The 115,343-nt window shown below is 49.6% G+C and carries 102 protein-coding genes (2 of these 102 only partly in view); 36 read left to right on the top strand and 66 right to left on the bottom strand.

The features are described 5' to 3' along the window. A protein-coding gene (gene xseA, locus MJ611_RS13085; protein WP_250430263.1) for an exodeoxyribonuclease VII large subunit crosses the window boundary here: on the bottom strand, nt 1–1,435 show its 5' portion. Its footprint begins 131 nt before the window's first position; only the first 1,435 of its 1,566 coding nucleotides appear in the window; the start codon lies at nt 1,433–1,435; its stop codon lies off the left edge, out of view. A gap of 679 nt (nt 1,436–2,114) precedes the next feature. Further along, nucleotides 2,115–3,593, bottom strand: a complete 1,479-nt coding sequence (locus MJ611_RS13090; protein ID WP_250430264.1) for a helix-turn-helix domain-containing protein — start codon at nt 3,591–3,593, stop codon at nt 2,115–2,117. 162 nt (nt 3,594–3,755) lie between these two features. Between MJ611_RS13090 and aceB the strand changes: the two genes are divergently transcribed. Together aceB and aceA are read left to right on the top strand one after the other, a co-directional pair. After that, complete coding sequence (gene aceB, locus MJ611_RS13095; protein WP_250430265.1) at nt 3,756–5,354, top strand: malate synthase A; 1,599 nt, start codon at nt 3,756–3,758, stop codon at nt 5,352–5,354. A 106-nt stretch (nt 5,355–5,460) separates the two neighbouring features. Then, nucleotides 5,461–6,741: an isocitrate lyase gene (gene aceA / locus MJ611_RS13100; protein ID WP_250430266.1), complete on the top strand. Its 1,281-nt coding sequence runs from the start codon at nt 5,461–5,463 to the stop codon at nt 6,739–6,741. A gap of 162 nt (nt 6,742–6,903) precedes the next feature. On the opposite strand, the gene MJ611_RS13105 is transcribed toward aceA, so the two are convergent. From MJ611_RS13105 to MJ611_RS13120, 4 genes are all read right to left on the bottom strand, one after another. Next, nucleotides 6,904–7,965 carry a CNNM domain-containing protein gene (locus MJ611_RS13105; protein WP_250430267.1) on the bottom strand — a complete coding sequence of 354 codons (1,062 nt, stop codon included), beginning with the start codon at nt 7,963–7,965 and terminating at the stop codon, nt 6,904–6,906. A gap of 59 nt (nt 7,966–8,024) precedes the next feature. Continuing rightward, nucleotides 8,025–8,426, bottom strand: a complete 402-nt coding sequence (locus tag MJ611_RS13110) for a hypothetical protein (RefSeq protein ID WP_250430268.1) — start codon at nt 8,424–8,426, stop codon at nt 8,025–8,027. Nucleotides 8,427–8,559: 133 nt separating this feature from the next. Then, on the bottom strand, nt 8,560–9,969 hold the full coding sequence (locus MJ611_RS13115) for an aldehyde dehydrogenase (RefSeq protein WP_250430269.1): 1,410 nt from the start codon (nt 9,967–9,969) through the stop codon (nt 8,560–8,562). A gap of 15 nt (nt 9,970–9,984) precedes the next feature. Then, on the bottom strand, nt 9,985–10,845 hold the full coding sequence (locus MJ611_RS13120) for an SDR family oxidoreductase (protein ID WP_250430270.1): 861 nt from the start codon (nt 10,843–10,845) through the stop codon (nt 9,985–9,987). Nucleotides 10,846–11,007: 162 nt separating this feature from the next. Between MJ611_RS13120 and MJ611_RS13125 the strand changes: the two genes are divergently transcribed. Next, nucleotides 11,008–11,853 carry a hydroxymethylglutaryl-CoA lyase gene (locus MJ611_RS13125; RefSeq protein ID WP_250430271.1) on the top strand — a complete coding sequence of 282 codons (846 nt, stop codon included), beginning with the start codon at nt 11,008–11,010 and terminating at the stop codon, nt 11,851–11,853. 2 nt (nt 11,854–11,855) lie between these two features. After that, the gene (locus MJ611_RS13130; protein ID WP_250430272.1) at nt 11,856–12,593 is read left to right on the top strand and encodes a (Fe-S)-binding protein; all 738 of its coding nucleotides are present in this window, start codon (nt 11,856–11,858) and stop codon (nt 12,591–12,593) included. A 97-nt stretch (nt 12,594–12,690) separates the two neighbouring features. On the opposite strand, the gene MJ611_RS13135 is transcribed toward MJ611_RS13130, so the two are convergent. Next, nucleotides 12,691–13,392, bottom strand: coding sequence for a hypothetical protein (locus tag MJ611_RS13135; RefSeq protein WP_250430273.1), 702 nt, complete (start codon nt 13,390–13,392; stop codon nt 12,691–12,693). A 7-nt stretch (nt 13,393–13,399) separates the two neighbouring features. Continuing rightward, nucleotides 13,400–14,038 (bottom strand): outer membrane beta-barrel protein, encoded by a 639-nt coding sequence (locus MJ611_RS13140; RefSeq protein WP_250430274.1) that lies wholly within the window; start codon nt 14,036–14,038, stop codon nt 13,400–13,402. 863 nt (nt 14,039–14,901) lie between these two features. On the opposite strand from MJ611_RS13140, the gene MJ611_RS13145 reads away from it, so the two are divergent. Genes MJ611_RS13145 through MJ611_RS13155 form a run of 3 tightly spaced genes read left to right on the top strand, consistent with a single transcriptional unit; the run spans nt 14,902 to nt 17,216 of the window. Beyond that, on the top strand, nt 14,902–15,786 hold the full coding sequence (locus MJ611_RS13145; protein ID WP_250430275.1) for a TIGR02587 family membrane protein: 885 nt from the start codon (nt 14,902–14,904) through the stop codon (nt 15,784–15,786). Nucleotides 15,787–15,808: 22 nt separating this feature from the next. After that, nucleotides 15,809–16,222, top strand: a complete 414-nt coding sequence (locus MJ611_RS13150) for a hypothetical protein (RefSeq protein ID WP_250430276.1) — start codon at nt 15,809–15,811, stop codon at nt 16,220–16,222. 25 nt (nt 16,223–16,247) lie between these two features. Continuing rightward, nucleotides 16,248–17,216, top strand: a complete 969-nt coding sequence (locus tag MJ611_RS13155; RefSeq protein ID WP_250430277.1) for a cyanophycinase — start codon at nt 16,248–16,250, stop codon at nt 17,214–17,216. A gap of 27 nt (nt 17,217–17,243) precedes the next feature. Here MJ611_RS13155 and MJ611_RS13160 read toward each other — a convergent pair whose 3' ends face one another. Next, nucleotides 17,244–17,786 carry an NUDIX domain-containing protein gene (locus MJ611_RS13160; RefSeq protein WP_250430278.1) on the bottom strand — a complete coding sequence of 181 codons (543 nt, stop codon included), beginning with the start codon at nt 17,784–17,786 and terminating at the stop codon, nt 17,244–17,246. Between the two features lie 119 nt (nt 17,787–17,905). Here MJ611_RS13160 and MJ611_RS13165 point away from each other — a divergent pair, with 119 nt between their 5' ends. Beyond that, the gene (locus MJ611_RS13165; RefSeq protein ID WP_250430279.1) at nt 17,906–18,289 is read left to right on the top strand and encodes a hypothetical protein; all 384 of its coding nucleotides are present in this window, start codon (nt 17,906–17,908) and stop codon (nt 18,287–18,289) included. Between the two features lie 16 nt (nt 18,290–18,305). Next, the gene (locus MJ611_RS13170; protein WP_250430280.1) at nt 18,306–19,628 is read left to right on the top strand and encodes a hypothetical protein; all 1,323 of its coding nucleotides are present in this window, start codon (nt 18,306–18,308) and stop codon (nt 19,626–19,628) included. Between the two features lie 15 nt (nt 19,629–19,643). Here the strand turns inward: MJ611_RS13170 and MJ611_RS13175 are convergent, their stop codons facing one another. Then, nucleotides 19,644–20,177 carry a class I SAM-dependent methyltransferase gene (locus MJ611_RS13175; RefSeq protein ID WP_250430281.1) on the bottom strand — a complete coding sequence of 178 codons (534 nt, stop codon included), beginning with the start codon at nt 20,175–20,177 and terminating at the stop codon, nt 19,644–19,646. Between the two features lie 310 nt (nt 20,178–20,487). Here MJ611_RS13175 and MJ611_RS13180 point away from each other — a divergent pair, with 310 nt between their 5' ends. Beyond that, nucleotides 20,488–21,093: an START domain-containing protein gene (locus MJ611_RS13180; RefSeq protein WP_250430282.1), complete on the top strand. Its 606-nt coding sequence runs from the start codon at nt 20,488–20,490 to the stop codon at nt 21,091–21,093. Between the two features lie 33 nt (nt 21,094–21,126). Here MJ611_RS13180 and crcB read toward each other — a convergent pair whose 3' ends face one another. The 12 genes from crcB to MJ611_RS13240 all read right to left on the bottom strand — a co-directional run bounded on the left by crcB (nt 21,127) and on the right by MJ611_RS13240 (nt 30,808). Beyond that, on the bottom strand, nt 21,127–21,498 hold the full coding sequence (gene crcB / locus MJ611_RS13185; protein WP_250430283.1) for a fluoride efflux transporter CrcB: 372 nt from the start codon (nt 21,496–21,498) through the stop codon (nt 21,127–21,129). 226 nt (nt 21,499–21,724) lie between these two features. Further along, nucleotides 21,725–21,973, bottom strand: coding sequence for a hypothetical protein (locus MJ611_RS13190; protein WP_250430284.1), 249 nt, complete (start codon nt 21,971–21,973; stop codon nt 21,725–21,727). 159 nt (nt 21,974–22,132) lie between these two features. Beyond that, nucleotides 22,133–23,428, bottom strand: coding sequence for a serine hydrolase (locus tag MJ611_RS13195; RefSeq protein ID WP_250430285.1), 1,296 nt, complete (start codon nt 23,426–23,428; stop codon nt 22,133–22,135). A 114-nt stretch (nt 23,429–23,542) separates the two neighbouring features. After that, the gene (locus MJ611_RS13200) at nt 23,543–24,415 is read right to left on the bottom strand and encodes a hypothetical protein (protein WP_250430286.1); all 873 of its coding nucleotides are present in this window, start codon (nt 24,413–24,415) and stop codon (nt 23,543–23,545) included. Between the two features lie 137 nt (nt 24,416–24,552). Beyond that, the gene (locus tag MJ611_RS13205) at nt 24,553–25,023 is read right to left on the bottom strand and encodes a hypothetical protein (RefSeq protein WP_250430287.1); all 471 of its coding nucleotides are present in this window, start codon (nt 25,021–25,023) and stop codon (nt 24,553–24,555) included. Nucleotides 25,024–25,056: 33 nt separating this feature from the next. Further along, a complete protein-coding gene (locus MJ611_RS13210; RefSeq protein WP_250430288.1) occupies nt 25,057–25,428 on the bottom strand; it encodes a hypothetical protein in 372 nt (123 codons plus the stop codon). A gap of 198 nt (nt 25,429–25,626) precedes the next feature. After that, complete coding sequence (locus tag MJ611_RS13215; protein ID WP_250430289.1) at nt 25,627–25,950, bottom strand: 2Fe-2S iron-sulfur cluster-binding protein; 324 nt, start codon at nt 25,948–25,950, stop codon at nt 25,627–25,629. Further along, complete coding sequence (locus MJ611_RS13220) at nt 25,950–26,963, bottom strand: NAD(P)/FAD-dependent oxidoreductase (protein ID WP_250430290.1); 1,014 nt, start codon at nt 26,961–26,963, stop codon at nt 25,950–25,952. The genes MJ611_RS13215 and MJ611_RS13220 overlap by 1 nt, the downstream gene beginning before the upstream one ends. Before the next feature lie 141 nt (nt 26,964–27,104). After that, a complete protein-coding gene (locus MJ611_RS13225) occupies nt 27,105–27,854 on the bottom strand; it encodes a DUF72 domain-containing protein (protein WP_250430291.1) in 750 nt (249 codons plus the stop codon). 676 nt (nt 27,855–28,530) lie between these two features. Then, nucleotides 28,531–29,304, bottom strand: a complete 774-nt coding sequence (locus MJ611_RS13230) for a PX domain-containing protein (RefSeq protein WP_250430292.1) — start codon at nt 29,302–29,304, stop codon at nt 28,531–28,533. 87 nt (nt 29,305–29,391) lie between these two features. Beyond that, nucleotides 29,392–29,718 (bottom strand): hypothetical protein, encoded by a 327-nt coding sequence (locus MJ611_RS13235; RefSeq protein ID WP_250430293.1) that lies wholly within the window; start codon nt 29,716–29,718, stop codon nt 29,392–29,394. A gap of 103 nt (nt 29,719–29,821) precedes the next feature. Further along, nucleotides 29,822–30,808 (bottom strand): isoaspartyl peptidase/L-asparaginase family protein, encoded by a 987-nt coding sequence (locus MJ611_RS13240; protein ID WP_250430294.1) that lies wholly within the window; start codon nt 30,806–30,808, stop codon nt 29,822–29,824. Nucleotides 30,809–31,355: 547 nt separating this feature from the next. Here MJ611_RS13240 and MJ611_RS13245 point away from each other — a divergent pair. From MJ611_RS13245 to MJ611_RS13255, 3 genes are read left to right on the top strand one after another with little or no spacing between them, the layout of a single operon-like run. Then, the gene (locus tag MJ611_RS13245) at nt 31,356–32,615 is read left to right on the top strand and encodes a glycosyltransferase family 1 protein (protein ID WP_250430295.1); all 1,260 of its coding nucleotides are present in this window, start codon (nt 31,356–31,358) and stop codon (nt 32,613–32,615) included. Nucleotides 32,616–32,650: 35 nt separating this feature from the next. After that, the gene (gene glf / locus MJ611_RS13250) at nt 32,651–33,844 is read left to right on the top strand and encodes a UDP-galactopyranose mutase (RefSeq protein ID WP_250430296.1); all 1,194 of its coding nucleotides are present in this window, start codon (nt 32,651–32,653) and stop codon (nt 33,842–33,844) included. Then, the gene (locus MJ611_RS13255; protein WP_250430297.1) at nt 33,831–35,378 is read left to right on the top strand and encodes a glycoside hydrolase 5 family protein; all 1,548 of its coding nucleotides are present in this window, start codon (nt 33,831–33,833) and stop codon (nt 35,376–35,378) included. The genes glf and MJ611_RS13255 overlap by 14 nt, the downstream gene beginning before the upstream one ends. 99 nt (nt 35,379–35,477) lie before the next feature. Here MJ611_RS13255 and cphA read toward each other — a convergent pair whose 3' ends face one another. Beyond that, nucleotides 35,478–38,117 carry a cyanophycin synthetase gene (cphA, locus tag MJ611_RS13260; protein ID WP_250430298.1) on the bottom strand — a complete coding sequence of 880 codons (2,640 nt, stop codon included), beginning with the start codon at nt 38,115–38,117 and terminating at the stop codon, nt 35,478–35,480. Between the two features lie 454 nt (nt 38,118–38,571). Between cphA and MJ611_RS13265 the strand changes: the two genes are divergently transcribed. Both MJ611_RS13265 and MJ611_RS13270 read left to right on the top strand, forming a co-directional pair. After that, nucleotides 38,572–40,053 carry a hypothetical protein gene (locus MJ611_RS13265; RefSeq protein ID WP_250430299.1) on the top strand — a complete coding sequence of 494 codons (1,482 nt, stop codon included), beginning with the start codon at nt 38,572–38,574 and terminating at the stop codon, nt 40,051–40,053. Nucleotides 40,054–40,410: 357 nt separating this feature from the next. Then, nucleotides 40,411–43,656, top strand: a complete 3,246-nt coding sequence (locus tag MJ611_RS13270) for a PAS domain S-box protein (protein WP_250430300.1) — start codon at nt 40,411–40,413, stop codon at nt 43,654–43,656. Between the two features lie 27 nt (nt 43,657–43,683). Here MJ611_RS13270 and MJ611_RS13275 read toward each other — a convergent pair whose 3' ends face one another. After that, nucleotides 43,684–44,028, bottom strand: coding sequence for an STAS domain-containing protein (locus MJ611_RS13275; RefSeq protein ID WP_250430301.1), 345 nt, complete (start codon nt 44,026–44,028; stop codon nt 43,684–43,686). Nucleotides 44,029–44,105: 77 nt separating this feature from the next. Then, nucleotides 44,106–44,450, bottom strand: a complete 345-nt coding sequence (locus tag MJ611_RS13280; protein WP_250430302.1) for an STAS domain-containing protein — start codon at nt 44,448–44,450, stop codon at nt 44,106–44,108. Between the two features lie 484 nt (nt 44,451–44,934). On the opposite strand from MJ611_RS13280, the gene MJ611_RS13285 reads away from it, so the two are divergent. Together MJ611_RS13285 and MJ611_RS13290 are read left to right on the top strand one after the other, a co-directional pair. Beyond that, a complete protein-coding gene (locus MJ611_RS13285) occupies nt 44,935–45,588 on the top strand; it encodes a response regulator transcription factor (protein ID WP_250430303.1) in 654 nt (217 codons plus the stop codon). A 212-nt stretch (nt 45,589–45,800) separates the two neighbouring features. Beyond that, the gene (locus MJ611_RS13290) at nt 45,801–46,667 is read left to right on the top strand and encodes a pirin family protein (protein ID WP_250430304.1); all 867 of its coding nucleotides are present in this window, start codon (nt 45,801–45,803) and stop codon (nt 46,665–46,667) included. Nucleotides 46,668–46,672: 5 nt separating this feature from the next. Here MJ611_RS13290 and MJ611_RS13295 read toward each other — a convergent pair whose 3' ends face one another. The 13 genes from MJ611_RS13295 to MJ611_RS13355 form a co-directional block, all read right to left on the bottom strand. After that, nucleotides 46,673–47,080 (bottom strand): hypothetical protein, encoded by a 408-nt coding sequence (locus MJ611_RS13295; protein ID WP_250430305.1) that lies wholly within the window; start codon nt 47,078–47,080, stop codon nt 46,673–46,675. A 154-nt stretch (nt 47,081–47,234) separates the two neighbouring features. Further along, nucleotides 47,235–48,503 (bottom strand): MFS transporter, encoded by a 1,269-nt coding sequence (locus MJ611_RS13300; protein ID WP_250430306.1) that lies wholly within the window; start codon nt 48,501–48,503, stop codon nt 47,235–47,237. Between the two features lie 95 nt (nt 48,504–48,598). Beyond that, on the bottom strand, nt 48,599–49,012 hold the full coding sequence (locus tag MJ611_RS13305) for a DUF6691 family protein (protein ID WP_250430307.1): 414 nt from the start codon (nt 49,010–49,012) through the stop codon (nt 48,599–48,601). A gap of 113 nt (nt 49,013–49,125) precedes the next feature. Continuing rightward, nucleotides 49,126–49,683, bottom strand: a complete 558-nt coding sequence (locus MJ611_RS13310) for a YeeE/YedE family protein (protein ID WP_250430308.1) — start codon at nt 49,681–49,683, stop codon at nt 49,126–49,128. 108 nt (nt 49,684–49,791) lie between these two features. Then, on the bottom strand, nt 49,792–50,118 hold the full coding sequence (locus MJ611_RS13315; protein ID WP_250430309.1) for a rhodanese-like domain-containing protein: 327 nt from the start codon (nt 50,116–50,118) through the stop codon (nt 49,792–49,794). A gap of 206 nt (nt 50,119–50,324) precedes the next feature. After that, the gene (locus tag MJ611_RS13320) at nt 50,325–51,737 is read right to left on the bottom strand and encodes an MBL fold metallo-hydrolase (RefSeq protein WP_250430310.1); all 1,413 of its coding nucleotides are present in this window, start codon (nt 51,735–51,737) and stop codon (nt 50,325–50,327) included. Between the two features lie 136 nt (nt 51,738–51,873). Next, nucleotides 51,874–52,737 carry a sulfite exporter TauE/SafE family protein gene (locus MJ611_RS13325; protein ID WP_250430311.1) on the bottom strand — a complete coding sequence of 288 codons (864 nt, stop codon included), beginning with the start codon at nt 52,735–52,737 and terminating at the stop codon, nt 51,874–51,876. 194 nt (nt 52,738–52,931) lie between these two features. Further along, the gene (locus tag MJ611_RS13330) at nt 52,932–53,732 is read right to left on the bottom strand and encodes a sulfite exporter TauE/SafE family protein (RefSeq protein ID WP_250430312.1); all 801 of its coding nucleotides are present in this window, start codon (nt 53,730–53,732) and stop codon (nt 52,932–52,934) included. Between the two features lie 243 nt (nt 53,733–53,975). Beyond that, entirely contained in the window at nt 53,976–54,626 is a 651-nt protein-coding gene (locus MJ611_RS13335; protein ID WP_250430313.1) for a Crp/Fnr family transcriptional regulator, read from the bottom strand. A 161-nt stretch (nt 54,627–54,787) separates the two neighbouring features. Next, a complete protein-coding gene (locus tag MJ611_RS13340; RefSeq protein WP_250430314.1) occupies nt 54,788–56,137 on the bottom strand; it encodes an MBL fold metallo-hydrolase in 1,350 nt (449 codons plus the stop codon). Nucleotides 56,138–56,256: 119 nt separating this feature from the next. Continuing rightward, nucleotides 56,257–57,516 (bottom strand): NAD(P)/FAD-dependent oxidoreductase, encoded by a 1,260-nt coding sequence (locus MJ611_RS13345; protein ID WP_250430315.1) that lies wholly within the window; start codon nt 57,514–57,516, stop codon nt 56,257–56,259. A 68-nt stretch (nt 57,517–57,584) separates the two neighbouring features. After that, nucleotides 57,585–58,229 carry a peroxiredoxin gene (locus tag MJ611_RS13350; RefSeq protein ID WP_250430316.1) on the bottom strand — a complete coding sequence of 215 codons (645 nt, stop codon included), beginning with the start codon at nt 58,227–58,229 and terminating at the stop codon, nt 57,585–57,587. 393 nt (nt 58,230–58,622) lie between these two features. Next, complete coding sequence (locus MJ611_RS13355) at nt 58,623–59,804, bottom strand: MFS transporter (RefSeq protein WP_250430317.1); 1,182 nt, start codon at nt 59,802–59,804, stop codon at nt 58,623–58,625. Between the two features lie 244 nt (nt 59,805–60,048). On the opposite strand from MJ611_RS13355, the gene MJ611_RS13360 reads away from it, so the two are divergent. Further along, a complete protein-coding gene (locus MJ611_RS13360; protein WP_250430318.1) occupies nt 60,049–60,687 on the top strand; it encodes a hypothetical protein in 639 nt (212 codons plus the stop codon). 374 nt (nt 60,688–61,061) lie between these two features. Here the strand turns inward: MJ611_RS13360 and MJ611_RS13365 are convergent, their stop codons facing one another. Beyond that, complete coding sequence (locus MJ611_RS13365) at nt 61,062–61,922, bottom strand: alpha/beta fold hydrolase (RefSeq protein WP_250430319.1); 861 nt, start codon at nt 61,920–61,922, stop codon at nt 61,062–61,064. Between the two features lie 651 nt (nt 61,923–62,573). Between MJ611_RS13365 and MJ611_RS13370 the strand changes: the two genes are divergently transcribed. After that, the gene (locus MJ611_RS13370) at nt 62,574–63,278 is read left to right on the top strand and encodes a hypothetical protein (protein ID WP_250430320.1); all 705 of its coding nucleotides are present in this window, start codon (nt 62,574–62,576) and stop codon (nt 63,276–63,278) included. Between the two features lie 320 nt (nt 63,279–63,598). On the opposite strand, the gene MJ611_RS13375 is transcribed toward MJ611_RS13370, so the two are convergent. Beyond that, nucleotides 63,599–64,075 (bottom strand): DinB family protein, encoded by a 477-nt coding sequence (locus MJ611_RS13375; protein ID WP_250430321.1) that lies wholly within the window; start codon nt 64,073–64,075, stop codon nt 63,599–63,601. Between the two features lie 166 nt (nt 64,076–64,241). On the opposite strand from MJ611_RS13375, the gene MJ611_RS13380 reads away from it, so the two are divergent. Then, nucleotides 64,242–65,063: a hypothetical protein gene (locus MJ611_RS13380; RefSeq protein WP_250430322.1), complete on the top strand. Its 822-nt coding sequence runs from the start codon at nt 64,242–64,244 to the stop codon at nt 65,061–65,063. A 277-nt stretch (nt 65,064–65,340) separates the two neighbouring features. Here the strand turns inward: MJ611_RS13380 and MJ611_RS13385 are convergent, their stop codons facing one another. Continuing rightward, the gene (locus MJ611_RS13385; protein ID WP_250430323.1) at nt 65,341–65,625 is read right to left on the bottom strand and encodes a hypothetical protein; all 285 of its coding nucleotides are present in this window, start codon (nt 65,623–65,625) and stop codon (nt 65,341–65,343) included. 299 nt (nt 65,626–65,924) lie between these two features. On the opposite strand from MJ611_RS13385, the gene MJ611_RS13390 reads away from it, so the two are divergent. Continuing rightward, nucleotides 65,925–66,689 carry a creatininase family protein gene (locus MJ611_RS13390; RefSeq protein WP_250430324.1) on the top strand — a complete coding sequence of 255 codons (765 nt, stop codon included), beginning with the start codon at nt 65,925–65,927 and terminating at the stop codon, nt 66,687–66,689. Between the two features lie 149 nt (nt 66,690–66,838). Here MJ611_RS13390 and MJ611_RS13395 read toward each other — a convergent pair whose 3' ends face one another. Both MJ611_RS13395 and MJ611_RS13400 read right to left on the bottom strand, forming a co-directional pair. After that, nucleotides 66,839–67,030, bottom strand: coding sequence for a cold-shock protein (locus tag MJ611_RS13395; RefSeq protein WP_250430325.1), 192 nt, complete (start codon nt 67,028–67,030; stop codon nt 66,839–66,841). A gap of 279 nt (nt 67,031–67,309) precedes the next feature. Further along, nucleotides 67,310–69,742: an outer membrane beta-barrel protein gene (locus tag MJ611_RS13400; RefSeq protein WP_250430326.1), complete on the bottom strand. Its 2,433-nt coding sequence runs from the start codon at nt 69,740–69,742 to the stop codon at nt 67,310–67,312. A gap of 324 nt (nt 69,743–70,066) precedes the next feature. Between MJ611_RS13400 and MJ611_RS13405 the strand changes: the two genes are divergently transcribed. Continuing rightward, a complete protein-coding gene (locus MJ611_RS13405) occupies nt 70,067–70,765 on the top strand; it encodes a response regulator transcription factor (protein ID WP_250430327.1) in 699 nt (232 codons plus the stop codon). 144 nt (nt 70,766–70,909) lie between these two features. Here the strand turns inward: MJ611_RS13405 and MJ611_RS13410 are convergent, their stop codons facing one another. The 3 genes from MJ611_RS13410 to MJ611_RS13420 form a co-directional block, all read right to left on the bottom strand. Beyond that, on the bottom strand, nt 70,910–73,429 hold the full coding sequence (locus MJ611_RS13410) for a transglycosylase domain-containing protein (RefSeq protein ID WP_250430328.1): 2,520 nt from the start codon (nt 73,427–73,429) through the stop codon (nt 70,910–70,912). A gap of 252 nt (nt 73,430–73,681) precedes the next feature. Beyond that, a complete protein-coding gene (locus tag MJ611_RS13415; RefSeq protein ID WP_250430329.1) occupies nt 73,682–75,289 on the bottom strand; it encodes a hypothetical protein in 1,608 nt (535 codons plus the stop codon). A 180-nt stretch (nt 75,290–75,469) separates the two neighbouring features. Next, the gene (locus MJ611_RS13420; protein ID WP_250430330.1) at nt 75,470–76,927 is read right to left on the bottom strand and encodes a M48 family metalloprotease; all 1,458 of its coding nucleotides are present in this window, start codon (nt 76,925–76,927) and stop codon (nt 75,470–75,472) included. A 390-nt stretch (nt 76,928–77,317) separates the two neighbouring features. Here MJ611_RS13420 and MJ611_RS13425 point away from each other — a divergent pair, with 390 nt between their 5' ends. Then, nucleotides 77,318–77,896 (top strand): helix-turn-helix domain-containing protein, encoded by a 579-nt coding sequence (locus MJ611_RS13425; RefSeq protein ID WP_250430331.1) that lies wholly within the window; start codon nt 77,318–77,320, stop codon nt 77,894–77,896. Nucleotides 77,897–78,009: 113 nt separating this feature from the next. On the opposite strand, the gene MJ611_RS13430 is transcribed toward MJ611_RS13425, so the two are convergent. From MJ611_RS13430 to MJ611_RS13445, 4 genes are all read right to left on the bottom strand, one after another. Further along, nucleotides 78,010–78,882, bottom strand: a complete 873-nt coding sequence (locus MJ611_RS13430; protein WP_250430332.1) for an alpha/beta fold hydrolase — start codon at nt 78,880–78,882, stop codon at nt 78,010–78,012. Between the two features lie 751 nt (nt 78,883–79,633). Continuing rightward, complete coding sequence (locus MJ611_RS13435) at nt 79,634–80,620, bottom strand: alpha/beta hydrolase family protein (protein WP_250430333.1); 987 nt, start codon at nt 80,618–80,620, stop codon at nt 79,634–79,636. Then, nucleotides 80,617–81,093, bottom strand: coding sequence for a GNAT family N-acetyltransferase (locus tag MJ611_RS13440; protein WP_250430334.1), 477 nt, complete (start codon nt 81,091–81,093; stop codon nt 80,617–80,619). Before MJ611_RS13440 ends, MJ611_RS13435 begins: the two co-directional genes overlap by 4 nt. 83 nt (nt 81,094–81,176) lie before the next feature. After that, nucleotides 81,177–81,683, bottom strand: a complete 507-nt coding sequence (locus MJ611_RS13445; protein WP_250430335.1) for a GNAT family N-acetyltransferase — start codon at nt 81,681–81,683, stop codon at nt 81,177–81,179. Between the two features lie 741 nt (nt 81,684–82,424). Between MJ611_RS13445 and MJ611_RS13450 the strand changes: the two genes are divergently transcribed. Continuing rightward, entirely contained in the window at nt 82,425–82,859 is a 435-nt protein-coding gene (locus MJ611_RS13450) for a PKD domain-containing protein (protein WP_250430336.1), read from the top strand. Between the two features lie 160 nt (nt 82,860–83,019). Here MJ611_RS13450 and MJ611_RS13455 read toward each other — a convergent pair whose 3' ends face one another. Together MJ611_RS13455 and MJ611_RS13460 are read right to left on the bottom strand one after the other, a co-directional pair. Next, entirely contained in the window at nt 83,020–83,787 is a 768-nt protein-coding gene (locus MJ611_RS13455) for an MBL fold metallo-hydrolase (protein WP_250430337.1), read from the bottom strand. Between the two features lie 50 nt (nt 83,788–83,837). Continuing rightward, nucleotides 83,838–84,734 (bottom strand): helix-turn-helix domain-containing protein, encoded by an 897-nt coding sequence (locus MJ611_RS13460; RefSeq protein WP_250430338.1) that lies wholly within the window; start codon nt 84,732–84,734, stop codon nt 83,838–83,840. Nucleotides 84,735–85,824: 1,090 nt separating this feature from the next. Between MJ611_RS13460 and MJ611_RS13465 the strand changes: the two genes are divergently transcribed. Next, nucleotides 85,825–86,034, top strand: a complete 210-nt coding sequence (locus MJ611_RS13465) for a heavy-metal-associated domain-containing protein (protein WP_250430339.1) — start codon at nt 85,825–85,827, stop codon at nt 86,032–86,034. Nucleotides 86,035–86,108: 74 nt separating this feature from the next. Here the strand turns inward: MJ611_RS13465 and MJ611_RS13470 are convergent, their stop codons facing one another. Next, nucleotides 86,109–86,879: a DoxX family membrane protein gene (locus tag MJ611_RS13470; RefSeq protein WP_250430340.1), complete on the bottom strand. Its 771-nt coding sequence runs from the start codon at nt 86,877–86,879 to the stop codon at nt 86,109–86,111. Between the two features lie 346 nt (nt 86,880–87,225). Here MJ611_RS13470 and mug point away from each other — a divergent pair, with 346 nt between their 5' ends. Beyond that, nucleotides 87,226–87,786 carry a G/U mismatch-specific DNA glycosylase gene (gene mug, locus MJ611_RS13475; RefSeq protein ID WP_250430341.1) on the top strand — a complete coding sequence of 187 codons (561 nt, stop codon included), beginning with the start codon at nt 87,226–87,228 and terminating at the stop codon, nt 87,784–87,786. Nucleotides 87,787–87,962: 176 nt separating this feature from the next. Here the strand turns inward: mug and MJ611_RS13480 are convergent, their stop codons facing one another. From MJ611_RS13480 to MJ611_RS13510, 7 genes are all read right to left on the bottom strand, one after another. Further along, nucleotides 87,963–88,667, bottom strand: coding sequence for a DUF305 domain-containing protein (locus MJ611_RS13480; RefSeq protein ID WP_250430342.1), 705 nt, complete (start codon nt 88,665–88,667; stop codon nt 87,963–87,965). A 234-nt stretch (nt 88,668–88,901) separates the two neighbouring features. Then, entirely contained in the window at nt 88,902–89,573 is a 672-nt protein-coding gene (locus MJ611_RS13485; RefSeq protein WP_250430343.1) for a hypothetical protein, read from the bottom strand. Between the two features lie 247 nt (nt 89,574–89,820). Then, nucleotides 89,821–91,020 (bottom strand): dipeptidase, encoded by a 1,200-nt coding sequence (locus MJ611_RS13490; RefSeq protein WP_250430344.1) that lies wholly within the window; start codon nt 91,018–91,020, stop codon nt 89,821–89,823. Nucleotides 91,021–91,112: 92 nt separating this feature from the next. Beyond that, a complete protein-coding gene (locus MJ611_RS13495) occupies nt 91,113–91,493 on the bottom strand; it encodes a VOC family protein (RefSeq protein WP_250430345.1) in 381 nt (126 codons plus the stop codon). Between the two features lie 214 nt (nt 91,494–91,707). After that, the gene (locus tag MJ611_RS13500; protein ID WP_250430346.1) at nt 91,708–92,253 is read right to left on the bottom strand and encodes a GNAT family N-acetyltransferase; all 546 of its coding nucleotides are present in this window, start codon (nt 92,251–92,253) and stop codon (nt 91,708–91,710) included. Nucleotides 92,254–92,329: 76 nt separating this feature from the next. After that, the gene (gene arr, locus MJ611_RS13505; protein WP_250430347.1) at nt 92,330–92,773 is read right to left on the bottom strand and encodes an NAD(+)--rifampin ADP-ribosyltransferase; all 444 of its coding nucleotides are present in this window, start codon (nt 92,771–92,773) and stop codon (nt 92,330–92,332) included. 120 nt (nt 92,774–92,893) lie between these two features. After that, the gene (locus MJ611_RS13510; protein ID WP_250430348.1) at nt 92,894–93,583 is read right to left on the bottom strand and encodes a hypothetical protein; all 690 of its coding nucleotides are present in this window, start codon (nt 93,581–93,583) and stop codon (nt 92,894–92,896) included. Nucleotides 93,584–93,789: 206 nt separating this feature from the next. Between MJ611_RS13510 and MJ611_RS13515 the strand changes: the two genes are divergently transcribed. From MJ611_RS13515 to MJ611_RS13540, 6 genes are all read left to right on the top strand, one after another. Continuing rightward, nucleotides 93,790–95,070, top strand: coding sequence for a serine hydrolase (locus tag MJ611_RS13515; RefSeq protein ID WP_250430349.1), 1,281 nt, complete (start codon nt 93,790–93,792; stop codon nt 95,068–95,070). A gap of 661 nt (nt 95,071–95,731) precedes the next feature. Continuing rightward, nucleotides 95,732–97,078: a D-alanyl-D-alanine carboxypeptidase gene (locus tag MJ611_RS13520; RefSeq protein ID WP_250430350.1), complete on the top strand. Its 1,347-nt coding sequence runs from the start codon at nt 95,732–95,734 to the stop codon at nt 97,076–97,078. Between the two features lie 437 nt (nt 97,079–97,515). Then, the gene (locus tag MJ611_RS13525) at nt 97,516–98,529 is read left to right on the top strand and encodes a dipeptide epimerase (RefSeq protein WP_250430351.1); all 1,014 of its coding nucleotides are present in this window, start codon (nt 97,516–97,518) and stop codon (nt 98,527–98,529) included. After that, nucleotides 98,529–99,602 carry an aminotransferase class I/II-fold pyridoxal phosphate-dependent enzyme gene (locus tag MJ611_RS13530; RefSeq protein WP_250430352.1) on the top strand — a complete coding sequence of 358 codons (1,074 nt, stop codon included), beginning with the start codon at nt 98,529–98,531 and terminating at the stop codon, nt 99,600–99,602. The genes MJ611_RS13525 and MJ611_RS13530 overlap by 1 nt, the downstream gene beginning before the upstream one ends. Before the next feature lie 32 nt (nt 99,603–99,634). After that, nucleotides 99,635–100,897, top strand: coding sequence for a DUF819 family protein (locus tag MJ611_RS13535; protein ID WP_250430353.1), 1,263 nt, complete (start codon nt 99,635–99,637; stop codon nt 100,895–100,897). A 99-nt stretch (nt 100,898–100,996) separates the two neighbouring features. Continuing rightward, entirely contained in the window at nt 100,997–102,208 is a 1,212-nt protein-coding gene (locus tag MJ611_RS13540) for a C40 family peptidase (protein WP_250430354.1), read from the top strand. 233 nt (nt 102,209–102,441) lie between these two features. Here the strand turns inward: MJ611_RS13540 and MJ611_RS13545 are convergent, their stop codons facing one another. Next, nucleotides 102,442–103,500, bottom strand: coding sequence for a serine hydrolase domain-containing protein (locus MJ611_RS13545; RefSeq protein WP_250430355.1), 1,059 nt, complete (start codon nt 103,498–103,500; stop codon nt 102,442–102,444). Nucleotides 103,501–103,590: 90 nt separating this feature from the next. On the opposite strand from MJ611_RS13545, the gene MJ611_RS13550 reads away from it, so the two are divergent. Further along, complete coding sequence (locus MJ611_RS13550; RefSeq protein WP_250430356.1) at nt 103,591–104,355, top strand: oxygenase MpaB family protein; 765 nt, start codon at nt 103,591–103,593, stop codon at nt 104,353–104,355. A gap of 284 nt (nt 104,356–104,639) precedes the next feature. Next, a complete protein-coding gene (locus tag MJ611_RS13555) occupies nt 104,640–106,463 on the top strand; it encodes a cytochrome c oxidase subunit I (protein ID WP_250430357.1) in 1,824 nt (607 codons plus the stop codon). A gap of 112 nt (nt 106,464–106,575) precedes the next feature. Here the strand turns inward: MJ611_RS13555 and MJ611_RS13560 are convergent, their stop codons facing one another. The 4 genes from MJ611_RS13560 to MJ611_RS13575 form a co-directional block, all read right to left on the bottom strand. Next, nucleotides 106,576–108,096 (bottom strand): serine/threonine protein kinase, encoded by a 1,521-nt coding sequence (locus MJ611_RS13560; protein WP_250430358.1) that lies wholly within the window; start codon nt 108,094–108,096, stop codon nt 106,576–106,578. 331 nt (nt 108,097–108,427) lie between these two features. Then, nucleotides 108,428–109,195 (bottom strand): LytR/AlgR family response regulator transcription factor, encoded by a 768-nt coding sequence (locus tag MJ611_RS13565; protein WP_250430359.1) that lies wholly within the window; start codon nt 109,193–109,195, stop codon nt 108,428–108,430. Continuing rightward, on the bottom strand, nt 109,192–110,244 hold the full coding sequence (locus MJ611_RS13570) for a sensor histidine kinase (RefSeq protein ID WP_250430360.1): 1,053 nt from the start codon (nt 110,242–110,244) through the stop codon (nt 109,192–109,194). Before MJ611_RS13570 ends, MJ611_RS13565 begins: the two co-directional genes overlap by 4 nt. A gap of 127 nt (nt 110,245–110,371) precedes the next feature. Further along, nucleotides 110,372–110,773, bottom strand: a complete 402-nt coding sequence (locus MJ611_RS13575; protein ID WP_250430361.1) for a hypothetical protein — start codon at nt 110,771–110,773, stop codon at nt 110,372–110,374. 270 nt (nt 110,774–111,043) lie between these two features. Here MJ611_RS13575 and MJ611_RS13580 point away from each other — a divergent pair, with 270 nt between their 5' ends. After that, a complete protein-coding gene (locus tag MJ611_RS13580) occupies nt 111,044–113,479 on the top strand; it encodes a TonB-dependent receptor domain-containing protein (protein WP_250430362.1) in 2,436 nt (811 codons plus the stop codon). A gap of 411 nt (nt 113,480–113,890) precedes the next feature. Further along, nucleotides 113,891–114,568, top strand: coding sequence for a hypothetical protein (locus MJ611_RS13585; RefSeq protein ID WP_250430363.1), 678 nt, complete (start codon nt 113,891–113,893; stop codon nt 114,566–114,568). A 130-nt stretch (nt 114,569–114,698) separates the two neighbouring features. Here MJ611_RS13585 and MJ611_RS13590 read toward each other — a convergent pair whose 3' ends face one another. Further along, a protein-coding gene (locus MJ611_RS13590; RefSeq protein WP_250430364.1) for an alpha-amylase family protein crosses the window boundary here: on the bottom strand, nt 114,699–115,343 show its 3' end. Its footprint extends 1,026 nt past the window's final position; only the last 645 of its 1,671 coding nucleotides appear in the window; its start codon lies beyond the right edge, outside the window; the stop codon is at nt 114,699–114,701.

Here is a 115,343-nt window from a genome sequence, read left to right on the forward strand (position 1 = left end):
TATAACCCCGTAGCAGCAGCCTTTCCGGATCATTGGCTTTGATGCTCATGTCAAGCAGACTGATGCGGTGCGCCTCTGTCTGCAGCTTTTGCCGGGTGCAGTAGGCTACTTTATCTTTCCGCTGCACAAACTGCAGCTGTGTTCTTTTCAGCTTGTCTTTGGCTTCTGTTTCGATGCAGTGCACCAGCTTGTTCAGGTCGTGCTCTTTCATGTGCAGCCAGCGCTGGCCTATGCCCTCCACACACACCGACTGCTCGCTCAAACGCCTTTCGCGCTCGTGCAGCATGTCTTTGGTCGAGGACTTTATATCCCGCTCCAGGTCGCTTACCAGGTGCTTCTGGTTGTCCAGGAAAGACTTTGGCTTGAGTAGTAACGCCCGTGAGAGCAGCTCCAGTTTCTCTTTCCGGCCCTGCAGGTGCTCGTTTGTCAGGTTCGAAAGTTTCAGGCTTTGGCGCTCAAGCCGGTCACCGGTTAGTTTTATCTGTTGTGTCGAAAACATCCGGATGCTATCGAACAGGCTTTCTGCATATTCTTCTGCTGCCCTGGATTTGTCTACGATAAAGTTAGCAACCGCTGTTGGTGTTTTCAGGCGGGTGTGCGCTACCAGGTCAGCTATACTTTCGTCGCGCTCGTGGCCAATGCCCGTAAGCACCGGCAGCGGTGAATACCCGATAGAGGAGGCTACCGCATAGTCATCAAAGCAACTCAGGTCGGTTTGAGAGCCTCCGCCACGGATCAGCACAATGGCATCAAAGTGCTCTTTATACTTTGCCACCAGCTCCATCGCCCGTTCTATTGATGCCGGAGCCTCGTTACCCTGAACAGTAGCTGGTACAAGCCGGGTGCTGAAGGTGTAGCCAAACGCATTGTTTTCCAGTTGGTGGATGAAGTCCTGGTAACCGGCTGCCGTAGCAGAAGAAATAACGGCCAGGCGCTGCAGTACGGGTGGCAGTTCCAGCTCTTTGTTAGCAGTAAGCAAGCCTTCTGCTTCCAGTCGCTTAAGCGTTTCCTGCCGCTGACGTGCCAGGTCGCCGATGGTATAGTTCGGGTCGATGTTGACGATATCGAGGCTCAGGCCATACAGCTCGTGAAAGCGCACATTGGCTTGAAAGAGGATCTTCAGGCCTGCCTTCAGTGGCTGTCCGGTTTTATCCTCGAAGTAGCGGCCCAGCATCTGGTAACGCGTGCTCCAGATCGTGGCTCTGGCCTGTGCCAGCATCTGACCGCGTGGATCGTCGCCTTTGTCTACCAGGTTCAGGTAGCAATGGCCTTTGCGCCGGTCCGGCGACACCTGCGCGATCTCGGCCACAACCCAATAGCTCTCCGGAAACGCCACTTCCAACTCTTCGCGAATCTGCTGGTGCAGCTCAAAGAGGGAAAGCGGAGCATGAAACTCCTCGTAAACGGTGGTTTGTCTGAAAAATAATTGAGCCATGCGCAGGGTAATCAAACTAATCCCGAAGGTAAAAATTTTTAGGCAAAGCGTGTTGAGGAAATTAGGAATTAGAAATTATGAATTATGAATGGAGTGATCCTCATACCGGCGCTCTCTTAAAACAAGGGAGATCTGAATCCGCTAAAGTATAAACCCGCCCTAACCCCTTAGAGGAGGGGAGTAGGCCTTTGCTAGTTAACTAGTGCATGTTTCATCGTTGCTGTTATCCAACCACCCCTGCCCCTCCTTGTCTAAGGAGGGGAGCTTGGCTGTTGCTTCTTCCCAAGTAGAAGTTTCATTGCTGCAGGTATCGCGCTGACAGGTCGCGACCTGTCCCTACAAATGGTTCCGGTTGCATAGCTGCTTACGAAGCAGTGTCATTTCCAGTCCTTGGGTGGGGGTAGGGGCCCTCTTTAAAGAGCGCCTTCTGGGTTTCCGGTGCCACGACAGTGGCAGCCGTTAGGCAGGAAAGCTAGACAGCGCGATGCCCTTCATCGAGGGCCCCTACCCCCAGGACGAGGCCCCGCGGCCGTGAGCGCACCAAAAGTAGCTATGAAACTATAGGCAAGTAAGACTGAGGATAGAAAGTAGCTACGATAGCAAAGGCTTGTTAGAAGCAAGTATAAGCTTCAGCTAAGGAACTGTAGCAGATTTATCACTCTGCTCGAAATGACAAACGCTATTTCAACCCTTCAATAATCTTCATCACATTCTCCTGCCATTGCTGTTTCTCCAGGACAACCGGCGGTGCGGCTCGCTCCAGGCAATCTACAGCAGGGCAGCGTTCGCAGGTTTCGTTTACCAGGCGGCGTAAGATGGCCGGATCATTTAAGAATTTGATCTTGCGCTGTAGATTTTCATTCAGGAGCAGGCCTATACTTACTGTTCCGTTCAGTTGTTCGGCCGGCTTTGCCAGTGCCAGTACCAGGTACTCGTTGGTGGAGTTGATATAAGACGAACGCTGAATGCCTATGATGGGCTGGTCCATGTTCCCGCTGGTTTTTTGCTTTTCAACCTCTTCAAAGAGCGTAAGGGAAATCCAGCGGCGGCAGTAATGCTCGTTCAGAAAAGAAGCGTGTGGGTTGTGAAGGCCAGAAAGGTGCAGTTCTTTGGTCAGGGAATACGCGTCAAAGGCCGGATCGTGGTGGAAACGCAGGAAAAACAGCTGCCGGATATTAAAGAAACGCGGCAGGAGAGACGTCATGCGGTGAAGCAGCGTTTCCGGTGATGTGTTATAGTTCTCCATGATCTGCAGCAGGCGCTGCGGGTTCCAGGTTGGTTCGTTAAAGAACAACTGGATGTCCTGCACCAGGCGGTCGCGGTTCAATAGCAGGGCACCGGCAAAGTAAGAAGCTTTAAAGTTGTTCAGCACCTCTTCAAAAGATCCCACCCGCACCCAGGTAGAAGTATAAGGCCGGTCGTGCAGCTGCAGAAACTGAAAACCTAATTCACGGGCCAGGGCGAACGTACGCTGCTGTTCTGTCAGAGTAGGGTTCAGCAGCAGGCGCGGAGTAGCTCCTGTTACCAGTACTGTCCGTAACGGAGCCAGTTCGTGTACGTGCTGAATTGTCTCTGTTTCAATTTTTATGTTAAATGAAGTTTGCAGTACCTGTGCCAGTTGCTCATAAGTAGGCGTCTGCTCGGGGTTCAGCTGGAACTGTTCCATAAACCGCTCTACTTCCACCTCCAGCTCCTCAAAATAATTATCGTGCAGTTCCTGGTAGGAGCGGAGTGCTGAAAAGTAAAATTGCTCCACGCGCAGGTCGAAAGCGCGCGAAATTTCCAGAAGCGTGTTGATGAAAGCACTGAGTTTAGCTGGAGCAGTGGCAAACAGGTCGAGCAGGCGGCTGATGTCCAGACCAAAATGTTCCAGCGGCAACTCTTTCAGGATGTTGGAACGTAGCAGCTCTCCCACAGGCTGAAGTCGCTTTGAAAGTTGCAGCGATACCAGGTAGTCATAGGTAACCCCTAAAGCATCTGCAATCACAGCTATCTTGCTTGGCTTCGGGTGCTTTTTCCCTTTCTCTATCTCGTTCAGGTACGAAACAGAAATATCTGTAGCAGTGGCAAGATCTGTTAAGGATATATCTTTTTCCAGGCGGAGCTGCTTGATTTTCAGGCCTAAAATGATCCGGATGACATCTTCTTCTAACCGCATACTTCTGTTTTTTATACTTCTACAACGAATAAAGTACCTTTTGCGATTATTTCCTAAAAACGTATAAAATATTTTTAGCGAATTTTCGCTAAAAATGTAAACTGCGCGTATAAGTTGAAAAAGCAGCTAAAAGTATAGTATAACCGCTTAAAATTCAATGATATGTTAGTAGAGAGCACCACCGAAGTAAAAGGAACCCTTACCAATGAATTTAAAACTGTCCTTACACCTGAGGCGCTTGAGTTTCTGGAGATGCTTCATCAACGATTTGAAGCAAAGCGTGAGCAACTTTTGGCTGAGCGGGTAAAACGCCAGGAGCGCATCGATGCCGGCGAACTGCCTGATTTTCTGCCTGAATCTGCTGAGATCCGAAAAGGAAGCTGGAAAGTAGGTTCTATTCCGGAGGACCTGCAAATGAGACGGGTGGAAATAACAGGACCTGTTGACCGCAAAATGGTGATCAACGCACTGAACTCTGGGGCCAATGTGTTTATGGCCGACTTCGAGGATGCCAATTCACCTACCTGGGAAAACGTGGTGCAGGGGCAGATCAACCTGCGCGATGCCATCCGACGCGACATTGATTTTACAGTGCAGAACGGCAAGACCTACCGCCTGAAAGAGCAAGTAGCCGTGCTGGTCGTGCGCCCAAGAGGCTGGCATTTGCCGGAGAAGCACCTGACCATAGGTGGCAAGGCGATATCCGCCTCGCTGTTCGATTTTGGTTTATACTTCTTCCATAATGCAAAAGAACTCATTGCCCGGGATACCGGTCCATACTTCTACCTGCCCAAGCTGGAGAGCCACCTGGAGGCGCGCCTCTGGAATGAAGTATTTGTGGCAGCGCAGGAAGCACTGGATATTCCGGTGGGTACCATCAAAGCCACTGTATTGATCGAAACCATACTGGCTGCATTCGAAATGGACGAGATCCTTTACGAGCTGCGTGAGCACATTGTGGGCCTGAATGCCGGCCGTTGGGACTACATCTTCAGCGCCATCAAGAAGTTCCGGAGCAAACCGGACGTATTGTTCCCGGACCGTACTGCCGTTACCATGCAGGTACCCTTTATGCGGGCCTATACCAACCTGCTGGTGCAGACCTGCCACAAGCGTGGCGCGCATGCCATGGGCGGTATGGCAGCCTTTATCCCAAGCCGCCAGGACCCTGTTGTAAATAAAAATGCTTTTGAGAAAGTAGATGCCGACAAAGCTTTTGAAGCGAAGAATGGTTTCGACGGCACCTGGGTGGCGCACCCGGACCTGGTACCGGTAGCCAGAGCCGCTTTCGATAAGGTGCTGGGCGACAAACCACACCAGAAAGATGTACTGCGCGAAGAGGTGCAGGTAAAGGCAGCGGATCTGCTCAACTTCAAAATAGAAGGAGGCAAGATCACGGAAGCAGGCCTGCGGCTGAACATCAACGTGGGCATCATGTACCTGGGCAATTGGCTTTGCGGCACCGGTGCTGCTGCCATTCACAACCTTATGGAGGACGCTGCTACCGCCGAGATCTCCCGTGCACAGGTATGGCAGTGGCTGCACCAGGAAGGTACGCTTACCGATGACGGCCAGCCGATCACAGAAGAGCGTGTGCTGCAGCTGATCAAAGAAGAGACAGACAACATCCGGGAAGAAGTTGGCCTTGCTACTTTCAAGAACTGTCACTTCGAGAAAGCTTCGCAGCTCTTCGCCGAGCTTGTGTTCAGTACCTGCTTTGTGGAATTCCTGACACTGCCCGCTTACAAGTACATCGATTAAGAAATAATAAGCCGTGAAGAATGGCTAATTCTTGATTGTACATTCTTCACGGCTTATTACTCCCTGCTTAAATCATTTATCATCAATCATTAATCATTCATTCGCCATGAGCAAGCAAGATAGAATCAAACAGATCGAGAAGGATTGGATCGAAAACCCGCGCTGGAAAGGTATCATCAGAACGTATAGCGCCGAGGAAGTGGTAAAGCTGCAGGGCTCGGTAAAGATCGAGTACTCACTGGCCAAACAAGGTGCCGAAAAGCTATGGCGTTTGCTGAATTCAGAAGATTACGTGGCTGGTCTGGGAGCTCTTACCGGTAATCAGGCAGTGCAGGAAGTGCAGGCCGGCCTGAACGCCATTTACCTGAGCGGCTGGCAGGTGGCAGCCGATGCCAACCTGGCCGGGCACATGTACCCGGATCAGAGCCTTTACCCGGCTGACAGCGTACCGGCTGTGGTAAAAAAAATCAACAACGCCCTGCTGCGTGCCGACCAGATCCAGTCGGTAAACGGAGAAGGAGAAATAGACTGGATGGTGCCGATCGTGGCGGACGCGGAGGCTGGTTTTGGCGGTAACCTGAACGCTTTCGAACTGATGAAGATGATGATCGAGGCAGGAGCCTCCGGCGTGCACTTTGAAGACCAGTTATCATCTGCCAAGAAGTGCGGCCACCTGGGGGGTAAGGTATTGGTGCCAACACAGGAGGCGATCAACAAGCTGATCGCTGCACGCCTTGCTACGGATGTGATGGGTGTGCCAACGATTGTAGTAGCCCGTACCGATGCCGATGCCGCCAACCTGATCACCAGCGATATCGACCCGCGCGACCATGAGTTTATTATTCAGGGCGAGCGTACGAGCGAAGGATTTTACCGGGTGCGCAACGGCATTGAGCAGGGTATAGCCAGAGGCTTGTCTTATGCGCCTTACGCCGACCTGATCTGGATGGAGACTTCGAACCCGGACCTGGAGTATGCCCGTCGGTTTGCCGAGGCCATCCATGCAGAGTATCCGGGCAAGCTGCTGGCTTATAACTGCTCTCCATCCTTTAACTGGGCAGCCAAACTGAGCGTGAAAGAAATGGAGACCTTCCGCGAAGAGCTAGCCGCCATGGGCTACAAATTCCAGTTCATTACACTGGCCGGCTTCCACTCACTCAACACCAGTATGTTCGAATTGGCGAAGGCTTACAAAGAGCGCGGCATGGCCGGTTATTCTGAGCTGCAGGAACGGGAGTTTGCACTGGTAAAAGATGGCTTCAAGGCCGTAAAGCACCAGTCGTTTGTAGGCACCGGATACTTTGATGCGGTACAGAACACCGTTACTTCCGGGCAGGCTTCTACAGCTGCGCTGGTTGGCTCTACCGAAGAAGAGCAGTTCCATTAACAGGTAATTTCAGGAGTAATAGACATGCAACAGGGCCAGGCGTATACTTAAGCCTGGCCCTGTTGTTTAGTAGAGAGTATAACCCCGGAATGCTTTAAATCCCACCATCATACTTTGGAACAAGCTACGAACTCGCACCAAAGTATAGTCAGAATTTATACTTCATGTTTCATTCCGGTCCACGTTATAGCCGAAGCGTTGGGAACGTTTTTCCCATTTGGTTCGTGCCCATTCCTGCAGGTCGGCCACGTCGTCCATCTCATCCATGATCTCGGCGCCAAGTAAGGTTTCGATCAGATCCTCCATCGATACAATGCCTGCAGTGCCGCCATACTCATCCACCACAATGGCAATGTGGTCTTTATTTTTCATCAGGTTGTTGAACAGCAAAGGAATAGGCATGTGCTCGTGTACTACCTGTATCTTCCGCTTTATACTTTTCAACGGCAAGTTGCCTTGCTGCTGGATGATCTTCTGCATTACGTCATCTTTCAGAACATAGCCTGTAATGTTGTCGATGGAGGTGGAGTAGATGGGAATGCGGGAGTGGCGCAGGCTGGTAGCCTGTTTAAAAAAAGCAGCAATGGTCTGGTCTTCCTGTGCTCCGCTTATAACCGTGCGGGGCGTCATGATATGGCGTACCTGGATGTTGTTAAAGCTTAAGATGTTGTGTATGATCTTCGACTCGCCCATTTTTAAGATTCCTTCTTTGATGCCGATCTCTGTCATGGCCGTAAAGTCGGCGCGGCTTAGTACACTTCGCTCTTTATCAGTCTTCAACCTTTTGGTGATAAACTGCGACAGGAGGATGATCGGGTAAAGGGGCGAGTAGATCATGATCTTGAGCGTGCGCACGGTAAAAGGAGTAAGCTGCTTCCAGTAGTTGGCTCCAAGCGTTTTCGGTATTATCTCGGTTAGCAGCAGTATCACGATCGTCAGCGCTATAGAAACCAGCGTGAGGTACTCCTCGCCCCAAAGTTTTTGCGCCTGTGCACCCACACCAGCCGCTCCGATAGTATGAGCAAAGGTGTTGAGCGTAAGTATGGCTGCCAATGGCCTGTCGATGTTGTCTTTGAAGTGCTGCAGGTCCTTGCCAACCTCCGGCTTCTGCTGGCTGATGATGCTGGCATAAGAGGGTGTAATGCTTAGCAGCGTAGCCTCCAGCAGAGAGCACAAAAAAGACAAAATCAGGGCGATTGATAAGTATAGGAGTAATAAACCCATGCGTGGTTCAAAGGAGTTTCTAAAAGGTAAATCGGGTTAAAGCGTAATGCTTTCCATCGTTAATGCACCACCCGTAGTATGGGCTCCGGCAATTGCTGATGGGTCTCATGATCGATGGTGAAGTAGCCAACCTGGCTGGGACCATAGCCCAGGTCCAGCTCCACGAATTTGTTTTGTTCCGGCAGCATACGGATTACTTCCTGCTGCAACTGCTCATACTGTTCCAGCAGCTGCTGCATTTTCTGCTCTGCCGCGTTTAGTTTCTCGTCATTCTGTTCGTCGGCTGTTGCTACGGGATGCTCTTCCTGGGCATGCGCTGCGCCGGCTACCTGCCAGTGGCGCTGCAGCGAAAGCAGCTCTACTTCCAGCAGCCTGATTTCGCGTTCTGTGTGCAGGTATTCTTTTACTTTTTCCTCCAGTGGCACCAGAGATTCGTCCATGTATTCGATCAGGTTTTCCATAGGTTTAAGGGGCTATAGTGTTGCTCTGTAACGTATACGCAGGCGCTGCATAATAATTTATACTTTGTTTCTGCAAAAAGCCCGGAGCAATAACAGGCGGAAGTATGTGGGGCATACATCCGCCTGTTTTATTCTATAGCCACTTAAAAGCTTTGCGTATGAGCGGAAGTTTATTTCCGTAGGGCGGGTAGCGGAGTGGCAAATCCAGCCAGGTGCCGCGCTTCACCACACTTTTCTGATTAGAGAACAGATCAAAGCTTTGCTGCCCGTGGTAGCTGCCCATGCCGCTGCTGCCTACCCCACCAAAAGGAAGGTTCGGGTTAATCAGGTGAGAGATCGTATCGTTAATACAGCCGCCTCCAAAATGTACCCGCTGCAACACTTCTTCCTGCAACTCCTGGCTTTGGGAGAAAAGGTAAAAAGCCAGCGGCCGCTCGTGTGCATTCACGGTTTGGATTACCTCTTCTATAGTGTTGAAAGTGAGCACCGGCAGCAAGGGGCCGAAAATTTCTTCCTGCATGATCGGGTGCTGCCACGTTACCTGGTCTACCACGGTAGGGGCGATGTAGCGGGCAGTGTCGTCGGTTTGTCCGCCAACTCTAACATGTACATCCTGCAGGTAACTGCTGAGCCGGTCGAAGTGGCGGTCGTTGATGATGCGGGCGTAATCCGGGCTGGACGCCGGATCCTCGCCATAGAACTGCGCGATCGTAAGCCGCAGCTGCTCGATCAGTTCTTCTTTTACCTGCTCGTGCACCAGTACGTAATCCGGGGCTACACACGTTTGCCCGGCATTCAGGAACTTGCCCCAGGCAATGCGCCTTGCTGCCAGGTCCAGGTCTGCGTCTTCGGTAACTATTACCGGGCTTTTTCCGCCGAGCTCGAGCGTAACGGGTGTCAGGTGTTCCGCAGCTGCTTTCATCACAATGCGCCCTACGGGAGTGCTGCCCGTAAAAAAGATGTAGTTGAAGCGTTCTGCCAACAGGTGTTGCGTGGTGCGTACGCCACCTTCCACAGCCGAAACATAGCCTTCATCAAACGTAGCGTTTATAAGGCGGGCAATAACTTCGGAAGTAGCCGGGGTTAACTCCGATGGCTTTACGATGGCACAGTTGCCAGCTGCTATGGCTCCGATCAAAGGGTTGAGAACGAGTTGCAAGGGGTAGTTCCAGGGGCCGATGATCAGGGCAATGCCGTAAGGTTCGGAGTAGATGTAGCTGCGTGCCGGAAAGTTGACCAGCGTTTCCTTTACTTTGCGCGGCTTTACCCACTTGTTTAATTGTTTAAGTACAAGGCGCAATTCCTGCTCTACAAAACCCACTTCGGTGGCAAAGCTTTCGAAGGCAGGTTTTCGGAAATCCTGGTACATGGCGTCGAAAAGCTCCTGCTCATGGCGGAGCAGGGCATCCAGCAGGCGGTTTAGCTGCTCCCTCCGGAATTCTACCGATAAGGTTTTGCCTGTTGCAAAGAAGCGACGTTGTTTTTCGACAAGGTTCTGGACGAGGTGTGATTCTAGTTCTAAGGGTGAAGCGGTTTGTTTCATAGCGTATGCTTGGGGTTAGGGGGTTAGGGTGTCGGTAGCTCGCTTCTCCGGAACAGCAACAGGGCCAGGACGGCCCGAAAACTTATCCATCGAAGTATAAACCTTGAAGGTTTTGCCCACCACTGCGTCGAAAATGCGGGTAGGAAGTATACCCCGGAGCAGTGGCAGCAGGTTAACGATAAAAGGTTTGCGCAGGATGATCTTGTTCTCTTTTACAGCTTCCAGGATCGCGTTGGCTATGGTTTCGGGTTGCAGAATAGGCGTAAGCAGCGGTGCTTTTACCCCGGCGAACATACCGGTATCGATGTAGCTTGGGGTTACGGTGGTAACGTGCAGGTGGGGGCTCATCTGTTCAAGCTCCAGCCGCAGGCTTTCCGACCACCCGAGCACCGCCCATTTGCTGGCCGCGTACACGCTCATGCGGGGGTTAGGCAGCAGACTGGCCGCAGAAGCTATGTTCACTACATGGCCGTGGCCCTGCTGTAGCATAGCCGGCAGAAAAACCCGGGTAGCGGCCATGGCTCCCAGCACATTGATGTTGAGCGTACGCTCGATCTCAAAAAGCGAATGTTCAGCAAAGCGCTTGCCTACCACAATACCTGCATTGTTGATCAGGATGGATGGGGTGCCCGCTTCGCGCAGTACCCGGTCTGCTGTACGTTCCACTTCGGCCAGGTTGCCTATGTCCACCAGGTAGGGGTGTACCTGATAGCCCTGAGCTTCAAATTCAGCTGCGACCAGTTGCAGGTTTTCAGGGTTAATGTCCCAGATGACCAAGCGGGAAGCACCCTGCTGCAGGCATTTCTGGCCCATCAGTTTGCCAATGCCGGAGGCGCCGCCGGTGATAAGTACAGTACTGTTGCTGATCCGGGTCATTTAGCTAAAATTTGTTTTAAAAGAAAAAATCTTTCACCGGAATATACAGAACTCAAATCAAATATAAAAGTATAAGCGCAAGTTACTTCGGCGCGGACAATTCAAATGTGTATCTTTGAAAGGCTGCCAACCGAACGGCGGCACCTGTAAGAATCCTGACCTATGAAAATAATTGAGTGCCCGCGCGATGCCATGCAGGGGCTGAAGCAGTTCATTCCTACCGAAGTCAAGATCGACTACATCAACACCCTGCTGAAAGTGGGCTTCGACACGATCGATTTTGGCAGCTTCGTTTCTCCGAAAGCCATACCGCAAATGCGCGACACGGCCGAAGTGCTGGCCAACCTGGACCTGGATAACACCAGATCAAAGCTGCTGGCCATTATTGCCAATGTGCGCGGGGCAGAGGATGCAGCCCAGCACCAGCAGATAAATTACCTGGGTTTCCCGCTGTCGGTATCGGAAACGTTTCAGGAGCGCAACACCAACAAAAGTATAGCCGAGGCCATGGAGCAACTGGCACACATCCAGGACATCTGCGGACGGCACGATAAATCGCTGGTTACCTACATCTCGATGGGTTTTGGCAACCCCTACGGAGATCCATGGAATGCAGAAACGGTGATCCGGTTTGTGGAGGACCTGGATAAGCTGGGCGTAAAGATCATCTCGCTTTCGGACACCATCGGCATGTCGAACCCGGAGATCATCACCTACCTGTTCGGAAGCCTGATCCCGGCGTTCCCGCACATTGAGTTTGGCGCGCACCTGCACACCACACCTGCTACCTGGCAGGAGAAAGTGGACGCCGCCTACAACGCCGGCTGCCTTCGCTTTGACGGGGCCATCCGGGGGTATGGCGGTTGCCCGATGGCCAAGGACGAACTGGTGGGCAACATGGCTACAGAAAATCTGGTCGGCTATTTCGAAAATAAAGGTTTAAATTTGGAGTTGAACAAAGAGGCATTTCAGGCGGCAATGGCGCAGTCTGTAGCTGTCTTTTCCTGATTATGGCAAGAACAATCGTAGATATTTTTATACCCTGCTTCGTGGACCAGCTGTTCCCGGAAACAGGCATGAACATGGTAAAAGTGCTGGAGCGCGTAGGCTGCGAGGTAAACTATAACCCCAACCAGACCTGCTGCGGACAACCTGCTTTTAACGCCGGCTTTTTTGACGAAGCCCGCGAGGTAGCCACCAAATTCCTGGATGATTTCTCGAACGAGACCTCGCATTACATCGTGGCGCCATCGGCATCGTGCGTGGGTATGGTGCGCAACGCCTACCAGGATATTTTTGTGAAGTCGTCGAACCTGGTGAAGTACCGCACCATGCAGAAGAAAGTATACGAGTTTACCGAGTTTCTGACAGATGTGCTGGGCGTAACCAGTATACCGGGTGCTTCGCTGCCGGGCGTGTACACCTACCACGATTCGTGCAGCGCTTTGCGTGAGTGCCACATCAAAGCAGGGCCGCGTGCACTGCTGAGCAACGTGGAAGGGCTGGATCTGGTGGAGATGGTAGACAACGAAACCTGCTGTGGCTTTGGCGGTACCTTCGCTGTTAAGTTCGAAGCCATCTCCGTGGCAATGGCCGAGCAGAAAGTAGAAAACGCCCTGGCTACCGGCGCGGATTACATTGTATCCACAGACAGCAGCTGCCTGATGCACCTGGAGGCCTACATCCAGAAGCAGAAAAAGCCGATCAGAACAATGCACATCGCTGACGTGCTGGCGAGTGGGTGGTAAAGTATAGACGCTTGACGTAAGACGTTAGATATTATAGAAACAGCAGCGGCCTCACTTAATTAGGTGAGGCCGCTGCTGTTTTTGAGGAAGTGTTTATTTACTTTCTCAGAAAATAGGTCATACCAAAGTTCACATTCATACTTGAGAAGTCAAGTTTCACCACATTGGATTTATAAGGTTGAGAGCCAAAATCAGGATTTGCAGAGAGAAATTTGTGGCGGGTATAAGAAAGGGCTCCAAGATTTGCGGAGAATCCTAAGTTTTTTAATGCAAAATACGTCAGGCCGGGAGACAGGGCTGTATAAAAATTCGTTTCCTCCTCCTTATGATCAACTATTTCGTTCACGTTTCTTCCACGAGTAAGCTTTAGGTGCCTGTTACTTATTCCAGCAGAAAGTGTGAAGTGAGCCGCAAGTTTTCCTGTCAGATACTTATACTGCCTGGCATATACCCTGTAGTCTATTTTATGCTCATCGTAGCTAGAATAAGTTTCGTCCCAGGGATGATCAATTGGTTTGTCTAGCCTAAAACCTTCCCACCAATCTTCATGATTATCCTGGTATATGTAAAGTATAGCCCCTAACTCCAGGTTGTCTTTTACAAAGCCGCCAATAGAAGGCGCTAACGTTGTTGTTCTTATCCTGCCAAACATACTCCCTTGCTCCACGAATTCTGAACGATGTTTGACCTGCCAGTGGGCAAGGGTTCCTGTAAAAGTAATGGTGCCTTTCGTGGTCTGAGCCCTTGTGTTCACAGAAAGCAATGTTACAAACACGAATAGTAGTAGCCTCTTCATCATGAACTCGTTAACGCACTATGAAATAATTTAACCCGAACTGAAGCGAGTTCAATGAGATGTCAGCCCCAAAAGTTTCAGAGCTACTGTAGAATGCCCCTTCAACACTATTAACTGGTTTTTCTTTGCTGTTAAGATAATAGATAGCTGAGTACGAGATGAAAGCACCTAGTTTAGGTGTAACAGTGTATAAAAAGCCAGGAGTGAGTTTTGTGTTGAAATAGTTTGTATTATGGGTTTTGACTTCTGAAGGGTACTCTTCGCCTTTGCGTTTTATTCCACCAAAACCGGCTCCAGCCATCACCGTCCCATAGAGGTATAGTTTCTCCTCGAGTGCAACATATTTAGTAGTATAGATAGACAATCCAATGCTTTGGGCCTTTGAAAAGTTTTCTGTTTCGTTGTAATAGTAGCTGTCTTGAGAATGAGAAAGATTTAGCGCTGCCCCCACTTCTGTTCTATCTTTGATAAAATAACCTACATAAGGATTTAGGCTGATTCTCCTATACCGAGATGAGTTGTTATCACGCTTACTCCCTTCATTAAAAAAACTTACAGTACCTCCTATAGCCACAGTACCCTTTGTCGTTTGTGCAAATGCCCCGGTGCCCAGTAGCGTCAGCGCTGCGGCTGCTAATAATTTCTTCATGTTTGTTTTTATAGTTGGAAGATGTAAAACAAAGATAGAATTAATTATATATACTAAAAGAACTATTGAAGAAAGGTGAGCTTTATGTAGGAAACTCAGCACAGAAAACGCGTTCTTGACTGCTGAGTAACATTCTGAAAAAATACAATTATTTAAAAGCAAACGGCTAGTATAAATACGTAAGGGATTTCGGCAAACACTTGAATTGCAGAGATAATGCCTATTTTGTACCTCAAGCATCTACTCTGCTTGGTGGCAGGGCGTATAAGCAGGTAACGGTTCTACAGAAGCAGGCTTTCAGGAAAAGACGTTCGGTTGGTTGAGTCTTTCCTGCATCAATTTTAAGAAACTTGATGGTAGCATGTTGGAAAACAGAAGCATTGTATAACCGCTTATTGTTGAAATCGTGGCAAGGCCGCCCTTATTTGGGTGCTAAGGGCGGTACTTCCATGTACAGGTTATGGGAGCCAGTGAAAATGGTTGAGCTAACAGGTGGTTGGAGCTGGCTCCCCTAACTTTTATTAAACATAACTTTCTTCCTTTACCATGCAGCAGGAAAAAGTATGCTTCTACACGTTTCGCGTTCTATACTTGTTGTGCCTTCCTTTCTTTTTGCTCTTCTCTGCCGACGTTCCGGGCTGTTTTATTAAAAGCGTGCACGATAAGTATGCAAACACTTATTCAGATGCAAATGCGTATAAAGCCTCGATACAAACCAGGTGGAACTGGTTTGAAAAATGTCCAATTTATGTTGCTTAGGCTTGAGACAGAAGAGGACAGGAATAGGTCTGCCAGAGCAGCTGTTACCAAAACCAACCCAAAGTAGGTAACTGAAACCGGCAGGCTGTTGAATAGAAAGAAAAATGAAGCACCTGTTAGAAGAAGAGAAAAAGATAAACTGCAGGCCCGTTCGCAAGTCGCTGAAAGAGTATGCGCGTGGCATAGCCGGGGGACTGTTGTTTAGTTTTCCGTTGCTCTTTACGATGGAAGTATGGTGGGCCGGATTTATGGCTACGCCTATGCAGCTGTTGCTGCTGGTAGTGGTAACGTACGTGCTGCTGCTGGGATATAACCGCTACGCAGGGCTGCGGGCAGATACTTCGTGGCGCACCATCATCATCGATTCGGTGGAGGAAATGGGTATCGGTATCCTGATCTCGTTCCTGGTATTGCTTATGCTAAACCGCATTCAGTTCCACGATATGGCGCTGGAGGAGATCATGGGCAAAACGATCATCGAAGCCATGGTTGTCTCCATTGGGGTGTCGATTGGAACAGCGCAGCTTGGCGTTAGCAGCGAAGACGACGAATCCAGGCCTGAGGAGGAAACGAATGATGCATCCGGTACAAAGTGGTCGCTGGATATGGGGCTGGTGGTGCTTGCTTTTTGCGGGGCCATTATTGTTGGAGGCAATGTGGCACCTACTGAAGAAGTAGTGATGCTGGCCGTAGAAGCGGAGGCTATCCACCTGCTGGTAATGGCACTTGCTTCGCTGTTTATCAGCGTAGTAGTTGTGTTCTTCAGCGACTTTAAAGGGTCTGTAGAGAAGGCACCTGACAACCTGGTCTACGGTCTTATAGTGGATACCTGCGTCAGCTATGTGGTAGCACTTGCGGCCTCCGCATTTAGCCTGTGGTTTTTCGGGCGCTTTGATGGGGTGAGCTTTGACGTAGCTGTTGCCGAATGCATCGTATTGGGAGTGCTGGCATCCTTAGGCGCCTCAGCCGGAAGGCTGCTGATCAGGTAACATCGGATCACATTGATTTGAAATGGAAAAAACTAAAAGAAAATACCGGGAAGGAGACGACTCCAAAAACCCGCTGGAGTGGACGGTGTTTGCGGTGAGCCTGCTGCTGATCGTGTCCATACTTGGCTACCTGGGGCATCAGGCATATACCTATGTGCCAACCTCCCCGGATATACAGGTAAAGTACCGTCCTGATCCTTCGGTACAGGCGCCTTATCGCTATCACGTCTCCATCATTAATCTGGGCAACCAGACAGCAGAAGAAGTGCTGGTAGAACTTGCGCTAAAGCGAGGCAGCGATGAGCTGGAAACAGCCGAGCTGCAGATTCCCTTTGCTCCAAAAGAATCGGAGCGGGAAGGTTGGGTGACGTTTAAGACAAACCCGGCCACTGCCGATACGGTAGCAGCCCGTGTCATGAGTTATAAAAAACCTTAAAGCTGTTTTGTATAAAACTTCCGTTATGGCAAATAAGAAAGAAAAAGAAGATCAAAACCAAAATCCACTGCCCCTTACCGATTCAACTGTGAAGGATGAAAAGGCCTTTGTCAGGGGCAGGCAGAGTATGAAAAGCGGCAACGGAATGCCGGTGCCGAAGGGAAAGCTATTGGCCATAGGAGGGAAGGAAAGCAAGAGCTCCCAGGAAGAAACCGATATACAGAGACAAAACGAAGACTTTGTGCCCGAGCAGATCCTCCAGCGTTTCGTGGATGAGTTGAAGGGCTCTAACCCATTGATCGCTGTAATCCCAACGGCATCTACGCAGCCGGAAGCGGCTGCCAAGGATTACTTAAAGGTGTTCGGCAACCTGAAACAGAAAAACATAGAGGTGCTGGACATCAGAACCAGAAAAGATGCCTTTGACCCCGAATACTTAAAAATTATGGAGAAAGCAGCAGGCATCATTTTTACCGGTGGTGACCAGTTGCGCCTGACGGCCATATTTGGCGGAACCCCGCTGCTGCAGCTGATGAAGCAGCGTTATACATTTGATGACATCATCATTGCCGGCACAAGTGCCGGTGCTGCAGCTCTTTCCACGCCCATGATCTACGAAGGCGAGACGCAAGGAGGCATGCTCAAAGGTGATGTGCGCATTACCACAGGCTTGGAGTTCCTGAAGAACGTAGCCATCGACACGCACTTTATTGCCCGCGGGCGCATTGTACGCATGGCGCAGGCTATTGCCACCAACCCCGGCTGTATCGGTATCGGATTAGAAGAAGACACGGCTATACTTGTTACAGAGGGCAGGCACGTGGAAGTTGTAGGAAACGGTCTGGTTACAGTGGTGGACGGCACGGGTATATCCAAGACCACGATTCATGAGATCAAGACAGGGCAGCCGTTCACCGTCTGCGACTTACGGGTTCACCTCACCGCCGACAAAGAAACCTTTGATATTCCGATATACGAACAGCTGCACGTATAATCATACTATAAGAACTGAAGCAACACCCTAAAGTGTTGCTTCAGTGTCTTTTGGGGGCTGGTTCAACTTCTTGGATAGCCAGTGTACGGCTATGATGGTCTTGGCATCCAGCAGTTCTTTCTGCAGCAGTTCTTCCTGCGTCAGGTAAACTATCTTCACATTTTCGTTTTCTTCGTCCAGGCCGCCACCCTTTCCTTTTTGCCTGCTCACTTCGGCATAGTACATGTATATTTTCTCGGTGCAGGCGCCCGGCGAAGTATAAATGTCCCGGATGTGCTGCAGGCTGTCCACGGTATAACCTGTTTCCTCTTCAATTTCTTTGCGGATGGTTTTCTCCGGGTCGTTATCTTCCAGCACCCCGGCTACTACTTCCAGTAGCTCCTGCCGGGCGGGGTAACGGTACTGCTTCACCAGTATGTATTTTTCTTTCTGCGTGTCGTAAACCAGGGCGGCAGCACCATCGCCGCTCTCGAACTGCTCCCGCTCAAAGATTTCCCCGTTCTCTTCCACCACCAGTTTCCGTAAAGTATAAAACCCGTCGTAGATCGTTTTTATTTTCTTTATTGTCATAAGCTGCTCTGATCTTAACCTAACACCTGTACGTCGGAGAGAAGAAGAGGGGTAAGTATACCTGCGCTTATGCAGCAAAACACAAGGCAGCGCGTATATTTTAGCCTAAATCCCGATGTATGATAAGAGTAACGTTTGTAGCCATTCTGCAGGGCATTTACTGGGCTGTTACCGGCATCTGGCCTCTGTTGCACATGCCAAGCTTTCTGTGGGTGACAGGCCCCAAAAACGACCTGTGGCTGGTGCGAACGGTAGCAGTACTGATACTGGCAATCGGGCTTATACTTCTGGCTGCAGGCTTCAGAAAACGGGTAACCGAGGAGATAAAATGGCTGGGTATACTTAGCGCAGCCGGCCTGATCCTGATCGATGTATACTACAGCCTGGCTGACGTGATTTCCAACATCTACCTACTCGATGCAGTGGGAGAGTTTATCCTGATTGTGCTCTGGCTGCTGGCCGGCCGCAAAGGCATGGCAATCGTAAAAGAAGCTGAACATTAACCAGTAGGAGTGAAGTATGGAAGAAAATCTGCCCCTCAGAAAACGACATTACCGGGTTGTTGACGAGCTCATAAACGAGGCACAGCAACAAATACCTGAAGCTGGTATGCGCAGGCGTGCCATCGCCATGAGCTTCCTGCACGAGTACAAATCCCACCCGGTGCAGCCGAGCTTAGTGCCCAGTGCCGACGGTACCCTGGAGGGCATCCTGTTCTCGTTGCCAGCCTATGCCATGGAGGGTGAAGATAATCCGCTCTGGAAAGTATACCAGGACCTGCTGCTGAAGCTGCCTTCGCACACCCAGCTGTATATGCTTGTGCACGAACCGGTAGCCGATAAGCTGGAGCAATGGCTTCAGGAAAATAAGCTTATAGATCGCGCCCACTTGCACCGGGTTCCTACTGTTTACAACATGTTCATATGGGCAGAAGACAGCTTTGAGGTGGTGCAGGACAAGGCCAATGGAAAACGTTACATGGTGCAGCCGCACTCCCATCGCCGCATTTTTGATGATTACATAAGCCGCCTTACTGCCAGGGCATTTGAGCTGGAACGTCTGAAGGTGCCCTTGTATTATGAAGGGGGCAATATCCTGATCGGCGATGATTTTTTCCTGATGGGAGCCGACTACGCTGTCGATACGCTTCTGGACCTGAACGGTGTGCAGGGTTCGCTCCTCGAAACATCTGCTCTCGATGCCCTTACCAGGCTGTACAAAAAGTACCTGGACAAGGACCGCAAGCTATACTTTATCGGGAGTTCGCTGATCATCCCAAGTGAAAGGAACCGCACATTTACCCATGACGGGCAGGAGTGGACCGAAACCATTTATACCAAGAACGGCGAAGGCACGGTGCAGCCGATGTTTCACATTGATAAGTTTATTACCCTGGCCGGAAGAAACAAGGCAGGTAAATACCAGGTGCTGGTAGGAGACACCCGCATGGCCGATGAACTATTAGGCACCAGCACCGCACGCTTAAGTATGTACGATGTGTTTGACGACATTGCCGAGCTGCTCTCCGGGTTAGGCTTTGAAGTGTATCGTAATCCTTTGCCGATAACCTATGTTGATGATGAAGAGGAGCGCGTACGGAAATGGTATTTTGCCACTTCCAACAATGCCGTGGTAGAGATCCGGAACAAGCAGGAAAAAACAGTATGGCTGCCCACCTACGGGCACGGCGACTGGGAAGACCTTAAGAAGACTGACGACGAAAATAAGCGCATCTGGGAAGAGCTGGGTTTTAAAGTGGTGCAACTGGAGGACTTCCATCCCTTTGTAGAAAACTCGGGAGCACTGCATTGCATTAAAAAATACCTGAAAAGAGGGCATTAGATTTAAAGTGAGTATCTATACTTTGTGTTTGTACACCACCATAAAATAAGGCGGGAACGACAAAAAAGTATAGGGTTTGAGCTGCGGCAGGTGCTTTTTAAACAGAGGCATCAGCCACGCCGCACTAAAAATAATGATCAGCTTTCCGTCCGGCTTCAGCCATGTTTTGATTTTCTGCAGAAAGGGCCCGATCATTTCTTTCTTATAAAAAGAAAGCGGAATGGAGCTAATAAAATAATCTACTTTGGCTGCCGGGGGTATATGCTTCTCAAACTCAAAGGCGCTTCCGTTTACAACTGTCAGGGCATGTAAATGCTTTCTCAGGTACTGGCAGGCTTCCTCGTCAATCTCGAAGGCGTAATACGAGAGGTTTTGCTTTCCTTTGGCTTTGTGCAGCAGGGGCTTTGTGATCTCTCCACGGCCCGCCCCGATCTCGATGATGGTGGTAGTATCTGCGGTAAAAGTTACTTCTCCCACAATTTTCCGGATCACCTTCTGGGGAGTCTCTCTGATGGCACCGGTCGTGAATAGGTTTGGGAGATAGCTCATTTACTGGTCCTGTCTGAAAGTATGTAACATCTGTTAACAGCAGCTCGTCGTTGCCTGCGCCTGATGCAGTGCTGGCAAGCCTTGTTACCAGGGAAGCATAGCTTTGTATACACCAATCCGGAAAAGTGGTTGCTGCAGCAGGTATTATTTGAGCTTGCCTGCAACTGCAACACCAGCTTATACTTTCTTTTTGAGCTAAACAGCGGCACAGGCTTTGTTTATACTTTGAACCATTTTCTGTAAACTGTTGCTTAATAGGTAGATACCTGATCAGATTACCTGAATTATTCTATTCTCATTCACCCAAATTATGCTGCACCACCTCCTGTTTATAGTACTGATGCTTTTCTCCGCGCCCGTTTCTGCTACCGAAGCCAGGTGGCAGCTGGTAAAGGAGAAAGACGGTATACTTGTGTATACTTCTGACTCTGAATCTTCGGCACTGAAGTCCATTAAAGTTACTGCTGTTATGGAAGGTACACCTGAAAAGCTGTGGGCCGTTGTGCAGGACGTAAACACCCAGAAGGAGTGGGTGTATGCCACAAAAAGCTCAAAACTGCTGAAGCGAACAAGCCCGGGCGAGTTGCTGTATTATGTTGAGACAGAAGTCCCCTGGCCTGTCAGCAACCGCGACATCCCGATCCGGATGAAGATGACGCAGAACAAGGCCGATCAAACGCTTGTCATTAATACAGTGGGTTTGCCTAAGGCCGTACCAGTTAACGATGGCAAGGTGCGTGTGCCGCATCTGGTGGCACGCTGGGAGGTAAAGTCCGTGGGTAAAGACAAGATCAAAGTTGATTACTTTCTCGACCTCAACCCTGGAGGCGCTATACCTGCCTGGATCGCCAACCTGTTTGTAACCAAAGGTCCTTTCGAGACTTTCACTAATTTGAGAGAGCTGCTGAAAAAGTAACGCAAGTATAAACTGCTATACTTTAAGCCCCTGTTACTTTGCCAAAAACAGCCCGAGCCAGATGGCCAGTAATCCTGCCACTATACTTGTTGCCATGTATACAATGGCTGTGAGCGTATGGCCGGTCTGCAGCAGGTTCAGGTTTTCGGAAGAGAAGGTAGAAAAGGTGGTATAGCCACCGCAGAAACCAGTAACGAGCAGCAACCGCAGGTTTTGGTTTAGCTGGCTGCTATGCCAGAACAACCCGATAAAAATCCCGATCAGGAAACAGCCCACCACATTGGCGATAAACGTAGCCAGCGGAAACGTAGCCGCATAATATTTAGCAGTCAGTACGGCAGTGAGGAAGCGCAGCATGCTTCCGGCAGCCCCACCGAGACCTACAAGTATAAGTTGTTTAAGCATGAAGAGGGTGTAGCAGTTGCCGTTGTTTATCTAATTAGTTACAGGGTAGTGGAGATCGTGTTTTTCCAGTAATTTCATCAGCCACTGATCTGTTGCAAAAGTAAAGCAGATCGTGTAAATACCCACCAATTCAGGAAGATTTGACTGGCTGCGAGTGGCTATGCGGTTATAGTTGTGTATCCGAGTAGTGTTGTAAAAGTAAAACCAGGAGGTTTCCCTTTCCTGGTTACTCCGATAAATCTTCCAGATCGATCTGGTCCAGGTAAGGCTCCAGGAGCGATCTGCTTGTGAACCCATGGACCAAGGCAATCTGGTTGTCTTCCGGCGAGTACCATACTTCTGCAAAGAACCTGCCCATGTGGTAGAGGGCAACACTGCAACCCATTTCTTCACGTATGGCCAGGTAACGCCCATGCTCCCAGACCAGCTCCGCTCGCTCTTCCCTTGGCAGACAGTTGAATGCATAGAAATCCATAGTTCATGCATTGTTTTCCTGAATAATACGGCTCCGCCTCGACAATAGCTTTTGTATAGGGGCAATCGGTGTTATAAAATTTTGGATTCAGAGCGATCAGCAGATGGTTCAGGCTTGCAAGTTTATCGTTCATGCCAAATTTTACTGCCTACCCCACGGTTAGTTATCTACCTCTTTCAAGGCAGCCCGTGTGTCCTGCGGGTCGCGCTTTTCATACTTCACCTGAAAGGCTGACAAATTGGGTTTATACTTGCGCTCCCGTGCCAGCTCGTGCTGGTAAATGATCTGTCCCAGGTTATAGAGGAAGGGATAGCCGATGGTGTCGTAGTCATACTTGCCGTCGTTGATCACGCCGTCGCTGTTTACATACACTGTGGCTGCCAGCATGTACTCCACCTGGTTTTCAAAATCAACCACGTACGACACATCCGTCAGGAACCCGTACGACCAGCCTACTTTGTTGAACACCCGCACCTGCTCAGGCATGTGGTGCGTGCTGTCGCGGAAGAAGAACTTTACGTAGCTGTCGTAAAACTCCGTGGTGTCATACTTAGGGTAGGAGGTTTCAGAAGGGTACTGCGACAGGTAACGGTACAGGAAATCGTAATCATCCGCAGCCAGGTTGAAGCGTTGCATTTTTGGCACCGACGCCGGAAACATAACCGATTGAAGCAGCTTCTGGAGGTCCTGCAGCGGCAGCTTGTTGTGCAGCGTGAAGTCGTAAGGGCCATTTACCAGGCTGTCGCGGCTGTCGAAGTGTGCAATTCCCAGTTTGATCTGTTCGCTGAAATCAATCGGGTCGGGGTTGTACAAAGGCGGCTGGCTATACCTGGTGGTGCCATCGGTATTCAGGAAGCGAATGGCATTGGTGTGGCGGTTCTGCTCGGTGGTATAGCCAGCAAATTGACGTACAATGCGGGAGCCCTTGTACCCTTTGCGGCGAAGGCTCCGGTTAATTTCCTGCTGCCCTACAAACTGGTAGAGGCGGTTGTACGGATCGTTCTCGCTGATGAGCAGGGCGCGTTTGATAAAGTGTGCGATGGAGGGCAGACCGTTGGCTGAAGAAGCGTCGGCGAGCAGGGGCTTCTGGCCTACGTAACTGCTGTCGAAAACAACCGGCGTGTGCATGTCTATACCTTTGCTGCCAAGGGTGTTCAGCTTCTCCAACGCCATAAAAGCCAGGGGCAGCTTTACGGTAGAGGCCGGGTTAAAGTATAGCTTCGGATCGTAGTTGAAGTAATGGTTCTTGAAAGAAGGCTTGTTGTTTTTGTCCCGGTTGATCTCGGTGTAAATGATCTGCACGCGGTACTGGTCCGGCTTGCTGAGCACTTCGTTCACATTATCGTTACCGGCTTTCGTGAGAATCTCTTTCAGCGAATTGTCGGTGCTCTTTTGGGCTATAGAAGGCTTGCAGATGCAAAGCAGCAAGGCGGAGAGGAGTAAAAGTCGTGTCATGTGATAGAAGAATTTTTGTATAGATCGACCCACATATAAGCCGTGCAGACAGACTAATTTATTATTAAAAATCAAACTCTGCCGGCATGACTTATATGCACTGACATTTTCTACTCAAATCTTTGTCTTTAATTCATGTGGTAAAACTATTTCATCATTGATGACTTCAACTAGCTCGAACCTATCATTGTAATACCAAAAAATGTCAGCTGTGATGCTGCCTGGGTCTTCATCAAAGAACAATTTGATTGTTGGGCGTAATTTATCTAAAGCTTCAATTGCAGATTTGTCTTCAATTGGAATCACAAAAGCTGATCCCCTTGTTGGTATCGCCACGAAGGCTCCAAATTCACCAATTGCAAAATCCGCATTTCTCTTGATGTCACGAATGTAGCTCGCAGAGTGGTCTGGGCTGAAAAATGAATAAACTCTCTTTGTCTCTGTTTCCTTAGCTTCCCTTATTTCTATACCATCTCGTTTGTTAACATTTTCTTGCGCTATATAAAATAATGAATCAATGGGAACTCGCCATAGGTCAATGGTTTCCTCGTCAATAGACTCATATTTGTCTGGCAAATCAAGAACTAGTGTCGACATCGTACCAGGAAAATCAACTTTGAAGATCATCAGCGCTTTAGTTTTTTCCTCATACTCTGGGTAAATCCTTATTGCTATCAAGTCTCGACATTTATCAAAATCGGACCTGTCTAAGTTAACCTTTGTTGTCAATCTTGTAAAATGGTCAACGATAATCTCTCTCCACTTAGCTTTGTCGTCTTCTTGCTTGCAACTACGCAGAAGGTTGTCAAGTGCTAATTGGTTAACATTATCCGAATCGTCATTCAACACTACGTATATAACTCCATCTTCAATTTTTTTAATCGTTCCTTTTTCCTGAAGAAAATTCTTAGAGTGTTTAATGATTATTTCGTAGTCGTTTTGTGTAATCTGCCCCACGTACCTTTCTGGCAGTTTTTCCTGGTCCATAGAACAACTAAATAATGAAAGTCCTAATAAGAGTTTTGATAGTTTAATCATCTTTTAATAATGCTTGCGTGCAACGAGCTGGTGCAGCCGAAGCCTGTAGCGGAGCAAGGGTTAAGGCTGAACTGGGTTGTGCAGAGTTATTTTAATTTTTTAAACCTTCTATTGCTATCATACCCTTCTGCTGGGACTTCTATCCATTTGTTGTCCTTCTTATTCTTTATTGATGCCATAGTCAGTTCTTCGTCATGCTTAACAAGGGTCCATTCGGAAATTGTGTCCATTCTCCCTACGTCATCTTGATCCCATACAGGCTCTAATATTTGTATCTTAAGTGTGTCTCCTGTATATGAGTAATGCGCTCTTTCAAAAAATGAGTCACACTCAAGAACAAGTACATCTAACTCGCTTAGGAAAAGAAGAGAATCAGCGCAATTGCTTTCACTATGTGCTATGTTGCTTGCCCATTCAGAGATGTAATTCGGTCTTTCGTAGGGAGGCAATTCGTGACCTTCATGATAACTTTCTAGCTCTAATGATAGTGAATCATTTTTGCTGCATGACATTAGTATAACAGAAACAATAGCCACCAAGTGATAAATTTTTTTCATGTTCTAAATTTTGCACAGCGGATTTAGGCTAAATCACGCCTTGGTGTGGTTTAGGCATTGTTGGGTGCCGGCATTCTCATTCCAAAATTTATAATCGTAGATATCGTCGTTTTCATCCATTATCTGCCCCTTTTGAATAACAATAAATATTCGCTTTACTTCGAACTTGCCCCCTTTATCAATATAGATTGTAACCTTATTATCATTAAGGTCATATTCTCCTTCAGAAACGAATTCCTTTTTATCGAATACTGTTATTCCATCTTTTGCAGCATAGTTGACGACATTATTTTTCTTAAACCAAAAAGCTATGTAGTTTGTACTTTCAAATTTAAGCCCTGCATGCCAATCAGTATATTTGTGGCCATCAGACAAATAGTAGCCATCTTCTATCAGTAAATCCATTCTTTATTTATACTTACACCCAACTACTGGATAAACGTCAACCTACGCTTATCTGCCTTATGTGCGGAGGTATCTATCATCTAGTAAATATAACTATTCACTAATATAAGTTTTTAAAAGATTAAGATCATCAAGCATAAAACAAAAACGCCATACCTTTTCAGGTATGGCGTTTATACTTTAAATCTATCGTTCTGCTTACGCTTCCGGCATTAACCTTACTACCAACCCGTCCAGATCAGGCGTGATTTTCAACTGACAAGACAGGCGACTGGTAGGAGTGGCATGTGGCAGTGTTTCCAGCATGTAGGCTTCGTCGTCGTTGGGCTCGGGCAGCTCATTGCTTTGCAGCACCTCTACGTGGCAGGTCGCGCAAATGGCCATGCCGCCGCAGATAGCCGGCACATCCAGTTCATTTGCCTTCATTACTTCCATCACCGAAAGGCCCATGTCTGTGGGAGCCTCCAGCGTTACGCGGCTGCCGTCGTGCAGCTCTACGTGTATGTTTATCGCGTCTTCCATTATTGCAGTTCCTGTATACCGTTTACGGTAGTGTACTTGAGTACATACTTTTTGCCCGGGTTGATGATGTTGTACGCACTCTGCGCCATCAGGGCCGCCTCATGGAAACCGCAAAGTATAAGCTTGAGCTTGCCCGGATACGTGTTGATGTCACCGATGGCGTACACCCCTTCGATGTTGGTGGAGTAGTCGAAGGTATTTACTTTGATGGCGCCTTTTTCCAGCTCCAGACCCCAGTCCTCGATCGGGCCCAGCTTTGGCACCAGGCCAAACAATGGGATGAAGTAATCAGCCTCGATGGTGTACGGTGTTTCGTTGTCAATCATCACGGTCACAGCGTTCAGTTTGCCGTTTCCATGCACCTCCGTTACGTTGGATTTTAGCAGCAGCTTAATGTGCCCTTCTTCGGCCATACTTACTACTTTCTCCGCCGACTCTGGCACGCCCCTGAAGCTTGTGCCACGGTGTACTAAGGTCAGTTCTTCGGCCACACCAGACAGGAAAATAGTCCAGTCGAGGGCAGAGTCGCCGCCACCTGCCAGAACCACACGTTTGCTGCGGAATTTCTCCGGGTCTTTCACCATGTAGGCTACCCCTTTGCCTTCGAAGTTTTCAAGCTGCTCGATGGCTGGTTTTCTTGGTTCGAAGGATCCCAGGCCGCCGGCAATCACCACCACTTTACAGAAGATCTCGGTGTTTTCAGAAGTTACTACTCTGAAGGAACCGTCCTCCTGTTTCTCCAGTTTTTCCACACGCTCGCCCAACGTAAAAGTAGGGTGGAACGGCTCAATCTGTTTCATCAGGTTATCGACCAGGTCGCCGGCCAGCACCTCCGGGAAGCCCGGGATATCGTAGATAGGTTTTTTAGGGTAAATCTCGGCCAACTGGCCGCCTACAGTTGGCAGGGCATCCACAACGTGGCAGCGCATTTTCAGCAGACCAGCTTCAAACACAGCAAACAGGCCTACAGGGCCCGCCCCGACAATGCATATATCTGTTGTTATTCTTTCCATTTTTATACTTGATCTTAAATCATGTTGGTGCGGTAAAGATACTCGCACCACATAAGCTTACATAAACCTTTCTTTCTTTTTTGGAACAGGTCTTACTAGGTAGTAACAATTAAATGAGCCAATTTGCTCAATTATTTATAACTATACTATGGAAGTTGATCGTTCCTTTACCAGCTCCTGCAGGCGCATGGCATTAAAGGCTGCATACCCCAACTGATCGTTATCAAAATACACGTACACATCGAGCCCCTGCTGCTGCCATTCCAGGCACTTATCAGCCCACCATTGCAGGGCGCTTTCGGAGTAGCTGCCGGCATACTTTGTTTCCGGTCCGTGCAGACGCACATACACAAAATCAGCAGTTACCTCCAGCGGCGACATGTGGTACTCCAGTTCATAGATACAAAAGGCAGCGTTATACTTTCGGAGTAGTTCATAAATAGCGGGCGTGTACCAGCTGTGGTGCCGGAACTCGAAAGTATAGCGGTAATAAGGTGGCAGCACTGCCAGGAAAGCTGCCAATCGTTCTTCGTTCACGCTCCATCCCGGCGGCAACTGGAAAAGTATCGGTCCTAGCTTTTCTTCCAGCGCATTCACATTCTGAAAGAAGCGGTGTATACTTTCCTGCGGATCTTTCAGCTTTTTCATGTGCGTGATGAAGCGGCTTCCTTTCACGGCAAACACAAAATCATCGGGCACAGAGGCGCGCCAGTTGGCAAAGGTTTCGGCTGAGGGCAGTTTGTAGAACGAGTTGTTGATCTCGACGGTGCGGAAAAAGCGGAGGTAGTGATTGGTGAAGTCCTTCGACTTTAGCCCGGGCGGATAGAAGTTGCCCATCCAGTGTTTGTAGTGCCATCCCGAAGTGCCAATGTATACCTGCCGTTGTTCCATGTTGTGTCGTTTGTGTAAAATCAACACAAGTATACTTGGTGGAAGGGGGATAGGTTAAGACCTCGCAGCGTACGCAGCTCCTGCGAGCGTCTCTGTAGCCGCAGTGTTATTGGTAGAATTAGGATTTCAGGATATAGTAGATGACCAGGATAAACCCACCCCTGACCCCTCCCGGGAGGGGAATTGGTCTTTGATGTAGTTGAGGTTATACTTTCATTGCTGCCGTTGTCCAACCACCCCTAACCCCTCCTTGTCTAAGGAGGGGAGTTCTGTTGTTTGCTGCATCGGAAGTATAGGTTTCATAGCTGCTGCAGGTCATCCCCCTATCCCCTTCAAAGGGGGACTTGGCTCCGGTTGCATAGCCGCTCACGAAGCAGTATCGTTTCCAGTCCTTGGGTTGAGCGCCTATGCGAGTTTTTCCGGTGCCTGCAAGGCATTGCGACGCAGGAGCAAAGGAAAAGCTCCTAGCGCGATGCCCGAGGACGAGGCCCCGCGGCCGTGAGCGCACCAAAAGCAGCTATGAAAGTATGGAAGTATAAGACTTAGGAAGAAAAGTAGCTACGAAGCAAAGGCTTGTCTGCCTAAAGTATAAACAAAAGCTGTAAGTATAAATTTCTACTATAGCAGATTTCTCGCTCTGCTCGAAATGACAGAAAAGGAAATCAAGAAATATAAACTACCATTCATAAAGCAACTCATTCCCTCTTTTGCCAACAACTACAATCGCATCCATTTTGCGGAGGCAGTAGGTGATCTGACGTGAGCGGTGCAGGGGCAGGTTGAGGGCTGCAGACAAGCATTTGGTTGAGAACGGTTGCGGCAGCGTGGGTGGCAGTATCGTCAGGAAGTCCTGGTTGCAGGTAAACACCCTGCTTTCGATCACATCGAGCAGGCGGCGGTCTTTTATACTTTCGCGTTTGCGGCGTTTGCTGCCTTTTCCATCTTTGCAACGCACTTCTTCCTCGCGTATCAGCGGAAACTCTATCGTAAAATTCGGGTGGTTGATAAGCTCCGGTATGCGCACCATTTCCTCGAACAGGTCAAGCAGGTTTCCGCGGGCAGGCGACTTTCTGCGGGAGAGCATTTCGGTACCTTTCTTATCTACCTGCACCACCCATTTTTCTATGGTTAGCGGATGCAACACGTGCACTTTATACTTTTGTACGAGCTCCTGCAGTTTGCCACGGATGGCAGAGAAATTTCGCGTCTGTATCTCTACCAGGTCATCGCCGCGCACCAGGTCAATCACAAAACCATCGAGAGGTACTTCAAACCGATCTTCAGGTTGGGCATACCATTGCTTCAGGGCCGCATGCAACGAGCGTTCGTTACGCATGCCAATGCCGTTACTCGTTTTAGGTGCTGGGGCTGCTGGTATTTGCTGCTGCTCTGATTTATTGTCTTTCTTGCTCACGTGTCCTGCTGTTCTCTTGCCGGGTAGGGGCAGCAAAAGTATAAAATCTCCGGCATCTTTCCGGCACGGAACAAGTATAGGCAGCGCTGAAGCGGTAAGAAAGTATAAACAGCCAGCTTAACGTCAGATATCCTTACTGATGAGCCGGAGGATCTGATTCCGGATCTGGCTGACACGGGCGGAAGAGAGTACTTCGTTAGAAAAGTTGTCAGCTTTCAGACCTGCGAGCACTTCCTGGAGCACAAAAACGTACGAATCAATGTCATTTACGATCAGCACCACAGATTCCGGGTTTGTGTTTAGCTCTTCGTCTACAAGAGCGATCTTCAATCTTTCATTTCTGTTTATTTCGTCCTCTAGCTTCTTTGCCAGTTCGGCACCGGATAAATTGGCAGTATCCAGGCTGGTCAGAAAATCTTCTGCTTTGAAATAGCGGTCATGCGTAGGCATAAAAATCTAAAAGTATGCTTGTTAATTTTGAGGGTAGTTCCGGGCTGCTTTTACAACCCGGAACCATGAGTTATAGTATCACGGGTATTCTCAGTGTTGCCTTCTATTTCTTCGCTTTAGCGGTCTTCTTTTTCTTTTTTGCTGGTGCAGCAGGATTTTCTTTCTCATCCTCCCAAAGTGCCACAAAAGGCTCTCCTTCCGCCTGCCAGAAACCGCGCTTCATAAAGCCGGTGTTAAAGGCAAAAGCCGCGTTGCCTTCAGTGTCCATTGCGATCAGTCCTTTGTCGCCCTGAAGCAGGTCGTCGTGTAAATGTACTGCCTTTTCGGCTGCTGCCTGCAGCGACTCGCGGCCATACTTCAGCATAGCGTATACTTCGTGCGCCAACACACCGCGCATGATCACTTCGCCTTCGCCGGTGCAGCTAACGGCGCATACTTCGTTATTGGCAAAGGTACCGCCGCCAATAACCGGCGAGTCTCCTACACGGCCTTTCATCTTATCGGTAAGCCCCCCGGTAGAGGTGGCAGCTGCCAGGTTGCCGTCCATGTCTAAGGCAACTGCGCCTACGGTGTCTGCCATGGAGCCTACCATTTCATGTTTTTTCTTCAAGCCTTTCTGCTGTTTATCGCGCCAGGCTTTGTCTTTTTCGGGTGTTACAAAATATTCCGGGTCCATCAGTTCCAGCTTCTGGCGCAGGGCAAATTCTTCGGCACCGGAGCCTACCAGCAAGGCGTGATCACATTTTTGCAGAATCACTTTCGCAAGGCTTATCGGGTGCTTAACATAGCGGATAGCACCGACTGCGCCAGCACGCAACGTTTTACCATCCATTATGGCAGAATCAAATTCAACTTCACCGCGCTGAGTTAGGCTGCTTCCGCGGCCGGCATTAAACGCTGGGTTCTCTTCCATACTCATCACGGCAGCCTCTACGGCATCAAGTGCTGTACCTCCTTTCTCCAGTACTTCATAACCAGCTTTCAAAGCTGCTGCCAGGCCTTCTCTATACTTCTCTTCTTTCTCTTTGTCCAATTCTGATGGTTTTACACTTTCAGCTCCGCCGTGTATAGCTATTGCAAATTTTTTCATAAGTCTGTATAAAAGTAGGGTGATGTTACTACAGCTTTGTTTACGCTCCTGCCAAAATTATAGTTGGTAAGGTCAAAGTAGAGGTGGGTATTAATGCTGCAATGCCGTTCGTGAAGAAAACGTGCTTTGAAGTATGGTGCTGATATTCAGTGTATAGAATAGGACTTTTAACTGCGTATAGGGGTGGGTACGTAGTTCTACGCATCAAAAAATAAGTACAAAATTCCTGTGCACAGATCTGCCTTCATCTGCGGAATCCAAGTGTTTTGAAGGCATTATTTCAATCCAATTTCCTGTACAGGGATTTAACTATCAGCTGTATTTAGTAGAAATGAGGAGTACACTTCTTATGATGTTTTCTTTTCAGAGTATAAGTATATAGTGCCCGAAACAATAATTAGGTGTAAACACGTAGACTAATCCGTATTAATATTTTACTATTTGGAGACCCAGCCACGTAGTACAGAGACTTGCCCGAAACCCCGGAAGCCAGGATTAAACCGCCTCCTGGATTTGCACAAAACACAATATCTTTTAATGTAGAACTATGTTTAAAACGAACTCAGAACCTGAATCTTTTGTGCCGGAATCATCCGGAGAAAGCAGTACCATAGGAACCCCCAGCACTCCCGTTGAATCAGTAAAGAAATCAGCCATAACCATAGATGTAAATGAATTTATACAAAACCTGCCGGACGTAATCTGCCTTTCGCACCTGCGCTGGGATTTTGTGTACCAGCGCCCGCAGCACCTGCTCTCACGCTTTGCCAAACATGGCCGCTTGTTCTTTGTAGAGGAGCCCGTGTACGTAGATTGCCGGGAGCCACACCTGCAGGTATCAGAACGTGAAGGTAACGTACAGCTTGTTGTGCCTCAGCTGCCACACGGTACGTCGCCGGAGCAGGCAGAAGCAGCGCAGCGCATCCTGCTCGATCAACTGTTTAAGGAACAGTTAGTCGAGCGCTATCTTTTCTGGTACTACACACCCATGGCCCTGAGTTTTACAGACCATTTTAAGCCGGTGCTTACCGTGTATGATTGCATGGACGAACTGGCTGCTTTCCGCTTTGCGCCCCCACGCCTGAAAGAACTGGAACAGGCACTCTTTAAGAAAGCCGACCTGGTGTTTACCGGTGGCCAAAGCCTGTACGAGGCCAAGAAAAAGCAACACCCGCATGCGCATGCATTTCCGAGCAGCATCGATAAAGACCATTTTGCGCAGGCACGTAAGCCATTACAGGAGCCAGCCGACCAGGCCGCCATTCCGCAGCCGCGCATCGGCTTTTTCGGAGTGATAGACGAGCGCATGGACATCGAACTGCTGGGCGCCCTGGCAGAAGCAAAACCGGAATGGCAGATCGTCATGATCGGTCCAGTTGTGAAAATTGATCCGTCTACGTTGCCCCAGCACCCTAACCTGCATTACCTGGGTGGCAAAACCTACAAAGAACTGCCGGCTTACCTGAGCGGCTGGAACGTAGCCATGCTGCCTTTTGCCATCAACGAGTCAACCGAATTCATCAGCCCAACCAAAACACCCGAATACCTGGCTGCCGGCAAACCGGTGGTTTCTACTCCTATCCGCGACGTGGTGCGCCCTTACGGAGAAGCACGTTTGGTGCATATCGCTGCCACTGCTGATGAGTTTGTGCAAGCCATTGAAGAAGCGTTAGCCCAGCAGGAAGACGAACAATGGCAGGCAGCTGTAGACGGTTTTATGGCAAACATGTCGTGGGACCAGACCTGGCGCAGCATGGCAGAGCTGATGGCTAATGCCCTTTATAAGAAAAAGAAGCAGTCTCTTTAGTCGGCCTCCAGTACTCACCTAATTAATGTAAGCATATGTTCGACTATCTGATAGTAGGGGCTGGTTTTGCCGGAAGTGTAGTAGCCGAGCGCCTGGCTTCGCAACTGAATAAGAAAGTACTCATCATCGATAAGCGTCCGCACATTGCGGGGAATGCGTTCGACCACTATAACGAAGACGGCATCCTGGTACACAGGTATGGGCCGCATATCTTTCATACCAACTCCAAGGAGGTGTTCGATTACCTGTCGCTGTTTACGGCATGGCGGCCGTACGAGCACCGCGTGCTGGCCAGCGTAGACGGGCAACTGGTGCCCATGCCCATTAACCTCGACACCATCAACAAACTCTACGGGCTCAGCCTGACCTCTTTTGAAGTAGATGATTTTTTCAAATCCGTGGCCGAAGAAGTAACTCCGGTACGTACCTCGGAGGATGTGGTGGTAAGCAAAGTAGGCCGCGAACTGTACGAGAAGTTCTTCCGCAACTATACCCGCAAGCAGTGGGGCATGGATCCCTCGGAGCTGGATAAGTCGGTAACCTCGCGGGTGCCGGTGCGCACTAACCGCGACGACCGCTACTTTACCGATACCTACCAGGCCATGCCGCTGCACGGCTTTACCTGCATGTTCGAAAAGCTGTTGGCCCACCCCAACATCAAGATCATGCTCAACACCGATTACCACGACATCCTGGACGTGATCCCGTTCAGGGAGATGATCTATACCGGACCGGTGGATGAGTACTTTGACTTTAAATATGGCAAGCTGCCGTACCGCTCCCTGGAGTTCAAACACGAAACGCTGGATAAGGCGGTGCACCTGCCTACAGCCGTGGTCAATTTCCCGAACGAGCACGCCTACACGCGCGTGACCGAATTCAAGTACCTCACAGGCCAGCAGCACCACAAAACCAGCGTGGTGTACGAGTACCCGCAGGCCGAAGGCGATCCGTACTACCCGGTTCCACGCCCTGAGAATGCCGCCATTTACAACCAGTACAAGAAGCTGGCGGATGCCACGCCGGGCGTGCACTTTGTAGGCAGGCTTGCCACCTACAAGTACTACAACATGGACCAGGTAGTAGCACAAGCGCTTACGCTGTTCAAAAAGCTATCGGGGCAGGAGGAGAAAATAGAGTTGCTGGATGGAGTCCAGATCAGGTTAAACGGAAATGGTGTAAAGCTAAAAGATGTTGGAGTAAGCATTAGCAAAAATGGAACTCACTGACCGGGCAGAAAAACAATTTGGGAGAACAGCACAGGAAAAGGCATCCGGCAATGATTCAAGCAGCGTGCTGCTGCAGGCGGGAAAGGAAATTTCGGCAAGTGCGGACCAGAACGTAATTTTGGGCATGAACACCGAATTACCCTGGATCCGGGTTGCCCCCGATGCACCCTACTTTATAACCGAGCACGGGGAGAGCTGGACGCCCATCGGGCAGAACGATGCCATTACTTGGCCTGATTTTGCCAATGCCTTTCGCCGGAAAGACCTGGCGCAGGTAGAGCGGCACCTGGCGTGGCTGGCGCAGCATGGGGTTACCTGCCTGCGCTTCATGCTGGAATATGCCCAGACGGAAAACCGCTACATCGAGCGGCCGGCCGGTAAATTTGCACCCAACATGGTGCGCCTCTGGGACGACCTGTTTGCCCTGTGCGCCAAGTATAACCTGCGTATCCTGCTCACACCCGTAGATACCTTCTGGATGTGGATCCGGTGGAAGTATCATCCCTATAACAAGAAAAACGGAGGCCCTTGTGCCAGGCGTTCCAGCTGGCTTACCTGCCCCGATACGATGGCTGCCATCAAGAACCGCTTTACCTTCGTGATCGAGCGTTGGGGCGGCAGCGGGGTGCTTTTTGCCTGGGACCTCTGGAACGAAATACACCCGGCCCATGCCGGCGACCGCACCGATGTGTTCACTGATTTTATCAGTGAGTTGAGCACGCATGTGCGGGATACGGAGCTCCGGTTATATGGTCGCTCACGTCCACAAACAGTCTCGATTTACGGGCCTGTGCTGAACGATCGTCCTGACGTAGCCGATGCCATTTTCCGGCACCCGCTGCTCGACTTTGCCAGCACGCACTTCTACGACACCGATACCATCAACCATCCGAAGGATACGGTGGCTTCCGCAATCTGCACAGGCCGGCTGACGCGGGAGGCCCTGCAGCACCTGCAGGACAACCGTCCTTTCTTCGACAGCGAGCACGGGCCTATTCATACGTTCAAAGACAAGAAGTATACTTTGCCGGAGTACTGGGATGACGAGTATTTCCGGCACATGCAGTGGGCGCATTTAGCCTCTGGTGGGGCAGGAGGGGGCATGCGCTGGCCTAACCGCCATCCGCACACACTTACACATGGCATGCGGCGCGCCCAGAAAAGTATGGCTGCCTTCGTGAAGCTGCTGGACTGGACCACTTTCCGGAGAAAGAACCTGAACGAGGAGGTGCGGGTGAGTGAGCCGGCCTTTGCGACTTTTGCTTGTGCCGACGAAAAGCAGGCCGTAGTATGGCTGCTGCGGCAGCACAACCTGAAAAAAGACGGAACTATGAACACGGGAGCCGCACCGCTTCCTGTTTCGGTAACCCTACCGGGTATGGTAGCCGGTACTTATACTTTAACCACCTGGGATACCTCAGCAGGCTGTGTCCTGATGAGTAAGACCATAACGTTGGGTACTTCCGGAGACTTGCTGCTTGAGTTAGAACCTGTACTTGCTGATGTAGCCGTTGCGCTGCAGTGGGTGGAGTAAGAAGAAGCAAGTATAAATTACTAGTCACTGGTTGATTTATTACAAAAAAACCGGGCCTTCCTTTTTAGGAAGGCCCGGTTTTTAATTGATTTGTTATACTTATGTATTGTTCTGATCTACAGGTACCTGGCGGTGCTGGATGATGCGGAAGCTTTCCACCAGTTTCACTGCCTCCGGAATATCCTCTGAGAACAGCGTGATAAAAGAACCGGGTGGGGCGTACTCCAGCGCATGTGCCAGCGCACGGGCTTCCTGCTCTATTTCCTTTAATTCCAGTTCTGGTTTCACCTGCATGATGCCCTGTTTCAGCAAACCGTTTATTTCACTACCGCTTCGGCCTCTCAGGTCTTTGTCCTGGCGAATGATGATCTCGTCGAACATCTGTGCAGCCAGCTTGCCTATTTCGATCGTATCGTTGTCGCGTCGGTCGCCGATACCAGCAATGATGCCGATTTTGAGCGGGGCTTCCACATTGCTGATGAAATCAGCAATGGCTTCCATACTAGCTGTATTATGCGCATAGTCGATCAGCACTTCATACTTCGGTAACTTGAACAGGTTCATACGTCCCGGAGTGGTTTCCGCAGACGGGATGAAGGTACGCAGCGCCGTCTTGATCTCGGAGAGCTCCATGTGGTTGATGTAGCCGGTAAGCGTTGCCGCCAGCACGTTCTGTATGTTAAACCTGGCGCGACCTCCAAAGGTAAGCGGAATGTCAGCCACCCTGTCTACACGCATTTTGTAGGTGTTCTTGAAAATGGAGATATACCCGTTTTCGTAAACAGCTGCCAGCCCGCCCTTGGAGATATGCTTTAAAATGCGGGGGTTGTCTTCATCCAGGCTAAAGAAGGCTACTTTGCTACTGAGCCCTTCTGCCATGCCGTACACCAGGTCATCATCTGCATTCAGCACGGAGTAACCATCAGGGCAAACCGTGCGGGGTACAACCGCTTTCACCTGTGCCATTTCTTCCACAGTATGAATATCGCCCAGCCCCAGGTGGTCTGCCGCCACGTTCGTAACTACGCCGACATCGCACTGCCTGAAAGCAAGGCCGGATCGCAGCATGCCGCCGCGGGCAACCTCCAGCACCGCAAAGTTTACAGTCGGATCTTTCAGCACGAACTCACTGCTGAAGGCACCGGTCGTATCGCCTTTGATGATCTTCTTGTCTTGTATGTAGATACCGTCGGTGGTGGTGTAACCTACCTGGTATCCTTTAAACTTGAGCATGTGCGCGATCAGGCGGGTAGTGGTAGTTTTACCGTTGGTACCCGTAATGGCAACAATAGGTATGCGGCTCGGGCAGCCGTGCGGGAAAAGCATGTTGATGATCGGCTCTGCCACGTTGCGCGGAAGCCCCTCGGTTGGTGAAATGTGCATGCGCAAACCCGGCGCAGCGTTCACCTCGATCACGGCACCTCGGGTTTCAGGCAACGGTATGGCAATGTCAGAGGTCATCACATCCACCCCGCAGATATCAAGTCCGATGATGCCGGCAATACGTTCGGCCATCAGCACGTTGTACGGATGCACCTGGTCGGTTACGTCGGTGGCCGTACCACCCGTGCTTAGGTTTGCGGTGCTCTTCAGGTACAACACTTCACCCGCAGGCAGCACTGATTTTAAGGTCAGGTCTTTCTCCCGCAAAATAGAGCGGGTGTTTTTGTCTACTTTGATGTGCGTGAGCGCTTTCTCATGGCCTATACCGCGGCGTGGATCCTTGTTTACATCCTGGATCAGCTGCTGGATAGTGGAAATACCATCGCCTGTCACCATAGCAGGTGTGCGCTTGGCAGCAGCAATAAATTTGCCATCGATCACCAGCAGCCGGTAATCAGCCCCTTCGATAAACTGCTCCACCATAACGGCCTGCGAAAAACGTTGCGCGTCTGCCAACCCTCTGGTAGCTTCCTTCCAGGACTGCACATTGATGCTGGCACCTTTGCCCTGGTTGGCATTAAGGGGCTTTACCACGATCGGGAACCCGATCCTGTCCACAGCCTCTTCCAGCTCATCCACGTTGTGCACGATCATACCCTGGGGTACCGGGATGCCGGCATCTTCCAGTATCATCTTGGTGGCGTTTTTATCACCGGCAATCTCGACGGCAAAGCAGGAAGTTCTGCTGCTCATGGCAGCCTGTATGTGCTTCTGATTTACTCCGTAGCCCAGTTGAATAAGGCCGCGTTTGACGTCGTTGATGTAAGGAATGTTGCGGCTGACAGCTTCTGACACAATGGCCTCGGTGCTTGGGCCAAAATATTCATCTTCGCGTATCTGGTGCAGTTTGGCGATATCCTGTACCACACTTACTTTTTTACCCCGTGCCAACGCCTCTGTAATGCGTACGGCTGCATGTGCTGCATATTCTCCTGCACGTTCCTGCTGGTAAGAGAATACCACGTAATCCACACCCGGTTCTTTGGCAGGGTAGCGGCGCCCGTAGCCGCTGTCCATGCCGGCTACAGTCTGCAGCTCCAGTGCAATGTGCTGCACTACTTTGCTCAGCGTGGTGCCTTCGCGCACCAGCTTAAAGAAACCGCCTTCTGTACCTTCAGTGGATCGGTGCTCGAACATACCCGGGAAAAGTTTCTCCAGTCGCTCTGCAAAGTGGTGGATCTCGTTAGTGAGTACATCCTGCAGGTCTCCGAGGTCCAGCTTCAGCACAATAATCTTGGGATGTTTAATGGACCAGTAACTTGGCCCTCTCATCACTCTTAGTTCAAGAATATTCATAAAAATTAAAGTCTACAGTTAAAGCGAAACCATGTGCCAGCCTGTTGGCACCTTGATGAATAAGCAGATGGAAGAAGCAAACAACATTTTGCCCTTGAAGTTTTACGCATATTACAGGATAGTGGCAATGACAGGAGCTATTAAATAATGCTCTTTGAATTAAGAATAGGTATAAACCCTGTTCAGTTAAGTATAAATCCTGCAGTATGCTTATATGCTGATTCGAATGAATTTACCGATGCTTTAATGAGTAGATAAGTGTGGGTCCGGGGCTTGGAACGTGGATGTGCAGCACCTGTCGGTGCTCGGGTAAAGTTATATGTTCGGGCTTTGGGGCGGAGAGCAAATACCTACTTAGAAGCCTGCTTTTTAGAGTGAAAAGCTAAACAAGATGGAGAGGCTTTCGTTAAAGACGATACGTTTTGTTCTATTATTCACTAAAAAACTGAAAGCTATGGCAAGAGATTATGATCGTAATTACGACGAAGGTGGCTACGGCTCCTATGGTTCATCAAGAGGTGAACACCAATCTGATGAAGACAGAGGTTTCTTTGGCCGCATCGGCGAAACAATAAGCAATGCCTGGGAAAGAGTAACTGGTGGTGATGAGGATGAGGAAAACCGTTACAGAAGCGGCGGATCATCTTATTCAGGTTCCAGCGATTACGATAGAGGTGGTTATGGTTCTTCGAGCTACGGCTCACAGGGAGGCTATGGGCGCAGCTCACAATACGGTGGCAGCGGTAGCTCTTATGGCAGTGGCTCCGGCTCATCTGGCTACGGTTCGCAGGGCAACTACGGTGGCGGATACAGCGGCTCTTCACAGGGTGGCTCTTCACAAGGCGGCTATGGCCAGGGTGGCTACGGTTCTTCACAGCGCGGTGGCTCATCACAAGGAGGTTATGGTTCGTCTCAGGGCGGCTACGGCTCACAAGGCGGTTATGGCTCTTCTTCACAGGGCGGATACGGTGGCAGTTCTTACGGCGGCTCCGGTTCTATGAGCGGCTCCGGCTACGGAAGCAGCAGCCAGGGTGGCAGCTACGGCGGCTCGCAGAGCGGTTATGGCTCTATGGGCGGCAGACAAAGCTATAGCGGCCGTTCCGGCTCTATGGGCGGCGGCTCTACCGGTGGCTACGGCTCAGGCAGCATGGGCGGCTACAGCGGATCTAACTACGGCGGATCAGGCTACAGCTCAGGTGGTGGCTACGGTGGCTCTGACTACGGCTCTATGAGCGGAAGCAGGGGCTACAGAAGCGGCTCCGATGTAATGGGCGGCGGATCATCCCGCTATGGTTCTTCCTCTGGTTATGGTTCAGGCTCTATGGGTGGCGGATCATTTGGCAGCGGCGGCGGTTCGTTCGGCGGTGGCCACTATGGTGATACCGGCTCGCAGGGTTACGGCTCACAAGGCAGCGGCTCCTACAGAAGCGGCAGCTCTTACAGCGGTGACTATGGCTCTTCACAGGGCGGCTATGGCCAGGGTGGCTATGGTTCTTCTTCACAGCGCGGTGGCTCATCACAAGGAGGTTATGGTTCGTCTCAGGGCGGCTACGGCTCACAAGGTGGTTACGGCTCTTCTTCACAGGGCGGATACGGTGGCAGTTCTTACGGCGGCTCCGGTTCTATGAGCGGCTCCGGCTACGGAAGCAGCAGCCAGGGTGGCAGCTACGGATCATCTGGCCGTAGCGGCATGAGCAGCTATGGCGGCGGCGGCTCCGGCTACGAAGGCAGCTCACAGTATGGTGGCTCCGGCAGCGGTTACGGTGGATCTTCGCAAGGCGGCTACGGCAGCAGTTCATCACAGGGTAGCTACGGCAGCTCAGGCAGAAGCAGCGGCAGCTATGGCAGCAGCTCTTCTGAAAGAGACAGAGACAGAGACAGAGATGAGCACAGAAGCTCTTCTTCCAGCTACCGCGGAGGAGATTACAGCAGCTAATCGTTTTAAGATAGTAGTAGCAAGCTAAAACTTGCTTCAGAAAAGAACCTGCAGTATCTGCAGGTTCTTTTTGTTTTTAAGGCACCTGGCCGTTAAAACCGACCCGGAATTTATACTTGTTTGGCTGTAAAGTCGAGGAATATTCTGCAAACGCAGCACCAGGTCAGAATTGGATGTTTTTCAGGGCTTTTTCAAAGCTTCAGGAGAGTAACACAGGGAATACAACATACTTTTAATGCCGTCCATATTTAGCTACAGGCAGTCTACGTAATTTATACTTACCCTCGCTGTGTTTCACCCAAGGCCTTCCGTATAAGATAATATAAAAGTAATATTTTGTAGTATTTAAAAGTCCTGATGAAAAAAGGAAGTATCTCTGATAACCAAGCGGCAGCATTGCACCCTAATCCCCTCGTTAACTTGAACACCTTGTCTTCTTCGGAAATGCGCACCCTGCTGCTGGAAATGCAAAAGCGCCAGGTTGCACTGGTGGAGCAGTGTGATCAGCTTACGAAAGCTGAGAAGGAGGTACGCGACAAGTATACCCGCATCCTTGACTTCACACCGATCGGGCTTGCCCTACTCGACCAGCATAGTATAGTGCTGGAGGCAAATCCATCTTTCTGCAACCTGCTGCAACTTAACCACGAGCAAGTAGCGGGCAAAAGCTTCAGCGCGCTGGTTGCTGAAGACCAAAAGGAAATCTATGAGACGTTTTGCAGGAAACTGCTGCGCAGCAGGCAGAAACACAGCTGCAACCTGCTGTTGCAGAACGGAGATGGCCACCAGGTGGAGGTACAGCTGCAAGGTAAACGTGAAGTTACAGCCAACGGAGGTATGCAACTGCGACTGGCTGTTTCAGAAGCAGCCTCCAACACCAAAGCAGGACAGGCAGGTATAGCGCAAAAGTTGAAGGCAAGTTTAAAGCGGAGCGAAATGTTATTGCGGGAGACACAGGCAATTGCGCATGTTGGTAGCTTCGAATACGACATGGAACATGATGCGCTGGAGTGGTCGGATGAAATGTACCGGGTGCATGGCCTGGAACCGGGAGAAATACAGCCCTCGCTGATTTACCTGATCAAGCACACCTTTGTAGATGACCAGGTACTGGTACGAGATACCCTTTATCGTGCTTTCCGAAGTAAGATCCCATTTTCTATTACGAGGAGGTTTCTGCGTCCGGACGGTGCCTTGAGCTACATTCACGTTACCGGAAGGTTCTACCAGGCAGGAAGTAATGTAAAGCTGATCGGCACAGCTCAGGACATAACCACTACCAAAAAGATTGAAGCAGAAATAAAGCAGAAGAATGAGGAACTGGTACTTGCCAACCGCAAGCTCCGCAACGAAATAGAAGGGCGCCAGCAGGTAGAGCAGGCACTGATGGAAAGCGAAGAGAAATGGCGTACTCTGGTAGAGAATACCCCCGATGTGATTGCGCGTTTTGACAGCGATCTGCGGCACGTTTTTGTGAACAGTGCAGTAGAGCATGAAACAGGTTTAAAGCCTGAGCTCTGTATTGGTAAAACGCACCAGGAAATGAACATAAATCCGGAGTTTTATGAGCCTTACCTGAATATGATAAAGGAAGTGTTCCGGACAGGGCAACAGACCCAGGCCTATACATTCTTTGATACACGGGCAGGCAGGAAATATTACTACTCTATAACGGTGCCGGAGTTTGGGCCTGAAAGAAAAGTAAAGACTGTATTAAGTATAAGCCGCGATGTAACAGAAGCCAAACAAAAAGAAAACCTGCTCAGCGGAGTGCTTAACAGCTCCATACATGGTATCGCTGCTCTCCGTGCCATTCGGGACGCGCAGCACCGCATCACAGATTTCGAATGGGTTCTTGTAAACAAACCGGCTGAAGCGATCCTGCAGCGCAATGCCAAACAACTGGCAGGCAAAACATTGCTTGATGTTTTGCCGAGCCACAAAGAATCTGGCCTGTTTGACAGCTTTGTGAACACCATCAACACAGGCGAAACGTTTAGTCGCATCATTTACTACGATTACGATCACCTGAAAGCCTGGTACCAGATAGTGGCAGTTAAGCTGGAAGACGGCCTGGTGGTAACCTTTGCCGACATAAACGACCTTAAAATAACAGAGGAGAAGCTGAGGAAGCGGGAAGCTGAGTTGATGGAAGCGCAGGAAGTAGGGCACCTAGGCAGCTGGAGCTATAACCTGAAAAAAAACAAGTTCTCCTGCTCCAAAGAACTGGAGCGTATACTTGGCGTACCCAGAAACAGCATCAACTCGCTGAATAGCTTTATTGAGCATATTCATCCCCAGGACCGCACTCCGATGCAGGATCTGATCTCTAAAGCAATAATCGAGCTGCAGCCATTCGCCCGCGAATACCGCTTTGTAAGACCTGATGGCACCATCCGGTGGATCAGTGGGCGCGGCAAGATCATGAGAGATCAGGCAGGAATTCCGATCCGGCTTGCCAGCTCCGGGCAGGACGTAACCGAACTGAAGCAAGCCGAACGACTGGTCAAACAGCAAAAAGAGCTGAACGAAAGTATAATCGAGCACATCGTAGACGGCATAAGCGCCTTCGATATGGAGGGTACCTATAATTGCTGGAACAGGGCTTTGGGAGACTACACCGGCCTGAAGCGGCAGGATGTTATCGGCAGAAAGATCTTTGACATCTTCCCTTACATACGCAACAACGAGGTAGGGCAGAAATTCCGGGATGTGCTGCAAGGCAAACGGGGAGAGATAAAGAAGGCGCCTTTCCTTGTTCGCAATGGCTTCTACGAGGCCCATTTTGTACCTACCTACGACAGCGACCACCAGCAGACGGGCGGCCTTTGCATCATCCACGACATTACCGAAAGTATAAAACTGAAGGAAGTTTCCATAGCCCAGGAGCTGACAAAGCAGAGGGAGGTATCAAATGCTGTGCTCGAAGCACAGGAAGAAGAGCGGAAGCGTATTGCCGAATTGCTGCACCACGGCCTGGAACAATTACTTTTTGGCATTAAGCTGCACCTGGAACAGCTCGCTACGGTCAAGTCAGAAAAAATAAAGCAGTTGGAAGAGCAGGAGATAAGCAGGCTGGTGCATGCAGCGATCCGGGAGGCAAGAGCCTTGTCTTTTGAGCTGATACCCAGGATACTTGAAGATTTCGGCCTGGAGATCGCCCTGAAGGAACTGTGCAGGAGGTTATCGGGGCCTAGGTTGCAACTGAAACTGAAACGTTATTGTTGCACAAAAGAACTGGAAAGCTCATTCGAGATTGCTGTGTACCGCATCCTGCAGGAACTGGTAAACAACGTGGCCAGGAAGGCGCATGCCACAGAAGGCAGCATAGAAGTACAATGCATCCAGAACCAGATCAGGCTCGAAGTAAGCGATAACAGCATGGGGGTTTGGTCTGATGGGGATGCAGTGTATGAAGGCATTGGTCTGGCAAGTATAGAAAACCGCCTGAAGCTGCTGGATGGTAAAATGACCGTAGATTTCAGTAATGGTACCAGCATCAAAATCACGATACCCTTACGAGGTGATCGGCAGAAAAAGCGTGTGATAAGGAAAAGAAGATTTACCGGTAACCAGGAAAGTATAACCCCGGAGGGAGAGTAAAATAATTGAAAGAAAACAGAAGCCGGACTAACTGACGAGTTGTTTGGCTTCTTCCAGCGAGCCTGCTGTTTTAATGATCCGTTCCAGGCCGAGTATTTCAAACACGTTCTTTATTTTGGGCGTCATCCCGAAAAGTATAAAATCCATACTTTTAAGGCTGCAGGCCTGAAACGCAGCCAGCAATACGCCAAGGCCGGCTGATGAGATGTAGTGCAGCCGGGTACAGTCCAGGAGAAGCGATTTGGTTGTTAGCGCGATTGCTTCTTCCAGTGCCTGGTCTGCGAGGATGCAGGAACTGGCGTCCAATTCCCCTTCAAATTGTAATACTATGCCTTCCTCATGATGGGTGGTACTTACAGCAAATGCTTTCATGTTGGGGTGGTATCTGGTTTTTCATAGTTTGGATGGCTCGGGTACTAATGGCAAAAGTAATTTTACTCTACGTAATACTAATGCTGATGTTTGCCCAGAAGGTAAGCCTCTTTTATAGTTGGAACGATGGTTAACAGGCTCGTTAAGCCGCTGTCTTCCAGCCGGCTCCTGATCGTTGACTCTACATGATAAAGTACCAGGCTGGTGCCACGCTCGTGCAGGGTGCTCAGGTGTGCCAGGATCAGGCGCAGCGCACTCGTGCAGATGCTCCGGAGGCCGGCGCAGTCTACCCAGATACTTTGTTGATGAGCGGCAACTGCCTGCTGAATCGCAGCGTCTAGCAACTGTGTGGCAGTCTGGTCCAGTTCGCCGTCAACAACAATGATAAAGCTCTCGTTTATTTCCTGTGTGTGTACCGACATAAAAGTGTCCCTTGTGTAATCCTTTAACGCGCCTTTTCCTATATATTGTATCAGAGTGCCGGAGCTGCTGGCTTATCAGAGCCCAATACTGGTGCCGGAAAAATAAACTGTGACAGCCTTTACACGTGTGCGTAAATCTCTGTAGAAGTATAAAGCCTGGCCTGGTTAAAGGCCATGGAGCGATGGAGCTTTTATCTCAGAATCAGGTAAAAAGAACAGGCCTGCCGGAAAACTGACATTGCAAGCAGGGCACGAGAGGCAGCCCGTCCGGAAGCTGTATGGGGTATATACGTTAAAAATTAAACTTTGAATAGTTCAAGTTCGTAAATTCTCTAACTCATAAAGTATTTTCCCAAATTTTAACAGTTCCTTAATTTTGACTTACTTTAGGCAGAAACCAGGCAAGCTGCCCGATCAGGCAAGACAGCATTACGATCAATGTAACGTATTCAAACTATCCTGCACTTACCTTTAAGCTATATTTATGATAAACTTAATTATCACTGACGACCATAAAATTATCCGCGACGGTCTCAAATCACTGCTCCGTGGCGAAGAGTCGATCAGAGTGGTGGGAGAGGCATCAAACGGAAACGAACTGATCAGTTTACTGGCTACAACGCCTGCTGATGTAGTGTTGATGGACCTGAACATGCCTGAAAAAGATGGTTATGAAACAACCAAGTACCTGGCCGAGCACTATCCGAAAGTAAAGGTACTGGTGCTTTCTATGCTTGACCACGAAAGCTATGTGAACAGGATCATAAATGCAGGAGCATCCGGATACATTCTGAAAAATGCCGGTAAAGAAGAGCTTCGTTCGGCCATACAACTGGTAGCTGCCGGCACGCCTTACATCTGCTCCGAAGTAGCCATGGACCTGCTCAAAAGATCGCATGCACCTGCAAGCACATCTGTGAGCATACCTACCACTTCGGGTACAAAAGACCTGTCGAAAAGAGAAATGGAGGTGCTAGCCCTTATCGCGGAAGGGTATACCAATGCCGAGATAGCAGACAAGCTTTTTACAAGTAAGCGCACCGTAGAGACGCACCGACAAAACCTGCTCGAAAAAACAAATTCCAAGAACACGGCCACGCTCATAAAGTATGCGCTGCAGCGCGGGCTGATAAACTAATAAAATTAAAGGTGGCTGATTGTACCTGTTTGCGCAGATTGCGGACAGGTTTTTTCTGCGGCTATACTTTCCGCCCCGGAAGGAAATTAACAGGAGAGTATGCGGGAGCAATGGATGGCCACTTGTGCTAATCTCCTTGTTGCTTCTGCATTGCCGGAACACCTGAAGCCGCATCTCATCGTTTACCTGAACTGAAAGCTGACCAAACGCTGATGAAAAACAGAACTGTAGAACGCCTGCTGTATGCCGAAGAAATAGACATGGGAGGTATGCCGGTACGGCAGGCTTTCCCGACGCAGAACGTGGAGCAGATCGATCCTTTTCTGCTGCTGCATCATGCACACATCCGCTTTCCGGAAGGGGTGGTGCCCGGCAGGTCGGGTGTAGATCCCCATCCGCACCGCGGGTTTTCGCCGGTTACCTTCGTGTACAAAGGAGGTGTGCACCACCGCGACTCACGGGGCAACGACAGTGTGGTGTATGCCGGCGGCACGCAGTGGACAAAAGCCGGCATGGGCCTGATCCACAGCGAGCGTCCTCCGCACGACATCGAAGCCCTTGGTGGCGAACAGGAGTTTATTCAGCTATGGGTAAACCTGCCCAAAGCAAACAAAATGGACCAGCCGGCCTATTTCCCGCTGCATGCCCAGAATACTCCCTTGCTGGAGGCGGAAAACGGAGGCGTCAGAATACAGGTAGTGGCCGGGGAGTTTAACGGTATCAAAGGGCCAATCCGAACGCCCAGCCCGGTACTGGCACTGCGGCTTGAGCTGAAAGCAGGTACGAGCTACAGTTTTCCGCTGCCGGAAAGCTACAATGCCTTTTTATACTTGCTGGACGGCCGGCTGCGCGTAGAAGGTTTTGGGATGGTGGAAGGCCTGCAACTGGTGTTGTTCAAGCAAGACGGCGAAGGGTGCACTTTGACTGCGCTGGAAGACACGCGTGCACTGCTGATGGCCGGAGAGCCACTTAAAGAGCCCGTGGTATCGCACGGCCCTTATGTGATGAACACACAGACAGAGATCATGCAGGCCATGCGCGACTACCAGATGGGGAAAATGGGTATCCTGATAGAATAGCAGCTTTATCCTTCGTACAGCTGCAGCCAGGCCTTTGCCGCCTCCACGGAGGTAAATTGCGCCACGTCTATATCCAGGGGGTTTTCTTCTGCCGCTTTCTGAGCCATATCCTCAAACGACATGTAGTGGAAAATATCGGCAGTACCGATCCGGGCAATTTTGCGGAGGTTAAGACCATTTAGTTGCGGTATGCACTCCTGCTGTACCCAGTGCTGGTCAGCCATCCGGATGCCCTGCAGGTGGCGGGCATCGATCAGCCAGAAAGTAGGGTTGCATTCAACCAGCAGCCGGAAGCTCATGGATACGCCGGCTCTGTACTCTTCGCTGCTCACGCTCCGGAACCACTCCGAATGAATGAGGCTTTCCTCTTTAAGGAAATTGATTTTAATGTACTCGTTTTCAATAGCTTGCATGTGATACGCAATTTGGGTAGATCTGGAACAGTGCTGCAAGTAGGTAAATTTTGAGGAAAGTTGCAGGAATTATTTATAAAACCGCACAAAAACTATAAAAGTATACTTGTGTAGAGTTGGATACTCACCAGCACAGGAGGAGAGAAAGCAGTAGTTAAATGGGTGTGCTTAAGACTTTTGTAGTGCATTCCGGGCTGTGCCACAGCAGCTTTCTGGTGCAGCACATGCGTACTTCCGATAACACCCCGGCACCAATGGTAAGTATGGCCGTTCCGATAAGTACTGCTCCAAGTCCGAACAGGTCGCTGAACACACCGGCAGCCAGTGCGCCGGCTACATAGCCAAAGTCGCGCCAGAACCGGAAGATGCCCAGGCTCTGCGGCCGCTGTTTCGGGTGCGTGTTTTCCGCCACCACCGCCAGAAAGTTAGGATACACCAAAGCGGTGCCCGCCCCAAGTATAACCAGCGCTGCAACCAGCACTACATATACATCTGCCATCAGAAGCAGGGCAATACCTACGCCCTGTACCATCATGCCCAGGCTGAGCAGTTGCTTTTTGCAAAATACATCGCCCAGTTTGCCTGTAACCAGTTGCCCTAGCCCCCAGACCGCCGGGTAAATGCCGACCAGCAGCCCCGTTTCTGCCAGCGTATAGCCTTTAGAAGCGAGCAGTACCGGCAGCAGCCCCCACAAAATGCCATCGTTCAGGTTGTTGACAAACCCGTTCAGGGTAACAGAGCCCAGGTTTGCGTGGCGCCAGGTGGTATCTTTCCAGATGTTGCGGAGCAGGGGAATAGCGGTTTGTGCAGTTTCGGTCTGCACGTGCGCATGCGTGTCGCGCACTAAAAATAGGGTCAGGAGCAGACCGGCAATAGAAAAGCCGATACCCGGTATAAAAGTATAAGTAATATCACTGGAAACAGAAGCAATATAGCCCGCCAGAAATGCCACAAGCCCTACGGCCAGGTAACCGGCAAACTCGTTGATGCCCATGGCAAGGCCACGGTTCTTTTCGCCTACCAGGTCGATCTTCATCACCACCGTAGCCGACCAGGCCAATCCCTGGTTCAGACCAAGCAGCAGGTTCGCAAAGATCACCCACCACCAGCTGTTGGCGTATAGCAGCAGCCAGGGCACCGGCAAGGCAAACAGCCAGCCGATCAGCAGCAGTTGCTTGCGGGTAAAGCGCAGGGTAAGCCGGCCCATCAGCATGTTCGCGATGGATTTGGCAAGGCCAAAGGCAACTATAAACGAAAGAAGCGCGGTATGCCCGTTGATGCCAAAAACGGTTTCGGCAAATTGCGGGATTACGGAGCGCTCCAGGCCTACCATCGCACCGACAAAGCCGTTCACGAGTACCAGCAGCCAGAACTGTCCGGCGTTCTCCCTGAGTCCTAGTTTCGTATCCACTGTTTGTGCCATGATGCGAGTTATACTTATACTTTGAAAGTATGAAAGCCACAGCTTCACGCAAATGGCCTTCAACACTTAATCAACTTTTAGCCAAAGTCTTTCACTTAATGAGGGAGTTTGTCTTTCAGAACGCCATACATGTAGGTGCCTGCCAGACCCCCAAAAATGGCCACGAGAATGGCCCAGTAGCTGAACCCCAAGTTCACGAACATCGGGCCAGGGCACGCGCCGGTCAGAGCCCAGCCTAAACCAAAGATGATACCTCCGATCAGGTAGCGCGGAACAGACATCTCTTTCGGCATGAACACGATCGGGTTGCCCTGGTAGTCACGAAGTTTATACTTCTTGATCAGGAAAGTGGCAATGGTACCCAGCACCACGGCCGTACCGATGATGCCATACATGTGGAACGACTGGAAGCGGAACATCTCCTGGATACGGAACCAGGAAATAGCTTCCGATTTACTCATCACGATGCCGAACAAAATGCCGGCTATTATAAATTTTAATCCTTTCACGGCGAATTAATTAATAGTTACTAATGATTAATGAATATAGAATGATTTATGACTAATGAAGAGCAGATTATCTGCACACTGCTTATTAATCATTATTCATTGCTCACTACTCATTAAAATATCAGCGGGAGCAGCACGAAAGTTGTGAACAAACCACCGATGAAGAAGCCGATCACAGCGATCATCGAAGGCAGTTGCAGGTTAGACAAACCACTTATGGCATGGCCCGAAGTACAACCACCGGCGTAACGGGCTCCGAAACCAATGGCAAAACCTCCCAGCAACAGGATCAGGAATCCTTTCACGGTAAACAGGGCTTCCAGGCTGAAGATCTCTTCCGGCTGTATGCCGTTAGGGGCCGATATGCCCAGTTCGCTCAGGTCCTGAATCGTGGCCTGCGAGATCTGTACCGCCTCGCCGTTAGACAGGAACTCTGCCGAAATAAAGCCGCCCAATATGGCGCCTACCAGGAACAGCAGGTTCCAGGTTTGGGCGCGCCAGTTAAAATCAAAGAACTTAACGTGCTTGCCCGCACCGCAGGCAGAGCAGATGGTGCGCAGGTTGGATGAGAAGCCGAACGACTTACCAAAAAACAGCAGCACTACCATTACAAAGGCGATCACAGCGCCCGACGTGTACCATGGCCATGGTTGCCTTAATAGCTCTAACATATCTTCTATACTTTTATACTTGTGCTTATACTTTGTTTATACTTATACTTTAAATGAGCAGGGAAAGGGCAGGTCGCAGGCCCTTTCCTTTAGCTGCTCAAGTTTCTATTACCTGGGCCAGGCACCAATTCCGCCGGCCAGGTTGTATGCTTTAAAGCCCTGGGCTGTCAGCAGGTCGCAGGCAGAGCCGCTTCGGTTGCCGCTGCGGCAGAATACGAAATACTCCTTGTCCTTATCCATCGTTTTAAGCGCCGACTGAAGCTGGCCTGTGGTTACATCCAGGTTACGGGCTCCTTTGATCGTACCGGAAGCAAACTCGCCGGCAGTTCTTACATCCAGCAGCTCTGCTTTAGGTGCATTCTGGTATTTTGTTTTAAAGGTAGTTCCGTCAAGGTCTTCGTAGTTCTTGGGAGCGGATTTAAATATATTGAACATGGCTTTCAGGGTTAAAGGTGTTGATTTGTTATTCTATGATACAAAGATCGGCATAGTAGTAAGCGACTTCAGTGACTTAGGTCACGCAATGATTTTTTCTTAGAAAATTTAGTGATTGCCTGCCTTTATTCTTTGCCATAAAAAAGAACCGGGGTAAGCTTTTGCAAACCCCGGCCAACACTAAACATCTAAACTAAACCCACATCTTACTTTAATGTAGAAGGGCAAACGTAGTTCGTTCTTGGTACATTGGTGTCTGCTATTGCTTTAAAGCCACCTTCTACGTTCACCACGTTGTCGAAGCCTCTGGCCTTCAGGATAGAAGCTGCGATCATAGAGCGGTAGCCACCCGCGCAGTGCAGGTACATTTCCTCTTCTTTCGGCAGCTCAGCCAGGTGCTCGTTCAGGTAATCGAGTGGTGCAGGCTGTGCTTTCTCCACGTGTTCGGCCTGGTACTCGCCTGGTTTGCGCACATCCACTACTTTCAGGTTGTTGTCCTGCTCGTAGCGCTTGGCAAACTCTTCCGCAGAGATAGACTTGATGGTGTCTGTTTCCTTACCGGCTTCTTTCCAGGCAGCTAAACCGCCTTTCAGGTAACCCAGGGCGTGGTCGTAGCCTACGCGTGCCAGTCGGGTCACTACTTCCTCTTCGCGGCCTTCGTCGGCAATAAACAGGATCGGCTGCTGCACATCCGGGATCAGGGCACCTACCCAAGGGGCAAAGTTACCGTCGATACCAATGTTGATGGAGTTCGGGATAAAACCTTTAGCAAACTCTTCCGGCTTGCGGGTATCCAGTACCAGGGCGCCGGTCTCGTTGGCAGCTGCCTCAAAAGCTTCCGGCGAAAGCGCCTGCTGGCCTTGGGTAAGCACCTCCTCGATATTGGCATAGCCTTCCCTGTTCATCTTCACGTTCATTGGGAAGTATCCCGGAGGAGGAAGCAAGCCTTCTGTTACTTCTTTCACAAACTCCTCTTTGCTCATATCGGCGCGCAAAGCATAGTTGGTTTTCTTCTGATTGCCCAGCAGGTCGGTCGTTTCCTTGCTCATGTTCTTACCGCATGCAGAGCCGGCACCGTGCGCAGGATAAACGATCACGTCATCTGCCAGCGGCATGATCTTGTTTCGCAGCGACTCAAACAGGTGGCCTGCCAGTTGCTCTTCTGTCAAATCAGATTTTACCGCCAGGTCAGGACGGCCCACGTCACCGATAAACAAGGTATCGCCGGAGAAGATGCCGTAGTCTTTGCCGTTCTCATCTTTGAGCAGGTACGTGGTCGACTCCATGGTATGGCCCGGTGTATGAAGCACTTTGATGGTAACGTTACCAAGCTTTAATTCTTCCCCATCCGTGGCGATGTGCGCCGCAAACGTAGGCTGAGCATTTGGTCCGAACACGATCTCCGCTCCGGTCGCTTTTGCCAGGTCCACGTGACCTGAAACGAAGTCGGCGTGGAAGTGCGTTTCCAGCACATACTTTATTTTAGCACCGTCTTTTTCAGCTTTCTCCAGGTATGGCTTTATCTCGCGTAGGGGGTCAATAATGGCGGCTTCGCCGTTGCTCTCGATGTAGTAAGCGCCCTGTGCCAGGCAACCGGTATAAATCTGTTCTACTTTCATGGGTATTGGGTTTGGGTTTTATGTGATGCAGGTTGTCCGCTACCGGAGCAACCTTATACTTTCATGTTTCTTAATCTGACACTACAAATATCAGAAGATAATCTGGCCTTGTCAGTGACTTAGGTCACGTTTTGGGTTAGGCGAAAAATAATTCTTTGATTATGATGTAGATACCCATCACGAGCACGAACCAGCCGAAAGAAGTTTTCAGTTTATCTGCATGGATCTTGGTTGACAGGAACGTGCCGATGAAGATACCCGCAATGGAGATGGTGGAAAAGATGGCCAGGAACATCCAGTTGATGTCGTAGTTGAAGATGTCGCCGATGAAGCCGAACAAGGATTTTACTGCAATGATGAGCAGGGAAGTGCCTACGGCCATTTTCATGTCGAGCTTGCTGAAAAGCACCAGTGCCGGAATGATCAGAAAGCCGCCTCCGGCACCCACCAGGCCGGTAAGCGTACCTACCACCAGGCCTTCGGCCAGTATGCCGCCGTAGTTGAATTTTGGTTTCGGGTGTTTCTCGGTAGGGTCTGTGTGCTCCACGTCCACTTCCGTGTCGATGTTTTCATCTACCGGGTCTACAGGCTCGGCAGGTACTTCCTTTTTCTTCTTGATCATGGAGATGGAGGCAAACACCATCAGGCCGGCAAACAGCAGCATAAGCAGCACGCCTTTGGTCACCACGAAATCACCTACTGTAAATATGTTTTCGGGAATGGCCGGTACCAGGTAACGACGCGTGAGGTACACGGCTACAATAGAAGGCAGACCGAACACAACAGCTGTCTTCAGGCTTACGAGTCCTTTTTTATAAAACTTATAGCTGCCTACCAGGCTGGTAAGACCCACAATAAAAAGCGAATAGGCTGTGGAGATCACAGGACTCAGGCCAATGAGGTAAACCAGCACAGGCACTGTCAATATTGAGCCACCGCCACCGATCAAGCCAAGCGAGAGGCCGATGAGCATGGCAGCAATGTATCCGAGTATTTCCATATCCTTTGGTTTTAAATAATGAACACTACAAAAATAGGTCAGACTACGAATCAGCACAGTAACTCTTGTCACAGAGCAGGTTTTGCTGGTAAAAATATTATGTATGACAGGGCGTATGTAAGATAAAGCAGGCTTGCGACAAGAGGGTGCATTCTTCTAACAATTGGGCTGCAAAGCAGCAGTGGGGGCCTTTATTAAGAAAGGAAAATCTCTCTGCTTAATATGTACAGGCCCATGGCAAGTATAAACCAGCCAAAACCTTTCTTTAATTTATTGCCATCTATTTTAGAAGATAAGGCTGTTCCGATGTAAATGCCCGCCACCGAAAGCGCAGAGAAAGTTACCAGGAATATCCAGTCGATATTATATTGGAAAATATCCCCCACAAACCCGATAAGCGAATTTGTCGCGATAATGAAAAGCGAAGTACCTACAGCTAACTTCATATCAAGGCCGGTGAAAAGTACGAGTGCCGGTATGATCAGGAAACCGCCACCAGCGCCAACCAAGCCGGAAACCAGGCCAACCAGGGTGCCTTGTACCATCACGGCAACGTATTGAATGCCTTGTTCCGTATCATCCTCAATTTCGGATTTGATTTTTGGTTTGCGGATCATGCTGAAAGAAGCCATCACCATAAGTATGGCAAACAATACCATAAGCAGTATGTCTTTTGTGATCTCAAAGCCACCAATGTTGAGAATGTGTGCGGGTATAGCTGGTACTAAAAATGTACGGGTAAGAAAAACCGTGGTGAGGGAAGGAGCACCGAAAATGAGTGCTGTTTTAAAGCTTACCAGTTGTTTTCGGTAAAATTTGAAGCTGCCCACAAGGCTTGTTGTACCAACTATAAACAAGGAGTAGGAAGTAGACATTACCGGGCTTAAACGCATCAGGTAAACAAGTATAGGCACTGTAAGTATTGAGCCTCCGCTTCCTGTTAATCCTAAAGAAAGTCCGATGAGTAAAGCAGCAATGTATCCGAGTATTTCCATTTGTTTTTTGATTCAATTAAAGCTACAAAAGTACAGCAGACTCTGCGCAAGTTCAGTGACTCCTGTCACAGAGAGGTTACTGTAGTTAGAGAGTTGGGGAGTTAGAGAGTTTGGCGGTATGAGACAGAAATTCTGATACACTAATATTGATCCGGTATGCTGCAAGTTTAGCAGAGCAACTTATGGCGTGGGAAGTATAAATTCGGTTAAAAATAAGAGTCAGAAAACCGGCGCAGCAAACTCCTAAACTCCTACGCTTAGGTCGTGCGCTTCGATGTAGTTGCGGTGCAGGGTGATGGCGCCGGTTTGCTCGAGTTTTTTCAGCAGCCTGGAGATCACTTCCCGGGAGCTGTTGAGTTCATCGGCGATCTGCTGGTGGGAGAGGCGGATCTGGTTGCCGCTTACTTTAACATGGCGCCTGAGGTAAAAAAGCAGGCGCTCGTCCAGCCCTTTGAAAGCAATGCTATCCAGGGTCTGCAGCAGTTCTTCGAAGCGTTGACGGTAGGAGGCGATCACGAAGTTGTGCCAGCTTTTATACTTGCCCAGCCACATTTCCGACAGGTGCGAAGGCACGAGTAAAACCTCTGACGGTACAACGGCTTTGGCCATGATCTGGCTTTTCTCGTTGCGGGCCGTGCACATCATCGAAAGGGCGCAGGCGTTGCCCGGCTCCAGGTAGTACATCAGAAACTCATTGCCTTCATCATCCTCGCGGTATACTTTCAGCAGTCCGCTGAGCAGCAGGATCGTGGATTTGATGTATTGCCCGGTGCGCATCACTTCTTCGCCTTCCTCAATTTCCTTCAGGGTGCTTTGCTTTAAGAGCTCATCCAGCAGCGGCTGCTCAAGTTGCGGAAATTGTTTTGTTATGATGTCTTTGGTTAGAACTTCCATAGTATAAAGGATCGGTGTGTAAAGAGTATGAAATAGGTGCGTGGTACAGTTGTAGTTGTTTATCTGGCCCTCTAAGTAAGGCTATTTAAATATACGTAATTAAATAAAAAACCAGTGCGGGTACTGGTTGCACCCGCACTGGCTGTTACTAAAGTCTATACTTATTTCTGCCCGTTCTTGAAGTCGTTTACAGCTTCGCTCAGGTCCAGCACCTTAGCATCTGGTAAGGCTGCCTCCACAATGCTGCTTCCGGCCGCAGAGCGGTAGCCGCCTGCGCAGTGTACCACAACCGGCTTGTCAGCAGGGATCTCTTTGGCACGTTCGCGCAGCTCCGGCAGCGGAATGTTGATGGCCTTGTCGAAGAACTTACCACCTTTTACTTCCGAAGCGTTCCGGATATCCACGATGGTGTAGTCGTCTTGGTGCTGGCGGAATGCTTCCATATCGATAACCGGTGAAGTGAATTCTGCTTTTTCGTCGAGGACGAAGGCTCCCTTAATCAGCAGCTCATACCCGATCTTGGCTGCTTTGCTGATCAGCTCGTTTAGCTGCTCGTCGCTTTCTGCGATCAGGTAATAACGCTCGTTCGGACCAACGATGCTTCCCAGCCAGGTCTCGAATTTGCCCCCGTTCTGGATGTTGATGGCACCTTTGTAGTGGCCTTTCTTAAACGTTTTTTCGCTCCGTGCATCTACCACCAGCGCACCTGCTTCGGGCTTGTAGTTCTTTTCCATACGGGCAACGCCTTCTATACTTGTTTTATAAGCTGGCGCACCCTGCTTGTTCAGACCCACATCATAGCCAAAGTATTTCGGTATGAAGGGCTGGTCTTCGGTCAGTACCTTTACAAACTGGTCTTCGCTCATTTGCTGCAGGGCGTAGTTGCTCATTTTTTCAGCGCCGATGGTGCTGCTGTTGGCTTCGCTCAGGCCTTTGCCGCAAAGCGTACCGGCACCGTGAGCAGGGTATACCAGCACATCATCGTCCAGCTGCATTAGCTTTTCGCGGGTGCTGTGGTACATCTGGCGGGCCAGCTCTTCGCGCTTGGCCGTAATGTTGCCGGCACTTTCGCGCAGGTCCGGGCGGCCTACATCACCAATAAACAGGGTGTCGCCGGTAAACACGGCTTTGTCTTTGCCTTCATGCTCCAGCACAATGCTGATGCCGTCGGGGGAGTGGCCGGGCGTGTGCAGCGATTTAAGCTTCACTTCACCAAGCTCCAGCACAGCCCCCTCGTCAAAGGCTTTGTGCGGGTAATCAGCTCCTACCAGACTATGGGCATAAATGGTAGCGCCGGTTTTTTCGTGTATTTCCAGGTGCGAACTCACAAAGTCGGCGTGCGGGTGTGTTTCTATCACTCCAACAATCTTTGCATTATTCGATTCGGCATAATCATAGTATGGCTGCGGGTTACGGGCAGGGTCTACAAGTACTACTTCACGGGTTTGCTCGCTTAATACAGCGTATGAGTAATGTGCTAATCCTTTGTCTTCAAACTGTTTAATTTTCATCAGTTTTCTTTTTTATAGTTTAGACAACCTGAGAAATCATCCTCGACTCTCAATTTGTAATGCAAAGATATTACCTACGTAAACCCTGCACAGTGATGTTTGTCACATAGCGCAGCCGCCTACATAATGCCCTTTAGCATGAGGTTCCAGTACATCCAGGGCAAGCCGTACTTTTTCAGTAACCACATGCTGTACTGCTCTTTTGTGGTGTCTACAAACTTGCTGATAAGCGGATCGCTGTCGCGCAAGTTATCATACTTGAACTCGGCCAATACCATTTTGCCGTACCCTGTGATAAAAGGGCAGGAAGAATACCCTTCGTACTTTTTATCCGATTGCCTTTTATGACTGATCTGGGCGAGCAGGTGGGCTGCCACAACGGGTGCCTGTTTGCGTATGGCAGCTCCCGTTTTACCGGTAGGCAAGGCCGACACATCGCCTACGCCATAGATGTTGCTGTAGCGTTTGTGCTGCAAAGTATGCATGTCGACATCGAGCCAGCCTTTGTTAGGACCTTCTGCCACTGCCAGCGGCGAGTTGCGTACCACATCCGGAGCTACGTGCGGCGGAGCCAGGTGCAGCATGTTGTAAGGTATAACCACCGTATCGGCACCCTCTGACCGTTCTTGCAGCCGCTCGTCGGGGGTAAAGACCTGCTCGCCGGGCTGCATGCGCTTAAAGTGGATCTCGTTACGAGCGGAATCAATCCTGACAGGGCTGTAAAAGGTTCGTACAATGATCTCTTTTCGCTTTACAACCTCCTGCAGCGTGCCCAGAAATTCTTTTACCCCGAAAATAGTGGAGCCGGGCGTAGCAAATATAATGTTGCTTTTGCCACGCACGCCTGTCTTCCGGAAATAGTCATCGGACAGGTACATGATCTTTTGCGGGGCACCGCCGCACTTGATAGGCGTAGTGGGTTGGGTAAACACGGCATTCCCCCCTTTAAAATTCAGCAGTACGCCCCAGGTTTTGCGCGGGTCGATGTAGTTGCTGCAGACGTTAGGAGTCTTTAGTGCTTCCCGCAATCCTTCAATGCCGTCCAGATCATACTTTGCACCCGTTGCCACTACCAAAAAGTCATAGTTGTAGTCGCCGCTCTTTTCTGTCCGGACCGTGTTTGTTTCGGGCAGTATTTCTGTAGCCAGGTCCTGCAGCCAGGTAACTCCTTCCGGTATCACAGAAGCCTCACTCCGGCGGGTATCAGGGTAGTCGTACGTGCCGGCACCCACCAGCGTCCAGGCGGGTTGGTACCAGTGGTCTTTGGAGGGCTCGATAATCGCAATCCGCAGGTGCTTTTGCTCCCGGCGCAGCTTGGCAGCCAGCATAATGCCTCCCGTGCCGCCACCTATAATCAGAACATGATAATGCGTATACATAGCTTCGTGTTTTATACTTTTCCTAAGTCATTAACCTGTTATGCCTTTGGCTGCGGCAGTATCTTTGTTCAGAGATTCTTTTTGGCCAGGTAGAAATCAACCATTTCCAGGTCGCTGTTCACCCGTTCGTCCAGTGCCTCCAGGTTCTTTGGCGGCGGCACGATCACTTTATCTCCGGGTTGCCAGTTCAGGGGCAGGGCTACCTGGTGCTCAGCTGCCGTCTGCAGGGCAACTAACACACGCTTGATCTCTTCCATGTTGCGGCCCACGTTCAGCGGGTAGTACATGATCAGGCGGATGATGCCTTCCGGATCGATGATAAAGACTGCTCTGACAGCGGCGGTTTCGCTTTCGCCGGGTTGCAGCATGCCGTAAAGCTTTGCCACTTTCATGTCGATGTCGGCAATGATCGGGAACCTGAAGTATACGCCTGTTTTTTCGCGCACATTCTGCACCCAGGCAATGTGGGAGTGGATGCTGTCGATGCTCAGGCCGATAAGTTTGGTGCTGTGCTGTGCAAAGAAATTATCCTGCTCCTGGGCAAAGCCACTCAGCTCGGTGGTGCAGACAGGTGTGAAATCAGCGGGGTGCGAAAACAAAATTGCCCAACTGCCCTTGATGTAATCTGAAAACCTGATGGGACCGATGGTGGTGTTCGCTTCGAAGTCAGGGGCTTTGTCGCCTATGCGTGGCATGGTGGTTGTTTCTTCCATCTGTACTTTGTTATTGGTGGATAATCTTAACTGAAGAACAGGGGTGACTGGCTGGCTACCAGCGTGTTGCAAGAACAAGTATGGCTAAGTGTTACACTTATACCTGCTATACGAATTATTTTGTATTTTATTGCTTTTAATTTGTTTTAATTAGGTATGCATAACCAGTCCAAAGGTGAGTTAAGCGATGCTGACTTACAGACCTGTGCTTAAGAGCAGGCACCTGTACTTTTTAGTTTACAGCCAATGCTATTCCAAACTATCGAGCATGGCTGTGAACAAACGCATGTATGGCACGGGTACCGCTTTACAGTGTCCGTTGCCTTGCGTACTCTATAGGAATCTTACTATCGGAAAACAGCTCGGTGAGCCTGGTTGGAAAAAGAAACGCTGCTAGGCAACCTCCTGCTGGTGGCTGTCGCTGCTGTAGCGGAAGAGGAAAAGCAGCACAACCAGCGCAGCGGCAGCGGATGTGATAAAGGCGGCGGGAGCTCCGAAAGCATACCAGATGTAACCGGTCAGACTGCTGGCCAGGAGCGTGCAGATGCTCTGAAAAGCAGTATAGGTACCAATGGCGGTGGCCGTATCTTCGCGCCGGGCGATGTTCGTGATCCAGGCTTTGGCGATGCCTTCCGTAGCTGCCGCATACATGCCGTATAGCAGGAACAGCAAACCGAAAACTGCCACATCGCTGCTCCAGGCCATGCCGGCATACACCACGGCAAACAGCAGCAGGCCACCCAGGAAAACAGGCTTCAGCCCTACTTTATCGGCCAGTATACCCAAGGGGTAAGAACAGAGCGCATACACCAGGTTGTAAAAGATGTAGATCCCGATCAGCCAGGTATCGCTCATGCCGCTCTCTTTTAACTTCAGCAACAGAAATACATCCGAACTGTTAAAGAGTGCAAAGAACAGCAGACCGCCGGTGAGATAGCGGTAGGGCAGGGGGCTGTTTTTCCAGTACCCGAGGAAGGCCCAGAAAGGCGCAACGGACCTGACGCGTGGCGCAACCGGTTTGTCTTTCAACAGCCAGGTAAGCAGGATGGCCAGCAGCCCCGGTACAAAAGCGATCAGGAACAACGTGCGGTACTGCTCCGGGTAATAGTATAGATAAACGAGCGCCGCCGCAGGACCCAGTACAGCCCCCAGGGTATCCATGGAGCGGTGGAAGCCGAACACACGCCCTTTCTTTTTAGCGGTAGTCTCGTCGGAAAGCAGTGCGTCGCGTGCGCCGGTCCGAATGCCTTTGCCCAGGCGGTCGGTGGTGCGGGCCAGGAAGATCCAGTAGGCGTTGGTAAACAGGGCAAGCATGGGTTTGGAAATGGCACTGAGCGCATACCCCAGCCGCACAAAGGGCACCCGTTTGCCTGCCAGGTCCGATTGCTTGCCAAAATAGCCTTTGCTGAGTCCGGCCGTAGCCTCGGCCACTCCCTCCAGTACCCCGATCAGTACAACCGAGAAGCCGATGTGCTTCAGGTAAATCGGCATCACCGGGTATAGCATCTCACTGGCCAGGTCCGTAAACAGGCTTACCAGCGAAAGTATCCAGATGGTGCGGGTCAGTGTTTTCATGCAGGGGCCGGAGCAAAGCGGCAGCGTGTACTTTTACGGTAACAAATAGCTGAGGGTAAGGTATAAATATAGAGTGCCAGACACCACATTTACAAGAGCTTCGGCTATGCTTTTCTTCAAGTGGTACAAAGTAACGATCGTACTACATTCGCCCTTGCAATTATTTATGTCATCTAAATCACAAAGCTTTCCGGAGTATACCTGACCTGGTATGGATTACAGAAAAGCAGTTAAGATCTGAGCTATGAAAAAACGATCACTTTCCCCGGCTGTAACAACGATTGCTGTTATAGGGGTGTATGCGCTGGCAGTGGCTGCGTTGCGGCCCTGGTATCTGCGCTGGGGTGCCACCGAAGCAGAAGTAAAACAACCCCTTCCCGGCGACGAACTGATGCATCATCCTTCTGCCCATCATGCCATTACAATACAGGCACCGGTGGAGGCAGTATGGCCCTGGCTGGTGCAGATAGGGCAGGACCGTGCCGGTTTTTACAGCTATACCTGGCTGGAGAACCTGGTGCTGGCAGGCATACACAACACCAACCAATTGGTGCCGGAGTGGCAGGACCTGAAGGCAGGCGACAAAGTACGGCTTGGCTCGAAAAAGGTATACGGCGACATTACGCTGTTGCCTGTAGCTGCCCTGGAGCCATACCGGCACCTGGTGTTGCAGGGCTGGGGAGCCTTTGTACTGCAACCGCTTGATGCCCACACGACCCGCCTGCTGGTGCGTTCGCACGGACAGCGGCGCAGCACCCTCAAGCGCATCACAGATTTCCTGTTCTTTGACCCCATCCACTTTGTGATGGAGCGCCGCATGTTGCTGGGCATAAAAGAACGTGCCGAGCGGGAATACCGCGCCGTATCCGGACATGTGATGTAGATCTTGTATAATTTGAATTATGAATTATGAATGGGAGGTCGTTTAGAGCCAGCCCTTGCTCAGCGGGAGTGTGAACTATAGAACTTATACTTTGAAGTATAGCAACAGCCAAATCCCCCTCTCCTTGAGGAGAGGGTTAGGGTGAGGTGAAACAGTAATCATGAAACTTATACTTTGTAGTATAACAATAACAGAATTTCCCTCCTTAGTCAAGGAGGGATCAGGTGTGGATGGACCTCAGCAACTATGAAAGTATTACTTGGAAAATACCTATGGCAGAAATTCCCCTCTTGAGAGGGCTACGGTGAGGTGATAACTTCTGCTATAGAACTTATATTTGGCAAGATCCACGTGTCTTATACTTACCGGAGTTATCAGGCTACCTGCTCCTGACTTACACGCTGGCAGTGTTCCACAAAAGCAAGCAGGGTAGCGTCGAAATCCTCGCTGTTTTCCAGCTGCGGTATGTGCCCTGCCCGGGGTATAATGATGGTTTCTCCACGCCACTTGGGTATGTCCAGGTTCTTGAGGTAGTCGCGGTCGCCCAGGCGGTCTTTCTTTCCGGTTACCAGTGCTACCGGCACGGCAGCGTGCTTCAACAGGGCCAGTTCATCTTCGTGGTTGCCGTCGGCTACGCTCTGGGCAAGTATGGATCTGGCTTTGGGGTCTGTGTTCTTAAAATCAGTTGCCAGCGTGTTCGGCATTTCTTTGTTCTTCTTCGCGAAGAAAGACCGGGCATAGTACCGTAGCTCATCGTCATCGGCCTGTTCCTTCAATATCGTTCCCAGCACACCGGCGCGTTTTTGATTAAAGGCTTTCGTAATGTCGGCAGGCTTGCCATCTGCTATGGCCGTGTTCACCACCATCAGCCCGATGCAGCCGCGCAAGGTCGGCAGCGCTTCTACCGCAATGTTGCCGCCCATCGAGTACCCGGCAATAACATAGGGCTCATGGATTACCTGGGGCAACAGCTCTGTCAGCAGGTGGGCATAACCAGGTAAGGTATAATCATCGGCAGGCGCCCCCGACCACCCCGATTCCCCGTGCCCCGGCAGCTCGATCGAGATCATGTGGTGGTCCTGTAATGCCTCGCTCTCCAACTGCTTCTGCCACACCTGCTTCGACATCGATACCCCATGCAGCAGTACAATAGCCGGCTCTTTGCCTTGTCGCTCGCTTACATGTACATCAAGGTTGTGTACCTGGTAAGTTCTGGAAGTGATCTGGTTTGCCATGATAGTATAAGTATAGTTTAAACTGATATTTATATTGTACACGTGGTAGCAAACCTTGTTGTGCAGGTAAGTATAAACTAAGGGATGGCAGCAATTTGAACAGGCAGTTGCACCGTGTGGCTGGTAAAATGGAGTATAACGTGCAGCAGGCAGGTGGTAAATAGTATGGAATCAGCTTACTGGTTAGCAGGTTTTGCCACCATGTTGTATAAAGGTAGATCTTTTGAATGAACAAGGAAGTGCAAAGCTTACAGATAAAGACCGGCTGGCAGCGCAAACCTGGTAATTCAGATATGGCAGATGTAGGAAGTTAGGCAGGTATAAAAAAGAAGAAGGGCCTCCGCCAAGAAGCCCTTCCATATTTTGAAAAGTAATTATCAAGTAAGTAACTTTTCAACTTTTAGCCGTTTGTTTATACGGAGGCTATTTACCCAATGTTACGGTATGGCTAAAAATATTTTAATTTTTTTCGGGTGCTGATTTCCTGCTTTCCGCTTGTAGGAGTTAAGCTACCGCTTTGGTTCAGTTCAGGCTGCACTCACCGCCGCATGCATCGCACAAGGCATGTACCCCTCAGGCTGTAACAAAGTAAACTACCGGCCACCGCTCACGTTATAAAAAGTTAATTCATTATTAACTAACGTTTATGCTATGAGAAGATACGAGCGGGAACGTTATGAAAACGGCAACTACGGACACGAAAACAGCTACCGCGACGAGCGCCACTACAGGCCTGCGCGCGGTATGCAAGACAATTTTGAAAGGGAGTACCAGCAACAGCACAGGCCCCGTTACCAGCCGGAAGACAGGTACGAGCGCCGCGATACCTACCACAGCCCCGGCTACACCCGCGACATGAACTACGACGAAAGCTTCCGGGGCAGCAACCGCACCATGGGTGACATCCGCCAGGGTTACGGCATTTCGAGTTTCGATGGTATCTCTGACAGGTACAACACCCTGAACAGAGACCAGCGCGGAGGCAACATGCAGGAAGACCAGGCTTACTATGGCGAAAGCAGGTACAGCAGCACAGGTTACGGCAGCGGCATGGGCGAATCGTTCCCGAACTCTAACCGCGGGGTACCTAACTACGGCCTGCAGACTTTTGCAGATAATTACGGTACCGGCATGGGAAGCTCTTACGGGGGCGCAAACTACGGCGGCGGTACCGGCTACATCAGTGGCAACCGGGGCGGCTCGTCCGGCAACTATACGTATGGAACCTCCTCGGGCAATTACGGAGGCTATGGCTCTATGGGAGGTGGCACGTATGGCGGCGGAATGGGCAGCGGTTTCGGAGGCAGCTCCTCCCACAATTCAGATCGGGGCACAACCGATCTGGGAGGTTTTTAGCGAATGAACTAACGTATAGATCCATGAGGAGCCCGTCATACTTTGGCGGGTTTTTTTTATCGCCTGGCTGTCAGCGGGTGGTTTAAAATGCAGGGTGCTGAAGTATACAGCGGATATTAAAACAAAATGCCTGAAAAAAGTAGAAGGGCCCCCGCCACAGAAGCCCTTCCTATTGAAAAGTATAAATCGGAATACTTGACTAACTTTTCAACTTTAGCCATCTATAAAACATTGGCCACCGGCGCCAGGTTCAATGTGATTGAGACTTTTTTGTGTATAAGGATATTGATTTTCAGCTTATTAAAAAATGTTTAACGCGCTTACTCCCAGTGCCCTGCTAACCTTCTGAGTGTAACGATCTGGCCCAGGTGGTAGGCGTTGTGCTCGGCCACCAACATGGCCTCGCGCAGCAGCGTTTGTCCGGTACCGTGCGGTATTAGGGCATAAAGATCGTTGGTTGTATTCTGTACCAGTTGCACCATTTCTTCCAGCTCCGCAGCAATAATTTTAAGTGTATTTTCCAGCGTAGCCTGATCGGCAGGAGCAGTATCAGCAGGCCAGTAATCGTCGGGCCAGGCAGGTTCCTGGTACTTGGGGTTGCGGCTAAAGTCCAGGATATCGTGCTGGGCAAAGCGCAGGTGTTCCAGCAATTGCCAAATCGTGTAGGGCAAGCCATTAACTTGCCGGCCTGCTTCCTGCACCGTTATGCCTTCCAGCAATTCTGCCAGCGGACGGAAAGCCTGCCCTCCCCGCAGCAGCTTTACCAAGTGTTCGCGCAGTTGTCGGTCCTGTTTCATAGCTGTTTTTTTCTAGTTCATACTTAGGATGTAGCGTAAGAGTTTGCAAGTTTCACCCAGCACTGTCCCCGGCAAACATGCCAGATCATACTTTAGCAGGGAGCAGCAGGCAGAGTGTCATAATTTGGACAGAAACCCTTATCTTTTGTGCTTAGCCACCTACTGCATGAAAACACCTTTACACTTTTTCCTGGTCTGCCTGCTTTTACTGGTAGCCTGTAAGCATTCTCCTGAGCCGGCGCCGGCACCCACCCAAACGCCTGAAATCCTTGGTTTTCCGGTCAGCATCACTTCTGCAGGCGACGATGGCGTGAACGAGATCTTCTATTATGACCGAACCGACCGGTACGGCGAATTGTCTATGCGGGAATATTTTACCCGTACCGATACGGTGCACCACTTCGATATATACCTAGGCCGTGGGAAAGACATGCTGAATGTGATAGAAAGAAGAGATCATTCCCTGTCGGATAGCATAAAAGACTATGTAACCATCGACCACATGTCGTACGACCTGCTGCCGTTACGGCGCAACGAGCGGCCTTACTACCCGCTGAATAACCTGCTGATAGATGCACATGAAATTTACAAGTATACTCCGTCGTATGTACTGGCAGAGCAGCAGTTCTACAAAGACTACAAACTTACCGGCACCCGCAAGTATAACTACGGCAGCTACGCAGCGGCTCTTATAGAGGAGTACAGCGCATCAGGTACTAAAACCCGTACCCTGGAGCTGCACTTCGACGAGAAGCGGCACCCGCAGGCCAATAACGTGAAATACCAGAAAATACTGGTAGAACCTGGCTATCCGCATGACCACAACATAACCCAGGTAACTGCCAGGGATGCCGGAGGGGCCGTACTCGAAAGCAAATCGTACAGCAACACCTATACCTACAACGAGCACGGTTATCCCCTGCAGGTAGTCAGGACCTTCCTCGATGGCAGATCAAACACGTATACCTATACTTACAAATGCAGGTAGCCTATAAGGAAATGCCTGAGAAACAACCGGCAGCGGTTTACCGGAAATTCCTGAAAAAAATTGCACCGTTTTTTACAACATTATTATATAGGTGAGCGTATATATAGCAGAACCCTTTAGCAAATTTTGTTTGTGATAAGTAAGGCCCCGAAGGTGAACGGTCGGGGCCTTACCTTTTATATCCCGCCTACATTACCGGTTTCCCAAAATTCAATTGTTGCTGTTTCAGGTGCGTAATTCTGTAGATTGCGGCTAGCCCGAGTGTTGCTGTGCAGCGCTATTTTTCCTGATCATTGGACTGCAGGAAATCAAGCAGGCTGGTAGAGGCTGCTTGCTGGCCGATGCTGGTAAGGTGGAGCAGGTGCCTGCCTTTGCCCGTATCGCTGGCACCTTTCCGGATAAAGCCCAGGTCGATGAGCTGCTGCTGCGTTTTGGTTAGCAGGAACACATCGATGTGGTGGCTGATTGCCAGCGCCTTCAGTTTATAAGAAGCTATACTTCCGCCTTCGGCAAGCAGTGCCTTCAGAATTACATCCGCAACATGGCTTTCCGAAGTATTCATTTTACTCTTCTAAAGGTATTCTGGTGCAATTTTAGGTTCATACCTGTTTAACGAAAATTTTTGGGTTTTGATGGTAATAATCCAGTCGTGGTTTTATTATTTGTGTGCTGTGGTCGTTTATTCATGAAAACAGAATAAACATGTTTGTAATATTCTAATATATCAAAGTATGAATGAGGAAGGTGTTTTAACAAAACCTGCCACAATTAATGTAAAACCGAGCCTATGAGTTAATGCGATGGAATGTTGTGCCTCCCGGCCTAAAAGCCTATACTTGTATCAAACCAAACCGACTAATTATGAGACCCTATATACTTGCCGAAACAAACTGGAAAGCTGTTAAAGACCAACAGATCGATGTAGCTGTGTTGCCCTGGGGCGCTACCGAAGCGCACAATTACCACATGCCCTATGCCACAGATGTAATTGAGGCAGACGCCATCGCGGCAGAATCGGCCCGGATTGCCTGGGAGAACGGAACCCGGGTGATGGTGCTGCCTACTATACCGTTTGGCGTTAATACCGGCCAGTCCGATATAAGGCTTTGCATGAACCTGAACCCAAGCACGCAACTGGCCATCCTCAACGACCTGATAGAGGTGCTCAACCGCCAGGGCATACACAAGCTGCTGGTGCTTAACAGCCACGGAGGCAATGATTTTAAACCAATGCTGCGTGAGTTGGGCCTGCGTTACCCGGATATGCTGCTGGTTGCCTGCACCTGGTTCCAGGCGGCAGACCGCAAAAAGTATTTCGAGGCAGCCGGCGACCATGCCGATGAAATGGAAACCAGCCTGCTGCTGCATCTGCGGCCAGACCTGGTGTTGCCTTTGGAAGAGGCCGGTGAAGGAAAGGAGAAGAAATCAAGGATCACTGGCATACGCGAGGGCTGGGCCTGGTCGGAGCGCAAATGGTCGATGGTGTCGGAAGATACCGGCATCGGGAATCCCAAAGCTGCCACAAAGGAAAAAGGAAAAGCTTTCCTGGAAGCTGCCGCACTTAATATAGCCAATCTCCTGACCGAACTGGCGCAGGTAGATCGTAATGATCGGTACAGCAGTTAAGCTTTGCCCGGAGAGTTGGAACAGGAGCCTTCGGAAGGCAGGAGATGAACAGCTATTTCTGCCTGTAGCGAGTTGAGTGATAGATAACGTAGCTGCAAAGCATAAAAAAAGCCCCGGAACTCCGGGGCTTTTTTTATGCTTTAGAAAGGCTATGCGCGTTTTACATTTACGGCATTAAGCCCTTTTTTACCTTCCTTAAGTTCAAAAGTAACTCTGTCGTTTTCTCTGATCTCGTCGATCAATCCTGTTACGTGTACAAAGTACTCCTGATTTGAGCTCTCGTCTTTAATAAAACCGAATCCTTTTTCGCTATTAAAGAACTTTACAATTCCGTTATTCATGCTATTTGATTTTTATACATCTACTACACAAGGAAAGGAAAAAATGTTTATTTAATTGTTAAATTTTTTATTATCAAAGTTAAAGTGCAATTAAAAAGCTATAATCGGGTGTATTTACTTTGTTAAATGATATAAAAAAATAAGCTGCCGAAAGCCCTTCTGTAAGTATAAGGTTTCTGATTTAAGCTTCTAAAGTATAAAAGACCCAAAATTCGGGGCTTTTATACTTTAGAAAACCTGCAGTTTGCCGTCAAGCACGAGGCGGTAACAGGTGTGCTGCTAGTTTCCGGTACGGTTCAGTTCATCGAGGCTGTTGTTACGTTTCTTGGCCTCAAACTCCTTGCCTTTGTTGAAGCGGTAGCGCAGGTTCAGGCGAACGCTCTGTGCGCCGTGGTACTGGTCTATGGCATTGGTATTGCCGTCCAGCGATGTGTTGATCTTCATGACACGGGTCTTGAAAATGTCTGTCACATTCATGCTCAGCGTTAGCTTATCGTTCAGGAAAGAGCGCTTAAAGCCGGCATCCACGCCCCACATGCTCTTCAAAGTATACAGGCCATAAACTGCTGGCCCCTGGTAGCTGGCAGATACTTCCATGCGAATGTCCTTTGGCAACTGGATGTTCTGGTTCGACTGCACGGTAAAGAAGATCTGGTCATTTAAGACTGTGCTTTCGTTTAGGTTAAGCGAAAAACGCTGGTAAGCTAACGTAGCATTGTTGTTCATTTCCCATTTGCCGGAGATACGCACAGGGGCAACCAGATTAGCAGTTAAGTTAGTATACTTATCAACGTTCGACTGCATGAAGACCGTAATATTTTCCTTACTGTTGTAGAAAGGTACTTCGGCTATAAAATCGGTGGTAAGGTTGTAGCCCAGTACCAGGTTATAGCTTTTCTTCAGTGTCTGTGTCAGCTCAAAAGCGTTGGTGTAAGACGGCTTCAGGTATGGGTTGCCCTGGGCTGTGGTATACTTGTCGATGTAGAAGATGAACGGGTTCAGGTGCTCGTAGTAAGGCCGGTTGATGCGTCGGCTATACTTGTAACCGATCTGGTAATTCTCGTTTACCTGCTGCTGCAAAAACACACTCGGGAAAAGGTCCAGGTAATCTCTGTCCGTTATTTTGTTTTTAGAGATGGAGTTGCCACGGGTATTGGTTTGCTCAGCGCGCAGTCCGGCAGTCAGGCTCCAGGTAGTACCCAGCTTGGTTGATAGGTTTGCATAAGCCGCGTAAATGTTTTCGTTATAGATAAAGTGGCTGCTTCGCTTGTCGTCCAGTTGCTTGCCTGTTTCAGTTACCTCGTAAAACTTCAGCTCGTTATCCGATACCACATGGCTGGCCTTTGCACCCAGTTCCAGCTTGCTCACCTTACTCAACACTTTCGTAAAATCAACCTTGGCAGAATAAATATCATACGCTGTCGGGTTGTGGCTGGTCAGTAGTTCGGTCAGGGTTGGGGCATCTGCATTTATACTTGTGCGCAGGTTCAGAAACTCGAAATCAGTGCGGTCGGAAATCTTTACGTAATCCAGGTCGGCAGACAGGTTGGTGCCCAGCGTGTCGAGCTTGCCAACGTAGTGCAGGTTGAAGTTGCCATTTTGGAATTCGCTGTCGGCATCGTTCACAGAGCGGATATACTGGTTGTCTGCAGTATTTGGCCGGCGCAGGTAGGAGTCTGTTGAGAACCGGTTTTCGGAGGCATTGTATTGCAGGTTTGCCATTACGCCCACGCTGTGCTGCTTGTTCAGGTCATAGTCGCTGCTCAGGCGCAGGGCAGGGGCAAAATGCTTTATTTCCTCATAGCCATCCTGGTCAATGGAGCTGTTCCCGTCCTCGTTCACGAACACGCGGTTCATCTGCATATCACGGAAGCGCATGCGTCGGGCAAGGTCCAACGAGGCAGAGGTGTTCCATTTGCCATTTTTGTGGTTCAGTTCGGCTCCTGAAGTATACGTGCTTAGCCTGTTGTACTGGTAGCCGCCGTACACGCTGCCGCTCATGCCCACTACCTGGTTTTTCTTCAGGTTGATGTTGATGATGCCCGAAGAACCTTCCGCTTCGTAACGCGCTGACGGATTGGTGATGATCTCAAGGTCTTTCAGGTTTTCGGCCGCCATGCCCTGCAGCAGGTTCTGCAATTCCTTGCCCGATAAGTATGTTTTCTTGCCATCGATCATGATCTGTACGCCATCCTTACCGTTCAGCCGGATGTTACCGTCCTGGTCAATCCACACGCCCGGAGCTTTCTCGAGCACTTCGTAGGCCGTGCTGCCGGAGGCAAGTGCCGTGCCTTCGACGCTTACTACCATCTTGTCCGGTTCTGTGGTAATGGTAGGGCGCATGGCCTGAACCGTTACCTCTTTCAGGGTCTTAACATCGGCCTTAAGCTGCAGCCTGCCAAAGTCTTTTGTAAAGTTGCTGCCGGTCACTTCAAATGGCTGGGTCTGAAGCGTCTGGTAGCCAAGCCCGGTGATCTTCAGAGAGTAAGTTCCCTGCGCCGGAGATATGATCTGAAAGCTACCCTCCAGGTCTGCAATAGCTCCGGTTACAACACTGCCTGCAGTATTTACTACTGCCACATTCACAAAGCCCACACCGGCATTCTTTTCATCGGTAACGGTGCCGGTTAGCATACCTGCTGGCTGAGCATAGCTCTTAGCAGAAGTTGCAGCCAGCAGGAGCAAAACAAAGAGGTAGTACATTTTTTTCATAGGTTTATTTTGTTTGCGTGTAATGATGAAGCAAAAGTATTGTATAGTACTTTGTAATGCAAGGTACTGTTGCTTATTGAGTCCGGGTATTATATTAACCTGCAGATTTTATCCGCAAACGCCCGGGGTAATCAGACGAACAGCTGTAAAAGGAGAGGTTTGAAAGAGGAGGGAAAAAGGTGAGAAAGTCGCTTAACTATTGGAGAAACTATAAGGAGGAAGCTGGTGTAAATACTTTCACTAAAAAAAGAAAGAATAGTTTGGTAAACCGAATTTGAGCCAATACATTAGTTTTTCTCTATTTATTCTGTGTGATCTACAACTATGAAAAATGTTAGTACAAACGCTGACGGAAGCCTGGAGCAACTGATGCAGCGAAAGATTGCCGAAATAGCCTCCGTTTCCGATGACCTTCCCGGCGTGATCATCATCCACAACCTGCAAAAACAGCTACAGGTAGAGTATATCTCGCCCCGGGGTGAACAACAACTGGGTTTTACCTTGGAGGAAATACAAAAGATGGGCCCTGATTACCACACCCGCTTTTTTAACCAGGAAGACGCTGCGGATTATGTGCCCAAGATCATGAACATGATCACGCGAAATGATACTCAGGAGATCGTTTCTTTTTTCCAGCAGGTACGGGCTTCAGAAGAACTGCCGTGGTCCTGGCACTTCAGTACGACCAAAATCCTGATGCAGGATGATGACGGGCAGCCCCTGCTGACAATTACCATGGCCTATCCCATCGATCCGCTAAACCATGTTACTGCAAAGGTGAACAGGCTGCTGGATGAGAACAATTTCCTTAGGAAGAACTACTACAAGTTCAGCAAGCTATCGGAGCGGGAGCAGGAAATATTGCGCCTGCTGGCCCTTGGCAAAAGCGCTTCGGAAACTGCCGATGAACTTTTCATCTCCAACGCCACCGTAGAAACGCACCGGCGCAACATTAAATCCAAACTGGGAACCTCCTCGTTCTATGAGCTCACGCAGTATGCCCGTGCCTTTGACCTGATTTAGGGGATTGCGTATCTTCTTCCTGTTCAGGGCGGAAAGCACTTGCTGCGCGCTTAGCTTCAGTTGTTCATACTTTGCTGCAGTATGGAAGTATAGCGGGAACAGCAGGGTGGCAGAGGTGATCGGACCAGGCAGTGGTCTGCTCTGTTAATCTCTACCCCACCAGCGTTTGCGGCGTTCTTTCCGCATTTCTTTTTCCTGCTTTCTGCGGTTCTTGGCCTGGTCTTTCCATTCCTCGTAGCTTCTGCCCCGTTTATGCGAAAGCCGCTCCAGCAGACGGTCCAGTATGTTGTTGTCAGGTTCGGGCTGCTCTTCGATAAAGGACTGGCAGGCAAGGCTGGCCTGTAGTTCCGGAGGCAATTGTCGAAAGCGGCTGTTCCGTATGTCGGCATACGCACGGTCGCGGACAAGGCGTGCCATATAATCGCCCCACACCGGCAGTGCAGTGCGCGAGCCCGAGCCCAGTTCCAGGGTACGGAAGCGCACCAGCGGGCTTTCGGCGCCCACCCAAACGCCCGTTACCAGGCCGGGCGTAATGCCAATAAACCAACCATCGGCGTGGTCCTGGGTGGTACCGGTTTTGCCTGCAATGTCCATCTGCAGGCCGAACTCAGAGCGAAGGCGGGCAGCACTGCCTTCTTCCACCACGCCCTGCATGAGTTGCAGCATAATGGCAGCGTTCTTCGACGACATGGCACGCAGCACATTCCTGCCGGGCTGGTGCTGCCGCAGTATCTTGCCATTCCTGTCGGTGATTTTTGTGATGTAGACCGGCTTAACGTGCCGTCCGTTATTGGCAAAAGTGGCATAGGCACTCACCATTTCATAAAGCGAAACATCGGCTACGCCCAGGGCCAGCGCCGGCACCTTTGGCAGGTTACTTTGAATGCCCAGTCGGTGCGCCAGGTTCACGGTCCGGTCTATGCCTGCCTGCATGATTACCTGGGCGGAGATGGTGTTCACGGAATGAGCCAGGGCGCCGCGCATGGAGTATTCGCCGCCGTACTGCTCGTTTACGTTTTGTGGCGACCAGTTCTCATACTCAGGGTAGGTCATGCGTTGGTTCGGGAAGTAGGTGCAGGGAGCAATCCCTCGTTCCAGGGCAGCCGCATACACGAAAGGCTTAAAGGTAGAGCCTACCTGGCGCCTGGACCGCACGTGGTCATACTTGAACACGGCATGGTTGATACCGCCCACCCAGGCACGCACATACCCGGTGCCAGGCTCAACCGAGACCAGGCCGGTATTCAGAAAGCGCTGGTAGTAGCGCAGCGAATCGCGGGGGCTCATGTCTTTTTTACTGTTGCCCCGCCAGCTGAACACGTTCATCTGCAATGGTTGCCGGAACATCTCGCGGATCTCCTCGTCTGATTTGCCGGCTGCTTTTGCTTTTTTATACCTGTCGGAGCGCAGCATGGCATCCTGGATCACACTGGCATCGTTGCCCCACGGAGTACGGCCTCTCCAGTGCTCATCGAACTGGCTTTGCAGCTGCGCCATCCGCCGCCGCACTGCTTTTTCAGCGTGAGCCTGCATGCCGGCGTCAATGGTAGTATAGATCTTCAGCCCATCGGTATACAGGTTGTAGGGCTCGCCGTTCTCTTTTTTCTGGGTGGCTGCCCATTTTGCCAGCTCCAGGCGCAGCTGCTCCCGGAAGTAGGGAGCCAGTCCGTCGTTGTGGGTCTCGTAGCGGTAGCGCAGCTTCAGCGGTAAATTCTTCAGCGAGTCGACCTCGTTGCGCGACAGAAATTTATACTTGGCCATCTGGCCCAGTACCACATTCCGCCTTTGCTTGGAGCGTTCCAGGTCCAGGCGCGGGTTATAGGTCGTGGTGGCTTTCAGCATCCCGATCAACACGGCTGCTTCTTCTGTTTTTATGGAGTCGGCGGAGGTGTTGAAGAAGCGGCGGGCACTGCGTTCGATGCCGTACAGGTTGCCGCCCATCGGCACGGTGTTCAGGTAGAGCTCCAATATCTCCTGCTTCGAGTAGATGCTTTCCAGGCGGTGGGCAATGATAAACTCCCGTAGCTTGTTGATGGGTGTGCTCAGCAGCCGGTATTCTTTCCTTGGATATAGGTTTTTTGCCAGCTGCTGACTCAGGGTGCTGCCGCCACCGGAGCTTTCTTCCTGCAGCAGCAGGGTTTTAAAAAACACCCGGAAAAGGCTTTTGGTATCGATACCGCTATGCTCATAAAATCTTGCATCTTCGGTAGCGATCAGCGCATCGATCACCGTAGGGGCAATGTCGTCGTACTCCACCTTGGTACGGTCCTGTATGTAGTAGCGCCCCAGCAGTACGCCGTCGGCAGAATATACTTCAGAAGCGGTGTGGTTCTGACGCGCCTTCAGCTCTGCGCGCGAGGGCACGCTGCCAAACACCCCCATGTATATGGCCAGGTAAAACAGCGTGAGCAGCAGGAGCAGGGCCAGCCCGAGCCTGTAAGCGCCTCTAAATAAAAACAGCAGAGCGGTTGCTCCGGTGCTGCGTCGGTTATCTTTTCGGGCTGCGGTCCATTGCTGCCGCCAGTAGGCGCGGCTCAGCTTAGGTTTTTGCCGGAAGTAAAAGCGGGTAAACCATACGCGCAGGAGTCTGCCGACCGGGTAGATCAATTCTTCAAGTATAAATCTGAGAACAGCTGAAAGTATGTGGGCAATTCTTTTTATCAAAAGCTTCAAAAGGTTTGCTGAAAGTGGTGTACTGGTGTTTTAACTATCTGTTGCGAAATACGGAACGAAGAAACGGCTGCCTGTCATATACTTCTCCTGGCTGCCCGATCCAGAAATATTGCATTCTATCGGGCCTCCGCAACCGGATCAGGCTTAGCAATAATTCTGCCAGGGCAGTACTTGTGCTGATAGCAATCCGGTTCTCCGGAACTGCAAAGGTACACAAATGTATAGAACAGAAGAAAAAGCGCATCAGGAGCCTTTCCGCTGCAACGTCTGTGCCTCTACAGGAGCTGCAGGGTTGCTTTTGTCCGATGGCCGGAATTTGAATTTTTCTTTTTCTTCAGACTCGATAACCGTCCGTTTTCCCGATCCGACCCTAGAATTATCGATTATCTCATCATCCGCTGGATTGGCCACTATCACCAGTTCGATTCCTTTCCGGACTGTGCCGCTGATCTCAAAAACATCGTTGCCGCCCAGGCCATACAGTTTGATCTCTTTTGTTTCAGGGCGGTTAAACAGGCGGTGGTAAATAACCTGCTCATCAGCTTTTCGGGTAACCGTTACTTCAGTGTGTTCATCGTTCAAGCGTTTTACTTCGAACCGCTCTTCCTGGTCTGTGCCTGCTACCATTACCTCTTTTGCGAGCATTTTATAGTAGGCGTTTGCTGCCTGTGGAAGCAGGTCTCTTCTTTTCTTGAGCTTGTGTATGGTGGCTTCGCCGGCCAGTTCAACTATTGGTTTAGGAAACTGATGCACTGCCTGTTCAATCACTTCGTCCGTCAGGCGCTGCTGCAGGTCACGGGCCAGGGCCTCGAACTCTGCCAGGCTTACGTCTGGTAGTGCCTGCTTGTCAATTTTTTCGCTTTTAAGGGTGAGGGCGCTCAGATTCCGGTAATCGTCGTAGAAGGCGTTATACTTCTGATAGTTCAATCCCTGCCCTACCAGTTTTGGGAGTACCCCGTGGGCAAACTTGTACAGCGCCTGGTCGCGGTCTTTGGGAATAGGGCGGTACACTGTTTTTCCCTTTTCTTGGTACACGGCCCAGTTCCATTGGCCTTCGTGCCGGTCCCGGTCGTTGAGGAGGAGGTCGAAGAGGCGGGCTTTGGCAAATGCCTGCTGGTCTACCTGATGGGTGTTTTCTGCGTAACGCTTCCGGAGCATGTCTTTGGTGCTGACGATATTAACAGCTGGCCCTAAGGCAGGTGTGATCGCGCTGCGATCGGTATACTTTTTCTCCAGCATGTATACTTTGTCCCCGGCTACCTCCCGATACTCGCCTAATGCTGGGTCGGAGGCGGGAAGGTAAACGAGCTCCGGTGTGGCCTGCGGTATACCGGCTGCTGCTGCCAGTGGGGCAACCGCTAAAGCTGCATAGGGGTTGAGGGCAGCCGTCTGATCGCGCATAAAATCAGCTGCCAGCGTGTGTCGCAGGAAAGAGGGCATGGAGCCAGCCGGGTCTTTGTCAATGGAGCGCAACGCGTACGAAACACCGTTTGCATCGGTAAGGGTAAAGCTTGTGGTCTGCATGCTGCCACCCACTTTTTCTATTTTCAGGCCACCTTTTTCCTTGCTCAGTTGCAGCACGCGCACCCGCACCGGTGCCGTCCATAATTGCCGGTAATGTTTCCCGAAAAAGAAGTTGTATACCCGGCCATGGCGGTAGTGTTTGCCTGCCTGTATGGTCACGCTGTCCGGGAAAACCGGAGGGTTGGCGGCTAAGGCTTCCATATCGGCCGGGTCAGCCAGGGGCGTATCGGGGAAGAAGTGCTTGCTGGCACACCCGGAAAGGGCAATACTAAACAACAGCGCATACCAGCTGCTGTTGCTTACTTTCTGCCTTCGCTGTTGTTCCATACTTTTGTATAAGGGTAAAGGATAAAGCTTAGCTGCTTCTGCCTGTGTATTTGTTAACTGGCAACAAGGCAGCGGTAGTAGTTACTGTGCGTTGATATGAAAGGAAAATATTAACCGGAACAGGAGGTCTTACTTACATGGCTGCCTCCCGTTCTGGTTAAAAGTTGATCCTGTACTGGCTTATTTTTCCACTACCTTGATCAGTGTTCCCTGATCCAAGCGGTCGTCCAGTTTCATGCCGTTGAGTATGGCCAGCTCTTCCATTTTGGTGTCCGGTACCTTGTTAGCGCGTAGTGCCTGGGCCAGTGTGGCGCTTTGGCTGATCGTTTTTATGCGCACACGCTCCGGCTTCCTGTTCAGCTTGTCCGGGTCGCTCAGTTCTCTGAAGTTTTCCATGCTGTTGCTGAATAACTGGAAGTATGAATTGAAGTTCTCGGCACTGGAGGCACCGATCATGCTGTAATTGTTGCCGCCGTACTGGATGATGTAGGTAAGCGTACGAACAACCTGCTGTTGCTGCTGCGTTTGCTGCTGTGGTTTCTGATCGGCTACAATGGCAATGGCCGGCAACCCGTTTACCGTAATCTTTTTCGATTCGATGGGCTGCAGCTGATACTTCTGCACCAACTGCTGTGCGGCTGCTTCCAGCGTTTCACCGGGGGCCAGGGTCAGGAACATCATGGCTTTGCCGTCTTTAGGGGCCATCTGTACCTGCTGCGGCGTGTTCTGGTATGCCCAGTTTGCCGGTATCGGGAACTGGAACTTCAGCTCCGGATGATAGAAAACATTGTTCTCAACAAAGCCCTGCTTCGGATCTTCGCCATAGATGATGCCGTCTATCATTTTCAGGTAATTGTTACGGTTTACCTTCGGGTTTTGCAGGCTCAGCTTTTGCTGCCAGTCAGTCGCCAGTTGGTTAACGGTAGTATAGCGGTCACCTGGGTTCGGGTGTGTAGACAGGAAGTCGGGTATGGGTGCATTGCCGCTTTTTTCCTGCTGGCGCTGCAGCGTTGTGAAAAAATCAGCCATCTGATGGGCATCGTACCCGATTTTGGTAGAGTACTCCACACCCAGCTGGTCAGATTCGCGTTCAGCATCGCGGCCAAACTTCAGGAACAGCAGCCCCAGGCCCTGCGAGGCAACATCGCCAAACTGAGCGAACTCCGGCGATACCACCATACCCACAATAAGACCGAGCTGGGCAAGTATACCTTTGCTCTGCTGCTGGGCTGAGTGGCGGGCTGCAATGTGCCCGATCTCGTGCCCCAGCACCCCGGCAAACTGCGCCTCGTTGTTGAAGTGCGCCATAATGCCGCGGGTAAAGTATACGTAACCGCCCGGTACGGCAAAGGCGTTGATCACAGGCGAGTCTACAATTTTAAACTCATACTTGATGTTGCTGCGGTGCGAAATGGCTGCCATCTGCTGGCCCTTTTCCTGGATAAAGCGTTGCATGGCCGGGTTATCGTAGAGGCCGAACTGGGCTATGATCTGTGGGTCTGATTCACGGCCCAGCGCAAGCTCCTGTTCTTCGGACATGAGCATCACATCCTTCTTTCCTGTTACCGGGTTGGTAGAACAGGAGTTGAACAGAAGCAGGACCGAAACCATCAAACAGGTAATCGAATATTTCTTCATGTTGTTTGAGTCCTAAAGGTTTTTGGTTAAAGGTATAAATCTTAGAATACCTATATTTTTATTTGCAACGATATTATGCTTCTTTGGTTGCAAAGGCTTTGTTTCTGCGTGTTACCGCCTGATTTTTACGTGTGAGCCCAAGCAGAAGAGGGAAGTTGCAGTACATTTAAATATGATATTGTTTAGTGTAAAAGTTATACTTTGTTTTGCGCTTGCATACTTGCTTTTTGGGTAGGCGCGCAGGAAAGTATGGCTGCAAGGGCAGCAAAGGCGTTATACTTAGGAGTAACTGTTTAAGATAGCAGTGCTGTAAACTATGTAAGTTTTATCGGGAAAAATGTAAGGCAGCAGCCAGCAGGTTTTATACTTTTGCTCCCAGACTCTGATACTATGGAAAGCAGGAAACTATACATCAAGAACATGGTATGCGACCGCTGCAAGCGGGTGGTTGCCGAAGAACTTACCAGACTGGGCTATGCTGTGCTCAACGTTGGGCTGGGCGAAGCCGAGATTGCGGCAACCGGAAAAGAAATAAACCTCGAGGAAATACAGCAGGTGATGGCAGACAATGGTTTTGATTTGTTGGATGACCGCAAGACCCAGCTGATCGAGAAGGTAAAGCTAGCTGTGATTGAGCTGATCCAGCAACAGGGGATGGCTGACCTGCACATCAATACTTCCGAGTATATCGCCCGGAAAGTAGGCCTGGATTACAATTATCTCAGCTCGCTGTTCTCTGCCTTCGAGGGCATCACCATCGAGAAATACCTCATCCTGCAGCGCATCGAAAAAGTAAAAGAACTGCTGGTATACAACGAGCTCAGCCTGAAAGAGATCGCTTACCAGTTAGGCTATAGCAGTGTGGCACACCTTTCTAACCAGTTCAAGAAAGTGACCGGACTAACTCCCAGCCACTTCAAAGAGGTAAAAGAAAACAAGCGCAAGACCATCGATAAGGTACACGAATAAAGTTTGTCCTCACGGCTTTTTTGCTGCAACAGTGAAGAATTTTCTAGGTTCTCCGTGGGATTAAACGACAAGTACACAGGTTCAACGCCGGGCAGAACAGGAGCACTTTATACTTAAAAAGTCCTGTGAGAGGGCTCGCTGGGTACCGGGTTGGTGATGCCGTAGTGGGCTGACAAGGCATTGTAGAATGCCGCTTCGTTCTGAAGCCACGGAAAATGGCTGCTACCCGGGATGGTTATAAACTCTGCGGTAGGGTACCTGTCTTTCACATACCTGGTGCTGTCGCCGAAAATGTCGTTGTCTCCGTAGCTGACGGTAACCTTAAAGCCGGGGTTTGTCATCTTCTCCAGTTGGTGATAGAGCAGGATCGCCCAGTTCGTCCGGTTAATCGGTTGGGCAACAATATGGTCTACCTGCACCGGTATCGGATCATCTACCAGGTAGCCTTTGTTGCAGTTCAGGCAGAATTGGGTAAATAATTTTTCGTAGGCCTTGTCGCTGCCTAAAAAGCCCTGCATTGCATGCCGCAACATGGAAAACCATTCCTGTTTGGTGCTTTTGTCTTTGTTATACTTAGCTACTTCCATGCCCATTTCTCTCCACTGTTTGCCGGTGCCCGAGCCAGGGCTGCACAGGAACATACTCTGCAGCCTGTCCATACTTTGCTCAGCATAGATTTGCGCATACAGACCACCCCAGGAGTGGCCGAACAAATGGAATTTCGGTAGTTCGAAGTAGGTGGCAAGCTGGTCGATGTCGGAAATGTAGCGCTCCAGGCTGTAGTTGCCCGAATAGCAGGGCGAGTTCAGGGTGCCGCGCTGGTGGAAGGAGATCACCTGAAAGTGCCGGTGCAAGTATGAAATTACCGGGTCCAGTCCATCGGGTACGCCTGGCCCGCCGTGGAGCATGATAATGGTATCTTTGCCGCTGTTAGGGTAAGTAACCGTATATAGCCGGGTGTCCTTGTTTCCGATCAATCGTTCCATACTTGTCTTTTACGGAAATGCTTCTGTAAAAGCAGCTTACTCTTTGTGGCTGTTTGTATTTTTGAAGCTATAGATAAGTTAGGTGTGGTTAATGGAGCGCTACGCAGCTGTAAAATGACTTATGAAGTAAGTAAGGGCTGCACTAACTGGTGAATTGTAGTATAGCTTAGGTTTATACTTGCTTTTAACAAGCCTTTGCTATCGTAGTCGTTTCTATTCCTCAGTCTTACTTGCCTATAGTTTCATCTCTAACTTTGGTGCGCTCAGGGCCGCGGGGCCTCGTCCTTGGGCATCGCGCTGTCTATTGAAGCTGCCATCGGCTGCGCCTGCAGGCTGCCCTGCGGGCACCGCAACAATAGAAGGCGCTCAACCCAAGGACTGGAAACGACACTGCTTCGTGAGTTTCTATGCAATAGGAACCCTTTGTAGGGACAGGTCGCGACCTGTCCGCGCGGTGACTGGTAGCTATGAAATTCATACTTGAAACATAGCAAAAGCAGAGATTCCCCTCTTGAGAGGGGCAGGGGTGTGTTTATTCTTCTGCCATGAAACTTAAGCTTGAAGTAAAGCAGTAGCAGAGCTCCCCTCCTTAGATTAGCGAGAACGCGAGTTCGAAGCTAGCGAGCGTAGCTCTGAGGGGCCAGAGGTGGTTGGACCACAGCAACTATGAAACTTATACTTTAAAAGTGGTGAAGGCCGAAATCCCCCTTCTTGGAGGGGTGCAGGGGTGGGCCATACTTCCTGCACAATGCTACTCCATATGCTTTCTAAAGAACTCCACCAGGTCGTTGTTAATCTGCAGATCGGTGCCGTGGCCGATGTTGGGGTAGGTCCGGAAGTCGGCTTCGATGTTATTTTTGATGTATACTTGTTCTACAAACTGCCAGCGTTGCGGTACCAGTTGTTTTCCCATCAACCGGTACACAATCTCCCTCTCCTCTTTGGTGTAGCCATCGTCAAAAGCAACGGCATCGTTGTCGTCGAGGGCTCCCATGTAAAGCATTTTGGGTAGCTTGCTAAACTCAGTTAGGTTTACCGGTTTTCCCGTGATCTGCTCCAGGTCCGCAATACCCAAAGGATAGTTCAGGGTTTGCCCGTCTATTGCGGCAACAGGTAAAATAGGGATGCCGTTGATGCCTCCGGATGCTGTTGCTTTTACTTTCTCCGGATGAAGTATAGAAAACCTGTTGGCAAAGGTGCCGGAAGCCGAAAAACCTGTAATAAAGAGCTTCTCTTTCAAGGGGTAGCCACGCACTGCCAGTTGCTTCCTGGCATCATCGATCATGGCAAGCAGCTGCAGGTCCAGCCGCTCCAGACCATCCGCTTTGGTTAACAAAACATCTCTGTCCAGGGCATGGGTGTAGTAGAGCCAGTTGGTTTCGGACCTCGGAAAAATAGGGATAAGTAAAGGCAGCTGCAGTTTTTTGGATACATAGTTCGCCACCCCGCTTTTGCTGGCTGCACGCCGCGCACCCCGCTCATGGAACTCGATCGAATCGTTGAGGCCGCTGTTGTTTGTCTCTACCATCAGGTAGGTAGCCGTCTGGCTTTGCAGACCCTTGGGCAGGTATACGAGGTACTCGAAATTGAAGCCTGCTGCAGGCTGGGCACTGAACTTCATAAGGGTATCTGTTGTCAGTTCTTGTGGCGGAGCAGCGACAGAACTTACAGCGCTTTTTAAGTTGGAGCTGCAGCTATAAAGTATAGCCGACACAAGTAAAATGAGGAGTGTTCTCATATGATCTGGCTATGGTTGGCAGAAGTATGGTTATCCAGAAACATGCTCATCTGGTAAAGATCAAAGCCCTTTGCCCAGTAATCTTTTTCTGTCTTTTCTAATTCAAAACCGAGCTTCTGGTAAAACTTGTACACCAACTGCGTTGTTCGGACTACGATCCTGTCGATAGCAGGATTCTTATTGATGTGCTCAATTCTGTGAAGGGTAAGCGCTTTGCCAATGCCTTTGCCCTGAAAAGCAGGATGGACAATATCCCAGGAAATGCGTGCTGTTTTGCCTTCATCAAAGCCGAGGTTATACCCTCCGGCACCTATTATGTTGCCGTCCTCTTCCACTACAAAATAGTTATCAGCATGCTGATCGAGGTACTCGATATAATCGTTTACTTCAGATTCGGCAAAGTATTGAGGAATGTTAAGCTGCAGTAAAGCGATAAGCTCCTCGTTGTCATCGCGGGTGTATGCTCTGATCATAGTTCTATTTTTACATTTACCATTGGTTGCGGGTAAAGTACAGTGGCATTTAAAAGGATCAGTTTGAGCCGGTGCAAGGCCCATTAGTTGCAGTACAAGAGCAGGTCTTCTTCACTGTGTGGTAACCGGATTGGTTTGACAAAGGCAAGCCCCAGTTTCTCTAAAAGCTGAATGGATCTGGCGTTGTCAGGCACCGTGATGGCGGAAACCTTCGGGATATGCAGCTTGTCTTTTGCGTACGTTAGCGTCGCGCTGGCAATTTCGTAGGCGTAGCCTTTGCCGTTGTATTCTGGCAAAAACGCAAACCCTATATCCGGGTGTTCGAGGGTTTCCCGCCTGAGGATGCCACACATGCCGATGGCTTTGCTATCGTCTATTTTCTCTACCAGCGAAAGGCCATAGCCATTGTCTGCATAACTTTTTAAAGGACCATTTTGCAGGTAGTTTACTGCCTGCTCATCCGTCCTTACATTTCTGTCGCCGATAAACTGCAGCCATCCTGGCGTGTTCAGCAGCTCTACGATAAATGCAGTATCTGCAAGCGTAAACTCTCTTAGCCTTAATCTTTCAGTTTCTAAAAGGTATTTCATGCGAATGTTCTTGTATGTACTGCCTGGAGACTCATTATTTAGGGACCGGGCTGATAAGTTAAGCTAAATTTCTTGCCGTACAGCAACAGGAATGGTCTGTATTTGTAAATAACGAATATAAGAATAAAACAATAAGCAGCAAACAGAAAAGTTTTGGAACACTGACGCTGGAGAAGACCTTTATGCCTGTAAACCAGTGAGATCTGAAGAGTATTGATAGCGAAATAGCCGTGCTATACCTGGGCAGGCGGCATTACTTTTGAGTTGGTGTAAAGTATAGCAGGGGAGGAGTGTTTGTGCATAAATATCGGGTTAACTGATATACTTTGCCTGGCATAATCATCAGGCAGGTTGCCCGACTTATTTAAAATTGCTTCGTATATAATTAGAGATCAGGAACATACAATACGAATGATGTAGCTTTTACAGTTTTTGTTTTACAAATTTTCTCTCCCAACCCTTCACCCTGCTTTCTACTCAAATTGGTTCCGATACAGCGTAGAACCAGGTAAATACACCTACACAGGGATTCTTCCTACTGTAGTAGGAGCTTCCCCAAAAGGAGCCTCTGGGTAACACATGCTTCTTTATTGCCTTTCTAGTGCCTCAATGCCCTTCTTATATGAAAATATAGCTGCATCCCTGCACAATGACGCGTTTTCATCTGACCGTACCTGTTTTCCTGCCACCACCGGTTCTGTTTGCTTAGTACACGGAAGCCTTAATGTTTTCAATAGAATTATGAAAAGAATACGTTTTCCATTTACTGTTTTTATCTGGATAACACTTTTACTATCTGCCGGCTGTGGCGGAGATAGTGATCAGGATCCCACACCTAACTTACCACCAGTTGTCAATGCAGGAACGGATCAGAGGATATACCTGCCTGCGGACACTGTTGAACTTAGGGGCAGCGGAACAGATTCCGATGGTAGCATTAAGAGTTATGAATGGACGAAGCTGAGCGGGCCTGAATCTTATACTATAGTAAGCGCTACGGCTGCTGCTACAAAAGTAAAAAATCTGGTGGAGGGGGAGTATGCGTTCGGGTTAAGGGTTACAGACAATAGCGGTTTGTCGGATCAGGATACCGTAGTTGTAAGCGTATTTGCTACATGCCCCTGCGCTCCCAACTGCGATCCAATAGGAGATCCTTGCAATCCGTGGGATTACTGACGCACCAAAACATTGAAGTAAAACGCACTGGAGTGCAAGAAAGCCGCTCCCCATTTAATGGGGAAGCGGCTTTTTTTAAGTATACCTGGCGAATTGTCTAACTGATCACAGGCGTGGCTGCTTAAAGCAGCATTTTAGAACAACGACTCCCACATCTAAATTATAGCACTATCTTCTCACCATCCTGCGGAATGATCAGTTTATCTTTTCCGATGTTTAGCTCTTCCGCTTTTAGGCGCAGCGAGTTTCTGGTTGTGCGGCAATGGTCCAGCGCCTCCATGTGTACGGCTATCACTTTTGCATCACCACTTTCTTTTATCAGCGACATCGTTTGTTCTTCATCTTTCAGGATAGGCGTTGCTTCAAAACCCGGGAATACCGCACCGCCCGAGTTAGTCACAATGTAATCCGGTTTATACTTTTGAATGGCCTGCTCTACTTCGTCTATCCAGATGCTGTCGCCCACGATATAGATAGCTGGCTCGCCTTCTGCTTTCAATACAAAGCCGGACACCGAACCCATCTGCTTCAGAATTTCCCCGCTGCCGTGCTCGCCGCCGGTTCTGTAGATGGTGATGCCGTTCCAAACGGTGCTGTCGTGTACGGTCTCGGCATTGGTGAAGCCTTCCTTCTGGAAGAACGCCTCATCAGCTGGTTGATTGATCAGCTTTATACTTTTGTTCAGGGTTGCACTTGCTACCGGATCGAAGTGGTCGGCGTGGGTGTGCGTCACCAGCACCAGATCCACGTCCTGCACAATTTCCTCGATAGACGTAGGTAAATCCACCATCGGGTTTCTGGCCTTGCCTGCAATTGGGTCAAAGGAGTCCTTCGGCATCAGCATAGGGTCTACCAGGATCTTCTTACCTGCATAATTAACTACAAGGGTAGCATTCCGGACTAACTGTATACTTGCGCTTGTTGCCATATTGTATTGATTTTAAAGTTCTTAGTTTCAATACAAAGGTAGGGGCGCTGCTACTGTGCTTCGCTACCAAAGCTATTTGCCTTGCTACCATTTTGATAATCGGCAAGGAAGGCGGTGGTAGTTTGGCTGGTTTGGGTTTTGAAGAAGCGCATCAAATGGTTGGGCTCCGAGAAGTGGAGTTCGTGCGCGATGTCGGCAACGGTTAAGTCCGAATGGATCAGGTAATTTTTGATCTCGAAGAGCAGCCGTTGTTTGAGTAAATGGGTGGCCGTTACGTTATACTGGGCCTGTACCGCTTTGTTGAGCGTGATCCTGCTTATTCCCATCAGGTCGGCATACTCACTGATCCGCTGCTTCTCCTTGATGTGCAGCTCCAATAGTTTCTTGAACTGGTAGGCATAGTTGTTCTCCGGCTTATCGAGCGGCAGGTTGTTTTGCCGGGCGTAATCCCGGTTGAGCTTCAGCAGCAAATAGTAAAGGAGGGAGCGGATGAGGTGTTCGCTGTCCGGGTTGGCCTCCCTGAGTTCCGTGTGGATCTCGGTTAGGGTACTGCAGGCTTTCTGAATATACTCGGCAGTAACCTTCATGTGCAACGGGTAATCCAACTGGTAGAAGTAGAGGAGCCGGTACGTGAACAGCTTGTCAGCAAAAAAGTCGTTGAGGAAATCTTCCTGGAAGATAAGAAACGTAAAGTCCAGGTGATTCGGGTCCAGCTTCCATTGCCGCTTCTGGAAAGGCGAGATAAAGACAATGGTATTATCTGAGAGGCTAATCTTCCGCTGGTTTAATACTACATAGCCCTTGGCTTTTCTGAAGATCAGGATCTCGAAGTAATCGGTGTTGTAAACCTCTGTGTTTGTGTAGGCTCCTTTTATTTCGTTGCCTGACCCTACCCGAAGCAGGACCTCTACGCCGCACTGGGTCTTATCGAATTTTATAGTTCTCAAGGGTCAGGTCTTTTTCTGATATACGCTGGGTGAAGTGGTAAAATTATGCTGAATGGCTGTTGAATAAAGCAGGCGCCCGTCGACCTGCTATTTTTAGAGTACAATAAGTAAGCTACTTGCAGGGTCAGTGGCAACGGAGCAGTGAGGCTATTGCTCTATTCTCTTGTTACCTAGCGTTTATTTTTTGATACTTTCAGCAGTTTCCGATTAAGTACCAAGTACACCATTGATAGAAATACCAAATCAAAACCTATGATGAAATGATGTTCCTTCACTTATGTTCCCTGTAAAAACGATTCATGTATCTAAAAGGGAATGTAATTGAAGGCACTTGGAGGAGTCGGAATAAGATATTCTATTACGGCAATAACTATAAGTGAAATCGATTAGGATACTATTCATTTCATTCCCGTCACTTTCCTTAAGACCTTATGATTTCTATTTGTAGCTCGTCAGTCCCGTTGATTCGGAATTTAGCGTCTAAAATATAAGACTTGTCTATTAATAACTCCACTTGCCTCTTAAAATCCTTTTTGCCATTGTGACTGAAGTAATATTGAATATTAGAGACTGTGTAGTTGTCACTTAGACTGATTGATTCAAGCCTATTAATATTTTCTACAAAATTTTCGAAGTCGTAGGTATCCGTGCTCTTTCTGCGGTACTCCTTTGAGTAGTCCAATGAAATGGCAATGGTCTGCTTCGATTCGTCCGGCTTAATCTTGATGTCCTCGCAATATAGATTGTTAGAATAGAAACCATTTGAGCACTGGATTGACGTCAGCACTTTTCCTTTCTTTATAGGTCTAATCATGTTGTCCGGTTGATATTAATGTTGTTGGATTGCTAAAGCTGCTATTAATGATAGATAACTACTGTATAGCAGGAAAATTACTCCTGCTATACTCCAAATATAGCAGATAAAAGGAATAACACTCACTTCACTTCAGATTCAAAGAGAACAGTAAATGGATAATTTTTCTTCTTAGAAATCCTGCAACACATACCCATAATTTTGTAACACTTCCGCCCACTCCCCACACTACCTTTGTCATGTTCAAAATCAGTAAGACCAAAAGAAACATAGAACATGAAAGAGCTGCAATTCAAAACCAACATCAACTGCGGAGGCTGTGTGTCTAAAGTAACGCCGGTGCTGAATGCCACCGAAGGCGTTTGCGAATGGAACGTGGATACCACCAACCGCGACAAAGTGCTCACCGTCAAAACCGATTCCCTTTCTGCCAGCGAGGTAATTGCCACGGTAGAGCAGGCCGGCTTCAAGGCGGAGGCGCTGTAACATATAAAATAAAGCAATGCAAAAAGCCGTGCTTCCTGCAGCTGCAAGAAGCACGGCTTTTATACTTTATAGAATTAATTAAGAGTTGCAGCAGCGGTTATTTCCGGGCTTATTTTGTTTCGGGAGCCCAGGTATAAACGGTAGCAGAGCAACAAGGCTTCTATACTTACTATAGCCAAAACTGCCAGTTGCATGGCCTGGTGCAGGCCTCCGTAGGTCACCGAGATCATCCCCAGGAAGGGCAGCAAAACCAGCACCGCATCCAGCTTTGTCAGCAAACCGGAGCGCACAATCGTCAGCGCAAAACATACAAAGGCCAGCAAGGAAAACAAGGTGGTCAGGGTTATACTTACAAAGGCCATCAGCAAGGTAAGCAGGCAAAACACGATGCCTAGCCAGCTATACCTGTCCTGACCGATCGGGTCTGTTGCAGAGGGTGTAATAATGCATGCTTTGTTCTGTTGCAGCAGGAAACCGAACTTGCGGCGCTCCAGCCCGAGCAGCAACAGGTTCAGCAGGAGAAAAACAGCGTTCACATAAGGCGTGCCCTGCCACTGCATGGATACCGTAACAGCAAGTATGGCCACGTTCATCGGCACCAGCATAATAGCTCCGAGCAGGCTAAAACGCTGCGAAAGCAACAGCATGCCGCAGATAACCTGGCTAACGGCTACCACCTGCGCAAACAGGCCCAGCCCGTGCTTTGCAAGTGCTTCTTCCAGCCAGGGCGGCCCGATCAGCTGACCGAAAGCGCCATGCGTCAGTTTGCAAACGCCCGCCGAAAAGAAAATGTAGCCCAGGAACAGGCGGATCAATACGGTCAGAAGGTCTTTGTTTGAGAGCATAGGTATGTTGCGGCTAGTAATTTTATACTTATACTCTTAAATAAGAAAGCAAAATGGAACATTGAAAATGAAATATACCAACTTCCCTTTTTCACCTGCAAACCCTCAGACTGGCTCTATTACCACACCCTGTGAGTTGCACTCAGCCTATCCTGCCGGCCACCAGACAGCTTTTAACTTACAGTTTAAAAGTATAATTTGATGTAGTACCGGGCATACCCGACGCTTCCCTGGCTGTGCAATTTGGGTAAACGGAGTAGCAGGAACAATTATTCATTGTAAGTTGGTGACGTTATTATTTGCAAACAGCATAACCGAATTTTGCTGCAGGTAGTAAAAGAGAGGTATGCAAATCCTGAAAAAACCTACCGAAGACGAACTGACCGCTGCCATTGGTAAAACAATACCTGATGTGATCGCTCCAGATCTGAAGGTGTTGTTCTGCGGAATAAACCCGAGCCTGTACACAGCCGCCACAGGCCATAATTTTGCAAGACCCGGTAACCGATTCTGGCCCACACTGCACAAGGCGGGCTTCACGCCGCGCCTACTACTGCCGCACGAAGAGCAGGAACTGCTGGATCTGGGCTTCGGTATTACAAATGTGGTGGACAGGGCAACCGCCTCTGCAGCCGAATTAAATGCGGCAGAGCTGATTGAGGGCGGTATTAACTTGGTGCAGAAAGTAATTGAATACAGGCCCCAGGTACTGGCCATGTTGGGCGTGTCGGCTTACCGCGTATCGTTTGGTAAATCCAATGCCACCATCGGGCTGCAGGAACAGAATATAGGCGATACTAAACTCTGGGTGCTGCCAAACCCCAGCGGCCTGAACGCGCATTACACTCCCAGAACGCTTACAAAACTGTACAAAGAATTGAGGATTTACTTAGATGGGGGAGTATAGCTGGGTATACCTTTCGGCTGCCTTATAGAAAATGCAACGATGGCGCGGGCGTCCTTGCTCGTGCTGAACTATAGTTTGGGCCTCTGGCCCAGTTGAGTCACAGACTCAACAAATTAATAAGTCACGAATCTGGAGACTCGTGCCAGTAAAGGACTTTCTTATAAGCTAAAAGCTACTCATCTGTTCTGGTTCTCACTCAGCCAGCCTTCCAGCTCTTTTATATCTTTTCGCTGCTCATCGATTATCTGCTGTGCCAGGCTTTTCATTTCCCTGGAGCGCCCCTGTTTCAGCAGTTCTTCTGCCATGCCAATGCCGCTCTGGTGGTGTTGTATCATCATGTGGGCGTAGTTCTCATCGGTGCTGCTTCCGGTGGTTTGTCGGGGCAGGTCGCCCATCATCTTTTTCATCGGCTGCATCATTTTCATGCTGAGGGCAGTGTCGCCCTGACCCGGTTTGTTTGCGTCCAGGAAAGTCTGGAGGCGGGTAATATCCGAGTTGTTCGTGCTGATGATCTTGTCGGCGAGTTGCTTCAGGGTGTTGTCGGTGCCGTTGCCTATCTCTTCTTCCGATATCCGGATCGCGCCCTGGTGGTGCAGCTTCATCATCTGCGCAAAGTCGTAATCCGGGTCGCCGGTTATTTTTATGCCACGCATTTTCTTCATGTTTTCATGCATCAGCGGCATCATGCCTCTCGACCGCTCGGCTGCACGTCCGCCAAACTCTCCCTTCGCTTCGGCAGAAGTTTCCGCTTCGGCAGTTTCACCCTCTTTTTTGGTTTCAGCCTGCTGGTTGCATCCTGAAAACGTGAGCGCTGCCATACACGCAACGATGACCAGTCTACCCTTTATACTTCTCTTCTCCATAGCTATAGCTTTCTCCATTTAAGACTTTACCCTTTATACTTCCTGCGTTATTCATCAGCGACCTGGAATCGATAAGTGCATCCTGTTTATACGACAGGGGTAGGAGGGTGTTAAAAGTATGCGGGTGGCAAGGTTAATGCAAGCAAGGCACGGAGAGGCATGCCGATGGAAAGGACAAGGCCAGCCTGAAAGCAGAAGAGCCGCTTAAACGGGTGTTTAAGCGGCTCTTTATAGGTTGATGTCCGGGATAGCTTACGCGTGCTTCTGTAGCTTGGCAATCTGCTGGTTCAGCTCTTCGATGCGGTTCATCTCGGTCTGAAGCTCGCGTTTTACTTTAAGCTCACGCTCACGGGCGGTTTTCTTATACTCGTTGAACTCCTGGTCTATCTCGTCGTAAGCACGCTTTTTCTCGTCTGTTACACGTTTGCTGCTCTTGTAAAGCGACATGGCAACAGCCACGATAACGAGCAGAATCGCAATAACGCTAAGCGAGAAAATAACATAGAACTGCTTGTGCATGTTGATGCCCAGCACCGACAGGTTGGTTACGTCATTTATGCTTTGCTGTACTTCCTGCTCTTTCTGAGCATTGTCCTTTTTAAGCGCTTCAATCTCTTTTTTCTGCTGCTCGATCTCCTGGTTTGCTTTTACCAGGTTCTGCTCTGCGCTGTTACGGTTCTTCAGTTGCTGTTGCTCAATACCTGAAATGGTAGCCTGAACACTCTTCCAGAAATCGTTAAGTGTAGCCACATTTACTACCTTGTACTCCCTGTTTTTTTCGTTGTAAGAATTGGAGTTTTCCTTTAACTGGTTGAACTGCTTCTGCAAGGAATTAACAGCCTTATTATCTTTCGGAGCGGCTTCCTGGGCATTTGCAGTAGATACAAAAAGAACAAGAAGTAAAGGTAAAAAGAGTGCTTTCATGGTGATTATTAGTGAAATAGGTTTAGTGCCTGGTGTAACTATAAAAATAAACTGTCTAACATGGAGGAGCGTGCGGGCTTTATGCCCTTTCTCCTGTGATAACCTCTGAATATAACTTTAAAAATGATCCATTATTGTAAAAGGTTCAAAATAATTGAAACCTTATTAACATACAGCAAGTATAAGCAGCGATTTTTTCAACAGATTTCAATCCTCAAACGCAGCTTCTGGTCCGCTGAAGTATAAGTCAAATGCTTCTGCCTGAGGGCTTGCTGTTCTCTTTAAAGATCCGCAGGAAATTACCTCCCAGTATCTTCTCAACATCTGCCTGGCTGTAGCCCCTGGCCAGCAGCTCACGCGTGATCAGTGGCATGTCGGCTACGCTATCGAGTTGCTTTGGGGTGGAGGTGATGCCATCGAAATCAGAGCCCAGCCCAACATGGTCAACCCCGATCAGTTTTACGATGTGGTCCATGTGGTCGAGCAGCAGCGAAAGGGGAGGGCGCAGGGCATCCGCATCTTCCGGGTACTTGCGGGAGATGTACAGGGTAATGTCGTCGTTGTTCCATTTCTGTTGCTTCAGGGAGTCGGTTTCTGCTTTGTGGCGGGCATCAAAGGCTTTTTTGCGTGCTTCGAATTCGCTGTCGAGGAAGCCGGAGAAGAAGTTAAGGTGGATCACGCCGCCGTTCTTGCCGATCGCTTTTATCTGCTCGTCGTTCAGGTTTCGGAAGTGCGGGTTAAAGTGCTGCGCGCAGCTGTGCGACACAATCACAGGTTTTGTGGTGGTGTTGATCGCATCCCAGAAGGTTTGCTCGCCTACGTGGCTCAGGTCTACCAGCATGCCCAGTTTGTTCATGCGCTTCACTACCTTCTTGCCAAAGTTATTCAGGCCTTTTTTGGCATTGGGTACGGTACCTGATGCTTCATCTTTGGCCGAAGTGGCCCACGAGGTAGAGTTGTTCCAGGTGAGCGTCATGTAGCTGGTGCCGCGCTTGTGCAGTGCATCGAGGTACTTGAGGTTGTCTTCCATCATGTGGCCGCCTTCTACCCCGATCATGGCCGCCAGTTTGTTTTCCTGCACTGCTTTTTCGAGCTCGGCAGGCGTTTTCACCACCACCATCCGGTCGGCATTTCGGGCGGCAATGGAATACAACGAGTCGATTTGGGCATTGGCATACTTAAAGCCCCGGCCTTTGGTGTAGGTCTCGTCGCTCCACACCGAGAAAACCTGTACATCCACGCCGCCTTCTTTAAAGCGGTTTAGGTCGGAGTGTGCTTTACCGCGCAGGTCGTCTTCGAGTTTCTGACCGCGCATTACTTCTATCAGCACATCGTTGTGGGTGTCTATCACCACGGCGTTCTGGTGTACTTGTTTGTAGTCTTGTGCCTGCAACAGGGTGGCGTTCAGTACAAGAACCAGTATAGAGGCTTTGGTAAGTAGCTTCATGTATGAGTTAAATATTTTGCAGGATTTAAGTTAAGCAATTTCTGGCAGAACCTCTACTTTTTGTGCCGGAAGAGGGTTGGAACAGTTAAATCCTACTCATGTACCTGGCAGGCTTCCAGTATATTTCCGTCAGGGTCGTAGAAGAAAAAGTACGTAACATACTCGTCCCGGACGAGTTCTTCTGCCGTTACGCCTCTGGCTTGGAGCGCTTCTTTTAGAACTGCGGCATCAGGTGTCCTGAAAATAGGGTAGGAGGCTGTTTCCTTGTTTATACTTTGTTTCTGATTTGTCTGCCACAGCGTTAAACTGGTAGGCCCGTTCGTATCCAGCACCACCAGTTTCGAGGACGGATCATCCCAGACCACAGCCAGACCTAACTTTTCCTGGTACCAGTTGCTGGCAATCGATACATCACTTACCCGAACAATAACCGTGTCAATACCTTGAAGGAGTTTGTTGTTTTGATCGCTCATGGAAGTATAAAGTTTATGGTGTATGGAGTTAGTTATTTTTAAAGTTCCGGTGTGTTTTTGGGAAGATAGGTTGTAAAGTTTGGGGATTTTGAGAAGAGCGGGCATTTGAAAAGATGTATCCTCCTATTAGCTCCTTAGTTGAATTGTGGCCTTTTATACTTAGAAGATAGACTTTTCAGCCTGACATTCTTAAAGTCCCTGTGATGGACTGTTCCTATAGATACAACTGTTTGAACCGCTCCTGTGTAAGTACCCATCTTTTAACAGGTTGCTCAAAATTTATAGAACCAGGTATAGTGGTATATTCTTTTTCGAGTGTAAAGCCGGCTTTTTCCAACGCTTTGTTCGGAGCAGCATTTAGTGCATAAGGTTCGCTATACAATTTCTTTATTCGAAGATTATTGAAAAAGTAAGGAATCGTTTTCTGTATCAACTCTACTCCCAGTCCTTGTTTCCTTGTGTTTTGTTGCCATAGGTGCAAATGCATAAAAGCTTCTTCCCCGAACACAGTAGGATTTGTATTGCAGTGGCCTATAGGTTGTTCATCTAGCTCCCAAATCATACAATAAGACCTCTTTTGTTCGATAGGCGTGGAAAGTTGGCTTAAAAGCATTTGGCTCATTTGTTCCTTTGTTGGAAGCTTACTCAAGTCCACGCCCATACTTTCAAGAAATGCACCTTCAGAAGTCAGCCAATAATCCGTAATGGCTTTTATATCTGCTTCTTGTAGTTCTCTTACTGATAAATTATGCTTATTCATGTAGAGAAATTTTAAAGTCGTTTGTCCTGATTGCGACAAGCCTATCTGGCGGTTCGTTGTTATGCAAGTAACCGGATTAGTTCTCTATCTCATCCAGGCCTTGTTCCCTTAGTTTGGCTAACCCGTCTCTCATTGCCTTAACCTGCTCTGGTGCATGTCCTTGCCAGATCGTAACTTCTCCGACTACTTTTAAGGGATGGTGCGAGCGATAAGACATGGTTGGATTGCCAGGAAATTTCTTGTCGGTTAAATTCGGATCGTCTTCTATGCTGCCAGTTGGTTCTACCAGATAGATTCTTCCCTCTCCTTCGCCGGCGGCGAGTTCGGCGCCCCAGATAGCCGCGTCCAAGGTTGCTGTGAAATAAATGTGGTTTAGCTGACCGTATTGCGCGTAGTTTGAGTTAAAGCCAACCTTTAAAAGGGTACCTATTTGCAGGTTAGCCTTTGTACCATGGAAATAGGTTTGTGCAAAAGGCCTGGGTGAAGGATTGTTCTCAGTTTTGCTTGGGTCTATTGACATTTTAGTATTTGTTCTTTGTGCTGCTTTAGGAGTTAGTTTGCTTTAACCGCTAACGTACTCGTGTATACCCTGTGCGAGGCTATCAGCCGAAGCATAAGGTATAAACCTTGTTGTACAATGTTATTCTTGACTTACTGATGCTGTTATCAAACTATCAAGATTAGTAAATCGCTTTCTTAAGTTGTCAAACAGCATATCGTAGTTGCCGCTTATAGATGCAGTCTCTCGTCTGGTTTCTGCTATTTGTTTATCAATTTCTTCTTCACTTGTTCCATCTTCATATACAACATAAGAAAACATTCCACCCGCTATTCTTTGGCTACCGTTTCTTACAAGCAGCACTTCCTTTTTATGAGCTGATGCGTCAGGCTTGGGTATACCCGTTCTGACTTGTTTGATGTTTGCCTTTTTAAGCAAAGACGCTATTTCTTTAACATCTGCTGGTGATAAGGTTTCTTTCTTCTCATAGTGAACTTCCCTGTGGCTGTCACTTTGCGGAGATCCAAAGCCAAACATAATCTGGTCATCTATAACTATAATCTCGTACGAGTGCCTGTCATTAGTTGACCAGCCTTCAGTCACGAAGTAGTCAATGATGAGATTAGCATTTTCATAACCTTCAAACGGGTCTTCTGTCAGAGGCTCATACTCAACACCATTGTCTGAATAGGAGTCTTCATCCGTCATAAGATTAGTATCCACTTTATTTGAAGGTGCTGCTTCAACTTCAGTTGTTACTTCTTCTGTGGCAACTTGGCTACAGCTAAAGAGACCAATAGTGGCTATTATTAGAGTAAATACTTTTTTCATTTTTATATTGTACAACTACTGTACATAAGTCATTATGACGCTTATCTGCACTATAACTGTACCTTCTCTGGTTTGCTTCGTTTACAACCAGTACCTGTATAGCAGTTAGCTAATATAAAGATTTTCCTGTACATCGTGATCATCTGTTTGCGAAGTATAAAGTATAAGATGAGTTTAGTATCTTCAGCCACTCCTATTCTGATTATATGAAAAGAACGTTACGCTGCCTGCCACTGCTGGCCTGTTTTGTTTTACTTGCTGTACTTCCGGCCTCTGCCCAAAAGGCAAAGCAAAAAAAGCTGGTGCAGAAGATCATGAAGCGCCACTCCGGGCAGTTCCGGAAAGTGCTGGATAACCCGGACGCTTACCGCGTGCAGATCCTGTACACGCAGATAGACCGTGATGCGCAGAACATGCCAACCTTCACGTCTTACCAGTACCGCGTTAATCCGCAGGAGTATTTTTACCCGGCAAGTACTGTAAAGCTGCCTGCGTCGCTGCTGGCACTCGAGAAACTAAATGAGCTCAATATAGAAGGCCTGAACAAGTATACGCCGCTGCAGGTCGACAGCGCCTACTCCGGGCAAAGCGCCGTCCGCACCGACAGTACCTCGGAAAACCTGCTGCCCTCTGTGGCACATTACATCAAAAAGATCCTGCTCGTTAGCGACAACGATGCCTACAACCGCCTGTATGAGTTCCTGGGGCAGCAGCACCTGAACGAGACGCTGCACCGAAAAGGATTTAAAGACGTGCGGTTGCAGCACCGCTTGTCGATCTTCCTTTCGCCGGACGAGAACCGCCACACCAACCCTTTTACTTTTTACCAGGGCGATAAGATCCTGTACCGTCAGCCGCTGGTGAACAACCCAAACCCGGTGCCGCAAATAGAGGCTAAACTGGCCAAAGGCTACTACAAAGGCGATAAGCTGGTAAACGAGCCGATGGACTTTACGGCGAAGAACTATATTTCGGTAGAGGTGCTGCAGGGTATCCTGAAGAGCGTGCTGTTTCCGGAGGCAGTGCCGGCACAGCAACGTTTTAACCTTACAGACGACGATTACGCTTTCCTGTACCGGTACATGTCGATGTTGCCCCGCGAAAGCGACTACCCGAAGTATGACCCGAAAGAGTACCCGGACAGCTATGTAAAGTTCCTGATGTTTGGCGACTCCAAAGAGCGCCTGCCGGAGCACATCCGCATATTCAACAAAGTAGGTGACGCCTATGGCTTCCTGATCGACAATGCTTATGTAGTGGATTTCGAAAGCAAGGTGGAGTTCCTGCTGACTGCCGTGATCTACGTGAACGAAGACGAGATACTCAACGATGAGAAGTATAATTACGAGGACTTAGGCTTCCCGTTCATGAAAAACCTGGGACAGGCTATTTACAAGCACGAGCTTAAACGTAAGAAGAAGAACCTTCCGGATTTAAGTAAGTTTAAGCTGGATTACAGCACAAAGCAGGAGGCGAGTTCGGAGTAGGGGAGCGCTCTTCTATTGATCTTGTCATCTCGACCAGCGGGAGAGATCTGGTACGGGAAAGGTATAAACACATCCCTGCTGAGAAGAGGATTCCTGCCTTTACTTTAGTTGAGGTTATACTTTCATAGTTTCCCTTATCCAACCACCCCTGACCCCTCCTTGTCTAAGGAGGGGAGCACTGGCTGTTACTACACTTTGAAGTATGAGTTTCATCGCACAAGTATAAACACACCCCTACCCCTATTAAGGAGGGAGTTTCTGCTTTTGCTATGGGTAGGGTATAAGTTTTATAGCTGCTCTTGGTCATCCCCCTACCCCCTTCAAAGGGGGACTTGGTTCCAGTTGCATAGCCGCTAACGAAGCAGTATCGTTTCCAGTCCTTGGGTTGAGCGCCTTCTTGGTTTCCGGTGCCACGCGAGTGGCAGCCGTTAGGCAGGAAAGCTAGACAGCGCGATACCCGAGGACGAGGCCCCGCGGCCGTGAGCGCACCAATAGCAGCTATGAAACAAAGGGTAAGTAAGACTGAGGAATACAAGAAGCAACGATAGCAATGGCTTGCCAGCTACAAGTATAAACCTCAACTACAAGTAGTATAGATTTCAAGCTCCACTTTACAGGCAGCTAAATATTCACTTACTTACATCCTCCAAAAACTATACTTATGCAAAATCATACTTTCCAGTTCAGGCAGTTGCTGCTTGTCTGCTTTATACTTGTGCTTGCTGCCTGTTCCACGGCTAAAAAAACGCCTGCTATCACCGAAGTGCCGTATGGTCCGGCTGAAATCAAACGACAGGTTGCCGAATCCGAGGTGCTGAAGCAGCGGTTTGTGGGGTTTGCGCTCTACGATCCGCAACTGGGGCAGATGGTGGTGGAGCACAATGCCGATAAGTACTTTGTGCCGGCTTCCAATACCAAGCTCTTTACCTTCTATACCTGCCTTAAAATGCTGGGCGACTCCATACCGGCCCTGAAGTATGTGGCCAAAGGCGACTCGCTTTTGTTCTGGGGAACCGGCGACCCGACCTTCACGCACATGGATGTGAAGAACACCATCGCTTACGATTTCCTGAAGAACCGGAAGGAAAAGCTATACTACATCGAGGCACCTTTTGCCAGCACACCTTTTGCCACCAACTGGGGCTGGGACGATTACAACTACTATTACCAGCCGGAGCGCAGCATTTTCCCGATCCATGGCAACATCGTGAAGTTTGTGCGCAGAGACGGAGCTCCCTACACCACAACACCAGCTGTTTTCAAAAAGCATGTGCAAGCAGATACTGCCGGGTCTAAGAATTCTGATGCTTTTGTGCGTGGCTGGCGAACCAACGAGATCACGTTCTATCCGAAAGCAGCCGGTACGAGCTTTTCGCAGGAGGTGCCTTTTATTACATCGCCTGAACTGACCGTGCAACTGCTGGCCGACACGCTGAAGCGGCCGGTAAAATGGGTGAAACGCTCCATACCCCAGAACGCACAAACACTTTATGGCTTGCCTGCTGATACCGTGTACAAACGCATGCTGCAGGTAAGCGACAACCTGTTGGCCGAGCAGCTGATGGCGCTGTGTTCCGGTACGCTCTCCGATACACTTTCTGTTGAGCGCGGCATCAAACATACTTTAAACACTTACCTGGCTGACCTGCCCGACAAACCGGTGTGGATAGATGGCTCCGGGCTTTCTACCATGAACCTGTTTACGCCGCGCAGCATCATTGCCATTCTGCAGAAACTGCAGCAGGAGCGCCCGCAGGAAAGGCTGTTTCCATTGCTTGCCATCGGCGGCAGGCCGGGCACTTACCGCAACATTTACAAAGCAGAAGTGCCGTATGTTTTTGGTAAATCAGGCTCGTTGTCGCATGTAACAAATCAGAGCGGCTACATCATTACCAAAAGCGGGAAAGTGCTGCTTTATAGTTTCATGAACAACAACCACAGTGCATCTGCCTCCGAGATACGTGACGAAATGGTGCGCATCATGACCCAGGTGCACGAGCGGTATTAGCATCAGATAAACCCCTGCGTATACAAAAGCCTTCCTTAGCAGCGGAAGGCTTTTGTGTTTTATACTTTTGGGGAGTTAAGTATAGATCAGGTATAACCTGTGCCAGAACATGCTGCTTTAATGAAGGATTTGTTGTAAACCGGCAAATACTGGCAAGTAAGAAGCATGAGAGCCATACTTGTGTGCAACAGAAGCTTTAAGTACAGCTTGTTTTGATCCCTAGCGCTAAAATAAAATACTGCCCTAATTATTAGTGAGATGTTGGTGGTGTGAATTTTATACTTCCCTGTTCTTAGGCTGGTATGGGAATGATGAATCCGGAGAGATAAAAACTGCAGAAAAACGCAAAAAATGCTTAATAAAACGGAATTGTATAGTTGATATTATAAAAAAAGCATATATTCAGTTTCGAAAATAAAAACCTAGACAGATACTGTATGAAACTTACTGTTCGTTCCTTCGACCTGCCGCTTAAACATACTTTCACCATCGCCTACGACTCCCGCGATGTGCAGCCAACCCTGATCGTGGAGTTGCAGGAAGGGGAGCACAAAGGTTACGGCGAGGCCACCAGCAACCCGTACTACGGCTTCACCATCGAGAACATGACCAATGCATTGGAGCAGATCCGGGAGCAGATCGAATCAACGGAACTGAGCAGTCCCGAAGCATTCTGGGCCAAAATGCAGCCCCTGCTGGCCGACAACCCCTTTGCCCTGTGTGCCCTCGATATGGCCGCCAACGACCTGTTTGGTAAGATGAACGGAAAGCCGCTGTACCAGATCTGGGGTCTGAACGACGACCAGACGCCGCTCACCGATTATACCATCGGTATCGATACCGTAGAGAACATGGTGAAAAAACTGCAGGAGCGTCCGTGGCCAATCTACAAGATCAAGCTGGGTACGCCCAACGATGTGGAGATTGTACGGGAGCTGCGCAAGCATACCGACGCTGTGTTCCGCGTAGATGCCAACTGTGCCTGGGGTGTGGAAGAAACCATCGAAAATGCGCGTCAGCTGAAGCCGCTTGGCGTGGAGTTTATAGAACAGCCCATGCGTGCCGACGACATGGAAGGCATGAAGCAGGTATACCAGCATTCGGTGCTGCCGGTAATTGCCGATGAAAGCTGCATTACGGAAGCCGATGTGGCCAAGTGCCACGGTCATTTCCATGGCGTGAACATCAAGCTGGTAAAATGTGGCGGCCTGACGCCTGCCCGCCGCATGATCGCGGAAGCCCGCAAATTAGGCATGAAAGTGATGGTGGGCTGCATGACTGAGTCGTCGGTTGGCATTTCGGCTATCGCGCAGCTGCTGCCACTGCTGGATTACGTGGACATGGACGGCGCCCTGTTGCTGAGCAAAGACATCGCCAGCGGCGTTACCATCGATTACGGTAAAGTAAACTACGCACCAGTAAACGGAACGGGAGCCACCCTGATCGGCTAATGTCTGACCCCAACCAAGTTGTTTATACCGACCGCCTGCCGGGCCGCTCGCTGGTGCTGGATGGTGTAGAGCATTTGTTCTGTAGTGGCACGTCTTACCTGGGTATTGCCTGTAACAAACAGTTCAGGCAGTATCTGGTGGAGGGCTTTTGCTACTACGGAACTAACTACTCCAGTTCGCGCAACTCCAACCTGCAGTTGCAGGTGTTTGAGGAGGCGGAAAATTACCTGGCCGCTTACACCGGGGCAGAAGCGGCTTTAACCATGTCGTCGGGATACCTGGCGGGGCAAACGCTGGCACACAGCCTGCAGGGGAGTGGCCGGTTTATCTATGCGCCCGGCACCCATCCGGCTTTGTGGCGGAGCCCGGCAGATGCGCCCCATCCGTCGCATGATTACGATGCCTGGGTTGCCTGGCTGTTGCAGGAGACACCTGTAATGCCGGAAAAGCACCTGGTCATTGTGACGAATTCATTGGATCCCTTGCAGGCCCGCAAGTATAATTTCAGCTGGGTAAGTGCGCTGCCGCAAAACAAACAGATCACGCTCATCGTCGACGATTCGCATGGCTTTGGCGTGACAGGCCAGGATGGTGCGGGTATTTACGGACAGCTGGGTCATCTGCAGCAGGTGCGCCTGGTCGTGATCAGCTCGATGGGGAAGGCCCTGGGCATTCCGGCGGGTATTATACTGGGCGATCAGCAGTTGATCAACCGGCTGCGGGCAAGCTCTTTTTTCGGAGGCGCTTCGCCGGCCATACCGGCTTACCTGTATGCTTTTCTTCGCTCCGAAGAGGTCTTCGCGGAAGCGCGCCGGCAATTATTCCACAACATCAGCTTTTTCCGCCAACGGCTTGACCGTCCGGAATTGTTTCGCTCTTTCGCTGATTACCCGGTCTTTAGCACCGACGAGCAAGGGCTCTATACTTACCTGCTGGAGCACGGCATTATTATCTCCAGCTTCCGGTATCCGACTCCTTCCGATGAGCCCATAACACGGGTTATCCTGAGCAGCCTGCATACTTCTGAAGACCTGGAGCGACTGGCTTTGCTCATCAACAACTATAAACACTAACTTTACCAACACAACCAACTTTTTACCTTTTTATGGAGCAAGCCTCTTCACCCGCCCCCTTTATCACCAACGATGCTGTCGTACTGGGCATACTGGTTACTATACTTGCACTCGTATTTGCAACCTCTTCCAGCGACCGCCCTTTTTTCAGAAAATTCTATTCCGTAGTACCTTCTGTATTGCTGTGTTATCTTATTCCGAGCCTTTTAAACTCGTTCGGGATCATTTCAGGGGAGCATTCCGGGTTGTACCAGGTGGCTTCTCGTTACCTGTTGCCTGCCAGCCTGGTGCTGTTTACCATTTCGCTCGACCTGAAGGAGATCTGGAAGCTACGCCACAAAGCCGGACTGATGTTTATTACAGGTACTGTAGGTATCGTTATCGGTGGTCCGATTGCGATACTTATCGTTTCTACCTTTGCCCCGGGCATTGTAGGAGGGGCAGGACCTGATGCCGTGTGGCGCGGCCTGTCTACGATTGCCGGTAGCTGGATTGGCGGAGGTGCCAATCAGCTGGCGATGTACGAAGTGTTTCAGCCGAATCCGAACCTGTTCTCGGCAGTAATTGCCGTGGACGTGATCGTAGCAAATATCTGGATGGCGGTGCTCCTGTATGGGGCGGGAATATCCGAGAAAGTTGACCGGTTCTTTAAAGCCGACAGCAGTGCCGTGAATGAGCTGAAAGAGAAAGTAGAAAAGTATAGATTGAGCATCATGCGTATACCTACCCTTACCGATACCATGATGATTGTTGGTGTAGGACTGGGAATAACAGGTTTGGCACACTTCCTGGCTGATATCATTGCACCCTGGATAAAGACGAATGCGCCGCAATTGGAGCAGTATAGTTTAACTTCCGGCTTCTTCTGGCTGGTAGTGCTGGCTACTGCATTCGGTATGCTGATGTCCTTTACACGGGCGCGAAAACTGGAAGGCGTAGGCGCATCGCGCATTGGCAGCCTGTTCCTCTACATCATGGTGGCAACTATTGGTATGCAGATGGATATTGCCGCTGTGTTCAGCAATCCGGGCCTGTTCCTGGTGGGCATTATCTGGATTTCGGTACACATGACGCTGCTGCTGATTGTTGGGAAACTGGTTAAGGCACCATTCTTCTTTCTCGCAGTGGGCAGCCAGGCGAATGTAGGTGGTGCTGCCTCAGCCCCGATCGTGGCCAGCGCTTTTCATCCTGCCCTGGCACCGGTAGGTGTGCTTTTAGCAATATTTGGCTATGCTGTCGGTACCTATGGGGGTTATCTGTCGGCTCTGCTGATGCAGATGGTTGCACCAAACTAATAGCCATTCTAGTTCCCAAGTATGCACCTGCTGACTAAATGTTCATACTTGGGAATTTGGTAAAATGAATTTTTATCTTGTAAAAACGTTATTCTATAGATGAAAAAGAGTCCGTTACTTCTTCTGCTGGGTTTTCTGGTAGCCTGCTCCTCCGGTAAGACCATTTCTACAGGATCAGCACCTGCCGCGCCTGCTCCGGCTGCCTCTGCAGCACAGCCGCACATTGATGCCGTGCGCCAACAGTTTGCTCCTGACAAGCGCGTTGCCCTGTTCGATGTGAAACACGAAGGCAATGTTCTATCCGGCGAAACAAACATGCCGGAGGCCAAAGCCGCTTTACTGGAGCGTTTGCGTGCCAGCAACATCACGTTTCAGGACAGCCTGCAGGTACTGCCCGAAGCTGAACTGGGAGGCAAACACCAGGGAACCATCACCATTTCGGTAGCTAACCTGCGCTCGCAGCCAAAGCACTCTGCCGAACTGGCCACACAGGCTACCATGGGTACACCGGTGCGTGTTTGGAAGAAAGAAGACGGCTGGTACCTGGTGCAGACGCCAGATGGGTATTTGGCTTGGGTAGACTATGGTGGTCTTGCGCTGATGGACGAGGAAACCTTTAATAACTGGCAGAAAGGGGAGAAGCTGCTCTACACAAACCCATATGGCTTTGCGTATGCCGCTGCCGATGCGAAAGCTGCCACTGTTTCGGACATGGTGTACGGCGATGTGGTGGTGCTGAAAAACAAGAGCAAGAACTTCTTCGAAGTAGCTTTCCCGGATGGCCGTACGGCCTTTATACCTGCTGCTGATGCTGTCAAGTACAGCGAGTGGGTGGCGAGCCGCAAACCAACCGAGCAAAACCTGGTGGAGACAAGCAAGCGCATGCTGGGTGTGCCTTACCTGTGGGGCGGTACCTCCTTCAAAGGCGTGGATTGCAGCGGTTTTACCAAGACGGTATACTTCATGAACGGACTGGTGCTGCCACGTGATGCTTCGCAGCAAGTGCACCTGGGTGAGCTGATTGATACGCAGAATGGCTGGAATAACATGCGTCCGGGAGACCTTCTCTTCTTCGGTGTGCCTGCTAAAGACGGCAAGCCGGAGCGTGTGGTGCACGTGGGCATGTGGATAGGCGGTAACCAGGAATTCATTCACTCTGCCGGCCGCGTGAGGATCAACAGCATGAACCCGACAGCTGCTAACCACGACGCGAACGAGCTCAAACGTTTTCTTCGCGCCAAGCGCATCTCTCCGCAACAAACCCTGATCGACTTGCGTGAGAAGCCACTTTATTCTGAGATAAAACAGTAACAGAAGTGTAATTCCAAAGTATAAACCCCGCCTCCTGTAACACGCAGGGGGCGGGGTTTATACTTTTATACTTGTTTGTCTGAATCAGGATGTACTGGATGTAAAAGGATAAATAGGTTGACCTCACAGTGTCTGACAGACCTGTGAGTGTCATGGTGATTACCTGCGAAGCTGTCAGCACAGACCTCACAGGAGCTGAGCACGCTGTGAGGTCTGGTGCGCAGTATTTGTTCTTACCGTGTCAACTCCCCAAGCTGCCGTACCAAGTCTGACTTAGGGCTGAATTCCGGGAAGTTGCTTAGTACATCCAGAAAGTCGGTGAGCAGGTGCTGGTTATCGGCAATGTTGGAAAAGTATGCGATCAGTTTGTCCTGCTCCGGCAGACGGATTACCAGGTTGCTGAAGCCGCAGGTGTTGCCGGTATGGTACATTTCACAAGAGCCATTTTTTCTCCTGGAGAAGAACCAGCCCATGCCATAAAACCAGTTTCGCTCCTTGTCAATGGGGAAGTATACTTTGTCCAGCAGAGGCTGTAGCTCGAAAAGACCTGGTTGCCGGAGCGCCTTGTGCCATAGCTGGTAATCCTGCAGCGAAGTATAAATGCAACCATCCCCTTTTGTTGCGCTGCAGGTGCTCTGATCAGAGAAGTAAGGCGCATTAGCCGCGTTATAAGCATACCCCATGGCCCTTTCAGGAATCTTAAGGTTCTCTTTATAAAGTATAGAGTTCTTCATTCCGAGCGGTTCAAAGATATACTGCTGCAAAAAGGTGCCGAAAGCTAGACCCGACACCTGCTCTACTACCAGGGCCAGTAACACATAACCCGTGTTGCTGTAGCGGAAAGCTGTTCCGGGCTCAAAATACGACTCCGTTGTCGCAGCTGCTATCTGTAGCACATGTTCATCAGAAACCTGTTTTGTGGCTTTTTCATCTACAAACGCTTCGTAGTCGAGTAGCCCCGAAGAGTGGGTCAGTAACTGGTGCAGGGAAATTTTGCTACCAATAACAGGGTTGAATTCCGGGAAGAAATGCAGCAACGTGTCTTCGTAGCACAACCTGCCATCCTGCTCCAGCAAATGGATGCACATGGCCGTGAATTGCTTCGATACCGACGCCATGCGGAAGTTTGTAGCTGCTGAAACAGGCTCCCTGTACGTGAGTTTTGCCAGTCCGAAGCCCTTCGAATACAAAGTCTCTCCGTCGGAAGTTACAAGCAGGGCGGCACCGGGCTGGTGGTCAGGATACCGGGAATTCATTATCGAATCCAGGGCGTGCTGAATCGTAGAAGTCATGAAGCAGCATAATGGTTTAAGTACTTACAAGATATGTATTTTGCTGGAGGAAACACTGCACGTTTTCGGGCGGAAGGCTGTTTTAGAAGTATGGAATTTTTTGTTGATAAAGGCTCTGTCGTCAGGAAGATCTGGGGAACCGGCGATACGATCCTGTTTATATTTGCCGGCGCCTCTGCGGAGTTTGCCCTGAACAAGGCTGTGGACTGGCTCTATTTCACCGGCCGACTGCCTTCCGATCCGCTGGGCAGGTTGTTTTCTACGGTGGCATATGCCCGGCAGATCGTTTTTTCTGAAAAAGAAGGCGCCCACCGCGCCATTGATAAAATGTCGGCCATACATGCCGGCGTCGAAGCTAAGAGGGGCACCCGCATTCCGGATTGGGCTTACCGCGATGTGCTTTTCATGCTGATCGATTATTCGATCCGCTCCTTTGAGCTGCTGGAACGAAAGCTGACGGAGCAGGAAAAAGAGGAAGTGTTTGATGTGTTCAGCAGGGTGGGGCGCCGCATGGGAATAAAAGGGCTGCCTGACACCTTTACCGAGTGGTTGCAGATGCGGGAGCAGCATCTGCAGCAAAACCTTGAACCGAGCCGATTTACACATGATTTGTACGGGCAGTACCGAAAACACTTGGGCGCAGTACGCTACCGGCTGTTGCTCGAAGCCCAGATCCTGGTCATGCCCACACGGGTGCGCCAGTTGCTGCGACTGCGCCCGATCTCGCTTGTTACCCCTGTACTGGGCATGTACAAAGTGAGCCGCAAACTGAATATGGATTGGCTGCTGAAAGCCCTGATCTTACCGCCGGCTTACAAAGAGCAGATCAGGGATCTTGATTCTGTTCCTGCTTAACAGTCTTCTTTAATTTGAAAAACTGCTGTTACGAACGGGTAAGCTAAACACAGCATGTCCGAATGCGTGAAACAAGCCGCTTTGCTATCCGGTAAAGCGGCTTTTCTGTTTGCGTGGTATACTTTAGATTGTGTTTAAATGCCAGGTTTATAAGGGGTTGACACAGAAAAGTGAAATCTTTTGACGGCATTTTACAGTATGAGTCATTAAAGCTTCTGCTCCTGTACGTCGAGGCGAGGGAAGCATACGGGCACGTTAAAGATTATCCACTTAACTGATTAACGATGGCTACCATAGATCTTTCTACCGGCAGGGAAATGCCAGAAGTGCACGAAGAGCACGAGCATCATGAGCAGAACTTTATTGAGAAGTACATCTTTAGCCAGGACCATAAGGTAATTGCCAAGCAGTACCTGATCACCGGTATTTTCTGGGCTTTTGTAGGAAGCTTCCTTTCCGTACTCTTTCGCCTGCAACTGGGCTGGCCCGAGGCAACCTATACTTTCCTGGAACCGATCCTGGGAAAGTGGGTGGACAACGGCAAAATAGATCCGGAGTTTTACCTGGCCATGGTTACCATGCACGGTACCATCATGGTATTCTTTGTACTGACAGCCGGCCTGAGCGGTACGTTCTCTAACTTCCTGATCCCGCTGCAGATCGGTGCCCGCGATATGGCATCCGGCTTCATGAACATGCTTTCGTACTGGTTCTTCTTCCTTTCAAGCGTGATCATGTTTGCTTCGCTGTTCATCGAAACTGGGCCTGCAGGTGGTGGCTGGACCGTGTATCCGCCGCTGAGTGCCCTGCCCCAGGCGATATCCGGCTCCGGATTAGGCATGACGCTGTGGCTGATCTCGATGGCCTTGTTCATTGTATCTACGTTGTTGGGCGGTGTGAACTACATTACGACCGTGATCAACCTGAGAACAAAAGGCATGTCGATGACGAAGTTGCCGCTTACTATCTGGGCGTTCTTCCTGACAGCTATCGTAGGTCTTTTATCTTTTCCCGTGCTTTTCTCGGCGGCCATTCTGCTGATCTTCGACCGCAGTTTCGGCACCAGTTTCTACTTGTCTGATATCTACATTGCCGGGGAGGCGCTGTCAAACACGGGCGGTAGCCCGGTGCTGTTTCAGCACCTGTTCTGGTTCCTGGGGCACCCTGAAGTATACATCGTGATCATGCCTTCGTTCGGGATCACTTCTGAGATTATCGCTACCAATGCCCGTAAACCGATCTTTGGTTACCGGGCCATGATTGGTTCTTTGATAGGAATTTCCCTGCTGTCGATTATTGTATGGGCACACCACATGTTCGTTTCAGGCATGAACCCGTTCCTGGGCTCGGTGTTCATGTTCCTGACCCTGATCATTGCCGTGCCGTCGGCGGTGAAGGTGTTTAACTGGCTGGCTACCTTGTGGCGGGGCAACATACGCTTTACGACGGCCATGCTTTTTGCCATTGCTTTTGTTTCGATTTTTATCTCGGGTGGCTTAACGGGCATTGTGTTGGGTAACTCCTCGCTGGACATACAGATACACGATACCTACTTTGTGGTTGCGCACTTCCACATGGTGATGGGGGCTGCTGCATTCTTCGGGATGTTTGCCGGCGTTTACCACTGGTTCCCGAAAATGTTTGGCCGCATGATGGACGAGAAAATGGGCTTTCTGCATTTCTGGCTTACCTTCCTGGCAGTATACCTGGTGTTCATCCCAATGCACTACATCGGTATTGCCGGCTTCCCAAGAAGATACTACTCCTGGACAGGTTTTGAAGCTTTTAATGTGTTCCAGAATCTGAACATCTTCATCAGTATAGCCGCCATTATGGGCTTCTTTGCCCAGTTCATCTTCCTGTTCAATTTCCTTTACAGCATGTACAAAGGTCGCCGTGCAACAGCTAACCCCTGGCACTCCAATACACTGGAGTGGACCACACCGGTACTTCCGGGGCACGGCAACTGGCCTGGCGAGATGCCGATTGTTTACCGCTGGCCTTACGATTACAGCAAACCAGGCGCACCTGATGATTACATACCGCAGAACGTACCCTACTCTCAGACGCAGTCTTCAAATCTGCCGTATGAGCGGGCGCTTGAGTAAGATCGTCTAACAGCAGTCAACTCAGGACTTCAGAGAGTGTGAGAACAAGTATAAAAGCCACTCCGGATTACCTGGAGTGGCTTTTATACTTGTTGGCATGTTGATGTGAATACTAATCGCCGGCCATCATACGAACATAAAGCTCCTTTATCTTTCCGCTGTCATCTTCCTGGGTGCTGTCGATGGTGACGGTGCTGGTACTATCGGCACTGAGCAGAATATCGGCGAACTCGCCGGCACTGAACCTGCTGACCGCCTCGCTGCCCTCGGCATAATACACTGCTGCACCGGGTGCGAATAGTTTCAGCATATCCGGTTTCCATTTTTCCCTTACCTCAATGGGTACCTTTTCATCTACCATCTGTGCCAGGAAAGCGCGTAAGGTGCGTGGTTTTGCAAAGGCAGGCTTTGTGAGTGCAGGCTTCTGTGTTGCAACTGCTGATTTGTATGTTTCGGTAGCCGGGGTAGTAACAGCCTCTTTTTTAGGAGGAGCAGGTGGTTTTGTACTTGTAGTTTCAGGCGACCGCTTTTGCGCAATGGGTTCTGTTGGTGGAGGTGTCGCTGTACTGCCGGTGCTCTGGCTCTCTTTCGGCTCGTCGGGTTTGTTGGGCAGTACAGTGATCACTTTGTTTTCGGCTGGTTTACCTGTTTTACCGGGTAAATAGTACCGGGTGTAATAAAAATAACCGGCTGCGAGCAGAACCAGCAAAGCGGCAATACCTGCCAGCGCATACTTGTACCAGGGGGTACGTTTATACTCGATCACGTTGGCCGTCACAATACCGAACCTGCCGTAGGTTTTCCACTTGCCATTTTCCAGAAAGTATGTGGCTTCTGCTTCGAGTTCTGCAGCTGTGGGGCGCTTTTCCCAGTTCGGATCCAGGCACACCCTTACAATGTTGCTGAGCACGCGGTCATAGGAACCCGGAAGGTAGGGCACTTCGGCACCCTGCAGCAGGGCCAGTCCTCCGTTTCCCTGCCACGGCACTTCGCCGGTACACAGCTCGTAAAGCGTAACTCCCAAAGCAAAAATATCGCTGGCTGCGTTTTTGACGGGCTGGGCTGCAAAGAACTCCGGCGCTGCATACGCTGCAGGCAGCGAAGTGTCAAGCCCGGTAGCTTTGCGGAGAAGTATGCGCGTACGATTGCTGATGCCAAAGTCGGCCAGCAGGTAACTCTCGTCCTCGGCAATCAGGATGTTTTCAGGTTTTATACTTTGATGAAGCACAGGAGGCTGCTGGGTATGCAGGTAGTGTAACGCGCTTCCTGCCTGCTTCAACAGCAATGCGATTTCATAAGCCGTAAGCGGGCCTTTGTCGTAAAGCCGTTGTGCCAGCGAGCCATTCTCCATATAGGGCAAAACCAGGTAGGGCATGCCCTGATGCTGGTCGAAATGGTGAAACTGTAAAAGGTGTGGGTGGTCCAGCTCATTGATCCGGACGTAGTCTTCCCGAAGCTGGTTTAAAACCTGTTCTTCCAGCCTGAATTGAGGTGCGTATACTTTGACGGCCACCATCTCCCTGCTTTCCTGTTGGTCTTCCGCCAGCCATACTTCAGAGATGCCGTGTGTGCCCAGCAGGTCTTTTAGACGGTAACGGTCTGCAAATACATCGTTTTGCTGTAGTGTAGGCATAGGTGAAGTGTTCGATAACTGGTTTCAGACAGCTTGTTATGTAACGTTTTTCCGGCCTTTTATTTTATACTTACCCCGAGGCATAGTGTTCTACTCCCTGCCTGTACCTGGTCAGTTGCAGGTGCCTTACTGTATAAAGTATTCGCTTTAAAACACGCCTCGCCAGGTAATACGCTTCTGTTGCTTTGGCATTAAGTGGAGGCGCTAAGTATACGTGCTGATAGCAAAGGTGTTAAAGGCAAGTATAAAAGTGCCGGTTTATACTTGTTGTTGCCTCTTTCAAGGTGGAAGTATACGAAGCTAGTAAGGTAGAATAAAAGGGGAGGTTACGCTACAGATCCAGCCATTGGCGGAAAGCCGGGGCGCGGTTGCTGCTGACCACTTGGTCTGTTGCTGCCGGCGGATTCAGAAGCAACGAAAGCCTGCCTTTAAAGTAGGGCCGGACTTCCTGCACCGCGTTGATGTGTACCGTGAGGTGGCGGTTTACCCGGAAGAACGCTTGCTGATCCAGTTGCTCTTCGAGCTGGTCGAGCGTGTTGTTGATGATGAAGCGTTTGCCTTGGAAAGTTACAAGAAAAACCACGCCTTCTTCGGCCAGAAAATAAGCTACTTCTTCTACAGGTATGGCTTTGATAGCCTGTCCGCTTTTAACCATAAAACGGGATTTTATACTTTGCTGCGGCTGTACCTGCGGTGCCTGCACCAGCTGCTGCAGGTTACCCAGGCTTTGAGCGAGGTGGTGGCTGCGCAGTTCTTCGTGCTTTTTCAGTGCCTTGGCTACTTCGTCTGGTTTAATGGGCTTGAGCAAATAATCAATGCTGTTTACCTGGAAAGCTTCGATGGCATACTGGTTATAGGCCGTAGTGAAGATGACGGGGCATTTTACTTCTACTTGCTTAAATATCTCGAAGCTGTTGCCGTCGGAAAGATGAATGTCGCAGAAGATCAGGTCCGGGGAAGGGTGCAGTTGCAGCCAGGGAACAGCCTCTTCAACCGAGCCAAGTATAGCCAGAACCGTTGGCTCCGGGCGCAGCCGCTGGATTATACTTTGCAGGGCCTCGGCAGCCAGTTGTTCATCTTCAAAAAGGACTATTTTCATACTTCGTCGGTGCTTAGCAAAGGTAGTTTAACGGTAAAAGCGGAGTCGTTCTGGTTTATCTCCACCTGCTCATCGCTCATGTATTTGTAGCGGTTGCTGATGTTCTGTAGGCCCAGGCCGGTAGAAGTTACTTCACTCAGGCGGGGCTGTAGGTTGTTCTCCACCACCAGTTTGTTTCCGGAAGTATAGATTTTAACCACCAATGGTTTTTTAGAAGTGGAGCCGTTGTGTTTGATGGCATTTTCAATCAGCAACTGCACCGAAGTAGGCGGGAGCTGAAGCTGCAATTTATCCTGCGGCACCTCTACTTCAAACTGCACGTTATCACCGAAACGGGTTTTCATGAGGTAGATGTAGGCATTGGCCAGCTCCAGCTCTTTCTGCAACGGCACCAGTTGTTGCTGTCCGCTGTCGAGCAGAGTGCGGTATACTTCGGAGAGCTGCCCCAGGAACTGCACCGCCTGGTCCTGGTTCTTGTAAATGAGCGAGCCCAGCACGTTCAGGCTGTTGAACAGGAAGTGCGGGTTTACCTGGTTTTTCAGCGACTCGAGCTGTGCCCTGAAGTTTTCCTTTTGTAGCTGCTCAGCCCGTAAATGCTCCGCCTGCAGTTGCTTTATGTTCCGTTCGCGCTCCACAAAATAATAAAAGAAGAGGGACGCTATACTGCTGATCACATAGGCCAATCGCACCCGTGTCGGTAACAGGTCCAGCTGTACATTTGCCAACTCGTAGATGTACACATAAGGCAAATAATACAGCAAATAACAGATCAGCACACTGGTTAGGATTACCGTAACTCCCTCCAAAATGGCTTTAAATGTTCTCGGAAGATTAGCCAGAGAACTGGATGTAAAAAACTTAGAAATAAGGGTATGCGACCAGAATAGCGCCAGTAGAAAGAAAAAAGCAAATGCCAGCTCCGCAAGTACGCCCCTGTTAAATAGCCAGATGGTGCCATTGTGTACATACACCAAAGCATAGTATAACAGCACCGTTGTGATAGCGGCAATGCCAATCAGTCTGAGGAAAGGGTAATACTTGCTTCGCATGTATTGCTGGGTGTTTGTTTCAGAGAATATACTGATCTGTAATATCAGGCAATGATACTTCTGCTGAATCTTTGGTTTTTATACTTCAGCTCTGTTATAAGGTGGCGTAGCTAACTTATAGGTTTGGTTATAGTCTGTTTTCTATTTCTTCCTTTACCTTTCTTAAGTATTTTACAGCTTTCTGTCGGTAACTCCAAGGCTTTACTTTTGCTGGAAGTCTGCTTAACCAATGGGAATTGGGTCCTACATATCCAGGTCTTTTTTCACTTAATGCTATTGATGTCGGAAGCAATTTCATTGAAAGGATATCTATACAATGTTCAAGCTGCTCGATTGAAGAGAAGATAAAAGTAAAGCCATCAACTTCTACGTTATAGATTTTGTACATGCCTTTTGAGTCCCGTTTAGGCGCTGGTGGGTCAAACTCTTCTGCGGCAACCCAAAGCTTATTTTCTTTTTCGATATGTACCCAATATGCCATAGGAGCGGCTTGCCAAGTATCACTATATCCTATTTCATATTTTTTCATAATCTGAGATTGACCTTTACAGCCTCCGAATAAAAACAAGTTATAGCTAAGAAGCAAACCGGCTCCAGGCTATACTTCCATTTCATCCCCCTAAAGCACACTTTCATTCCCATCCTTATTCCATTTCATCTACCGGAATTCCGCTTTCATAGTGACCAAATCCCGCTTCATCAGAACCTGATTTCATACCTGTTTACAGCACCTGATATTTGACTTAATGATCAGCGCAGGCTGAAAGAAAAGCATGTAAAACTTAAACGAAATAAAACCATGAAATCAGTTCAACTCTTAATGATCCTGTTGTTACTTTCCTTCGGAACAGGAGCTTTTGCGCAGGGCAAAGGCACACTCAGCGGCACTGTAAATGATGGGAAAGGACAGCCGCTCGGCTTCGTGAACGTGGCCGTACTAAAAGCTGCCGACAACACCATTGCTACCGGTACCATTGCCGATATGGAAGGTAATTTCACGATTGCAGCACCTGCCGCCGGCAAGTATAGACTGAAGCTTACGTTCCTGGGCTACCAGGCTTTGGAAACTGCTTTGTTCGAGGTAACAGGGGAGGGGCCGGGCAAAAACTTTGGCACCCTTATACTTGCCGAAGACGCTCAGGTGCTGAAAGAAGTAACCGTGCAGGCCATGCGCCCAACGGTTGTGGCCGAGGCCGATAAAATGGTGGTGAGCGTGGAGGGCACTGCCCTGGCAGGTGGCAGCACTGCTTACGAAGTATTAACTAAATCACCGGGTGTGTGGGTAGACCAGGACGGAAGTATAAAACTAAACGGTAAGGCGGGCGTGCAGGTAATGCTGAACGGAAAGCCTACCTACCTGTCGGCAAAGGAGCTGCAGAACATGCTGCAAAGTATGCCTGCCGAGAACATTAAAAACCTGGAGATCATCTCCAATCCATCGGCAAAGTATGAGGCAGAAGGCACTTCCGGAATCCTGAACATCAACCTGAAAAAGAACGAGACCAAAGGTATGAGCGGCAACGCGTACGCAGGTTATCAGCATAACGAAATGCCTGGTTTTACGGCCGGCGCAAACCTGAACCATAAGCAGGGCAAGTGGAACTCTGTGGCGAGCCTGGATCTGGCGGAGCGTACTTTCTACAGAACAAACAACATGCAGCGCACCTACAGCGGTAATGCCGGCCAAAGCCTGGAGCAGGAAGCTTTAGAGCGGAACCGACGCTTTGTACCTGCCTTGCGCTTGGGCACCGATTACGAGCTGAACAGCAAACACAGCATTGGCCTGATGGCAACTGCAGCCAATTACCGCACCCACGACAACATCCGGACAAGCGCCTGGCTGCGCGATGGCAACCCGCAACACGACCTGTACATTGATGCCCTGAACAAATCTGAAACCAAGTATAACAACAATACCCTGAACCTGCACTACCTGGGCAAGCTCGACACCATGGGCACTACCTTGTCGGCGGATGTGGATTTTGTTACCCTGATCAGCGAGGATATGTCTATGTTCCGGAACACCTACGACAGCCTGGGCAACAACGCTCCGCTGTTCTCGGACCTGCTGCTGGCTGAAAACCCTGCTTACTACACCATCTATTCCGGCAAAACCGACTTCTCCAGACGATTGGGTAAAACAGGTAAACTGGAACTGGGAGCGAAGGGCAGTTATGTGAAATCAGATAACGAGCTACGTTTTTATGAGTCGGTGGACGGCCAGAAACAGCAGGACAACAGCCGCAGCAACCACTTTATTTATGAAGAAAACATTTACGCTGCCTATGCTAACTACTCTACAACATTTGGTAAAAAGTGGAGCCTGCAAGCGGGCCTGCGTGCCGAGCAAACCAATACCAAAGGCAACTCCAAAACTCTGGATCAAACTACAAAAAGAAGCTATCTCGAACTGTTCCCAAGCCTGTTTGTACAGCAGCATGTGAGTGAGAATTACCAGATCAGCTATAGTTTCAGCCGCCGTATTAACAGGCCACGCTACGAAAACCTGAACCCCTTTGTATTCTACATCGACCCTTACTCTCTGGTAATAGGTAACCCGCAGCTAAAGCCGCAGTATACCAACGCTTTCTCGGTAACCCAAACCCTGAAACAGAATTACATGCTGGTGCTGGGCTATGCCAAGTCAAAAGATTTTGTAACTGAGATACATAACCAGGTGCCGGGCGAGCAGGTGGTTACTTTCCAGCAACAGAACGTAGACGACGCCGCCAACATGCACGCTACCCTGGTAGCACCTGTGCGCCTGTCCAGCAACTGGCAGATGAGCAACACGGCAACTATCGCTTACCAGAGCTTTGCCCAGAAGGCCGCAGACCAGCTGCGCGAGAACGAACAGGTAAGCTTCTCGGCACAAACAACGCAGAACGTGCAGCTGCCAAAGGATATCAAAATGGAAGTTAATGCCGCTTATCAGGGCCCAACTGCCTATGGTTTTTACAACATCAAGTCGAGCTGGTGGCTGGATGCAGGTGTTAAACGATCGTTCCTGCAGGATAAACTGGAAGTAAGCCTTGCGATGACAGATATTTTCCGCACCCGCCGCTTAAAAGGCGATACTATGCTGAACGGAAACGGCATTACTTCCCAGCAATACCAGGGCACGCAAAGCTTCAGAATAAACCTGCGTTACCGCTTCAGCAAAGGCAGCAAGTTCGAGGCTAATGGCAGAGCAAATAAGCTGGAGGAAATGGAGAGAGCAGCAGGAGGCAAGTAAACCCAAAAGTGATAAACGGAGATTTGAACAACTCCTTTGGCTCAGGGTGTGGCTCTGGGCCAAAGGAGTTTTATAGATGGTGAATGCATTCTTTACTTCTGCTAAAGAACAATAGCTGAAAGTGTTAGAGATCTGATGAAATATTTTTTAGAAAATAATCATATTTTTTTAAAATTTATTTGTGCAATTTTTAATTGATCTCTCCCAGTCAACTCTTAGGTAAAAAATTCTCAGTAGAGGGTACTTAACACAAATCGCATGAAAATTATTTTGAAATCATAAGACTAGCAGGATGGATGTTTTAACAATGTTAATAGTACAATTAAGTAATAACATATAAATATATAATGAAACATTGGTGTTTGCAGCAGGTATAAGGAGCATTGTTAAACCTAAAAAACCATAATCTAAATGAAAAAAGTAACAATGCTCGCCCTGCTGGCCATCCCAGCGTTGTTTACCATGAGCTGCTCTGAAGACCAGGATGTAGCTCCAACTGCTTCCTTAAAATCTTCAGCCGAGGCTTTGGCCACAGGCAATGGTGCTCCAAGCGGCGAACACTACAACTTAAACATCATTGGTGTGCCAAAAGGCAAATCTGCCACTATGGACGGCAACAGCGGCCACAGAATTTTTGTAAACCTGGATGGCAACAGCAAAATCCTTTTAGCTGAAGGTGACACCTACCAGGTACTGGACGCAAACGGTACGGACGGAGATGGTGCCAAGTTCCAGCTGCCAAACCCGGATGTTGACAACGACGGCATCACTTCTTACTCTGTATGGGCCCGTGCACTGGGCAAACCAGGCGGCAGCTCTGTAATGACAACCTGCGCTTATGACCCGATTGCCATGGAAGACGTGTGCAGCACCGAAAACCTGGTTTCTGTAAGAGAGAAAGGAAAGTCCTCGTTCACAAACGTATCAAAAGACCTGCTCTACATCTATGCTGACCTGGACAGCGACGGCACCACAGAGCGCTACCCGCTGTTTGACGACAGACTGCAGGATTACTACTGGAGCTACGACAACAACGGTCTGAAAGTACTCCAGCTGCGTTTCTACGAGATCCCGACTAACGTAAACTAAGCTACTGCTTATATTAATAAGAAGAGCCACTGCCTGCGAAGGTCAGTGGCTCTCTTGCTTTTGATATCTACATTACCGGGTAATTCATTTCTCTTTTAACAAACCCAGGTTATTGTTCTCTGTTTACTGCTCATTGTTTGCTGTTACCTTTCTTTCCTCTGTGCAGCAGGTGGCTCAGGTCACCGGTACGGAACCAGCGGTAACCGTAAGCCTCCATGGTTATGTAGTGGCGGCCTTTCTCGTCAACGGCGCTCTTGTAGTTTGCCATCAGGTCAATCAGCTTTTCTTCCTGCTTCTGCTTTAGGTTCAGGACTACTTCATGGGGCTGCACGTCGAAGTTGTGGAGTACAATAAGGGAGTTACCTTTCCAGTGATAGTGCATGGCCAATACCTGTGGCGTGTCGGTCTGCAGGATTTGCCAATCGCCCCAGCCAATTTCAGGACACTCCTTTCGCAGGCGTATGAGGCTCGTCATCCAGTTGAGCAGCGATTCCGGATTGCGGCGCTGCTCTTCTGTGTTAACGTGTGTGTAGGAGTAAGGACCTTCACTGATGATGGGGTGAACTAATTTTTTTGCTGTTGAAAAGCCCGCCTGCGTATCATCGGACCACTGCATGGGTGTTCGTACGGCATCCCGCTCCTCGAGCGTCAGGTCATCGCCCATCCCAATCTCATCACCGTACCGGATTACCGGCGTGCCAGGCAGTGAGAACATAAGGCTATAAGCCAGCTCAGTTTGCTGCCGGCTTCCCAGCATAGGCGAGAGGCGCCGTCG

The organism is Pontibacter ruber (assembly GCF_023630205.1).
In the GTDB taxonomy this organism is placed as follows: Bacteria; Bacteroidota; Bacteroidia; order Cytophagales; family Hymenobacteraceae; genus Pontibacter; species Pontibacter ruber.

What these genes read in the sequence shown, in the direction of transcription:
- MJ611_RS13190 (WP_250430284.1), bottom strand. Translation starts at nt 21,973, where the DNA reads ATGGATTTCTATGCATTCAACTGTCTGCCAAGGGAAGAGCGAGCGGAG.
- MJ611_RS13420 (WP_250430330.1), bottom strand. Translation starts at nt 76,927, where the DNA reads ATGAAGAAATATTCGATTACCTGTTTGATGGTTTCGGTCCTGCTTCTG.
- MJ611_RS13285 (WP_250430303.1), top strand. Translation starts at nt 44,935, where the DNA reads ATGATAAACTTAATTATCACTGACGACCATAAAATTATCCGCGACGGT.
- MJ611_RS13545 (WP_250430355.1), bottom strand. Translation starts at nt 103,500, where the DNA reads ATGACTTCTACGATTCAGCACGCCCTGGATTCGATAATGAATTCCCGG.
- MJ611_RS13235 (WP_250430293.1), bottom strand. Translation starts at nt 29,718, where the DNA reads ATGCCTACGCATGACCGCTATTTCAAAGCAGAAGATTTTCTGACCAGC.
- mug (WP_250430341.1), top strand. Translation starts at nt 87,226, where the DNA reads ATGCAAATCCTGAAAAAACCTACCGAAGACGAACTGACCGCTGCCATT.
- MJ611_RS13270 (WP_250430300.1), top strand. Translation starts at nt 40,411, where the DNA reads ATGAAAAAAGGAAGTATCTCTGATAACCAAGCGGCAGCATTGCACCCT.
- MJ611_RS13130 (WP_250430272.1), top strand. Translation starts at nt 11,856, where the DNA reads ATGGCAAGAACAATCGTAGATATTTTTATACCCTGCTTCGTGGACCAG.
- MJ611_RS13180 (WP_250430282.1), top strand. Translation starts at nt 20,488, where the DNA reads ATGCTGCACCACCTCCTGTTTATAGTACTGATGCTTTTCTCCGCGCCC.
- MJ611_RS13370 (WP_250430320.1), top strand. Translation starts at nt 62,574, where the DNA reads ATGAGAAGATACGAGCGGGAACGTTATGAAAACGGCAACTACGGACAC.
- MJ611_RS13440 (WP_250430334.1), bottom strand. Translation starts at nt 81,093, where the DNA reads ATGATCAGAGCATACACCCGCGATGACAACGAGGAGCTTATCGCTTTA.
- MJ611_RS13400 (WP_250430326.1), bottom strand. Translation starts at nt 69,742, where the DNA reads ATGAAAAAAATGTACTACCTCTTTGTTTTGCTCCTGCTGGCTGCAACT.
- MJ611_RS13280 (WP_250430302.1), bottom strand. Translation starts at nt 44,450, where the DNA reads ATGTCGGTACACACACAGGAAATAAACGAGAGCTTTATCATTGTTGTT.
- MJ611_RS13485 (WP_250430343.1), bottom strand. Translation starts at nt 89,573, where the DNA reads ATGAAAGCACTCTTTTTACCTTTACTTCTTGTTCTTTTTGTATCTACT.
- MJ611_RS13265 (WP_250430299.1), top strand. Translation starts at nt 38,572, where the DNA reads ATGGCAAGAGATTATGATCGTAATTACGACGAAGGTGGCTACGGCTCC.
- MJ611_RS13115 (WP_250430269.1), bottom strand. Translation starts at nt 9,969, where the DNA reads ATGAAACAAACCGCTTCACCCTTAGAACTAGAATCACACCTCGTCCAG.
- MJ611_RS13290 (WP_250430304.1), top strand. Translation starts at nt 45,801, where the DNA reads ATGAAAAACAGAACTGTAGAACGCCTGCTGTATGCCGAAGAAATAGAC.
- MJ611_RS13220 (WP_250430290.1), bottom strand. Translation starts at nt 26,963, where the DNA reads ATGGAAAGAATAACAACAGATATATGCATTGTCGGGGCGGGCCCTGTA.
- MJ611_RS13390 (WP_250430324.1), top strand. Translation starts at nt 65,925, where the DNA reads ATGAGACCCTATATACTTGCCGAAACAAACTGGAAAGCTGTTAAAGAC.
- MJ611_RS13320 (WP_250430310.1), bottom strand. Translation starts at nt 51,737, where the DNA reads ATGAAAGTAGAACAGATTTATACCGGTTGCCTGGCACAGGGCGCTTAC.
- MJ611_RS13165 (WP_250430279.1), top strand. Translation starts at nt 17,906, where the DNA reads ATGATAAGAGTAACGTTTGTAGCCATTCTGCAGGGCATTTACTGGGCT.
- MJ611_RS13375 (WP_250430321.1), bottom strand. Translation starts at nt 64,075, where the DNA reads ATGAAACAGGACCGACAACTGCGCGAACACTTGGTAAAGCTGCTGCGG.
- MJ611_RS13340 (WP_250430314.1), bottom strand. Translation starts at nt 56,137, where the DNA reads ATGAAAATTAAACAGTTTGAAGACAAAGGATTAGCACATTACTCATAC.
- MJ611_RS13325 (WP_250430311.1), bottom strand. Translation starts at nt 52,737, where the DNA reads ATGGAAATACTCGGATACATTGCTGCCATGCTCATCGGCCTCTCGCTT.
- MJ611_RS13395 (WP_250430325.1), bottom strand. Translation starts at nt 67,030, where the DNA reads ATGAATAACGGAATTGTAAAGTTCTTTAATAGCGAAAAAGGATTCGGT.
- MJ611_RS13500 (WP_250430346.1), bottom strand. Translation starts at nt 92,253, where the DNA reads ATGAATAAGCATAATTTATCAGTAAGAGAACTACAAGAAGCAGATATA.
- MJ611_RS13575 (WP_250430361.1), bottom strand. Translation starts at nt 110,773, where the DNA reads ATGAAAAAATATGAAATAGGATATAGTGATACTTGGCAAGCCGCTCCT.
- glf (WP_250430296.1), top strand. Translation starts at nt 32,651, where the DNA reads ATGTTCGACTATCTGATAGTAGGGGCTGGTTTTGCCGGAAGTGTAGTA.
- MJ611_RS13310 (WP_250430308.1), bottom strand. Translation starts at nt 49,683, where the DNA reads ATGTTAGAGCTATTAAGGCAACCATGGCCATGGTACACGTCGGGCGCT.
- MJ611_RS13140 (WP_250430274.1), bottom strand. Translation starts at nt 14,038, where the DNA reads ATGAAGAAATTATTAGCAGCCGCAGCGCTGACGCTACTGGGCACCGGG.
- MJ611_RS13415 (WP_250430329.1), bottom strand. Translation starts at nt 75,289, where the DNA reads ATGGAACAACAGCGAAGGCAGAAAGTAAGCAACAGCAGCTGGTATGCG.
- MJ611_RS13515 (WP_250430349.1), top strand. Translation starts at nt 93,790, where the DNA reads ATGAAAAGAACGTTACGCTGCCTGCCACTGCTGGCCTGTTTTGTTTTA.
- arr (WP_250430347.1), bottom strand. Translation starts at nt 92,773, where the DNA reads ATGTCAATAGACCCAAGCAAAACTGAGAACAATCCTTCACCCAGGCCT.
- MJ611_RS13530 (WP_250430352.1), top strand. Translation starts at nt 98,529, where the DNA reads ATGTCTGACCCCAACCAAGTTGTTTATACCGACCGCCTGCCGGGCCGC.
- MJ611_RS13195 (WP_250430285.1), bottom strand. Translation starts at nt 23,428, where the DNA reads ATGACACGACTTTTACTCCTCTCCGCCTTGCTGCTTTGCATCTGCAAG.
- MJ611_RS13145 (WP_250430275.1), top strand. Translation starts at nt 14,902, where the DNA reads ATGAAGCACCTGTTAGAAGAAGAGAAAAAGATAAACTGCAGGCCCGTT.
- MJ611_RS13255 (WP_250430297.1), top strand. Translation starts at nt 33,831, where the DNA reads ATGGAACTCACTGACCGGGCAGAAAAACAATTTGGGAGAACAGCACAG.
- MJ611_RS13155 (WP_250430277.1), top strand. Translation starts at nt 16,248, where the DNA reads ATGGCAAATAAGAAAGAAAAAGAAGATCAAAACCAAAATCCACTGCCC.
- MJ611_RS13350 (WP_250430316.1), bottom strand. Translation starts at nt 58,229, where the DNA reads ATGGAAGAAACAACCACCATGCCACGCATAGGCGACAAAGCCCCTGAC.
- MJ611_RS13330 (WP_250430312.1), bottom strand. Translation starts at nt 53,732, where the DNA reads ATGGAAATACTCGGATACATTGCTGCTTTACTCATCGGACTTTCTTTA.
- MJ611_RS13355 (WP_250430317.1), bottom strand. Translation starts at nt 59,804, where the DNA reads ATGAAAACACTGACCCGCACCATCTGGATACTTTCGCTGGTAAGCCTG.
- MJ611_RS13465 (WP_250430339.1), top strand. Translation starts at nt 85,825, where the DNA reads ATGAAAGAGCTGCAATTCAAAACCAACATCAACTGCGGAGGCTGTGTG.
- MJ611_RS13535 (WP_250430353.1), top strand. Translation starts at nt 99,635, where the DNA reads ATGGAGCAAGCCTCTTCACCCGCCCCCTTTATCACCAACGATGCTGTC.
- MJ611_RS13525 (WP_250430351.1), top strand. Translation starts at nt 97,516, where the DNA reads ATGAAACTTACTGTTCGTTCCTTCGACCTGCCGCTTAAACATACTTTC.
- MJ611_RS13570 (WP_250430360.1), bottom strand. Translation starts at nt 110,244, where the DNA reads ATGCGAAGCAAGTATTACCCTTTCCTCAGACTGATTGGCATTGCCGCT.
- MJ611_RS13295 (WP_250430305.1), bottom strand. Translation starts at nt 47,080, where the DNA reads ATGCAAGCTATTGAAAACGAGTACATTAAAATCAATTTCCTTAAAGAG.
- MJ611_RS13490 (WP_250430344.1), bottom strand. Translation starts at nt 91,020, where the DNA reads ATGAAGCTACTTACCAAAGCCTCTATACTGGTTCTTGTACTGAACGCC.
- MJ611_RS13450 (WP_250430336.1), top strand. Translation starts at nt 82,425, where the DNA reads ATGAAAAGAATACGTTTTCCATTTACTGTTTTTATCTGGATAACACTT.
- MJ611_RS13160 (WP_250430278.1), bottom strand. Translation starts at nt 17,786, where the DNA reads ATGACAATAAAGAAAATAAAAACGATCTACGACGGGTTTTATACTTTA.
- MJ611_RS13105 (WP_250430267.1), bottom strand. Translation starts at nt 7,965, where the DNA reads ATGGGTTTATTACTCCTATACTTATCAATCGCCCTGATTTTGTCTTTT.
- MJ611_RS13365 (WP_250430319.1), bottom strand. Translation starts at nt 61,922, where the DNA reads ATGGCAAACCAGATCACTTCCAGAACTTACCAGGTACACAACCTTGAT.
- MJ611_RS13120 (WP_250430270.1), bottom strand. Translation starts at nt 10,845, where the DNA reads ATGACCCGGATCAGCAACAGTACTGTACTTATCACCGGCGGCGCCTCC.
- cphA (WP_250430298.1), bottom strand. Translation starts at nt 38,117, where the DNA reads ATGAATATTCTTGAACTAAGAGTGATGAGAGGGCCAAGTTACTGGTCC.
- MJ611_RS13360 (WP_250430318.1), top strand. Translation starts at nt 60,049, where the DNA reads ATGAAAAAACGATCACTTTCCCCGGCTGTAACAACGATTGCTGTTATA.
- MJ611_RS13345 (WP_250430315.1), bottom strand. Translation starts at nt 57,516, where the DNA reads ATGTATACGCATTATCATGTTCTGATTATAGGTGGCGGCACGGGAGGC.
- MJ611_RS13125 (WP_250430271.1), top strand. Translation starts at nt 11,008, where the DNA reads ATGAAAATAATTGAGTGCCCGCGCGATGCCATGCAGGGGCTGAAGCAG.
- MJ611_RS13110 (WP_250430268.1), bottom strand. Translation starts at nt 8,426, where the DNA reads ATGGAAAACCTGATCGAATACATGGACGAATCTCTGGTGCCACTGGAG.
- MJ611_RS13550 (WP_250430356.1), top strand. Translation starts at nt 103,591, where the DNA reads ATGGAATTTTTTGTTGATAAAGGCTCTGTCGTCAGGAAGATCTGGGGA.
- MJ611_RS13520 (WP_250430350.1), top strand. Translation starts at nt 95,732, where the DNA reads ATGCAAAATCATACTTTCCAGTTCAGGCAGTTGCTGCTTGTCTGCTTT.
- MJ611_RS13470 (WP_250430340.1), bottom strand. Translation starts at nt 86,879, where the DNA reads ATGCTCTCAAACAAAGACCTTCTGACCGTATTGATCCGCCTGTTCCTG.
- MJ611_RS13565 (WP_250430359.1), bottom strand. Translation starts at nt 109,195, where the DNA reads ATGAAAATAGTCCTTTTTGAAGATGAACAACTGGCTGCCGAGGCCCTG.
- MJ611_RS13225 (WP_250430291.1), bottom strand. Translation starts at nt 27,854, where the DNA reads ATGGAACAACGGCAGGTATACATTGGCACTTCGGGATGGCACTACAAA.
- MJ611_RS13315 (WP_250430309.1), bottom strand. Translation starts at nt 50,118, where the DNA reads ATGTTCAATATATTTAAATCCGCTCCCAAGAACTACGAAGACCTTGAC.
- MJ611_RS13380 (WP_250430322.1), top strand. Translation starts at nt 64,242, where the DNA reads ATGAAAACACCTTTACACTTTTTCCTGGTCTGCCTGCTTTTACTGGTA.
- MJ611_RS13300 (WP_250430306.1), bottom strand. Translation starts at nt 48,503, where the DNA reads ATGGCACAAACAGTGGATACGAAACTAGGACTCAGGGAGAACGCCGGA.
- MJ611_RS13585 (WP_250430363.1), top strand. Translation starts at nt 113,891, where the DNA reads ATGAAAAAAGTAACAATGCTCGCCCTGCTGGCCATCCCAGCGTTGTTT.
- MJ611_RS13580 (WP_250430362.1), top strand. Translation starts at nt 111,044, where the DNA reads ATGAAATCAGTTCAACTCTTAATGATCCTGTTGTTACTTTCCTTCGGA.
- MJ611_RS13245 (WP_250430295.1), top strand. Translation starts at nt 31,356, where the DNA reads ATGTTTAAAACGAACTCAGAACCTGAATCTTTTGTGCCGGAATCATCC.
- MJ611_RS13430 (WP_250430332.1), bottom strand. Translation starts at nt 78,882, where the DNA reads ATGGAACGATTGATCGGAAACAAGGACACCCGGCTATATACGGTTACT.
- MJ611_RS13405 (WP_250430327.1), top strand. Translation starts at nt 70,067, where the DNA reads ATGAAAAATGTTAGTACAAACGCTGACGGAAGCCTGGAGCAACTGATG.
- MJ611_RS13275 (WP_250430301.1), bottom strand. Translation starts at nt 44,028, where the DNA reads ATGAAAGCATTTGCTGTAAGTACCACCCATCATGAGGAAGGCATAGTA.
- aceB (WP_250430265.1), top strand. Translation starts at nt 3,756, where the DNA reads ATGTTAGTAGAGAGCACCACCGAAGTAAAAGGAACCCTTACCAATGAA.
- MJ611_RS13435 (WP_250430333.1), bottom strand. Translation starts at nt 80,620, where the DNA reads ATGAGAACACTCCTCATTTTACTTGTGTCGGCTATACTTTATAGCTGC.
- MJ611_RS13335 (WP_250430313.1), bottom strand. Translation starts at nt 54,626, where the DNA reads ATGGAAGTTCTAACCAAAGACATCATAACAAAACAATTTCCGCAACTT.
- MJ611_RS13560 (WP_250430358.1), bottom strand. Translation starts at nt 108,096, where the DNA reads ATGCCTACACTACAGCAAAACGATGTATTTGCAGACCGTTACCGTCTA.
- crcB (WP_250430283.1), bottom strand. Translation starts at nt 21,498, where the DNA reads ATGCTTAAACAACTTATACTTGTAGGTCTCGGTGGGGCTGCCGGAAGC.
- MJ611_RS13555 (WP_250430357.1), top strand. Translation starts at nt 104,640, where the DNA reads ATGGCTACCATAGATCTTTCTACCGGCAGGGAAATGCCAGAAGTGCAC.
- MJ611_RS13215 (WP_250430289.1), bottom strand. Translation starts at nt 25,950, where the DNA reads ATGGAAGACGCGATAAACATACACGTAGAGCTGCACGACGGCAGCCGC.
- MJ611_RS13240 (WP_250430294.1), bottom strand. Translation starts at nt 30,808, where the DNA reads ATGAAAAAATTTGCAATAGCTATACACGGCGGAGCTGAAAGTGTAAAA.
- MJ611_RS13425 (WP_250430331.1), top strand. Translation starts at nt 77,318, where the DNA reads ATGGAAAGCAGGAAACTATACATCAAGAACATGGTATGCGACCGCTGC.
- MJ611_RS13175 (WP_250430281.1), bottom strand. Translation starts at nt 20,177, where the DNA reads ATGAGCTATCTCCCAAACCTATTCACGACCGGTGCCATCAGAGAGACT.
- MJ611_RS13495 (WP_250430345.1), bottom strand. Translation starts at nt 91,493, where the DNA reads ATGAGCGATCAAAACAACAAACTCCTTCAAGGTATTGACACGGTTATT.
- aceA (WP_250430266.1), top strand. Translation starts at nt 5,461, where the DNA reads ATGAGCAAGCAAGATAGAATCAAACAGATCGAGAAGGATTGGATCGAA.
- MJ611_RS13090 (WP_250430264.1), bottom strand. Translation starts at nt 3,593, where the DNA reads ATGCGGTTAGAAGAAGATGTCATCCGGATCATTTTAGGCCTGAAAATC.
- MJ611_RS13205 (WP_250430287.1), bottom strand. Translation starts at nt 25,023, where the DNA reads ATGAAAAAAATTTATCACTTGGTGGCTATTGTTTCTGTTATACTAATG.
- MJ611_RS13540 (WP_250430354.1), top strand. Translation starts at nt 100,997, where the DNA reads ATGAAAAAGAGTCCGTTACTTCTTCTGCTGGGTTTTCTGGTAGCCTGC.
- MJ611_RS13445 (WP_250430335.1), bottom strand. Translation starts at nt 81,683, where the DNA reads ATGAAATACCTTTTAGAAACTGAAAGATTAAGGCTAAGAGAGTTTACG.
- MJ611_RS13480 (WP_250430342.1), bottom strand. Translation starts at nt 88,667, where the DNA reads ATGGAGAAAGCTATAGCTATGGAGAAGAGAAGTATAAAGGGTAGACTG.
- MJ611_RS13210 (WP_250430288.1), bottom strand. Translation starts at nt 25,428, where the DNA reads ATGGATTTACTGATAGAAGATGGCTACTATTTGTCTGATGGCCACAAA.
- MJ611_RS13385 (WP_250430323.1), bottom strand. Translation starts at nt 65,625, where the DNA reads ATGAATACTTCGGAAAGCCATGTTGCGGATGTAATTCTGAAGGCACTG.
- MJ611_RS13135 (WP_250430273.1), bottom strand. Translation starts at nt 13,392, where the DNA reads ATGATGAAGAGGCTACTACTATTCGTGTTTGTAACATTGCTTTCTGTG.
- MJ611_RS13455 (WP_250430337.1), bottom strand. Translation starts at nt 83,787, where the DNA reads ATGGCAACAAGCGCAAGTATACAGTTAGTCCGGAATGCTACCCTTGTA.
- MJ611_RS13150 (WP_250430276.1), top strand. Translation starts at nt 15,809, where the DNA reads ATGGAAAAAACTAAAAGAAAATACCGGGAAGGAGACGACTCCAAAAAC.
- MJ611_RS13510 (WP_250430348.1), bottom strand. Translation starts at nt 93,583, where the DNA reads ATGAAAAAAGTATTTACTCTAATAATAGCCACTATTGGTCTCTTTAGC.
- MJ611_RS13200 (WP_250430286.1), bottom strand. Translation starts at nt 24,415, where the DNA reads ATGGACCAGGAAAAACTGCCAGAAAGGTACGTGGGGCAGATTACACAA.
- MJ611_RS13170 (WP_250430280.1), top strand. Translation starts at nt 18,306, where the DNA reads ATGGAAGAAAATCTGCCCCTCAGAAAACGACATTACCGGGTTGTTGAC.